Origin of the sequence: Chitinophaga varians, assembly GCF_012641275.1 — a bacterium.
Lineage (GTDB): Bacteria > Bacteroidota > Bacteroidia > Chitinophagales > Chitinophagaceae > Chitinophaga > Chitinophaga varians_A.
This window is the reverse complement of record NZ_JABAIA010000002.1, coordinates 1,959,023-2,074,365: the sequence shown is the minus strand read 5'-3', so window position 1 is coordinate 2,074,365 and position 115,343 is coordinate 1,959,023. Positions and strand designations below refer to the sequence as shown.

At 49.1% G+C, this 115,343-nt stretch carries 75 protein-coding genes and 2 tRNA genes (2 of these 77 running past the window's edge); 40 read left to right on the top strand and 37 right to left on the bottom strand.

The features are described from left to right. The 5 genes from HGH92_RS23095 to HGH92_RS23075 form a co-directional block, all read right to left on the bottom strand. Nucleotides 1-2,814, bottom strand: partial view of an RHS repeat-associated core domain-containing protein gene (locus tag HGH92_RS23095; RefSeq protein ID WP_168873098.1) — the 5' portion only. The gene continues 1,353 nt to the left of window position 1, outside the view; 2,814 of the gene's 4,167 nt are visible here — the first part of the coding sequence; its start codon is at nucleotides 2,812-2,814; its stop codon lies off the left edge, out of view. A 142-nt stretch (nucleotides 2,815-2,956) separates the two neighbouring features. Then, complete coding sequence (locus HGH92_RS23090; protein ID WP_168873097.1) at nucleotides 2,957-4,147, bottom strand: exo-beta-N-acetylmuramidase NamZ domain-containing protein; 1,191 nt, start codon at nucleotides 4,145-4,147, stop codon at nucleotides 2,957-2,959. A 95-nt stretch (nucleotides 4,148-4,242) separates the two neighbouring features. Then, the gene (locus tag HGH92_RS23085) at nucleotides 4,243-4,731 is read right to left on the bottom strand and encodes a hypothetical protein (protein WP_168873096.1); all 489 of its coding nucleotides are present in this window, start codon (nucleotides 4,729-4,731) and stop codon (nucleotides 4,243-4,245) included. A 2-nt stretch (nucleotides 4,732-4,733) separates the two neighbouring features. Next, nucleotides 4,734-10,277 (bottom strand): DUF6443 domain-containing protein, encoded by a 5,544-nt coding sequence (locus HGH92_RS23080; RefSeq protein ID WP_168873095.1) that lies wholly within the window; start codon nucleotides 10,275-10,277, stop codon nucleotides 4,734-4,736. A gap of 28 nt (nucleotides 10,278-10,305) precedes the next feature. Further along, nucleotides 10,306-13,698, bottom strand: a complete 3,393-nt coding sequence (locus tag HGH92_RS23075) for a hypothetical protein (RefSeq protein WP_168873094.1) — start codon at nucleotides 13,696-13,698, stop codon at nucleotides 10,306-10,308. Nucleotides 13,699-14,036: 338 nt separating this feature from the next. Between HGH92_RS23075 and HGH92_RS23070 the strand changes: the two genes are divergently transcribed. Further along, nucleotides 14,037-14,282 (top strand): hypothetical protein, encoded by a 246-nt coding sequence (locus tag HGH92_RS23070; RefSeq protein WP_168873093.1) that lies wholly within the window; start codon nucleotides 14,037-14,039, stop codon nucleotides 14,280-14,282. 88 nt (nucleotides 14,283-14,370) lie between these two features. Here the strand turns inward: HGH92_RS23070 and HGH92_RS23065 are convergent, their stop codons facing one another. The 9 genes from HGH92_RS23065 to HGH92_RS23025 all read right to left on the bottom strand — a co-directional run bounded on the left by HGH92_RS23065 (nucleotide 14,371) and on the right by HGH92_RS23025 (nucleotide 28,429). After that, nucleotides 14,371-15,360 carry a prolyl hydroxylase family protein gene (locus tag HGH92_RS23065; RefSeq protein ID WP_168873092.1) on the bottom strand — a complete coding sequence of 330 codons (990 nt, stop codon included), beginning with the start codon at nucleotides 15,358-15,360 and terminating at the stop codon, nucleotides 14,371-14,373. Between the two features lie 88 nt (nucleotides 15,361-15,448). Beyond that, the gene (locus HGH92_RS23060; RefSeq protein WP_168873091.1) at nucleotides 15,449-15,688 is read right to left on the bottom strand and encodes a class I lanthipeptide; all 240 of its coding nucleotides are present in this window, start codon (nucleotides 15,686-15,688) and stop codon (nucleotides 15,449-15,451) included. A 412-nt stretch (nucleotides 15,689-16,100) separates the two neighbouring features. Next, a complete protein-coding gene (locus tag HGH92_RS23055) occupies nucleotides 16,101-17,147 on the bottom strand; it encodes a lipase family protein (RefSeq protein WP_168873090.1) in 1,047 nt (348 codons plus the stop codon). A gap of 203 nt (nucleotides 17,148-17,350) precedes the next feature. Next, complete coding sequence (locus HGH92_RS23050) at nucleotides 17,351-19,507, bottom strand: TIM-barrel domain-containing protein (protein ID WP_247654999.1); 2,157 nt, start codon at nucleotides 19,505-19,507, stop codon at nucleotides 17,351-17,353. A gap of 10 nt (nucleotides 19,508-19,517) precedes the next feature. Beyond that, a complete protein-coding gene (locus tag HGH92_RS23045) occupies nucleotides 19,518-21,200 on the bottom strand; it encodes a RagB/SusD family nutrient uptake outer membrane protein (protein WP_168873088.1) in 1,683 nt (560 codons plus the stop codon). 19 nt (nucleotides 21,201-21,219) lie between these two features. Then, nucleotides 21,220-24,648, bottom strand: a complete 3,429-nt coding sequence (locus HGH92_RS23040; protein WP_168873087.1) for a TonB-dependent receptor — start codon at nucleotides 24,646-24,648, stop codon at nucleotides 21,220-21,222. Nucleotides 24,649-24,798: 150 nt separating this feature from the next. Beyond that, nucleotides 24,799-25,749, bottom strand: coding sequence for a FecR family protein (locus tag HGH92_RS23035; protein WP_168873086.1), 951 nt, complete (start codon nucleotides 25,747-25,749; stop codon nucleotides 24,799-24,801). Nucleotides 25,750-25,826: 77 nt separating this feature from the next. Then, nucleotides 25,827-26,375, bottom strand: a complete 549-nt coding sequence (locus tag HGH92_RS23030; RefSeq protein WP_168873085.1) for an RNA polymerase sigma-70 factor — start codon at nucleotides 26,373-26,375, stop codon at nucleotides 25,827-25,829. 101 nt (nucleotides 26,376-26,476) lie between these two features. After that, nucleotides 26,477-28,429, bottom strand: coding sequence for a glycoside hydrolase family 97 protein (locus tag HGH92_RS23025; protein WP_168873084.1), 1,953 nt, complete (start codon nucleotides 28,427-28,429; stop codon nucleotides 26,477-26,479). Nucleotides 28,430-28,663: 234 nt separating this feature from the next. On the opposite strand from HGH92_RS23025, the gene HGH92_RS23020 reads away from it, so the two are divergent. The 12 genes from HGH92_RS23020 (at nucleotide 28,664) to HGH92_RS22965 (ending at nucleotide 47,156) form a co-directional block, all read left to right on the top strand. Next, complete coding sequence (locus HGH92_RS23020; protein WP_168873083.1) at nucleotides 28,664-29,176, top strand: hypothetical protein; 513 nt, start codon at nucleotides 28,664-28,666, stop codon at nucleotides 29,174-29,176. A gap of 77 nt (nucleotides 29,177-29,253) precedes the next feature. Then, nucleotides 29,254-29,802: an RNA polymerase sigma-70 factor gene (locus HGH92_RS23015; protein WP_168873082.1), complete on the top strand. Its 549-nt coding sequence runs from the start codon at nucleotides 29,254-29,256 to the stop codon at nucleotides 29,800-29,802. A gap of 73 nt (nucleotides 29,803-29,875) precedes the next feature. Next, nucleotides 29,876-30,919, top strand: coding sequence for a FecR family protein (locus HGH92_RS23010; protein WP_168873081.1), 1,044 nt, complete (start codon nucleotides 29,876-29,878; stop codon nucleotides 30,917-30,919). A gap of 84 nt (nucleotides 30,920-31,003) precedes the next feature. After that, on the top strand, nucleotides 31,004-34,459 hold the full coding sequence (locus HGH92_RS23005; RefSeq protein WP_168873080.1) for a SusC/RagA family TonB-linked outer membrane protein: 3,456 nt from the start codon (nucleotides 31,004-31,006) through the stop codon (nucleotides 34,457-34,459). 21 nt (nucleotides 34,460-34,480) lie between these two features. Beyond that, entirely contained in the window at nucleotides 34,481-36,181 is a 1,701-nt protein-coding gene (locus tag HGH92_RS23000; RefSeq protein ID WP_168873079.1) for a SusD/RagB family nutrient-binding outer membrane lipoprotein, read from the top strand. A gap of 36 nt (nucleotides 36,182-36,217) precedes the next feature. After that, entirely contained in the window at nucleotides 36,218-37,573 is a 1,356-nt protein-coding gene (locus HGH92_RS22995) for a PhoPQ-activated pathogenicity-related family protein (RefSeq protein ID WP_168873078.1), read from the top strand. Then, the gene (locus HGH92_RS22990) at nucleotides 37,573-39,198 is read left to right on the top strand and encodes a glycerophosphodiester phosphodiesterase family protein (RefSeq protein WP_168873077.1); all 1,626 of its coding nucleotides are present in this window, start codon (nucleotides 37,573-37,575) and stop codon (nucleotides 39,196-39,198) included. Before HGH92_RS22995 ends, HGH92_RS22990 begins: the two co-directional genes overlap by 1 nt. A 92-nt stretch (nucleotides 39,199-39,290) precedes the next feature. Next, nucleotides 39,291-40,256, top strand: a complete 966-nt coding sequence (locus tag HGH92_RS22985; protein WP_168873076.1) for a hypothetical protein — start codon at nucleotides 39,291-39,293, stop codon at nucleotides 40,254-40,256. A gap of 629 nt (nucleotides 40,257-40,885) precedes the next feature. Continuing rightward, nucleotides 40,886-41,506, top strand: coding sequence for an inclusion body family protein (locus tag HGH92_RS22980; RefSeq protein ID WP_168873075.1), 621 nt, complete (start codon nucleotides 40,886-40,888; stop codon nucleotides 41,504-41,506). Nucleotides 41,507-42,952: 1,446 nt separating this feature from the next. Continuing rightward, entirely contained in the window at nucleotides 42,953-43,093 is a 141-nt protein-coding gene (locus HGH92_RS22975; RefSeq protein WP_168873074.1) for a hypothetical protein, read from the top strand. Between the two features lie 731 nt (nucleotides 43,094-43,824). Further along, nucleotides 43,825-46,422, top strand: a complete 2,598-nt coding sequence (locus tag HGH92_RS22970) for an NB-ARC domain-containing protein (RefSeq protein ID WP_168873073.1) — start codon at nucleotides 43,825-43,827, stop codon at nucleotides 46,420-46,422. A gap of 416 nt (nucleotides 46,423-46,838) precedes the next feature. Beyond that, complete coding sequence (locus HGH92_RS22965; RefSeq protein WP_168873072.1) at nucleotides 46,839-47,156, top strand: hypothetical protein; 318 nt, start codon at nucleotides 46,839-46,841, stop codon at nucleotides 47,154-47,156. Nucleotides 47,157-47,531: 375 nt separating this feature from the next. On the opposite strand, the gene HGH92_RS22960 is transcribed toward HGH92_RS22965, so the two are convergent. Further along, a tRNA-Lys gene (locus tag HGH92_RS22960) sits at nucleotides 47,532-47,604 on the bottom strand. A 192-nt stretch (nucleotides 47,605-47,796) separates the two neighbouring features. Here HGH92_RS22960 and HGH92_RS22955 point away from each other — a divergent pair. From HGH92_RS22955 to HGH92_RS22940, 4 genes are all read left to right on the top strand, one after another. Next, entirely contained in the window at nucleotides 47,797-48,612 is an 816-nt protein-coding gene (locus HGH92_RS22955) for an SDR family oxidoreductase (RefSeq protein WP_168873071.1), read from the top strand. Between the two features lie 198 nt (nucleotides 48,613-48,810). After that, nucleotides 48,811-49,638: an S-adenosyl-l-methionine hydroxide adenosyltransferase family protein gene (locus tag HGH92_RS22950; protein ID WP_168873070.1), complete on the top strand. Its 828-nt coding sequence runs from the start codon at nucleotides 48,811-48,813 to the stop codon at nucleotides 49,636-49,638. Continuing rightward, nucleotides 49,635-49,928 (top strand): putative quinol monooxygenase, encoded by a 294-nt coding sequence (locus tag HGH92_RS22945; protein ID WP_168873069.1) that lies wholly within the window; start codon nucleotides 49,635-49,637, stop codon nucleotides 49,926-49,928. The genes HGH92_RS22950 and HGH92_RS22945 overlap by 4 nt, the downstream gene beginning before the upstream one ends. Nucleotides 49,929-50,100: 172 nt before the next feature. Further along, the gene (locus HGH92_RS22940; RefSeq protein WP_168873068.1) at nucleotides 50,101-53,334 is read left to right on the top strand and encodes a DUF2723 domain-containing protein; all 3,234 of its coding nucleotides are present in this window, start codon (nucleotides 50,101-50,103) and stop codon (nucleotides 53,332-53,334) included. A 103-nt stretch (nucleotides 53,335-53,437) separates the two neighbouring features. Here the strand turns inward: HGH92_RS22940 and HGH92_RS22935 are convergent, their stop codons facing one another. Continuing rightward, nucleotides 53,438-54,283, bottom strand: a complete 846-nt coding sequence (locus HGH92_RS22935; RefSeq protein ID WP_168873067.1) for a sugar phosphate isomerase/epimerase family protein — start codon at nucleotides 54,281-54,283, stop codon at nucleotides 53,438-53,440. Between the two features lie 201 nt (nucleotides 54,284-54,484). Between HGH92_RS22935 and HGH92_RS22930 the strand changes: the two genes are divergently transcribed. The 3 genes from HGH92_RS22930 to HGH92_RS22920 all read left to right on the top strand — a co-directional run bounded on the left by HGH92_RS22930 (nucleotide 54,485) and on the right by HGH92_RS22920 (nucleotide 58,522). Next, nucleotides 54,485-55,579: a vWA domain-containing protein gene (locus HGH92_RS22930; protein ID WP_168873066.1), complete on the top strand. Its 1,095-nt coding sequence runs from the start codon at nucleotides 54,485-54,487 to the stop codon at nucleotides 55,577-55,579. Nucleotides 55,580-55,610: 31 nt separating this feature from the next. Next, entirely contained in the window at nucleotides 55,611-57,128 is a 1,518-nt protein-coding gene (locus HGH92_RS22925) for a sigma 54-interacting transcriptional regulator (RefSeq protein ID WP_168873065.1), read from the top strand. A gap of 89 nt (nucleotides 57,129-57,217) precedes the next feature. Further along, nucleotides 57,218-58,522: a Gfo/Idh/MocA family protein gene (locus HGH92_RS22920; protein WP_168873064.1), complete on the top strand. Its 1,305-nt coding sequence runs from the start codon at nucleotides 57,218-57,220 to the stop codon at nucleotides 58,520-58,522. A gap of 70 nt (nucleotides 58,523-58,592) precedes the next feature. Here the strand turns inward: HGH92_RS22920 and HGH92_RS22915 are convergent, their stop codons facing one another. After that, a complete protein-coding gene (locus tag HGH92_RS22915) occupies nucleotides 58,593-59,075 on the bottom strand; it encodes a GNAT family N-acetyltransferase (protein ID WP_168873063.1) in 483 nt (160 codons plus the stop codon). A 299-nt stretch (nucleotides 59,076-59,374) separates the two neighbouring features. Continuing rightward, nucleotides 59,375-59,445 (bottom strand) — tRNA-Cys (locus tag HGH92_RS22910). A 197-nt stretch (nucleotides 59,446-59,642) separates the two neighbouring features. Between HGH92_RS22910 and HGH92_RS22905 the strand changes: the two genes are divergently transcribed. The 6 genes from HGH92_RS22905 (at nucleotide 59,643) to HGH92_RS22880 (ending at nucleotide 66,806) form a co-directional block, all read left to right on the top strand. Further along, nucleotides 59,643-60,524 carry a nucleoside phosphorylase gene (locus HGH92_RS22905; RefSeq protein ID WP_168873062.1) on the top strand — a complete coding sequence of 294 codons (882 nt, stop codon included), beginning with the start codon at nucleotides 59,643-59,645 and terminating at the stop codon, nucleotides 60,522-60,524. A 382-nt stretch (nucleotides 60,525-60,906) separates the two neighbouring features. Beyond that, complete coding sequence (gene dapF / locus HGH92_RS22900; protein ID WP_168873061.1) at nucleotides 60,907-61,692, top strand: diaminopimelate epimerase; 786 nt, start codon at nucleotides 60,907-60,909, stop codon at nucleotides 61,690-61,692. Between the two features lie 23 nt (nucleotides 61,693-61,715). Next, on the top strand, nucleotides 61,716-62,654 hold the full coding sequence (locus tag HGH92_RS22895; RefSeq protein ID WP_168873060.1) for a magnesium transporter CorA family protein: 939 nt from the start codon (nucleotides 61,716-61,718) through the stop codon (nucleotides 62,652-62,654). Between the two features lie 44 nt (nucleotides 62,655-62,698). Beyond that, the gene (locus tag HGH92_RS22890) at nucleotides 62,699-65,644 is read left to right on the top strand and encodes a gliding motility-associated C-terminal domain-containing protein (RefSeq protein ID WP_168873059.1); all 2,946 of its coding nucleotides are present in this window, start codon (nucleotides 62,699-62,701) and stop codon (nucleotides 65,642-65,644) included. 63 nt (nucleotides 65,645-65,707) lie between these two features. Continuing rightward, complete coding sequence (locus HGH92_RS22885) at nucleotides 65,708-66,349, top strand: class I SAM-dependent methyltransferase (RefSeq protein ID WP_211092692.1); 642 nt, start codon at nucleotides 65,708-65,710, stop codon at nucleotides 66,347-66,349. Nucleotides 66,350-66,353: 4 nt separating this feature from the next. After that, nucleotides 66,354-66,806: an NUDIX domain-containing protein gene (locus HGH92_RS22880; RefSeq protein WP_168873058.1), complete on the top strand. Its 453-nt coding sequence runs from the start codon at nucleotides 66,354-66,356 to the stop codon at nucleotides 66,804-66,806. Here the strand turns inward: HGH92_RS22880 and HGH92_RS22875 are convergent. Next, on the bottom strand, nucleotides 66,803-67,612 hold the full coding sequence (locus HGH92_RS22875) for a queuosine precursor transporter (protein ID WP_168873057.1): 810 nt from the start codon (nucleotides 67,610-67,612) through the stop codon (nucleotides 66,803-66,805). The two genes, HGH92_RS22880 and HGH92_RS22875, sit on opposite strands and share 4 nt — an antisense overlap. A gap of 345 nt (nucleotides 67,613-67,957) precedes the next feature. Between HGH92_RS22875 and HGH92_RS22870 the strand changes: the two genes are divergently transcribed. Beyond that, on the top strand, nucleotides 67,958-70,465 hold the full coding sequence (locus HGH92_RS22870; protein ID WP_168873056.1) for a YfhO family protein: 2,508 nt from the start codon (nucleotides 67,958-67,960) through the stop codon (nucleotides 70,463-70,465). Between the two features lie 243 nt (nucleotides 70,466-70,708). Here the strand turns inward: HGH92_RS22870 and HGH92_RS22865 are convergent, their stop codons facing one another. The 6 genes from HGH92_RS22865 to HGH92_RS22840 form a co-directional block, all read right to left on the bottom strand. Continuing rightward, the gene (locus tag HGH92_RS22865; RefSeq protein ID WP_168873055.1) at nucleotides 70,709-71,467 is read right to left on the bottom strand and encodes a glycosyltransferase family 2 protein; all 759 of its coding nucleotides are present in this window, start codon (nucleotides 71,465-71,467) and stop codon (nucleotides 70,709-70,711) included. Nucleotides 71,468-71,477: 10 nt separating this feature from the next. Next, entirely contained in the window at nucleotides 71,478-72,563 is a 1,086-nt protein-coding gene (locus tag HGH92_RS22860) for a DegT/DnrJ/EryC1/StrS family aminotransferase (RefSeq protein WP_168873054.1), read from the bottom strand. A 6-nt stretch (nucleotides 72,564-72,569) separates the two neighbouring features. Then, the gene (locus tag HGH92_RS22855) at nucleotides 72,570-72,941 is read right to left on the bottom strand and encodes a sugar 3,4-ketoisomerase (RefSeq protein WP_168873053.1); all 372 of its coding nucleotides are present in this window, start codon (nucleotides 72,939-72,941) and stop codon (nucleotides 72,570-72,572) included. Nucleotides 72,942-72,950: 9 nt separating this feature from the next. Continuing rightward, a complete protein-coding gene (locus tag HGH92_RS22850; RefSeq protein WP_168873052.1) occupies nucleotides 72,951-73,952 on the bottom strand; it encodes a glycosyl transferase in 1,002 nt (333 codons plus the stop codon). A gap of 9 nt (nucleotides 73,953-73,961) precedes the next feature. Further along, complete coding sequence (locus HGH92_RS22845) at nucleotides 73,962-74,606, bottom strand: methionine biosynthesis protein MetW (protein WP_168873051.1); 645 nt, start codon at nucleotides 74,604-74,606, stop codon at nucleotides 73,962-73,964. Nucleotides 74,607-74,679: 73 nt separating this feature from the next. Beyond that, nucleotides 74,680-75,588: a glycosyltransferase family 2 protein gene (locus HGH92_RS22840; RefSeq protein ID WP_168873050.1), complete on the bottom strand. Its 909-nt coding sequence runs from the start codon at nucleotides 75,586-75,588 to the stop codon at nucleotides 74,680-74,682. A gap of 188 nt (nucleotides 75,589-75,776) precedes the next feature. Here HGH92_RS22840 and HGH92_RS22835 point away from each other — a divergent pair, with 188 nt between their 5' ends. Continuing rightward, nucleotides 75,777-77,267 (top strand): lipopolysaccharide biosynthesis protein, encoded by a 1,491-nt coding sequence (locus HGH92_RS22835; RefSeq protein WP_168873049.1) that lies wholly within the window; start codon nucleotides 75,777-75,779, stop codon nucleotides 77,265-77,267. Here HGH92_RS22835 and HGH92_RS22830 read toward each other — a convergent pair. Then, nucleotides 77,264-77,935 (bottom strand): C40 family peptidase, encoded by a 672-nt coding sequence (locus HGH92_RS22830; protein ID WP_168873048.1) that lies wholly within the window; start codon nucleotides 77,933-77,935, stop codon nucleotides 77,264-77,266. The two genes, HGH92_RS22835 and HGH92_RS22830, sit on opposite strands and share 4 nt — an antisense overlap. 124 nt (nucleotides 77,936-78,059) lie before the next feature. Here HGH92_RS22830 and dnaE point away from each other — a divergent pair, with 124 nt between their 5' ends. The 5 genes from dnaE to HGH92_RS22805 all read left to right on the top strand — a co-directional run bounded on the left by dnaE (nucleotide 78,060) and on the right by HGH92_RS22805 (nucleotide 86,160). Then, nucleotides 78,060-81,701 (top strand): DNA polymerase III subunit alpha, encoded by a 3,642-nt coding sequence (gene dnaE / locus HGH92_RS22825; RefSeq protein ID WP_168873047.1) that lies wholly within the window; start codon nucleotides 78,060-78,062, stop codon nucleotides 81,699-81,701. Nucleotides 81,702-81,806: 105 nt separating this feature from the next. Further along, nucleotides 81,807-82,124 (top strand): thioredoxin, encoded by a 318-nt coding sequence (trxA, locus tag HGH92_RS22820; RefSeq protein ID WP_168873046.1) that lies wholly within the window; start codon nucleotides 81,807-81,809, stop codon nucleotides 82,122-82,124. Between the two features lie 163 nt (nucleotides 82,125-82,287). Beyond that, nucleotides 82,288-84,429: a M43 family zinc metalloprotease gene (locus HGH92_RS22815; RefSeq protein ID WP_168873045.1), complete on the top strand. Its 2,142-nt coding sequence runs from the start codon at nucleotides 82,288-82,290 to the stop codon at nucleotides 84,427-84,429. Further along, entirely contained in the window at nucleotides 84,426-85,610 is a 1,185-nt protein-coding gene (gene mqnE / locus HGH92_RS22810) for an aminofutalosine synthase MqnE (protein WP_168873044.1), read from the top strand. The genes HGH92_RS22815 and mqnE overlap by 4 nt, the downstream gene beginning before the upstream one ends. Nucleotides 85,611-85,617: 7 nt before the next feature. Continuing rightward, the gene (locus HGH92_RS22805) at nucleotides 85,618-86,160 is read left to right on the top strand and encodes a DUF192 domain-containing protein (protein WP_168873043.1); all 543 of its coding nucleotides are present in this window, start codon (nucleotides 85,618-85,620) and stop codon (nucleotides 86,158-86,160) included. Nucleotides 86,161-86,244: 84 nt separating this feature from the next. On the opposite strand, the gene HGH92_RS22800 is transcribed toward HGH92_RS22805, so the two are convergent. From HGH92_RS22800 to HGH92_RS22790, 3 genes are all read right to left on the bottom strand, one after another. After that, entirely contained in the window at nucleotides 86,245-86,610 is a 366-nt protein-coding gene (locus tag HGH92_RS22800; RefSeq protein ID WP_168873042.1) for a GreA/GreB family elongation factor, read from the bottom strand. 19 nt (nucleotides 86,611-86,629) lie between these two features. Continuing rightward, the gene (locus HGH92_RS22795) at nucleotides 86,630-88,192 is read right to left on the bottom strand and encodes an FMN-binding glutamate synthase family protein (RefSeq protein WP_168873041.1); all 1,563 of its coding nucleotides are present in this window, start codon (nucleotides 88,190-88,192) and stop codon (nucleotides 86,630-86,632) included. Nucleotides 88,193-88,461: 269 nt separating this feature from the next. Further along, complete coding sequence (locus HGH92_RS22790; protein ID WP_168873040.1) at nucleotides 88,462-90,750, bottom strand: c-type cytochrome; 2,289 nt, start codon at nucleotides 90,748-90,750, stop codon at nucleotides 88,462-88,464. Between the two features lie 312 nt (nucleotides 90,751-91,062). Here HGH92_RS22790 and HGH92_RS22785 point away from each other — a divergent pair, with 312 nt between their 5' ends. Next, a complete protein-coding gene (locus HGH92_RS22785) occupies nucleotides 91,063-92,184 on the top strand; it encodes an acyltransferase family protein (RefSeq protein ID WP_168873039.1) in 1,122 nt (373 codons plus the stop codon). A gap of 95 nt (nucleotides 92,185-92,279) precedes the next feature. Further along, a complete protein-coding gene (locus tag HGH92_RS22780) occupies nucleotides 92,280-93,545 on the top strand; it encodes a NupC/NupG family nucleoside CNT transporter (RefSeq protein ID WP_168873038.1) in 1,266 nt (421 codons plus the stop codon). Between the two features lie 270 nt (nucleotides 93,546-93,815). Here the strand turns inward: HGH92_RS22780 and HGH92_RS22775 are convergent, their stop codons facing one another. Further along, nucleotides 93,816-94,214: a DUF4259 domain-containing protein gene (locus HGH92_RS22775; RefSeq protein ID WP_168873037.1), complete on the bottom strand. Its 399-nt coding sequence runs from the start codon at nucleotides 94,212-94,214 to the stop codon at nucleotides 93,816-93,818. An 85-nt stretch (nucleotides 94,215-94,299) separates the two neighbouring features. Next, on the bottom strand, nucleotides 94,300-97,830 hold the full coding sequence (smc, locus tag HGH92_RS22770) for a chromosome segregation protein SMC (RefSeq protein WP_168873036.1): 3,531 nt from the start codon (nucleotides 97,828-97,830) through the stop codon (nucleotides 94,300-94,302). A 365-nt stretch (nucleotides 97,831-98,195) separates the two neighbouring features. On the opposite strand from smc, the gene HGH92_RS22765 reads away from it, so the two are divergent. Together HGH92_RS22765 and HGH92_RS22760 are read left to right on the top strand one after the other, a co-directional pair. Beyond that, entirely contained in the window at nucleotides 98,196-100,595 is a 2,400-nt protein-coding gene (locus HGH92_RS22765) for an outer membrane beta-barrel family protein (protein WP_168873035.1), read from the top strand. 151 nt (nucleotides 100,596-100,746) lie between these two features. Continuing rightward, nucleotides 100,747-102,969 carry an FUSC family protein gene (locus HGH92_RS22760; RefSeq protein ID WP_168873034.1) on the top strand — a complete coding sequence of 741 codons (2,223 nt, stop codon included), beginning with the start codon at nucleotides 100,747-100,749 and terminating at the stop codon, nucleotides 102,967-102,969. A 70-nt stretch (nucleotides 102,970-103,039) separates the two neighbouring features. On the opposite strand, the gene bshC is transcribed toward HGH92_RS22760, so the two are convergent. After that, a complete protein-coding gene (gene bshC / locus HGH92_RS22755) occupies nucleotides 103,040-104,620 on the bottom strand; it encodes a bacillithiol biosynthesis cysteine-adding enzyme BshC (protein ID WP_168873033.1) in 1,581 nt (526 codons plus the stop codon). Nucleotides 104,621-104,800: 180 nt separating this feature from the next. On the opposite strand from bshC, the gene HGH92_RS22750 reads away from it, so the two are divergent. Further along, on the top strand, nucleotides 104,801-105,805 hold the full coding sequence (locus tag HGH92_RS22750) for a glycosyltransferase family 4 protein (protein ID WP_168873032.1): 1,005 nt from the start codon (nucleotides 104,801-104,803) through the stop codon (nucleotides 105,803-105,805). 2 nt (nucleotides 105,806-105,807) lie between these two features. Here the strand turns inward: HGH92_RS22750 and HGH92_RS22745 are convergent, their stop codons facing one another. From HGH92_RS22745 to HGH92_RS22735, 3 genes are read right to left on the bottom strand one after another with little or no spacing between them, the layout of a single operon-like run. Further along, nucleotides 105,808-107,277, bottom strand: a complete 1,470-nt coding sequence (locus tag HGH92_RS22745) for a glycoside hydrolase family 130 protein (protein WP_168873031.1) — start codon at nucleotides 107,275-107,277, stop codon at nucleotides 105,808-105,810. 13 nt (nucleotides 107,278-107,290) lie between these two features. Then, nucleotides 107,291-108,562, bottom strand: coding sequence for a glucose-1-phosphate adenylyltransferase (locus HGH92_RS22740; RefSeq protein ID WP_168873030.1), 1,272 nt, complete (start codon nucleotides 108,560-108,562; stop codon nucleotides 107,291-107,293). A 51-nt stretch (nucleotides 108,563-108,613) separates the two neighbouring features. Next, on the bottom strand, nucleotides 108,614-110,032 hold the full coding sequence (locus tag HGH92_RS22735) for a glycogen synthase (protein ID WP_168873029.1): 1,419 nt from the start codon (nucleotides 110,030-110,032) through the stop codon (nucleotides 108,614-108,616). A gap of 179 nt (nucleotides 110,033-110,211) precedes the next feature. Between HGH92_RS22735 and HGH92_RS22730 the strand changes: the two genes are divergently transcribed. Beyond that, nucleotides 110,212-111,111 carry a DUF72 domain-containing protein gene (locus tag HGH92_RS22730; RefSeq protein WP_168873028.1) on the top strand — a complete coding sequence of 300 codons (900 nt, stop codon included), beginning with the start codon at nucleotides 110,212-110,214 and terminating at the stop codon, nucleotides 111,109-111,111. 84 nt (nucleotides 111,112-111,195) lie between these two features. Beyond that, on the top strand, nucleotides 111,196-114,120 hold the full coding sequence (locus HGH92_RS22725) for an FAD-binding and (Fe-S)-binding domain-containing protein (RefSeq protein WP_317166439.1): 2,925 nt from the start codon (nucleotides 111,196-111,198) through the stop codon (nucleotides 114,118-114,120). A gap of 78 nt (nucleotides 114,121-114,198) precedes the next feature. On the opposite strand, the gene HGH92_RS22720 is transcribed toward HGH92_RS22725, so the two are convergent. Both HGH92_RS22720 and HGH92_RS22715 read right to left on the bottom strand, forming a co-directional pair. After that, nucleotides 114,199-114,849 (bottom strand): serine O-acetyltransferase, encoded by a 651-nt coding sequence (locus HGH92_RS22720; RefSeq protein WP_168873027.1) that lies wholly within the window; start codon nucleotides 114,847-114,849, stop codon nucleotides 114,199-114,201. A gap of 191 nt (nucleotides 114,850-115,040) precedes the next feature. Further along, nucleotides 115,041-115,343: the 3' portion of a class I SAM-dependent methyltransferase gene (locus HGH92_RS22715; RefSeq protein WP_168873026.1), read on the bottom strand. 462 nt of this gene lie beyond the right edge of the window; 303 of the gene's 765 nt are visible here — the last part of the coding sequence; its start codon lies off the right edge, out of view — the gene reads right to left on this strand; the stop codon is at nucleotides 115,041-115,043.

The following is a 115,343-nucleotide window of genomic DNA, read 5'->3' as shown; positions in this document are numbered from 1 at the left end:
TTGTTTCAGGCGTTGGTTGGCATCCCAATGGTATTGCCTGCTGCGGGTGGTGCGGGAACCGCTTTGCACGATATGCGATGCCGGCATGGCGCCGCTGTCGTACGTCCATGTGCTTTTTATGCCGCCGGGCAGCGTACGTTCTATTTCGAGCCCGAATGCGTTACGTTGTATGTGGGCGGTCCAGGCGTCTTCTCCCTCTGCTGCGGAGGCCTCCATCGTTGTTACCTCCCCGAGGTTATTACGATGCAGCCTGATATCAGCGCCTATGCTGCTTTGTATTGTTTTACACCGTCCGTTCCTGTCATAGCTGCGGGTAACGGCATGTCCGTTCTGCCACTCCTGCGTAATCCTGCCTGCCACATCACGCGCCAGCCTGATGGTATTGTGTTCATTCTCTGCTTCTGTCAGCAGGCCGTTACGGTTATAGTTATACGTTTCCCAGGTGCCGTCGCTGTAGGCCGACCGGATGATGCGGCCGTTATAGTCATATTCATAGGTCGTCCAGCGCTGGCCCGGCCGTTGTATCTTTATGACTTTACCGGCACTGTCGCGTTCATAATGGCGGGTAAGGCCGTCAAATCCTGTTTCAGAGACCACATCCCCGCGCCTGTTCCGCTGGAAGGAATAACTTTCGCCATGTTCGTTTACCAGCCGTGTTAACTGCTCTTCCGTATTGTAGGTGAAATGTATTTTGGTGCCATTCTCTTCTCTCGTTTTCAGGCTGCCGAGGGCAGTATATCCAAAACGTACCTGCTGATGTTTGTCTTTGACGCTTACTACGTCCTCATAGGCGTTGTATTGCAGTTCTACGCGATTGCCGTCCGGCAGCTTCACATCTGTGATGCGTCCCAATACATCATAACGGAAAAGCTGCTCCTGCCCCAACGGATTAACGCTATTGGTACATTGTCCCCAGGCATCGTACTCCCATACCGCTTTACCGCCGTCTGGCAGGGTGAGCGCATGCAGATTGTAATCGGCATCATAGGTGAGCCAGGTTTTATCTTCCTGCTCATTTTCCACCATGGAAAGCAGGTGCCGGTCATTATACCTGAAAATCTGTATGCGGCCATCCGCCTCTGTCAGCGTATGTAAAAGCCCGCTCTCCCTATAGTAGATAAACGTGCGGGTGGCGCCTTCCGGGTCACCGGACAGGATAAGCCTGTGCTCAGGATCATACACAAAAGTATATTCGGAGCCGTCTGGTTGTATGATGCTGGTCTGGTTACCATGTTCATCGTAAGTGTAGCCGGTAACGTTACCTTCCGGATCTGTGATCCGGTATACTTCGAAATGTTCTGTGTAAGAGAAGAAAGTGGAACTGCCAACAGGATCTTTGATCTGCTCTACTACAAAATCCGGGGTATAGTAGTAGGTTGTGGTATGGCCCAGCGAATTGGTCACAAGGTTATATCCGTGCTGGGGATAATACGCGATCCGTCCTTCCAGCAGGCCGCCGTCTCCCCAGGTGTGGGTGCAGCGGTTTTCCTTGTCGTATTCCCAGTAAAAAGTTTGCCCGTTACGGTCTGTTTTGGATACCATCAGGTGATGACGGTATTGGATGCGAACGGACTGTGACAGGGCGTCCGTAATTTCCACCAGGTCGCCGGCATCATTGTAAGCGTAATTTACCAGGACTTTCTGTTCGCCACGATGCCTTACTGTCACCCGGGTGATCCTGCCGGCATTGTCGCTGTCAATATGCAGGTGCCGGCCGGCGCTGTCGATAACACGCAGCAGGCAGTTATTAGCATAATGCAGGCTGATAAAGAAACCTGCTTCGTTGGTAATGGTGATCAGGCGGAACTGCTGTTCTCCCGGCTGTTTACGGAAAGTGTAGGTCAGTCTCTGCGCGTAGTCGAACAGTTCAAATTCATCGGTGGCGGTGCGGGTGAGGGTCATTCTTTCATGCCGGTTGTAATCACTTTCACCACTATACGATAACTGGTCAAATACCGCGCAGCGGCCATCTCCCAATACTACCACCGTAGCCGCCTCTTCCTCCAGCTCCACTACCCGCATATCGTAGCTCATATGGGTGCCATGTCCCAGCAGTCCTTCGAAGTCGCTGTCACTGTTCCAGGAGCGTTCCCATTTAAGGGCGACCGGGCCTGGCAGTTCGAAGTCCGTTCCATCGTATATGACGATGCCCTGCACCAGGTCAACCGGCTCAAACCCTTTCTTACAGAGGAATTTGCTCAGTTTATTGCTGCCCAGCTTTTTCTTTAATGCCTTGTTCAGCCGGGTCATGGCCTTTTTACCGGCTTTGCCCAGTCCTTTCATCATCGCCCCAAAACCATACGACATAATGAGGTTCAGCAGTACGCCAGCCCAATCCGGTACGTAAGGACCGCCGACCATCACTGGTTTCCCGAAGGAAAGCGGGATAGAAAAGGAAGTAGGCAGGTAGAGGCTGGGGATAGGGATGAATTTTTTTCCGGGCTGTAGGGAAAGCGGGATACCGATGTCGTTACAGGTCATCAGCATATGGCCCGAAGGGCTCATCAGGTTTCCCTCCACTTTCACTTTTTTGCTGCCGAAAAAATTCACGGAATCGTGCCCTATCATGGGCGCTAGCAGGAAAGGCCCGCCCATGGGGATATGAAAGAGGATAATAATTTTACCACTAGTGTCGCTTTTACCGCGCGGCACATGGTTCACTTTAGTAGTAGCGCCAATAAACGGCACATAGTCCATGGGGTCTACCACCAGTCCTATGTAAGGATGCGGTAAAGGAATGGGAAAGCCCAGGAGAATAACAATGTGTATATCCAGGCCTATAACCGGGGTGAAGTGCTTGTTACTAAGCAACATAAAGGTAGTTTTTCGCTAAAGATGGTTCGAGGGCAAACAGATCAATCAGACATATGCATGTCCTGCATCTAAATTTAGCGCTTTCTTTGAAGAATACACCATTTTTACTGTAACAAGATAAAATTTCCCGTGGCGGTAAAGGCTAATACAATAAATACGGGGCAACCCGTGCTGGCCAGTCTCCGGCGCCGGTATAGCGGCTGATGTCATCGATGTTATCACCTGTTACCGCTACTAAAGATTCTGCCTCCTGCACCCCGGTCAGCAGATCAAGATGCCGGGCGCCGGTGTGATTGACATAGGTGGGATAGGAAGCCCACGCAAAAAAGCCGGGATGAAGTTTTTTAATGAGACAGAGCAGCAGCCATCCATAGCGGACCGGCCTGAAAACCGACGGGTCCTGCACATGAAGCATAACCCCATCGCACTTTTGCCCGGCATATTTTCCTTCTGTGGGCTTGAATGTTACCGGCCGGGCATAAACGCCGCCAGGATGCGCCGTATTTATCCGCGCTGCAACGCCGGCGCCATCCATCCAGGGCGCTCCCGCGATGCGAAACGGGGTCGCCGTGCCTCTTCCTTCGCTGATGTTGGTCGCCTCCAGCAGGCCAAGGCCCGGATATAGCAATGCGGATTCAAAACAGGGGATGGCCGGGGATGTAGGCACAAAAGAATGCCGCCATTGGGGGTAGAACATTGTCCGTTGCCAGTTGGCGCAACGGACCACCTCCATTCGGAATGCATTTGTCTGTAATATACTGCTGCCGGCTGTTGCCTTGAAATACAGCGCCAGTTCGCCCAGCGTACAGCTGTGCCTGAGCGGCATGTTCCACCTTCCGATGAAGCTGCTGCAATGGCGTTCGTCCAGCAATGGTCCCTCGGCGAGGTCCAGCCGGCCGGACAAAGGATTAGGCCGGTCGGCGATCACCAGGTGCTTCCCATGAAGCGCACAGGCTTCCATGACATGGGTCATCGTCCACAGATAAGTATAAAAACGGCAGCCGATATCCGGGATATCAAACAGTACCAGGTCCACCTCCGCCAGGTCTTGTTCATCAGGCGCCAACTTGCCGCCGTACAGACTTGTCACCGGCAGGCCAGTCAACGGATCGGTCCCGTCTTTCATTGCTGCACCGTCCACCCCGATGGTGTCCAAACCATGTTCCGGAGAAAACAACCGGGTAATATTAAAACCCGCTGCCAGCAAGGCCTGTCGCGCAGGCTGGAAATCCGCCGTGCAGGCAGCATGGTTAGTCACCAGGCCGATACGGCTGGTTTTCCAATGCGGAGCATCAGCCAACAATACATCTACACCAGACAGCATTACATTCATGGGCTAATGAAGTTATCAGCCTAAAAGTAAGGATTACGCCTGCTAATATTTAAATTTATCTTATTACTATCAATATGAGCGCAAAAATAAACCGCCTATGCGCGGGAAGCCTGATTAATCTTATCCACCAGGTTACGAAGCAAGCCAGGACCGGCGAGGCTTTCCCACTTTCCCTGCTGTAAAAAGCCGGATGCAGTCTTCAGAAACGCATCCTTCTTTTCCCATTTGTTCACATTATCAATATTGAGTACCGTATAATTAAAATGGTACAGCGGTTCAGCAGGATCAGATGTCAATAGCCCAAAGAGCAGCGCCTTCCGCAAGTCAGTGATTAAAGCACCGTCAACGTCACATTTGAGTGCCGTTACAGGTAGCCTCTTATCATAGATGTCCAGATGGTACAATACGGTTTCCTTTAAAGGGCTCTTCTCAAAGCACTCAACGTGTATGCCGCTGTCACTGAAAATAAACAAGGGGTCTTTCACATTCCCGATAAGCGGTGGCAGCAGAAAATAAGGTTTCTCTTTATTCAGTACCTGCCCGCATAAGGGGCAGGTACTTTCATTTTCAAATATAATTGCCATAGCTATGGTTTTCTTATTAATAACTTTTCTCCGGTTAATCCCTCAAAAATATACTGTTTACTTTGATTTAGCTGCTGTAGGGCCCTAAAATCTGCAGCACTCGCTCCTGTTACAGTCGGATGTGTATGCCCAAACAGGGTAGTAATTTCTCCCGGTGCAAACTCGATACCATGTGTTCCGCCGCTTACCATCACTTTCAGACCGGGAAAGGGGCTGTTAGGCCCTAATCTCACAACAGCATGTTCCAGTCCTGTACCGTTTGTTCTGTCAACTGCTGACTGTACTATATCTGACAGCGTTTCATGCTCATAAATGTCTCTCACATATTTCATTCGGGTTACATAATTCCCACCATCACCGACAATAATCGAATTATTGACCTTAGGCATCTCCGCCGTGCTGAAAGAAAGCCCCGGTTTGAAATTCCTGGGCCGGATACCTTCCATTCCGAACAGCCACTGTGTGGCCACATCAACGGCCGTAGCTGAAATCAACCCCAGCGCTTCTTCGTTGGAAGTAGCCGCCAGTGCTCGTGTCGATAAAAAGTTGGCCCTGGCAAACGGATTAATCATATAATTTATAGAAGCGGGGTCGGTCCCCGACAACTCCTTGGCCCATGCAGTTTTAAGAGCAGACAACGATTCTCTGTTGGCCTCCTTTCTGAACCTGTCTAATGTTTCATCGCTTAAAACACCGTTGCCTGTCAGTCCTCTTGCAAAAGAAGATTCACGATTAACTTTCTGGTTATAGATTGATCTGGTTAAATCGCTCAGCGCACTGGTACCCAGTTTTGACACAAATTCAACAAACTGGTGACCGGAATTGATCATATTCTCACCATTGATACTGATGAGTTTTTCCCCGAAATAAACATAGGTATAACCTCCTACCTTTACGATAAGATCTTTACCCATATTGGTGAAAATCTGCCCGTTGATCACCATGGATGAGGCTTCGCTATCTTTCCATATTAAAGCCCCGAAGCGTCCGAACCAGTCTGTTACACTGTTCCCCAGCGGATCAGCAAAGTTTACCGGATTATTTACGTTAACATTATAGGGAGATAAATTATAATACTGCTGATTTTCCGGGTCCACCTGCCACCAACGGCCAATTTGCGGGTCCATTGTCCTGTAGAAGGCATTATATAAGCCCAGATCAAATTCATCTGTTTTTTCGATACCGTTAAATAACAAATTGTTCTGGGGCCTGTTAAGCGCCCTGCTGCTAAGCCCCGTCATCTGCAGTCCAAACGGATAATAACTGTCTTCCTGCAATAGATGCCCGGTTGTGTGTTTTACTACCAGGTCATCAAAGAATACGTCTGTGGGACTTTCATTACTGATGTACACATACAGAAAACCATTTTTGGTGACGTTCATCTGTCCTGTCAGCGGTGAAACCTCATTAGGTTGTTGCACCCGGGCCACGCCACCGTTAACCATTTTAAAATTGTCATCGAAGAGTACATAATTGAGATATGCTTTAGGGACAGCAGATGGCAGATTTTCTGACTGCGTATTGTTAACGTAGGTATTAAACTCGTCTCTATTAAGAATAAGTCCGCTGGCATTGCTCTGTAGAAGATTACCCTTACCATTTGGCACAGTACTGGCTGGTCCTAGCAACGCATTTATGAGCTGATTAACTATATCAGCCGGTAACGAAGAGGGGGTATTGTTGGCAGGCGAATTTTGCTGATACCATGAGAGCACACCTACTTCCACCATATCGCCGGCCATTACCCGTAAAACCTTTCCTGTTCCAATCTTACGGCCGGCTTCGTTGCTGTTGAGCCTTACGTATTTTTTGTTGGAAACGCCATTATAATTATAGAATTTATGTCCCGGAGGAATGACATCAATATTTTCCGGAAAGCTGAAGGCTTCTCTTTCAGGCACTGCAGGTACCGGCTGTGGGTTGTCTTCATGAGAAGCCCTGTAATAAAGCTGGCTGGTTTCGTCTGTTATTACTGTTCTGACATTGCCCAGGTAGTCCGTGATAAAGAAATCATATACCGGGCTACCGCTGGCGTTTTTCCTTATCCTGCCTTCCGGCTGTGGGATATATACCAGCTCGTTATTTTTATACAGCAGTCCACTGATATAGGTATATTCAATGGAGTTAGCTCCATCCTTCACTGTCCGGCTAAGGGTATTCCCGGCTACATCATATAGGTATTCAATTGATTGATCAGGATTTTTGTCAATACTAATTTTATCTGGTTTTCCTGTCAGGAAATTGTTGACAATGGTGATACCCCGGTTCTTATCCTTAATAAGGCTGCCGGCAACATCATATGAATAATCATCGTTTCCTGTTCTTCCATTATAATTTTTAAAGTCACCGAGGTGTTTATCTCCCTGTATATCTGTAACGCCTTTCAGGGTATTGCTCCATTCGTTATTGTCATTGGTGTAGGTGAGGTCGTCTATAGTCGTCTTAACGTTTCCGGTAAGCATTCCCAGTTGCCGCATCTTCTTGATATTTCCGTTCTCATCGTATTGCAGGACGCCGGACGTATAATCTGCGGTTCCGTTATTCCAGTTGCCGGACGTGTTCTGGCTATAGTCAGCACGGCTGAACCTGCCGGCATTATCATAGGTATAACCATAGGCATGCCATTCATCAGGGTTACCGGTCCTTCTCCATGACACTCCTGCCAGCGTTCCTTTCAGGCTTTTACGGCTAAATCCGGTTTCATAAAACAGCTCCATACCGAAATAATTTCCGGCCGCCTTATTTTTCGCATAGTCGCTGTTGATTCCTGTTAACTGGCCATTCAGGTTATAATTGAAGGAAAGCGTTTCAAGGTTGGACAGCTGTTTTGTTTTAAGCCGTCCCAGCTCATCATAGGTACAGGTACTGAGCTGTTTGGTCACAGCAGTGTTATTATCAAACAGGGTATGATTTGTTTGTGTAACATTTCCGTTTACATCGTACGCATAGCTGATTTGCATACGCACCAGCGGAGATCCTGTACTGCGGGGATTCCTGATGGACTGGTAATATGATAAAACATTTCCGCTGAAATCATACTGAAGTGTTGTCATATCCACACCTCCTGAAATATTATCCGCCTGAGACTGTATTATCCGTCCCTTTTCATCATAGAATACCGTAGTGGACAGCCATTGATTTTTCCCCGATACTTTTATTTTCGTGCCGGTAGCTTTTCCGAAGACCTGTGAAGATGCCTTAACCGGTACCGGATAGGGGTTTGTTCCTGGTTCCAGTTTAAATGAATTATCAAACGGCCGGGCTTCGGTCCATTGATAGCGGTCATAGTAGTAAATGGCCTGGGGGTCATACCCCGTGATCCCTGGTACCGGATTATTGACAGTAATGGTTTCCATCCTGGCTGTAGCGGCAGGATTTATTTTTGCCTCAAATTCATCTCCCGAAACACTTTCAAATCCGGTGACAAAAGTAATGGTCTGCGTAGCCTCATATATCCTGCTGTTATCGCGCCTGTCAAGATACAAATCTGTGGCAGGCGGATTATTAAAGGTTATGCCCACATTGTTTGCCACCGTCTGGTCTACCATATTCTGCAGGCTTTCCCTCGTGGCTGTCGGGTTCTTATACAAAGCCACCATGACAATCCTGTCCAGTCCGTCATAAAAACGCAGCATCCATTCATCACGTGACTTTAGACGCGCATTCTGTGAAAGCACAGGCCGGCTACGGGAATCGTAAACAATATGGTCCGGCATCTGAGCCCCTGGTATCCATTTTGAAACGACACGTCCTTTGCTGTCATAAATATATTTATAGCAAAGCTCCTTTAACGCCTTTTCTCCATCGCTGTTTCCGAATCCCCACTCATTTTTTGTAGCGCAGTATTTTACAGCCAGCGGGGTAATAATATATCTCAGCACACCTGATGCCGCGTAAACATAATATGTTCTTAGTTCATTAGCCGGGTTGTCTGCATCTGCCTGTTCTGCCATCATAACCAGCCTACCCTGCCTGTCATAATATTGATAGTTTTTCAGATTATGTTCGTCTGTACCAATATTTACGTTCAGGGCGGCCGTTGGATATACTCCGGTACTCACGGGCTTGTCGTCATCATTTTCCCCGATAGACCAAATTCTCACATTGTCAGTTTCAAGGCTTGTCCTTGTGGTAACGACCCGGCTAACGTTATTTCCTGCGAAGGATTTGCCGGGATCGGCTGATTCCACAGCGCGGCTGAGCGGAGATTCCTCAGGGGTGGTTTTCCGGTAAAAATAGCCTTCCTGATTATTAGTGAGCGTATTGTAATATTCCGGTTGCCTGGTAGCAACATCGGTCCTGAAACTGCCTTTATTGGAATTGTCGGTGGCAGCAAGATAAGACAAATGCTCCACCGGCTGATTGCCAAACTGATCGTACATGTTTACGCCCACCAGGTCTTTCTGATTACTGCCGGCATTCACGGCGATGCTTTCAATGGGTCTTCCGAGACCATCCAGATAGCTAACAGTCTTTTGAAAATCGCGCTGATCTGTCAGGCCGTCCAACTGGCTGCCAGTCAAGATACCAGGCCGCAGGAGCGTGAAGCTCGTCACCTTATTAAGGTTTGCCGTATTCACCGCACTATAATCCCTGACAGCTACTACGGGGGCAACCGCAGTCACGTTGTTGCTTACCGGTTTATTGACAGTGGTTGCATCTGTTGCGATTACCTGCAACACATTGGAGTAGCCTGATAACTGATCAGAAACAGTCTTTCTTCTGAAATAAGTTGTTTCGTTCAGGACCGGAGCCTGGTAGCCGGTACCGGTAGCACCGCCTATGCTGGTCCAGTTTATTCCGTTGACGGAACTTTCCCACTGATAAGTATAAACATTTGCGCCCCCGCTGGCAGCTGTTCCCTGAAACTGGGCCGGTGCGCTGCCGGGGGTGATTATCTGGGATGAAGAAACCGTTCCTGCATTCAGTGCTGGTACAACATCAACATAGACCACGTTGGAGTAAGCTGTTTCATAAAAATCCCATATTCTTCTTCTGAAATAGACCCTCCCTTCACAGATACTGCTACCTGTACAATCAATACCGACAGCACCGCCTACGTCAGTCCACGTTATACCATCCGGTGATTCCTGCCACTGATATGCTGTCTTATACCCCCTGTCCTCTCCTATCCCGCCAGAACCTGCTGTGGTATTGGTTATTCTGGAATATTCCAGTACATCTCCCTTCAGCACCGTAGCGTTGTTAGCAGAAATTACACCGCCAGAAAGAGGATTTCTGGCCCAGATATTCCAGCAGCCGCCTTTCTCCGCCCCATTCTTAAGATAATATACAGAAACCGTGTAAAACCCTGCCGTAGGAAATTTCACGTTTACAATTTTCCGGTTCTGACCACCAACAATTTCCCCGCCCGCATTTACGGACCAGCTGATATTGCTAACGGCAGGATCATAACTAATTTCAAAGTCGACGGTGGTCCCGGCCAGGCAGGCCGGTTCTTCTGTACACTGCGCCTGCAGGTTGATTTTCCCGGCAAAAATCAAAAGTATTATAATAGCTCTTCTGAGCAATTGAATAGCTTTCATATCACAGTAGAATAAGGATAATTTACAATCAGGGGGTTACTTTATACTGGTAGTTATAGGATTTAATAATATTCCTGTCTCCATCCATGATATTTTTAATTCTTCCCAGCTCATCATATTCATAATATGAAATCACGTTATTTTCATTGATAGCAGATGAAATATTTTTATTCTCGTCGTAGGTACGCGCAATCATTACAGCGTCTGTTGGTGCCAGCCTGACATTATCTATATACCCACTTCCGCTAATGGTAATATCTGTAGCCTGTGAAATGATCATAGTTCTCAATACCCAGCCACCGCGCGTTACATCTGACATATCATTTTCGATTGTCCCGCCGGTTACAGAAACATTGCCTCCCTGTGACCAGAAGGAAAGCGAATATTTTTTGCTGCTGTTTAACTGTGATTTACGAACAGCCGACACCGCCGCAAGATTCAAACAACTATTTCCTCCGGGGGAAGGAAGGTCTACAATATAGTTGCCGGTGGCTGATGCAATGGTCCAGTTACCGGCAGCATTTCTCTCAAAACTGGTAAATGCGATTTCACCGGGAGCTGCATTCATGGCCTTTGCGATGATGGTATTTCCTTTGTCATCATAGATATTACTTTCTATCCTGTCTTCTGCTATAGTCGATATCAGTTCACCATTATTGTTGTAGACATACCTGACCTGTTCCTTTATGAGGCTACTGTTTCTTATCAGGGCATCAGGTTTAAACTCTCCTATAATACTTTTGGGCACAGGTGATTTAGTGACCAGACGGTAAATCTTTTCCGGCTTGAAAGCGCCATTAGCAAGCTGCGTCATCTCCGCAGTTTCCATACCCGTCAGCATATCTTCTTTTCCTTCACTGATCAACCAGTATTCTGTTGATATCGGCACTGACAGTACATTATTGTCCTTCAGTAATTTAAGTGTCCCGGTAACGTTATAGTCATACGGATAATAGATTCTCTTTTCGATTTTCTCGTTCAGACTTGTCTTTGTTGTAACCTTCTTTAAATTATAGTTGTTATCATAAAGATAGTCGGTCCGGAATTCCATCAACCGGGAGTTATCTGTATAGTTCTTCTCAATGCTGTAAACCAGCTTTGATCTTCCTGTAAGCGGATAGTATTCATCTTTGAAGGCTCCTACATAATTATAATATTGCCCCAGATAGTTATAAGGGGTTACCAGCGTTCTGGTTGGGCTAAAATCAACTGAATAGTTAAGGTTGTCCCTGATTTCTTTTATAAACGCTTCGTATTTATTATAAACTTCTTTTACTATATCTCCTTTTTTATTAAATACCTTCTTTCGCTTGAGCATGCCATACAAACCTGGTACATACCTCTGCTGAGAGGAGTATGCGCCAAGGGGATACTGAATCGGAAAGTCCTTGTCCGTTGTGAACTCATACACTGACCTGCCCCTGTTGTCTGCCTCAGTGCCTTCAAACACTGTCACTCTCGCATAGGTACCCGGTAACGGGTTGAGTTTCTTCGCCTGCAGACTCGAATTATTTTGGGAAGAGATATCCTTTTCAATTTCCGATGGAAAAAAAGCATCAGCGATCAGGTATCTGATCGCTACCATGATCAGGCTCATGACAAGATTGGAAGCCATTACACTCTGACCTTTGAACTGCGGGTTATCAAAATGCGAATAGTTGTAAAATGCAGACTGTAATACCGGCACTGCGAGATCACGGCTCAGCGCTCCGACGGTGAATGATCCTTTTACCGGAACGACTAGCTTGGTCAGTGATGTATTTGTATAATTGGGCTCTACGTAGCCCCATGCGGAAGACTTTCCATCTTCTCTTGTATACTTGTATTCTTTGCTGACATCCGGATTAACGCCAACGCCATCTTTCCATGTGACCTTTTTTACCCTGAGGCCTCCGGTCCTGATTTCTCTGGTATTATCAAAGAAGGTGTTGCTTTCATACTCATATTCCATACTTCCGCCATTAGGATACTGTATGCTTTTCAGCGTTCCGGACTGTATATCAGACAATTGTCCGATCACTCTTCTGAAAGCCTGGCTAATGCCCTGCAGGTTCTGATAGGTATGTATATCAGTATCCCACAGTTCAAAGTTAGTGTTATAATACCCCCAGTGGTCAGAACGCGCACCGCACCTCGGAGGCACTCCCTGATAACCTGAATAGTATGTAAACCGGTATGGATTGTCTTTCACGTTATTAGTACCGGATTTCTGAAAGGAAGACAAACATAAACGGGCATTTCCCACTTCGTCAGCAGGGAAGCTATAGGTGAAATCACGGAGATTGGTGCGGGAAAAGTAATTATAGTTGAACTGATAGCTGAACTTTTCCTTGTCATTGTCTTCTACCGCCATTTTCACCAATGCTTTTGCGCCGGGAAGGTCAGCCCTGTCTGCCGTGGAATAGGTGAACTTTATTTTTGTATTGTCAGGCAGTTCTACCTGTGTTATTCTCTTCAGCGTAGCGGCCACCCTGGAATCGGCTCTCAGAGCGGTCACATCGTCCAACCCGTCATCACGCCTGGTAACAGATACCATTGCATCGATATCAAAAAGATATTCAACACTGTAGCTGTCGTAGGAGAACTTAATTTTCTTTTGGGTGAAAGGATCAAAAATTTCCGTCAGCAGCCAACCATTAACGACAGAGTAATTACTGATCTTATATTGTTGCCGGCTTAAATAAGTAAGCATGTTTGCAGGGGCGGGATCAAGGAAAAACTGCTTCTTACCTTTTGTCTGATAGGAGATAATCTTACCGAGCTCCTTATCGCTGAAAGTATACCTGACTCCTGTTTCATCCGTAATAACAAAACTACTGATCCGGGTCAGAATATTGTTCGCGGTCATATCCTCGTCCACTCTTTCTATTTTCAGCCTGGAGTCATCCAGGATCGTAATTCCACCCAAAGTATTGATAACAAAGCGGCCCGTCCTGCCTCCAAACTGGAATACAAATTCATCCTGTGCCCTGTCTGCAATGACATCCGCACTGTATTTAAAATAATCAAGTGAGTACTGTACCAGTGGCACCCATCCCATTCCATACGGCATAACACCACGCGTTCCGTTATTGGGTGTATAAAGGTTACCGGTGGCATACAGTTCATTACCAAATGTTCCGCCTACCTGGTCATCAGGTTCTCCCTTTGTAATACGGGATATTCTTCCTCCGGCATTCAACTCCCATCCCAGACCAACGGTACTGGCCATTTTATTGACCTTTACGCCATCACCGTCAGTATAAAACAATCCAACAGAAAGGGAAAGTTTGCCACCATCATCATAATTAAAAAGCGGAAAATCGACCTGGGCTTTGCCCGATGGCAAATCCACCTGGGCATGGGCGAAAACTGCGGAAAGCAATAGAAAAAGGCAGAAAAAATTTTTAATTACCTGCCGACACAGGGAACGTACAGTCATAGGTATAATATTTTTGGCACAGGAAAAGGGCTAATAAAATTGCTTAAATAGTTAAATAACAAACAAAACACAATAAATGTACACCTAAATATCAATTATTAATATTATTTTTTTATTAATATGCTATATCCGCTGGTTCTTTTTCTCCATTTCAATCACCCTTGGTGACCTGGATTTTTTCTCAACGCATGTCGGCTAAAATCTGTACAGCATCAGCTAATTTCTATCAAATGTATCCATCCCAAACACAGGATATTTGCATCCGCATGACGCCAGATACAAGCCATGCAAAAATTCTTGTAAACCCTTTATCCGCCCGACAGTTTAACATCATTACCATGAAAAAGACGACTGTAAAAAAATTAAGCCTCAAAATGATCAAGATTGCTCAGCTAAGCGACGACCGAGCGCAATTAATGCTGGGCGGTAACGCCACCCCTACCGCTCCCGGCAGCCCCGCAGGCAGCCCGACGGGCAGTCCAACCGGCCCCATTACCAGCCCTACTTCCAGGACCGCCGTTCCTGCCGGCCCTCCTACATGCGCTACCGGACCTTTTACGGTTGCATGTCCGCACGGATGGTAATGACCAGGCAAATCCTTTTATTATGTACATTAACATCTAACAAAAAAACCTTCAGGATTCTGAAGGTTTTTTTGTTAGATGGCTTTTATCACAAGTGAATCCATATATTACACGCGAACTTGACACCGGCCGTTACCGGCGCTCCTCCGTGCAGCGAATAGATCAGATCGTTGTTTTGTTCATCCAGGTTGACAAAAGCCAGAGCCATACCTTTCTTAGGGCTTATACTAAAACCTATTTCAGGAAATATCGTTTCCCCTCCTTCGTAATCATCGTTCAGGTAAACCAATAGCGTAGCCTTACGTTTCAGGCCTGTTTCAAAAGAGTCAAAATGTGGTTTGTACAACTGCCCTTCTCCATAACGCACACACTGCAGATCTTCTACGCGGGTCGTATCTACTTCCATCAGGTCGGCAGCCCGTTCTATGATGTCCTTAAACAAGGTATCCTGCCGGCAGGTGGTGATAAACGCCGAATAGCTGGTCCTGTTTCCTGTTACTTCGCTGGTGCCGTCCGCCGTCCCGGTCATACTTCTGCTGAACAAGTTATGCTGCTCACAATAATCAATCATATAACTACATTCCTCCTCAGACAAAAAATCTTCCACCGCAAAAATGGTGTCCGTGTATGCTTCCTGTTTAGACGCATCTTCCTGCGCACGTGCTTCACAAAATGTTTTGTCCACAATAATCTCCCGGATGTCCAGGTACTGTAGTACAGTTAATTCACTGATTGCATAAGTGGTGGCATCTGCCGAAAAATATTCCAGGTATACCTGTTGGCCTTCAACCCTTTCTATAATAGCCAACACTTCCTTTTCCTGTATCCGGACAACAGCCATGGTTGGGAAAACAACAGCCGTTGCGATATTACAGGGAGCTGTTTTCAGCTCATGGCGGACGCCCCATTCCTGTAACTGGCTGCTGATGTCCTGTATAGCTATTTCCGGGAATGTTTCTTTCTCATACAACGCAGTCCTTACTGCTAAACGTCCCATATGAATATCGTGCAATCCCAGGAAGTAAATCACCAGATTAGTGGCATAATGATGTGCTATAGTATGGAATCCGGGTTTCATATATTTTCGGTTTAATCATTAAAACAAAGAAGCAAGCAACACTCCAGGGGAGTGTTACTTGCTTGCGGGTTAATTCCACGGTTGTGGATCAAATAGGACAACAAGGACCGACATTGCCATTGGTAATTTGACAGGGATAACCGTTGGTGGCCGCGCAGGGAGATCCGGGCAAAGGGACCGGAGCACCGGGAATTGTATACCCACCGCCGGTAGGAGCGCCGGCAGGACCAGGACCGGTACCACCCCACAGGTTTCTCTGACCTTCAGGACTTAAGCTTGCAATCTCTACTTTGCGCAGGTTCAACTTTTTGAATGTTTGCTTTTTCATTCTTCTGATGTTTAAATAATAAATAAAACAAATCGTTCATCCCGATGACATCTACTGACAATGTGAAATTATTTGACATGGGAAAGACCATACAGGCCTATGCCTGATATGAATGAATGCTACCTTATATATTCCTGAGAAAGGGGTTGTGCTCTTTTACGAAGAGCTGTTTCCGTTGTTCATGGTTATTCGAGAATGATTGTCTTAAATATATCGCTGGCATGGCCCGGACAACGTGTAGTTGTGACCGTTTCCGAATGCGAGGCAATATTACGACAACCCGTATAGGCGGTATAGTTAGAAGTTAACCAGTTTTTCACGGATGTTAACAATACATAAAGAGGCTGCCCAAAGTAATATAATTACTGTTGAGACAACCTCTTTTTTATTTTGATATGTTAGGACAATCTGTTTAGATAACCGCTTCTGCTGTTACCCGCTTACTTTGTATTACCGGAAGCCTGGCACCCAGGAAGGCAGCATAGTAATCCAGCCCATGCTGAGGAGCCACCTGGCCAAGCCAGTCTTTGATGCTGTTCTCGGTAAGTTTAGGGTTCAGGTCCGTCGGGAAGATGATATAGTTATTCTTTATTGGCTGTACGTAGCCATTCTTCGCGAATATGCCTGCAATCGCCATATAAACGTCATGCAGTGTCGTATTCGGGCCGTTAAGAGTGATTGTTTTAGCATTTAGGGTAACGGTAATCTTATTTGCATCCGGTGTTTTAGGCGCGAATGTATTGCTGGTGTACACAAGCCCGGTCACAACAGGGAATTTCGGCACCATGTCATTTTGGTTCTCGTAATGCCATGCTGTAGTCAGTTTGTTGTCCAGGTCCAGTGCAAAATCAGCATTGCCGGCAGCCGGGGCAGCAAACGTGAAAAGCGAAATATTGGAGGTGGAAATATTTCTGTTTATCAGCATCTGCACAAAATAGGAGGCATATACATTGGCTATATTCCCTCCGAGGCTATGCCCGGCAATGATCAGGCTATTACCCGCGCCTGTTGCATGAGTAAGGAGATATTCGCCAACGTTTTTACCAGATCCCAGCGCATCTTCCATGAGGAGCAGGTTGGTGAAGGCAATATAGGCTCCTGCGGCAATCAGGGGCTTTTGGGTAGTGGGCGCATAGGGCCAGTGCAGCATGACAATCGCATTCAGGTCTTCCAGTATCCAGTTTGCGAAAGTGTTCCAGTCACTAAACTTGTCGACAACTGAGCCACGGATGACCAGCGCATACTTTTTTTCGGAAGCGTTAAACGCAACAAATGCATAGTTGTCGTCGATAGTCGGCTTACCGTTCCAGACTATTTTCCAACCAGGCATGAGCGTGCCAATGTCATTGACAATATTCGTATCGAGCGTCAATGAGCACAGCTGTACTGCCACTTTTGCATCTGCGGGTTGTTGGCCACCATAGGACTGGGCCGTTGTTTGGGAGGTCTTGGATTCCATAGTAAATGGTATTTGAGGGTGAAAAAAAATGGTTAAGGGTTACATGGTTATATTGAGTGGTCGAATTTAGTAAAATTATTTGGATTCCTCACATAATAAATAAATTTACAAAATACATACAAAACGCGTCTGCTCCAAAGGTAAAAGGGAGAGCTGCGTGTTGCAACATGCAGTCCTCCCTTTACCGTTTTTTAGCAACCGGTTTATCTGCCGGAGCTTTCAGGCAGCATAAACCGCCACTTGATATTTTTGTAGGCCACTTTTAGCCCCTGCTTGTTTTCTATCACTACCTGCCCCTGCCATTTGGCATGTTTGTCCTTTTTTGCGGACAGCCGGTATTGCATATACTTACCTTGCTGGTAGTCGTACGATTGTCCGTCGTCGTCATACAGCACAGCGGTACTTTCCGCCTCGCCGTAATGGCGGATTTCCAGCGGCAGCTGCTCATCAGGCGCCGGCGTGTGCGTTACCGGCGGTATCATCGGAATAATGCCACCGTCTCTTACATACAGCGGTATTTTATCCAGCCCCGGTGTTGCTTCGATAATATTACCGTTCCCAACGTATTCACCGGTGTAGAAGTCGTACCATTTGCCCTGTGGCAGTATCACCTTCCTGGTGGTCTGCCCTGTGAACATAGGTGCTACCAACAGATCATCTCCCAGCATAAACTGGTCTTTTACATCTTCCCGTAACGCCATACGGTAAGGGTTCTCTGTTCCGTCGAGTGCGGCCTTCTGAGACTGGTGCTGAAAAGAGAAGCCCTCCACCAGGTTCATCGCCCTCACCGGAGGTTTACCTTCCAGGTAGTATTGGGAGAAAACTGTGTAGAGGTAGGGGAACAACTGCATTCTCAGTAATGCCACGTCTTTTACCTGTTTCTCCACTTCAGGGAAACTCCAGGGTTTGGTGCCATCAGCCCATGCATTAAGCATGGCCATGGGAGAAAAGCAGGCAGACTGCATACGTCTCAACCACTCCTCTGCTGTTTTGGAGGCCCTTACCTCCGGCGTCCAGAGTACTCCGATAAAACTGCTGTTACACAATGCGGTGATAAAATCGCGATGGTTGTAATAGTCGTTATAGATCACATAGGGAAAGGAGGATGCTCCGGCGTTGGAGGCGCGTACCAGTCCATATGTCCGTACGCCTTTCTCTCTGAACCACCCGGTGGTAAGCCGCTGCATCATTACCCCGTATACCTGCCGCATTTGTTCGGCTGTTGTTCCGGAGGGGAATGTGGCCACGTCCGGCCACAACCAGCTGTCTACGCCATCCACTTCATCGATTTTGTATCCGGAGACACCGATGTCCACGTGCTGTGTTTTGAAGATATTTTTGTACAGCTGTTGCGCCGCCGGTAAAGTAAGGTCCGGTACGAGGCCGTTCCATACGGTATGAGAACCGGACAACGGCTTCGCGGCACTATACAAAGAGGAAGCCGGCGATAAATAAGGATTCAGCCATAAGTTTAACCGGATGCCTTTGGCCTGCATCTCTTTTACAAAAGCAGCCGGATCGGGGAACCTTGACTTGTCCCATTCAAAAGTGCAGGGATAAGCTTTTGTTTGCCAACCGGGTTCCAGCCCGATGAAATCCAGTGGAAAACCGTGTTCATTAAACGCTGTCGCTTCCGCTTTCACCTGGGCTGCGGTAGAGAGGGTGGGCATACGGTGCGTAAAGCCGAGGCCCCACTTGGGAGGAAGCACGCCGCCGCCATTGAACAGGTTATACCGTTGTACCGCTTCCATCGAATTTTTACCGGCAAAAACATATATCTCTGTACCAGCCGCCGGCACCAGCATTTCCACCGCATCGGAATAAGGCTGCGCGCTCCAGTCAGGCTCCGTGTTCCGGTCATATACCCTCGGCGGATGCTGGCTGTTGACCCGTACGGCAGTGCCGGCATATACAGTGATATAACGGGCGCTGTTTATCAGCACGCCATAACCACTGCTGGAAACGTAAAAGGGCACCGGCGCATGTGAACGGCCATCGTCCCGCCCCTGATAGTGGTCCATATGCAGGTTCAATATCTGCCCTCTGCGGTTCACCGTTTTAAATTGCAGGCCCAGTCCAAACAATTGTTCTTCCTCCTGCAAAGGAAAACGCAGGTACACCTTTCCTTCTTTTATTTCGGCGCTACACTCGGCCTGGGGCAGCGGAAAGGGTGCCTCTCCGAGCTTTTGCAGCGCCTCTTTCCGGGGACTGCCACCTGCCGTCGTCAGTAGGTCCACTTTGTCAGGCTGCCCTACGGTTGCCTTCCAGACACCCGGCGCTACAGGTTCCCATTGCAAGGGCACAGACTGTGCCTGCGCCAAAAGGCCGGAAAACATACAGATCAGAAAAAACCATCTCATCTTCATAAAATTATTGCAGGGGATCAAAAGCACCTCCATCCCATCCGTTTGTTTGTTTAAGATTGCCATTCAACTCCAGGTGCTTGGTGTTGATGGGATAAAAATAGTAGTTAGGTTTAAAGTCTATTTTGAATACTTTGTCCACCGCCACCAGCGAGTCTTTGAAGTACTTGTCGTAGCTGATATCGAGGTTGACGGTGTCCTGTATTTTGTTGAATTCGTTCTGTGGTATCAATAACGTGATGACGAGGCCATGTCTTACTTTTCCATTCAGTTCCTGTTCAAACAGTTTCCATCGTCTCAGGTCCCAGTAGCGCTTTCCTTCATAGGCAAACTCTATTTTTCTTTCCAGCCGGATGGCCTCTCTCATGGATTCCGCAGTCATACCGGCTTTCATGCCGTACAGGTTGTCCCCGCCGGCTTCTATGCCGGCGCGCTTGCGGATAAGCTTCAGTATCTCGTACGCCTCGCTGGTTTTACCTGTTTCGTTGGCACACTCCGCGAGGTTCATCAGCACTTCGGCGAAACGTATTTCCACCCAGTCGGTACTGCTGTTGTAGGTAAAGAACTTCGAATAACTGACGTCTACCGCTTTCTTGCAATAAAACCCTGTTTCCGAAAGGTATTGTGTTTCCGCGCCCACATAGTTCCATTGCCTCCTCCCCGCTTTTCCGCTCAGCTCCCACGGACATCCGTTGTAGGCGATGGTCGCCGCAAAGCGCGGGTCCCTGTTTCGCCAGTAATGTACGGCATCATAGCCTGCAGCGGGATCTGTGACGGGCAGGCCACTTTTCATGGGAAAAGCATTGACCATTTCAAGGGTAGGATGATTGGCGCCGGTACTGTTTTGCGCTTCACTCAGCGGACGGGTAGCGGCATTCCAGTCATTTACCTTATCGGGGTAGGAATACCGGTTTACGAAAACGACCTCTTTGTTCATTTCATCCAGCCATATGTTGGCAAATTTATCGTACAGCCCCGCCCCTGCGGCTTCCAGCACTTCTCTGGCCGACTTGTTCGCGTCATAGGCTTTTTGCCACCTTGCCGGGTCATTGGCCGGATTGAATTGCGGGCTTGCATAGTACAGCAATATCCTTCCTTTCAAGGCCAGCGCGGCCCCCTGGGTGATCCTCCCGATGTCGCTGCCTGTCCACGACGGAGGCAATAGCTTCGCGGCATTGTCCAGGTCTGCCACCATCTGGTCAATACAGGCCGATGTTTTATTCCTCGCCACCGCCAGGTTGTCTGTAACCTGCTGTGGTTCGAGAATCAGCGGCACCCCTCCGTACAATCGCACCATCTGGAAATAACGCCACGCCCTGAAAAAGAACGCCTGTCCCTTCAACAGGTCCCTCGTTGCGGCAGGCAGGGTGCCTCCATCAATATTTTTCAGGAGGATGTTAATGTTCCTGATCTTATCAAAGGGCCACAGGTCGAAAGAAGTGATGGTCAGCTGACCGTACATCACGGCATCACCTCCCGGCGCTTCATCTGAAGTGCCGGCATCTGAAGTGTTCCAGCCGGGAAGGTTATCTTCATACAGGCGGTTCACATAAGCAGTGGCCAGCTTGTTGTCTTTCCATATGTCCGACTCATTGACAGCGCTCAGGTCTTTTTTGTCCAATACCTTGCTGCAGCCGGTGAAACAAGCCAGCAAGAACAAGGCGCATATCGTAGTATATCCGAATTTCATAACTATTTTGCTTTTCACGTTATAAGGTAATGTTCAGGCCGAAGGTGTAGTTCTTCATCAGCGGATAAGATCGCATGCTGGCCGCTTCCGGGTCTCTGACCTTTACATGGTCTTCCAGCAGCAACAGATTGGTGCCGGAGAAGAACAGGCGTACGCCGGCGAGGCCGTATTTTTTCATTAAAGACCGCGGCAGATCATACGACAGGTTTACATTTTTTAACCGTAAAAAGGAGCCGTTCCGTAACCAGAAGGACGAAGCCTCACCGGCTACATTTCTGGCCACCCGGGGCAGTGCGGCATTGGGATTTTCAGGTGTCCAGTGATCGTTCCAGTAAGCAAAATTTGTTTCTTCCGTTCTGGCCTGCGCGTTGCGGGCATCGATCATTATTTTACTACCTGCCAGTCCCTGGAAAACCAGGTCAAGCCCCAGCCCTTTCCAGGTGCATCCCAGGGCTATGCCATAATTCACGGGAGGGATGCTGTAGTTAGCGATGTATTGCGCATCGTTGTCATCGATTTTTCCGTCCGGCTTGTCATCTACCGCGCCGCGGACATCCCGGTAATTAAGCATGCCCAGCTCCGGTTTCTGACCGAAGATGGTGTAACCGGCAGGCAATGCATCGAGGTCTGCCTGCGTACGGATAATACCGGTGGCTTCATATCCCCAGATACGGTTCATGTTGTAACCGACAACGGACTTATAGGCACGTTGATTGGCCGGTTCGTCCTGCACCTTCACTTCGTTGGTGGCATATCCGAAATTGGCGGACACATAGTAGTTGAAATGATTATTCACTGCGGCGTTATACCGTGCTGACAGTTCAAAGCCCCTTGCATTGATCACCCCATAATTTTCTGCAGGGAGCGTGGCGCCAAAAGTGGAGGGCACGCTCTGTTGCCGTGCGCCCAGGATGTCATAGGTATGGGTACGGAACACATCAGCGGAAAAATTCAGTTTGCCTTGTAGCAGATAAGCGTCCAGCCCGCCATTCCACGATATGGATTTTTCCCAGGTAATATCCGGGTTCGACAAAGAGCCGGGCGTGACACCGCTGGTAATACCACTGAAAACAGCGCCGTTGGCCACATTGTACCGTTGCATCCACTGCCAGCCGCCAACGGCATCATTCCCAATCAACGCAATGGTGCTCCTCAATTTAAGATCGTTGACAAACGATACATTGTCTTTAAAGAAAGGCTCTTCTGAAATACGCCATACGGCGGAAAACGAAGGGAAGAAGCCCCAACGTTTCGAAGGCGAGAACTTCACAGAGCCATCATACCGGAAAGCTCCCTCCAGGATATATTTGTCGGCGTAGTTGTAATTGAGCCTGCCGATATACGAAGCGCGGCCATCTTCCCATCCGTTGCCATTGGCAAACTGGCTGGCGGCGCTGCCGGCAAACAGCTGATCGATAGACGGCGAGACAAAATTGTTCCGCTGGCCGTTGAAATTGTTGCCATTGCTTTCTGCCTGTTCGTACACCAGCAACGCGCTTAGTTTATGAGCGCCGAAGGCACGGTTATACGAAATATATCCATCCAGCTGATAAGCCTCCTGGTTGTCATAGGATTCGTACAGGAATTCACCGTCATTGCGCACTTTCACGCTCTCCGGTTCATCGGTGACAATATGGTTGTGGTCTCCTGTGCGTTTAAATACGGACAGTTCATAAGGCAGACTGAACTGCTTGATGAAATTGGTGCGGGAGTATTTATTGAACATCACTTTCAGTTCAAGGCCCGGTACCGCCGGTATTTTATAGCGAAGCGTGGCAATGGTGTTGTAATTGGTAAATTTCTTTTTGTTATAGCCGGTCTGGCCTTCTGTGATCGCCAGTGGCGACCATTCCACGTAGGTGCCGTTCAGTTTACCGTTGATATACGGTGGTACGGTCTGTGTCCGGAAGAGGAAAGCTTTATACAGATCTTCCATATTGTCGCCATCGTTGTCGTAGCGCCAGTAAGGCTTTTGGTCATTCCTTACATCCATGCTTACGTTCAGGGAAGCGGTGAGGTTGCTGGTGATATCAGCTTCCACATTGGCCCGCAGGGTGTTCTTGCGAAAGTCGAGTTTATTAAAAGAGCCGGTGGCATAGAAGTAGGTACCGTTCATAAAATACCGCACCCTGGCAGAACCGCCGCTGACCGACAGCGAATGCCGGGTAGTCACAGGATTTTTCCAGGCCTCATCTATCCAGTTCCAGTTATGTGTTTTAAAGTACTCCAGTTCATCGGGAGAATAGTACCGGGCGTCGTTGGTGGGGATGTTGTCTATACGCAGCGCATCGTTGATGGTCATGGCCTGATGGTAGGCATTCTGCACGTCCGGAATATGAATGGGCTTCTCCACCCCTACCGAACCGCTGTACGAGATAGCTGTTTTCCCTTCCCTGCCCTGCCGGGTGGTGACGAGGATGACGCCGTTGGCCGCGCGGGAGCCGTATACCGCCGCAGAAGCACCATCTTTTAAGATGGAGATGTTCTCCACTTCACTGGGGTCCAGCGCGTCAAAGGCAAATTTGTCGCGTACCACGCCGTCGATGACGTACAGGGGATCAGTATTGTTCCAGGTACTTGCCGCGCGTATGGTGATGGCGGAGGCCATGCCCGGCTTACCGCCGGATTGTGTGATACGCACGCCGGACAATCTGCCCGCAAGGGCGTTAGAGAGATTCGCTACCGGCTGGTCTTTTATTTCCTTTCCTGCGACGGTGGCAATAGAACCTGCGAGCGTGGCTCTTTTCTCTGTTCCATATCCTACCACCACGATTTCATTTAATCCACTGGCGGCGCTGCTCAGCATAACATCGAGGCGGTTGCTGCCGCCTGCGGTGGTTTCGCGGCGATTGAATCCGATGTAGGAAAAGACCAGGATTGCATGAGGCGCGCTGGCGATGGTATAATGTCCGTTTTTGTCCGTCACTGTTCCGCCGGGCATGTCTTTCACCTGTACAGTTACCCCTACCAGCGGAGTGCCGAGCGAGTCTTTTACCGTACCGGAGATGTGAAAGGTGTCTGCAACAGCCTGTGCCCCTTTGTGCTGGCCCGGGGCTGCCGGCGCCCGTTGTGCGCTGCTTTGCACGCCGGCTTTGGGTGGATTGCTTTTCACCGTGATGGTATTGCCCGACTTTTTGAAAGACCAGTTCAGCTTCTCTGCGAGGCTGTCCAGTATATTGTTGGCCGTCAGGCTGCGGGCGTTGATGCGCACCATCGTATCAGGATTGATACTGCTGGCATCGAATACAAAAGTGACCGCTGTTTGCTGGTTGATAACAGAGAATAATTTTCTTACAGAGATGTTTTGGAAGTTTTCTGTGATAACGTGGTTCATTTGGGCATTTACATTTCTCCCGGACGAGATATTGAATGCTAACAGTTCTGCGAGGAAATAGACAATAAGGCATCTAACCCACCACAGTAATACCCTGGTTGATCTTTTTTTCATACTTTTAACGTGTTTTTGTTTAAGCAAACGTCGCCTGTGCGCGGAGGCTCCACTTTCCGCACGATGACGCATTTTTACATGAACAGGCCGGTAGTCCTGTCAGATTACCGGCATTTTTTAAATGCGGTGATTACATCTGTTTATTTGGGTTTAAAATTCTGACAGAATGATTTTTCCTGCTTCCATCCTGTATTTAAAGTCATAATTAAAAGACAGGCTTTCCAGTACTTCCTGTAACGCAGGATTACTGTATTCTCCCGTAAGCCGCCATTGGCGCGACTTCAATTGGCTGATTTCAAATTGTACTCCATAAAACCGCTCCAGTTTGGTGAGGACTTCGTCGATATTGGCATTGTCGAAATAAATAATCATCTGTTTCCAGGCGAACCGTTTCCTGAAGTCGAATTTCTCTTTTTTGAGCTGGTTTTCCTGTGCTGTATATATCACTTCTTCCCCGGGTGCCAGTATAACGCCAGGTGTATCCCCTTTAGCTACCAGTACTTTGCCATTGGCCAGCGATACAATGGTCTGTGGATCTTCAGTAAAAGCGGTGACATTAAAAGCTGTTCCCAGCGCCGTGACAGCCAGTTTGCCGGTATGCACGGTAAAGGCTTTTCCCGGTTGACCGTGAATATCGAAACAGGCTTCGCCCTGTAGCTGCACGTCGCGGTGCTGGCGGCCGAAGCCACGCCTGACCTTTAATACAGAACATGCGTTGAGCGTTACCGTAGAGCCGTCTGCCAGGCGAAAGCTCCTGATTTCGCCAAATGAAGTGGTATATTCTTTTTCATAACCGCGGAAATAATTAAAATACAGCAGGCCTCCTCCTGCTAAAAAAATCAACATGGCAGCAGCCACCCACCACCTTCCGCGGGAGGCATAGGTACTTCCCGGGGCAGGCAACGCACGGAGCCCTTCATCAAGGCCGGACAACTGTTCCCATCCTTTCCGCTGTTTCCTGTCGTACTTCCTTTCACTATGCACATCGGGGTATTCGTCCAGATCGTTCTCATCCAGCCACCGGTACACCATGCTTTCCTCTTCAGGAGTACATTCACCATTAAAATATTTTTCCAGCAGAGCTCTGTCTATGGGCGCCATAGCATTATTCTTGAAAAGGCCGTCGGTATATAAGTGTATAAAACACCGGTCATACCCTAAACCGGGTTAAAAAAAATTTAAAATTTTCCTGTGGCTATCTTTCTAAGCGCGAGCGATACATGATATTCCACGGTTTTGACAGATATCTCCATCCTGTTGGCTATCTCCGGATAGGTAAGACCGTTATAGCGGCTGAGGTAAAAAATTTCCCTTGTTTTATGTGACAGGGACGCGAGCAGGCTATGAAGATATGCCTGCATGTCTTTGTAGCGGATATGCTCTTCCGGGCCATCCAGCGGCCGGGGCACAGCAGCGTTTTCAGTCGCCTGCTTTTTCTTTTGCCTCATTTTGAGATAAAAAAAGGCGGTATATTTCGCGCAGCGGGTGATATAGTTTTCAAGTGACCCTTTTAGTTCGATTTTCTCCCGTCGCAGCCAGAGGGACGTAAACACGTCCTGTACAATGTCTTCCGCGTCTTCTTCAGAACCGGTATAGTAAAAAGCTATGTTGTATATCTTCCGTTCATAGGATTGATATATCAGCCGAAACACCATAGCGTCACCCTGTGCCAGCCCTGTTAACAAGTAGATATCATCGTTGGAAAGGGGCGATAATTCAGGCGCCATTCACTGTTGAATTTAGGCGGAAGGTAGTGATAATATCAGGCAGATTATAGTGGTATTTAAGCGATTTATGTATGGATTTTAGCAGGTGACAGGGAGGCCGGTTATTGGGGCTTTAATACGGCCACAAACCCTCCTCTTGGAAGCATATGCACATCGATAGTGCTGCTGCTGTCCACCAATACCTGCTTTTCCAGGAAGACTTTGTCATGACTGCCGTCTTCAATCAGTAACAGTTTATATTTGCCGGCCGAAGGCAAAAATCCCAGGTCAATTTTAGTGTTCAGGTTATTTGACACCGCATTTATGCCACCAATGTACCAGCGATCGCCATGACGGCGCGCCATAATTGCGCTTTTCCCGGGATATCCGCTTAACAGCCGGGTATCATCCCACGCCGCAGGCACTTCCTTCAGGAAAGACCTTGCCCTGTCAGGCAAGTCCATATATCCTTCCGGGCGGTCCGCCATATGCTGGAAACCGGATTCAAACAGTACACTTAACGCCAGTTCATGACCGTACGATGTGATATGCGGATACTGTGAGTTGGTAAACGTTACCGGCGTATAATCCATTGCGCCCACCACATTCCTTGTAAATGGCAGTATGGCGTTGTGCACCGGTGCTGCCGGGGTAAAGTCCGGGCCGTTGTTATACCATTCAGCGCCACGAACAGCTTCATAGGTCATCAGGTTTGGATAGGTCCTCGCCCAGCCTCTTGGCACCAGGCAGCCATGAAAATATACCATCATTTCACAGCTGGCAGCGTCTTCCAGTATGTCCAGGTAATACCGGACCATGTCCTGCTTTTCACTTTCAAAAAAATCGACCTTAACACCTGCAAACCCCAGCTTCTTCAACTTTGTAAATTCCGCTATCCGGCTTTCATGCGTCAACAGCCGGTCCCTCGGAGTAGCCTGAACGCCGGTATGTTTCCCGCCAGAGTTGTACCAGATGAGCGGCTTTACACCCAGTGATCTGATATAGGCGGCCGCGTCTTCCAGGTTTCCTCCATTGCCCATTGCATCCCACTCCCAGTCCAGCAAGGTATAATCCCAGTTCATGAAGGCAGCCAGGTCTGCAAACTTTGTAACGGTCCGGTAGTCCTTTGTACCATGATTACTGGACCAGTAATTCCAGGACACCACACCCGGTTTTATCCATGAGGTGTTGGTAAGTACAGACGGAGGAGAGACATCGTCGACCAGCGTAGACTGAACGATATCTCCCAGGCTGCCGATTATCACCACTCTCCATGGTGATTTCCAGGGCAGGCTGATAGCAGGCTGTGATGCGCCAATACCGTTTCCGTCACGTGCATCGGGAAAGGTGATTTTATACTTTGCCTTGTCTTTCTTATTGCTCAGCTTCGATCCGCAATAATTGCGGTTTACATCTGCTTCATGCAACAGAAACCAACAGTCTCCGTTGGTGTTATTAAATAGAGCCGGATAACACCATTCCTGCTGCACACTATCATCTCTACCCTCCGTATAAAAACCCTCGTTGGCCGTATTCCATTTTTCCATCCAACGTTTGGAGGACGCCGGGATTGAATAGGCAGTGAGTTCATCCAGCAGGGTGAATGTCCCCTTGTTTTCCGGGAACTCATAGCGGAAAGCAACACCATCGTTGTAGGCCCTGATAATGACATTTATTTTAGCACCGGTGCGGCTTTCCAAAAACACCACTGTTTCGTATGCGCTGTTACTGCAGTCAGATTTTTTTCCATGAAGCGCCGTATAGCGCTCATTGACAATCCTGGGCACGCCTGCTTTAATGAACCTGAGCTCACTGGAGAAGTCCTGGTCATTTCTGATCAGCCCCAGATCAATTTTGGGCAAAACATCTGTTAATCCCTGCGGACCGTTATAAGAGGCTTTCAGGTACCATTCGCCTGTCTTTCCGCCGTTGGCGCCGATCAGTGATATCGTAATTTTTTTATTGGGCGATTGAATGGTGACCTGCCGGGCGTATACTTTCGGCAAGGCGAGAACAAGGAGGAATAAAACGGTAATTTTTGCTTTCGTAACGTGGAATTTCAAATAATACAGCATTCTTTCTGATTTAAGCAAGGTGCAAAGTCAGCACAAACTAAATATTATTTGTCATTTTAACAATTATTACCAGGCAACAACCGGCCCACATGAGACTTTATGGTGAAGGTAATCCGTCGTACCCTATATGAACTAATTGTTACCAGGTGAGGGATTTATCTTTTTCAAACGAATATATTATAAAGGCTATCGTAGCAAGTTATTCACTATACCTGTCATTTAATGTAAAAAGTTATGCGTAATTCTATCCCTGTAAAAGTACTGGCGCTATTGGCAGCAGGGCAGCTGCTAATGGCATCGTGTAAGAAGAGCCGGGACGCCGCTCCTGACAAATCCGCCAAATACGGACTCGTAGCAGGCAACTGGCAACAAAAAGATATTGTCTTTGCCGTTCCGGTAAAGCTCGGCGGACAAAATATTCCCGCCGGTACCAGCATCATTAAACTGGCGCCCCTCCTGGGCCAGGCCGGTGCCTTGTTTACCTGTACCACTGCCAACATGTATCAGTTCGGCGCCGATGGCAAGTTCAACATCAAAGGCTGCACGGAGCTGATACTGCCTGTTGCCGGCAATGCAGGCACCTGGAAACTGGACGTACACGATGCGGTATTTCTGCTCACCAATGAAAAAGGCAATAATGATCCGCACTGGATCGAAAATGTGAGCGATTCCACCCTGGACCTGTCTGTCACCGTCACTATCCCGGGCGTGGCTACCGCCCCGTTAGTATTGAAACTGAAGAAGTAAGGAGCCTCCAAAATAACAATAATATAATCGGCAATTCCTTGTATCTTGTTTAGGGCCATTAGATATTTGCGGTCATTATGGAAAGTATCGTACAGGATATAAAGAATGGAAATATCGGGTGTTTCAAAATGATATATCAGCAATATCATGAAAAGCTCTATTTCTACGTATTGAAATGTACACATTCCGCTTACCTGTCTGAAGAGACAGTACAGCTGTCTTTCATATTACTTTGGGAGAAAAGGGAAAAACTGTCAGCAAACTATGATATCTCCACGCAGCTTTTCCGTATAGCCAAAAGCGTGATGGCCGATCTCCTGCGCAAGCAACAGGTCAGAAACCGGCATACCGAGACCATGGTCCGGGAAACACCCGACTGGCATATGGAAACAGACCTTACCGTGAAAGAAGAACTAGCGCGGGTATACAACAGCATAGAACAATTGTCCCCCGTCAGGAGGAACGTTTTTAAACTAAGCCGCTTTGAAGGTCTTCCACATAAAGAAATAGCCAGGCAGTTGTCCATCTCTCCCAAAACAGTTGAAAACCATATTGTACGTGCCATACGGCAACTAAAAGACTCCCTGTTATTGTTATTACCGGCCATCCTCTCCTGGCTTTGCTGATCCTTTTTCTCACCTGAATATTTACTTATTGTTAAGCAGTGAGGGATTTACTGTTTTCAAACGAATACTATATATGAAGCACCCAGCAGCATTAATTGAAAAGTTTTTACGGGGAGAATGTAATGAAGCAGAAAAGCAGGCTGTCACCGCTTATTTCGCGGAACATCCGGAAGCAGTACAACCCTGTTTAACTGATGAAAGCTGGCATTCTTTTCATCCGGAGCATACTTTACCAACAGACGTTTCCGATAAAATGCTGACCGTCATTGAAAGTGGTACCTGGCAAAAGAAAAAGGTGAAGGCCATTTATTACAGATGGGCTGCGGCGGCAGTACTGGGTGTGGCTCTTACCGGTTTTGCATGGCACCAATACCATCATCAGCCGCCAGCTCCGATAGCGGCTGCAACACCGGTTGCACATGCTGTTACGGTGCCTGACACTTATGTGCAACAGGCCAACCATACGCGGAAAATAATGTCTGTTCGTCTGAAAGACGGCAGCATGGCAGCATTGGCGCCAGGCAGCCAGTTAAAATACCTGTCTTCATTTGCGGTCACCGGCCGGGAAATATTTTTAACAGGCGAAGCCACCTTCAAAGTCGCGCCCGACAAAAACAAACCCTTTACGGTGCATGCAGGCAGCCTGGCCACCACGGCGCTGGGGACCGTATTTAAAATCACCGCCTGGAACTCCGCAGAAGGGCCTGTCCGCGTGCAACTGATCAGCGGCAAAGTAAAGGTGCAGCCAGACAGCCTGGCGGGCATTAAAACGCTGCACCCCACCTATCTGATGCCCGGCGAAGACCTCTCTTTTGACCCGGTGAAAATGACCGTGGCAGTCAGTAAAACCCTACACGCTCCCGTAAAGCAGGTGATCGCGAAACCGGAGAAGGAAATATTCACGTTCAACAATGAACCGCTGGCGAATATTTTCAGGCTGATATCAGAAAAATACCACGTCACTATTCAATGCCAGCAAGGTACGCTCACTGACATGAGCTTTACCGGAACATTCGATAGCAGCAAAGAATCCCTGACCGATTTTCTGTCTACCATCGCCACGTTAAACAACCTGACGATGAAACAAACAAACAATATCATTTACATAACCCCTTAAGCCGGGTATAATCATCTTTAACTGTAACCAACTGCATCCTGAAAAGGCTGCCTGTGACTCCTTTTGCCTAAAAATGAAATATTTATGCGTGTAAACATCCGACAATCCCGAAAAGATCGTCCCACCAAAACGGTTTGGCTACTGCTGTTGTCGCAGTTATGTGCAGGCGGCCTGTTGGCACAAAATACACATCCTGCTGCCATCGGCATTATCAAAAACGCCAACAGCGAAGTGCTGGCACGGGTAATGGTAAGAGTGGAAAATGCAGACAACCAGGTACTCGCCAATACCCTGACCAATGACAAAGGTATTTTCACTTTCCCAAAGCTGCCTGCCGGCGGACCTTACCGCTTTGTCTTTAACTGTGCCGGTTATACGACAGATACCCTCAAAGGCTATACGATTAATGACTCCAGCAAACTGTCGCTGTCTGTTGTCATGAAAAAAAAAGTAGAAGAGCTGGAGCAGGTACTCGTCACCGCCCTTGGCATTAAAAGAGAGAAGAAAGCATTGGGTTTCTCTGTAGAAGAAGTCGGCGGCAAAGAATTTACCCGCGTCACCCAGGAAAACCTGCTGAATTCCATGTCCGGTAAAGTGGCCGGTGTTACTATCAACTCCACCGGCGGCCCCGGCTCTTCTGTCAGCATGATCATCCGCGGCGCCACCTCCCTCAGCAGCGACAACCAGCCGCTCTTCGTAGTAGACGGCGTGCCATTGGCCAATACCATCAACAACGTCAGCCAGATAGGCCAGGACAACAAGGTGGATTACGGCAATGCTATTTCAGACATCAACCCGGACAACATCGAAAGCGTGACCATCCTGAAAGGCCCCAGCGCTGCCGCATTGTATGGTTCCCGTGCAGGCAACGGCGTAGTGCTCATCACCACCAAAACCGGTAAAAAAGTGAACCGCGCCACTGTCAATGCGTCCGTAAATACCGTATTCGACATACCCTACAAATTCCTGAAATGGCAAACCAAGTTCGGCTCCGGACAGTTCTCCGGCATCCCGGTGTCCCGCAGCGGTAATATGCTCACCAATCCTTTTGGCACTATTATCACGGAAAATGTGGATGGCACCTTCGGCGCCGAGCTGGACATGGGTTATGAAGAAGTACAATGGAACAGCCCCAAAGACCAGAACGGCAAAGCCATCCCCATGCCGCTGGTATCACATAAAAACAACGTAAAGAATTTCGTAAACACCGGCATGACCACCACCACGGCTGTCTCCCTGGCTAACAACAACGACAGGATCGCTTACCGGGTAGGTTACGCCAATATGACCAGCAAAGGCATCATTCCCAATACCGATCTGTTTAAAAATGCGCTCAACCTGAACTCCAGCCTGCAGGCCAATTCCAAACTAAGCTTCAGCACCAATGTGGATTTCAGCCGCACCAATTCCAACAACCGCCCCGCGGGCGACAGAGGCGCCAATCCCCTGCAGGCGGCATACACCATCTCTCCGCACATCGACATACGCGACCTGAAAGACTACTGGATGCCCGGTCAGGAAGGCCTGCAACAACGCACACAGGCCAACGGCGTATTCAACAATCCGTATTTCCTGGCTTATGAAGTAAAGAACGCATTTGTGAGGGACCGCGTGTTCGGTAACATCCGGGCCGACTGGAAAATACTACCCTCCCTTAGCTTCATGGCCCGGTATTCACTGGACACCTACAATGAAAAAAGGGAAACAAAAATCGCCAATAGCTACATTAACAATCCCGGCGGCGCTTATGGCATCATCAACCTCAGCAACTTTGAACGTAATATAGATGTGCTGCTGACGTACAAGAAAGATGTCGGCAACTTCGACTTCTCTGTTTCCGCAGGTGGCAACAAACGCTATCAGACCGGCAAAAACATTATTACCTCCACAAAGGACGGAACCGGTTTAAATACACCAGGCGTATACACTATCCAGAACATAGCCCCGCAAAACCTGAACTATAACAGCACCATGTTCGAGAAAGGAGTTAACAGCATCTATGGCATGCTGAACGTAGGCTATAAAGGCATGGCCTACCTGGATGTAACCGGTCGTACCGACTGGTCCAGCACCCTGCCGAATGCAGCGGCCTATTTCTATCCCGCGGCCTCATTGAGCCTGCTGGTGAATGAAATGGCCCATCTCACCTCCGATGATATCAATCTGATTAAAATAAGGGCCGGCGCCGCACAGGTAGGTAACGACGCCTCCCCCTATCAGTTGCTGGCCACCCTGTATAACGCCGGCGCCTGGGGTAATATTCCCCGCCTGTCCACTTCCGGCAACCTGCTCAATCCGTTCCTGAAACCGGAAATCGCCACTTCCTACGAAGGTGGTGTTGATATCAACCTGTTCAAAAACCGCCTGCGTTTTGCCGCCACGTATTACATGGTGGAAAGTAAAAACCAGATCTTCAGTCCCAAAACAGCGCCATCATCCGGCTTTTCCTCCCGCAACATCAACGCCGGCCTGCTGAGAAGCCGCGGCGTGGAACTCACCGTCGGAGGCACCCCTGTACAACAAAAAAACTGGAGATGGGACGTGAACATGAACTTCACCCGCAACAGGACAAAAATCATTTCACTTCCTGACGACCTGCCTTATTACACCCTCTGGGAAGAAGGAAAAGGCGGCGCATGGACATACGTAGGAGAAGACATCGGCGACATTTATGATGCGCAAATGGTGACCGTTACCGATAAATCATCTCCCTATTACGGCTATCCGCTGCTGGACAATACCGGCAAATGGCAAAGTATAGACGCTACCAACTCCCGTAATAAAATAGGCAACTTCAACCCTAACTTTATCATGGGCCTGCAAACAACGCTGAGCTATAAAAACTTCACCCTCAGCATGACCTTCGACTGGAGAAACGGCGGCGACTTCGTTTCCCAGACCTACCGCTACGGAGAAGAGAAAGGCAACTCACAGCTCTTCCTGGACAAACTCATCAATCCCGGGAATATGAAAGGGCAGGAACTCAGAGACTATCTCGTGAGCCACCAGGACGAACTGATTATCCCCGGTGGCAACAAGTTTCCTTTAGTGGGCGGCCCCACACCGGAATACAATGGTTATGGATTTGCCTATGGCCCGTATGTGCTGCCTTATGGCGGCGTGTTCATTCCCGGTGTAAGAGCCAAAGGGTACGATGCCAATGGTAACCCTACCGGCTATATTGAAAACCTGGGAGGCCAGGGCACCACTACCCTTCCTTACGCAGGCAGTACCGCCTGGTCTTTCACCAGGGCATTCCTGTTCCCGGCTTCTTATCTGAAACTACGGGAGGTATCGCTCTCCTATGAACTGCCCAAACGCCTGCTGTCCGGTGTGAAAGTGCAAAATGCCAGCGTTTCCGTCTACAGCAGAAACATCATCCTGTGGACGGCCGCCAAAATTGGTATTGATCCCGAAAACGCCTATCAGCCTTCTACCACTGTACAGGGCTCCGGCATGCAGTTCATGCAGGGCATTGAAAGATACAATGTCACTCCCTGGTCTATTCCCATGGGCGCTAAACTGAACGTTACTTTTTAAGAGCACCTTTAACGCAGCAACATGAAAACAGTTACCAAATCAATAATACTTTGCCTCGGGTTGTTAGGTACTTCCATGACCTCGTGCAAAAAGGACCTGATGAAACTGAATGAGAACCCCAACGGCTCCAATCCGGCAACGATTAATCCGAATCTCGTCATGTCTACCGTATTAACACAGGCCGGCATTGAAATCGTGACCCTCGGCTACCAGGACATGGCCGGCGTGATGCAACATACCCAGAAAGATGGATGGACCACCACGCACAACGAATACGACTGGGGCGGCAGCAACAGCTGGACCGCCTACTACGACATCCTGCGCAACAACCAGCTGGTATACAACCGCGCCGTGGCCGCACAAAACGAACTACAGCAAGGCGTGGCCCTCGTGATGAAGTCCATGATGTTCGGGTTGATCACTGATCTGTGGGGAGATGCGCCCTACTCACAGGCTTTAAAGGGAGAAGATGGCCCACCCGCCACCACGCCGGTTTACGACCCGCAACAGGATATCTACGCCGGTATACTCGCCGACCTGGAAAAAGCCAATACCCTGCTGTCCAAACCAAAGAGCGCTTATCCTTCCCCGATTGACGCCGTTGACGTGTACTATCAGGGCGACCCTGCAAAGTGGCGTAAAATGGCTAATTCCCTCGCCTTGCGCTATTACATGCGCCTGTCGGAGAAGCTGCCGGCCGTCGCCAAAACAGGTATTGAAAAAATAGCGGGCAATCCCATCCAATATCCCATCATCACCGATGCTGCCGATGATGCCACCATGTCCTTCCCCGGTAACAGCAACGCCGACTCCTGGCCTGCCAACGCCGCGTATGACAGTGACAGCAGCAACTACCGCCGCCTGAAAATGTGCCATACACTTGTCGCCTCGCTGGAGTCACTGCGTGATCCGCGGCTGGGCGTATGGGCCAATAAAGTACAGTGCTTCCTGGTTGTAAACGATAAACTGCCGCCTGGCACCGGCAACGTATACAAAGCCGTAGATACCGTGGTGAACGGCGAAAACAGGAAAGTAAGGTATGTATCTCCCGATGTACTTGCCGCAAAAGGACTGACCCTGAAAGATATCAATCAGGACGTGGACTATGTGGGATTGCCACCGGCCATCCCCGGCCCTGCGGTATACAACCTGAGCCCGGACGCAGCACAGGCATCCCGGAACCCGCACGTGTCCTGGCTCAACGATATCTACAAACAAGCCAAAGGGCCTTTGCTGAAAGCCCGGCTGATCTCCGCAGCTGAGGTACATTTTATCCTCGCAGAAGCGACTGCTGTAAAAGGCTGGGCCGCCGGTGATGCGGAAACACATTACAAGGCCGGTATACAGGCTTCCTTCAGCACCTGGGGCGTAAGCGGTAATCTTTCTGCCTATCTCTCTCAACCTGGTGTGAAATTCAACAACACACAGGAACAGATCATTACGCAGAAATGGATCGCCAGCTGGACCGCCGCCACAGAAGCCTGGGCCGACTATAAACGTACCGGCTATCCCAACCTGCATGCCGGACCTTATGCAAAAGCACCGGTGTTGCCGGTACGGCTGTATTACATGCTGGAAGAAAGAAACCTGAATAAAACCAATGTGACCGAGGCCATGAAAAGGCTGGAAGTAACCTCCCAGTCCGCTTCCGGCGCCAACGGTCCACAGAACAGCCCCTGGTCCAAACCATGGATCATCCAGGGCACCGGCAAACCATGGTAAACATTTTTTATCTTACTTAAAATCATTCCTCCGCATATGAAACAACGATTTTTGAAAACAACCACCCTGTTATTTGTCCACCTGTTTTTCGCGGCAGCAACGTTTGCGCAGCAAACCGTCACTCCGGCCACCGCGCTGAAAAGCTACCTGAACAACGCAGACACCTCCTTCCGTTATGAATTGAAGGATTCTTTCGATATCAAAGACGTAAAATGCTATAGTATTTTACTCACCTCTCAAAAATGGCGGGAATATACCTGGACACACCAACTCGCCATCTTTGTGCCTGCCAACGTCAGCTATGATGGCGCCCTGCTGTTCATCACCGGCGGCTCCGTTAAAAACGGGCAGCCTAACTGGAACGGCCCTACGGATGACCTGTACCAGCAAATAGCGTCCATGGCCACCACCAACAAAGCCATTACCGCCGTGCTCAGACAGACACCTAATCAACCACTCTTTAAAAACCTGACGGAAGATGCCCTGATCTCTTATACCCTCCACCAGTTTAAAGAAGATGGTGATTACACCTGGCCGCTGCTTTTCCCGATGGTGAAAAGCGCCGTACGGGCCATGGACGCCATACAATCTTTCTCCAAAGAAAAGCTGTCGCAAAACGTCAACCGCTTCGTGGTATCCGGCGCCTCCAAACGCGGCTGGACCACCTGGCTCACCGGTGCCAACGACAACCGTGTAGCCGCTATTGCGCCCATGGTGATAGACGTACTGAATATGCCGGTAAGCCTCGATTATCAGATCAAAACGTGGAAAGAATACAGTATTCAGATTGAAGACTACGTAAAACTGGGCATCCCGCAGGCCGCTCACACAGAAGGAGGACAATCCATCAACACCATGATAGATCCTTACTCTTATCGTCAGCTGCTCACCATGCCGAAAATGATTTTCATGGGCACCAACGATGAATACTGGGTAGTAGACAATATTAAAAACTACCTCGACAGCATCCCTGGTAAAAATATGCTCAATTATACGCCCAACGCCGGCCATAACCTGGGTGATAAAAAACATGCCTTCGAAGGCCTCAGCGCTTTCTTCGGCCACACCCTCAGCCAGCAGGCTTATCCTGCCTGCAGCTGGACCACCAGCACCCGCCGCGGAAAGGTAAAGCTCACCGCCAAAGCTACCGCCGACCAACTGGTAGACGTCATCCTGTGGACCGCCAACTCCACCGACCTGGATTTCCGCAATGAGAAATGGTCGTCACAAAGCCTGGGGCTGGCACATCAGTCAACCGTAAAAGTAAACGCCCCACTGCCCGACAGCGGCTACCGGGCATTCTATGTAGACCTTCAATACGTTAATCCCACTGGTGGCACTTATTCAGTAAGTACCCGTGTATTCGTGACCGATACTAAAAAGATCCTGTAATGATAAAACACCTGTTCATTTTTGCCGGCGCCTGCCTGTTGATGCATACCACCTTTGCACAACAGGCAGCACCGCTGCCTGCCACCAAAAATAAATTTGTGGTAGTGGCCCACCGCGGCAACCACGTAGACATGCCGGAAAATACCGTTGCCGCCATTAACGCCACCATTCAATGCGGTGCCGACTACGCAGAGCTGGACCTCCGCACCACCAAAGACGGACAACTGGTACTCATGCACGACGGCACCGTAGACCGCATGACCAACGGCAAAGGAAAAGTGTCCGACCTCACCTGGGCGGACATCCGACAGTTAAAAGTCAATAGTAAAGACGGGAAAGATTACCGCGTGCCCACGTTCGCGGAAGCCTTACGCGCCGCCAAAGGGAAAGTGAATATCTACCTGGATTTCAAAGATGCCGACGTCGCCGAAACCTGGAAACAGATACAGGCCGCCGGGATGGAGCAACAGATCGTAGTCTATCTCAACAGTAAAGAACAATATAAACAGTGGAGAAAAACAGCGCCGCAAATGCCACTGATGACCAGCGTACCGGATGACGTAACCACTCCGGCGCAACTGAATTATCTGCTGGACAACATCGCCATTGCGGTATTGGACAACGTAACAGACAGCGCCATGCTGGCGGTTGCCCGGCAACATGGCGTAGCCGTATGGCTGGACGCACAAACGCCATCGGAAGGACCTGCCACCTGGAACGCTGTGTTAAACAAGGGCGTACAGGGCATGCAGAGCGATCATCCGGAAGCACTGGTCAGCTATCTGAAAAAAAACAACCTCCGCGATGGCAATACCGGCACCGCTTTACCGGCAGTAGCCACCAGCTCCGCGTACATCACCCTGCGCAATGTGCCTTATGGCGACGCCGGAGAAGACAACACCCTGGATGCTTATCTCCCGGAAAACCACCACGCCGGCACTAAAATCATTGTATACCTGCATGGCGGCGGCTGGACCGGCGGCGACAAAAAAGAGTTTCCCAAACAACTCATCGACGAACTGGCCGGCAAACTGCACTATGGCGTTGTGTCCATGAACTATCGCCTGGTCCGGGACCATCAAAACACCTACCCCACCCAACTGGACGATATAAAAAAAGCACTGGCGTTCATCTCCTCCAAATCCGGAAAACTGTCGTTCGATGGCAGCCAGTTTGCCCTGATAGGCGGTAGTGCCGGCGCTTATCTCGCCATGCAGTACGCCTACGCCTGCGACAGTTCACACCAGATAAAAACAGTGGTAGACCTGTGGGGACCAACAGATTTCACCGATAAAAAAACAAGGCAGGAAAATAAAGACGCCGATGAAAAAGTAGCCCGACTGTTGGGCGAACCTGATCCTGCCGCCAAAATCGCCTTTGATGCCAGTCCCTATCATCAGCTCACTAAAGCCAGCGGCGTACCTACTATCCTGTTTCACGGCGGACAAGACCCGCTGGTTGATGTCAGCCAGGCAAAAAAGCTGCATGAAAAACTAACGTCGTTGAATATACCAACGCAATTTGAGTTGTATCCCACAGAAAAACATGGGATGGGATTGACAGCTTCCATGGATGTTTTTGCGAAAGTAATCAGCTGGTTAAAACAATATTATCCCGCCGAATAATTATTTGCGCAGACCTTTCAGCATTTCCGGATCTGCGGCAAAATTCATTATTTTACAGCCTTTATCATCTTAACCCGAAAAATGCCGACCGAATGTTCAATACACTGGTAAGCCTCATGGGATCTGCTATTGATTCCGCAGACATCATCACTTTCCTGGAGCAGCACGGATTTAAATATCCGAAGAAGCCCTATATCTCCAACCGTTCAACAGAAACATCTTACTGGATTGAAAACAAGAAACTGGGAATTGACCTGCTGTTTAATGCGCAGCCTTATCTGGCAGCGTACCCGCTGCTGCAGGGCAACAAAAAAGGCATATTTGTACCGCGCCTGGTAAGTGCAAGATGGTATAACAATAAATCATCGACCACTTTCCCGGACCAGGTAGACTTCAACGCCACTTTTGAATACCTGAACTCCTCCCTTGGCGCCCCTACGCTCAAAAGCAGCGAGATATCACCCATATGGCTAAACGACGACGGCAGCGAAAGTTTCTATCGCTGGCGCATTCCGGCAGACAAACAGCGACACATAAGCTGGGGACCGGAATTCACCGACGAACAAAAAGTTAAAGACATTGTGCTGGGACTGGATTACAGAAATCCATTATTCCACCTGTACAACGAAATGGATTATGGTACCATAGAGCAATTTGTTAAAGAGCAAAACTTTTACAAGACCTCCGTCCTGATGTTCCTGCAATGGGCGCTGGACAGGAAACTTATTGCGGACGCTGGTCATACCGCCGCATTGGACTGGGTGCGAAGCCTGGACAGAGGTTACGTTACGGTAGAAGACTTTACTGCCGAACAGGCGTTTATCAAGGCCTATATTAAAAACCTCAGTGGACATGATATGCTTTACGACCGTGACCTGGCACTTACTTTCCTGAAAGAACCGGCACAGCGGAATAACTATCGGGGCGAAGCAGCGACGGCTGTACTAAACACGATACCATTCGACCAGGAACACCGTGATATTGCTGCTGCTTTGCTGGACAGCCGGCTGAAAGAGTACCAGGAACATAAATTTGCGAAGAGCGGGAAACAGGTATAAAACGCCGTCATTTGTTTCCCGGCTTAATGACAGGCAAAGCGTCATTTGAATCTTCAGGCCTGAAATAATCATTTTCTATAAGCCCTGCAAGGCAACGACCGCGCCAGCTATCAATACTACTTTCATCCATTGATCTACAATATTTTATAGAAAGAATCGATATTATAAAGGGCTTTAATAAGCCCGCTATCCTACTATATCTTCCGGCGCCATTATTTCAATCAAAACAAATCCTGACGGTAATGAATGACTTTTTATAAAAATATTCTCATCGTCAAAACAAAATGATATTTACGCTTGTTAGTAAGTCGGCAGCTATTTATTCGTTAACTCAAAATAACCGTAATCGCATAGGTGTTATACCCTACCCCAAAGCTACTGCAGGAAAAATGGGAAAATACTAAAACAAATACATTTACTGAGCGCAAACATTCATCTGTTATGTTAACGGTTAACTCTTTACCGGTAGCATATTACAGTCGTTTTGTTTATTGATGCTTAATATAAGCAGCGGGGTATGCTATAACCTGTCCATGATTGCCTCTTCCTTTCCAATTACAATTCCTTCAATTAAATGGCGGATACCGAAAAGCCATAACAGAGTAGGTATAAACTAAAAATTCTATTTTATGACTACCGTAAGAACAAGCCCGTTAAAAGGTTCTCTCACAGATCAGAATGAACCTGCCGATATCGAAATTACAATAGTGATTGACACAAACTATGTAATAAAATACTGTGAAGATAACAATCTCGACCCTAGCAAGTCCACACAAGAAAACCCTTATCCGATAGACCATGACAGCGAATACATGGTTTGCACCGGATCACGTGGAATCATCAGTGGCCAGGGCACAGCCGATTTAAGCTTCAAAGCGCATGTAGAGGACACTGTTTCCTTCCGTGCAGTATCTGCTTCCGATAACCAGGATAACGCCGTGATTCTGTATAATATCATCAAGAACACGAATCCGAATATAACACCTAATGATGACGTATTTGACGCATTCCAATATACACCGGTAACAAGAATAGGTGCAGCTGTGCCTAATCCAGACATCAATTCAAATGGATTGCCGGCAAAACAGAAATCAGTTACCTTCTATTCCTATAAAGCAACCGTAGGTATGCCTGGTACTGAAGCATTTATGGTAAATTTTGCGCTGTATACGTTGGACGATTCCGGAAATAATCAAATTCCGTATGGCTATTTCCAATGGGACCCAACTATAACGGTACCCAAAAAATAATCCACATCTGAAACTTCAGTCTGACTAAAAAGCATATACCCGTTATATGCTTTTTAGTCAGACCTATGCAATTGAGCTTCGTGCGGAACATGGTAAATCAGATATTTCGGACGTTTTTATATGTTTCAACGACGTCGTTCGGTGTCAGGTTATTGAGCGAACAAAGGGCGAAAATTGCTTTGCACAATTTATTAGATAGTATCAAATATTCCAGCCATCTTTTCTTCATTCAAACACCTAATAGTAACGACACTCAAGCAACTATTTTCATTTACACCTAAGATACAATTACCAGAAACTGGAAAGTAATTTACAATATCTTCATCCCATACTAAACTTAGGGCATCAGAGCTTTGATATATTTTAATTGGCACTGAGATCTCCAGTTCACTATTATCATCAATAAAACACGCAAAATACTCATCCTTTATCCCCTTCATCGAAATATTATCGGCTTCAATAATTGTATTCTCCTGTATAATTGATATTTACCTCAATATTAGTAAGTGATTTCGATGCACCAGCAGCTCCTTCGCCTTCTGCACTGGTAGCGTTTACAGGCCATCTCTTAAAACAGTATGAGCTGGCCTGTAAACGCTACCATCATAATATTCAGGATAGGTCGTACTACCACCTTCTCCTAAGCCTGCTGCAGCTACCCTTGGATTATTTGATCCGGGTCTGGAGAGAACCAACGTCCTAAACGCTGATCGTAATAACGGGCTTCAAAGTCATACCGGAGCCATCACTAAATTCATTATGTTGCAGTTCCTTACCCTGAAACAATTCTTTGTTGGGTTCTATACGGGACAGAGCATGGCAACTGATGCCATCCATTATCAACCCTCGGGATAGTAGTGTGGGTTCTTCCAATACCGGCCCGTTACTTGCCGCCAGAACAAGATTATCGAAGTAAACATTCTGCGGTGTTTCGTTGCCGGTGTAAACGTACTGGAAGCCACTTTTTTTATGACCATCTTATCGGTACCCAGAGTTTGTAACTGATCTGGCTCTTCCTTTACCTGTTTTACCCCACTATTATCATCAATTAAATTAAACTGATCATCAAACAAAGCATAGTTAAGATAAGCACATCATAAAAGCCTTTAAAGCTGCTTAAATCCTACGATTTAAGCAGCTTTAAAGGCTTTAATTACATAAGAGTATTTCTTTTTACTCTTGTTTGTGATCCCGCTGGGATTACAGAAGTCAGGAAAAGCCTTACACAACTTTATTTAGCCTTACGTTTATTCGCTGATTTTCAACATTTTATAACACCATCCGATTTTTCAAAGCCCTACCTTTATAACGGTTAACAGCATTGAACTCAACTAAAAACTCAACTAAAAATTTTTGAGTATGCTGTTACCAATCAAATTGATCTGCCCAAAGGGCAAAATGCGCAAAGATAGTACTTGTATTATCTTTATCCAATCCGCAAACGGAATGTTGAACGCGCCATTCAATCTTCGCGGGTGGGGCCTGCCTGGAGCAGCGCCACTCCATCTCCGGGTGCAGGTGGCAACGCCGCATGTACCAGCTCCGCAAAAACCGCCGGAAGAGGTTTTCTACTTCCACAAACAGTAACAACTGCTGATTCTGTTGCGGGTGGAAAGAAAAAAATACAGCTATCCCCGCGAAACCAAAGTGCCTTACGAATAAATGTTTTTTTACTAAAGTCCGGCTGTAGCCTACCGTTGCAACAAAATGTGTTCATACGGCGCAGGCCCCGCGGCAGCGATGCCAGGTTAAATCCTCCGCTTTTGTGGTGGCACCCCTCTCTCCAAATAGACGATTACGTAAACTAGCTTTTTCTTTGACGAACAAATTCTTCGCGGATTACTAATCTAATAAGTTGTCAAAATTGGTCTAGATCGGAGAATAATGACATTGGGGACATAACGTTTTCCTTTCTCATACTTCCACTCACACATATTGTTTTCAAATTATCGAGGGATACCTATCCATTCGAAATAATTAAAAGTTTTTAAAAAAACGCGCCCCCTTCAAATTGTAAATCAGCGACCAAACTTTGTAGGGAAAACGCCAAAGCTAGGTTGTACTACAACCTGTTATCCTGCAATTTCTACTAGACAGGAAATTGCAATCTGGTTGTGACATCGAACATCTTGCGGGTTCCAGCTGATTAGGGAACCTTAATTGCTATTTTAACAAAAATCCTTAAATTGACAAAAATAATAATCCATAAAGTACCCTATATTTAAAATAAATGAAATACTCAAAACGATTTATTAAAATGTAAGGGGCTAATAGTAGTTAAATACAAACAATTTATCCTATTTAAATCTCAATTACGTATGGAATATATTCGAAAAAAAATTGAACGTAGGATCGCATTCCTCGAAAATAGCGGCTCCAACTCGGAGCTTAAAATTTATTACCAAGTAAGACTTGAATACCTTCTTATCTATTTCTTAGCTTATTTATGGAATAAAAATATATCTATTCTTAATGATGATGACAGAGAATATATACTCAGAAGAATTCAACAGCCAAGCATAGGTAGCATTTTAGAAATCAATAGAAAGCTTGATATTAATGGGGATTTATTTAAAGATGGAAAAATAAACAATTCAATTTCGAAATATCCAAAAATCAGAAATGAAAAAATAGGACATGGATATGTATTTAATGACGGCATAGAAGATTATTTGAAGGCTTTAAAAGAGATTTACGACGTAGTAGTATCCTCCAATATTGAGTTAATTAAACAAGATTTCGATATTATTTATGTAGAAAAGTTGGAGAATAGTTTCTACAGAGGAATATCCTACAAACCTGATGGCACCGAATATTACCCCTGGAGTTGCTCAATAAAAACAGCTAATCTAAAAGTAAATAACCTTTATTTACAAAACTCGGAAAACCAATATTATAGACTTTCACCCTTCATAGAACTTCTCAACGTTGATGATATATATATATTCGCGTCCATTCAAGAACCTTTATTGGGTAAAGTAAAATATAACAAAATTTTCCAAACAGGATTGCATACAAAAGATTGGAGTGATTTTGTGGAAGCTGAGATCGTCAACGATGGTAAAAAAAGAAAAAGTCCAAATGGAACAATCTTAAATGTTTATAAGAATAATTACACCAATTATATTGACATAGGCATTAAAAAGAGAATTCTTGATTTTCTTATAAAAACTAACCATTCCGTAAGCGCGACAATGTGGGGCCATGGTGGCGTAGGCAAAACAGCTACGATACAAAATGTTTGCGAGGAATTATCTAAGGGCTTTGAAAAAAAATTCGACTACATTATTTTCTTAAGCGCTAAAGACAGGTTTTATAACTACCACACAGGAAAAATTCAGGAATTATTTGAATCGGTCTCGACTCTTAGAGAAATAATTAACAAATTAAATAAAATTATATTTGACATAGATAGCTCTGATACTGAAGCAATAGAGAAATATCAGGGAAAGATATTATTGATAATTGATGACTATGAAACTTTTGCTGAAGAGGAAAAGGCAAAAATGACTGAATTTATCAGAAAGCTTAATCCCATCAACCATAAAATTATTGTTACTACAAGAGCCGATTTGAAAATTGGAGATGAGATTGAAACGAACGAATTGAACCAGGAAAAAACCTTGGATTTTTTCCTGAAAATTCTGGAAAATGACTTTTCTGATGTTCCTATGGAAGCTTTCAAACAAAAAATGAAAAATCCGAACAATAGCCAAAGACTCCATTTTATTACAGGAGGAAGACCACTATTTATTTTTCAATTTGCACATATTTTAGTGCAAAATGGGAAAATTGAAGATTCTCTATCCAAGGACATAAAGGATTCTGCCGAAGCAATTGATTTTTTATATGGCCGCATTTACAACTATCTGAGCAAAACGGCACAGGAAATTTTTGTTGCTATAAGCTTATTAGTAACAACTAAAGACCTTAGTAACCTGGTTAATAAGTTGAAGTTTATTGTTGGACTTGAAAATGAAGAGCAAAAATTCGATTCTGGGATTCAGGAGCTTGTGAAACTTAGAATAGTCGAAGTAAAAGAGAATGACTTTTTCAATGTCTATTCTAAAGAAATATTACAAAAAATGAATGATTACTTTAATTTTCAGGAAGAATCATTCAAAAATAAGTACAAACGCAAAACACAGCTAATTTCCAAAGATAAAAAGCTAGATACAGAACTGGCATTACTACAAAGCGCAGACACTAATAGGCTTACAAAAAATGAAGAAGAAGTAATCAGCTCATATAGATTTATTATAAACAGAGCAAATTCTCCACTCGATATAAAGCTACAGGCAGTACTAAATCTATCTTCCTACCTAGTAATTGATAGAGGCAAAAAAGAATCCGCTGTTAATGTGCTTGAGGAAGTATTCCATCTTTTTTCCAAAGATGGGAAATTCATGAAAATGTATGCTGCATATAATTGGGCTCTGGCATCCGATACCAATAAAGAGAAAGCAATTGACGCCCTACTTGACTTTTGTGCATTGAACAGAAACTTGAACAATGATATAAACTTAGAATTACATGGACTTCTCTTAACCTACAGGTCCATATATTACATTAACAAAAAAGATGATTTAAAAGAGGATTTAAAATACAATGAAATCAGCCAGATTGATTTTTCAAAGCGGAACCAAGTAATAAAGGATCAATTCTATAATATTTGGAAACATATGGGACATCTATTTTACGATCATATCAAAAGAATAAACGTCGATAAAATTAGTTCTGGCTCTAGGCAAAACGCAATCACTGGATTATATCAATCCTCTGAAATCTTAATTAGGCTGTCGAATTATAATAAGGCAAAAGAAATTTGTGAATTTGTTATAAAGAAATTTCCTTCGAATTTCCACTCCATATTTCATAGCAAATTGAAAAAAATAAATTCTTTCAAAAAGTACTAATTCTGCTAACCTCAAGACTATGCAACCTATAAAATTGGAGCTCAAAATGAATTTGGATACTATATGTTCGCATAATTGTTTGCAATTAGAGAATGATTTTTAAATGTAACATTAAGAATTTTACCGCCGGTGAAAAGAAAAATACACCTGCCTCTTGGAAGAACAAAAGCACCTTATGAACAAGTGTTTTTACAACGATAGGCTATTGCCATTTTAATTACACCACCAATCAATCTGACAATCCTAAATGGAGAGATTTATAACCGTCCAAATATTTTATCACATCATGAATTAAATAGGCAAATCGGGACTTGCCATCTAATGTTGGAGAAAGCGGAAAAGCAACATAAAATAATAGAGTACGCAACAGGTTTAGCCGAAAACTGTATAGAGTAGGCAAATGTAAAATAAAATATATGGCAGAAAAAAACGGCTGGTGGATTTCTGTAAACACAGGAAAGACTCAAGCTTCCCAAATTACTTTCCAAATTGGTACTGACAGCGATGATAGAAAATTTTGGAAAACTTGGAATTCAGGAGACCCCAATGAATTTGATGTACCAATAGAATACCGAAACGTTTCGGATTTATACATACATGCATCAGTTAGTCCGAATGGCAAAAATGGTTGGTTTTGTATGAAATACAAAACCAAGGGAGTAAAACATTTTGACTTCGATGATGATGAGGATCATAAAAAAAATCAGAATGATGATGATGATGAATGCAACTAGAATTGAAAGGATAGAAAGTATTGATTGCTTTCTATCCTTATTACTAAACGTATTGGAATAACATATCAAACTAGACCTCAATATCCATTGATAAAAAAGTTATTACCCAATAAATAGTTTAGATTATTAGCACCTTAAGGCAAGGCCCATTATTTTTACATTCAAAAACGCCAAGGTACCTTGATGTTATCGTCTAATATAAAAAACGAAGCAGGTTACAATAATATCTTGTTTAATATTTCGTATCTTAGTAAAAGCTGATTAACCTGTATAAAGTACGGGAAAGAAATCGGGGTTATACAAAAGGAACTCAACTAACCACTCCAACTAAAAAAACAAAACCCCGCGACTAGCGCGAGGTTTATAAGTTGTCTGTGATCCCGCTGGGACTCGAACCCAGGGCCCATACATTAAAAGTGTATTGCTCTACCAACTGAGCTACGGAATCATTCCCTTTTCTGAAGGGAGTGCAAAAATAGGAATAATTTATTTTTAAACAAGTTTTTGTCAAAAAAATTCTGAAGATCCCCACCAATAAGGCTTATAAGCCAATAACAGCAGTACAAATATGTATCACACCTATAATAAAATGCTGTTACTATGAACTTCTCGCCTATTTTTGCAGTGCAAAAATATACCCATGAAAACTTTCTTTCAGAACAAGACAGTGGTTATTACCGGCGGATCGTCGGGGATTGGCAGGGCCATGGTGGTGGAGATGCTGCAACACGGCGCTAACGTGGCGGTATGCGGCCGCAAGCTGCCGGCGCTGGAAGCGCTGCGCAATGAGCTGAATAATCCGAAGGGGCTGTTCATCTTTGTTGCGGACGTGAGTAAAGAAGACGATTGTAAGGCATTCATTGAAGCGGTGAATAAACAGTTCGGCGGTATTGACGTGTTGATCAACAACGCAGGTATTTCCATGCGGGCGCTGTTCCGTGATCTGGATTTGAGTGTGCTGAAGTCGCTGATGGATATCAATTTCTGGGGGACTGTTTATTGCACCAAGTATGCGTTGCCGGCTATCCTGGCGTCGAAGGGCACTGTCGTGGGAGTTTCTTCTATCGCGGGATATAGAGGCCTTCCGGGGCGGACCGGCTACTCCGCTTCCAAATTCGCAATGCAGGGTTTCCTCGAGGCATTGAGGACCGAGAATCTGCATACAGGCGTCAACGTGATGTGGGTATGCCCTGGCTTCACGTCGTCGAATATACGGAATACGGCGCTGGACCCGCAGGGACAGGCACAGAGTGAAACGCCGCTCGACGAGGACAAACTCATGAGCGCTGAAGCCGTGGCAACAGCCATCGCCAAAGCTATCGCTAAGCGCAAACGCACGCTGGTACTGACAGGACAGGGCAAACTCACCGTATTCCTCAGCAGGGTGATACCCGGCATGCTGGACAAACTCGTTTATAACCACTTTAAGAAAGAACCCAATTCCCCTTTACAGTAAAAATCAAATTTTCTGCTTAAAATAGGCGCCATCGGTATTTTTACCTTTATTTGCAATGAGATTGCATTTAAAACCCCATGGCATCTTTTTTGGAAGGAAAGCGGACATTTAATTATGCCATTCAGATGTGATACCGGTAACTGTTAGCAAGGAAGGGCGTTGAAATGTGAATTTAGAGCGGGATTTAGAATTTCTGGCATGTCCATTATAACATTAACATCAGACATAGGGATGCAGGATTACCTGGTAGGTGCCATCAAAGGGCAGCTCTGGCATTACTGCCCGGAATGTCATGTTACTGACATCACCCACCATATCAGCCCGTTCAATCTCCCCCAGGCTACTTACATCTGTAAAAGCGCTTTCGCCTGGTTTCCGCTCGGCACGTTCCATTTTGTATTGATCAATCTGTTCGACCGGAAACCGGACCACGTCCTGGTGGCCGAACATAACGGCCAGTATATCGGCTGCGCCGATAACGGCCTGCTGACCATGATCGCCGGAGGTATGCCGGAGAAAGTGGTGAAAATACCGCTGCCCGCCAATGCGCCCAAGACCACGTTCACCATGATCCAGCTGCTGGCCATGGCTGCCCGTGAACTGAGCAGAGGCAAAGCGCTCGGGGAAATAGCCCCTCTCACCCAACAGATCCAGGTGAAACATAACCTGCAACCCCTGGTAGGCGATGACTTCATCGAAGGCCAGATCATCCATATCGACAGCTTCGAAAACGTAGTGGTCAATATCACCCGCGACCAGTTCGATGCGCAACGCAAGAACCGCCGCTTCCAGATATTCTTCCGCCGCAATGAAGTCATCAACCAGATCAGCGAATCCTACGCCGACGTGCCCGAAGGCCAGAAACTGGCCCTCTTTAACGCTGCCGGCTATCTCGAAATAGCCATCAACAAAGGAAATGCCGCCGGCCTCTTCGGCCTGCAGGGATTCCGCAGGGACCAACTGACTCAGCCCACCGGCTTCCAGCAACTTTCATTTTACCAAACTGTCAGAATAATATTTCAATGATCAACAGACTCGTTAAGATGGAGTTTGCGCCCGACAAGGTAAACTCCTTCCGGGAACTGTTTTCCCGTCAACAAAATCTGATCCGGCACTTCCCCGGATGCCTCCACCTCGAACTTTGGGAACATCCGGCCTCCGGAAACACCTTCTTCACCTTCAGCAAATGGGAGTCCGAAACCGCACTGGAAGCCTACCGGCAGTCAGACCTCTTCCGGGAAACATGGGCCGCCACTAAAGTGCTTTTCAGCGCAAAACCGGCAGCATGGACCGTTACAGAGGCTTTCAAAGCCTGAACGCGCGCCGGGCGGACCGGGAATTCTAATGGTATTTTAATTCCCCCCAAATCGGCTACTATTCAAGCGGATAGCTAACAATTAAAAAGATATTTACAAAAAGTTAAAACTGTTCGGCAGATTAGCATAATTTGCTACTTTTTATATTTTTGTCGGACCTTAAAACAACCTTATGAATTTTAAAAGGACCAACAACATAGTTGGCTGGGTGATTTGCATCATAGCCTGCTCTGTTTACATTATGACTATGGAGGCCACGGGCAGCTTGTGGGACTGCGGCGAGTTCATTTCCAGTGCGTACAAAGTACAAGTCCCCCACCCTCCCGGAGCACCCCTGTTCGTGTTGCTCGGAAGACTCTTCAGCATGTTCCTGAAACCCTCACAGGCCGCCCTGGGCGTAAATACCATGACTGCCCTGGCCAGTGGTTTCACCATCCTGTTCCTCTTCTGGACCATCACGCACTTCGCCCGTCGTCTAATGGTTAAAGCCGGTGAAGAAATCTCCCGTGAAAAAATGATCGCTATCATGGGCGCCGGTATCGTAGGGTCTCTCGCGTATACCTTTTCTGATTCATTCTGGTTCTCCGCTGTGGAAGGTGAAGTATATGGTATGTCCTCCTTCTTTACCGCCATCGTGTTCTGGGCCATCCTCAAATGGGAACATGAGGCCGACGAACCTTATGCCGACAGATGGATCGTGTTGATCGCTTACCTCCTGGGCCTCTCCATCGGGGTACACCTGCTCAACCTCCTCACCATCCCGGCCATCGTTATGGTGTACTACTTCAAAAGATTCAAACCCACTGCATGGGGCACTTTCTGGGCTTTCATCATCGGCTGTGCCATCACCGGTATGATCCAGAAATACCTGATCCAGGATACGGTAAAGGCCTCCGGTTATATGGACGTTATCTTCGTCAATAACCTCGGCATGGGCTACTTCTCCGGGTTTATCTTCTACTTTGCAGCGATTACCGCAGTACTGGTGCTGGGTTACAGAAAACCCAAACTCGGCCTGTATGCTCCGCTGATCGTGATCGCCTCCGTGATCCTGGTACCCGCCTACAATGACACCAGCGGCGGCGTGGTATTCTTCAAAGTATTACTGGCAGCATTCTTCCTGCTGATACCAACCCTGCTGAAAGCATTCGGCGTTAAACTCGAGGCAGGCAAAACACTGCACTTCAGCCGGTTGACCATCCTCTTCATTCTCTTCACTCTCCTCGGATATTCTACGTATATCACCACCATGGTGCGTTCTACTTCCAATCCTTCTGTAGATATGTACAACGTGGACAACCCGATCTCCCTCGTAGGTTACCTCGGCCGCGAACAATATGGCGATTTCCCCCTGATCTATGGTCAGGTGTTCACCGCCCGCCCCGAACGGTATGACGAAGGCGGCAACATCTACGCCCGCGGCGCTAAGAAATACGTGGTGGCCGGCAAAAAGATGGAGCCTAAATACGCTTCCGAAGATATGATGCTGTTCCCACGCGTATGGGACGCCAGCAACGATCAGGGGCACGCGGACTTCTACCGCTCCTGGCTCGGACTCGACGCCAACGAAAAACCAGGCTTCGGCGATAACATCAAGTTCTTTGTGCAATACCAGATGAACTTCATGTACTTCCGCTACTTCATGTGGAACTTCGTCGGAAAACAAAACGATACCCAGGGCTACGGCAACGTACGTGACGGTAACTGGATCTCCGGTATCCCCTTCATCGATAACATGATCTATGGCGACCAGAGCATGATGCCGGACAGCCTGAAAGAAAACAAAGGACACAATACCCTGTTCTTCCTGCCGTTCATCCTCGGTATCATCGGTTTCTTCTTCCAGTACAACAACCATCGTAAAGATACCCTCGTGGTATCGCTCCTGTTCTTCTTTACGGGCATCGCGATCGTACTGTACCTCAACCAGGCGGGTAACCAGCCACGTGAACGTGACTACGCTTATGTAGGCTCTTTCTACGCTTTCGCTATCTGGATCGGCCTCGGCGTGCTCGCTGTGTACAACTTCCTGAAAAAGAAAACCAAAAGCGCCCTGTCTCCCACCATCGCTACCGCCCTCTGCCTCCTGGCCGTGCCGGTACTGATGGCCGCTCAGGAATGGGACGACCACGACCGCTCTACCAAATACATCGCCCGCGATATCGCGAAAGATTACCTGGAATCCTGCCAGCCTAACGCTATCCTCTTTACGGTAGGCGATAACGATACCTACCCGCTGTGGTATGCACAGGAAGTGGAAGGCATCCGCCAGGATATCAGGGTGATCAACCTCAGCCTCCTGGGCGTGGACTGGTACATCGATCAGCAACGCAGAATGGTCAACAAAAGCCCGGCCATCCCGATGAGCTGGACACCTGAGAAATACCAGGGCGAAACCCGCAACTACATCCGCTTCTTCGATCCGGGAAATATTCCGGCCGATAAATACTTCAACCTGAAAGACATCATGGACTTCATGGGAAGCGATGATGAACACAACAAGATCAACACCCAGGACGGTGGCGCAGAAAACTTCCTGCCTACCCGCCAGTTGTTTATCCCGGTTAACAAGGAAGAAGTGCTGAAATACGGCGTTGTAGGTGCAAAAGACGCAGATAAAATCCTGCCGCAGGTGCCCATCAAGGTCACCAAAAGCTACCTGCTGAAAAATGACCTGGCTGTTTACGATATCATCGCCACCAACAACTGGAAACGCCCGATCTACTTCACCAGCCCTACTGACCTCGGTCTGAATGATTACCTGCAAACCGATGGTCTGGCTTACCACCTGGTGCCGTTGCCTAAACCAACAGCGACCGACCCGCTGGGCATGGACATCAACGCCAACGTAGGAGTGATGTACGATAACCTGATGCACAAGTTCTCTTTCGGTGGTGCTCAGACACCAGGTACTTACTTCGATGAACCGAACCGTAAGATGCTGACCTACCTGCGCCAGTCCTACACCCGCCTCAGCGTGGCCATGACTCAGGGCGGTGCTTCCAAAGACAGCGCTATCTCCGTGCTCTCCTATATGGACAAAAACCTCAAGGAAGTTAACTTCCCGTATGCGATGACCACTCCGGGTAACATGCACAACTATACGTCCCTGCAAACAGTGTACGCACACTACATTGCCGGTGATGTAAAACGCGCGGAAGAACTGAGCGCCCAGATCATCAAAGACTGCCAGCAGCAAATCCGCTACTACCAGTCCTTGCCCGCCAGCAGACTCACTTCCGACCTGCAGCGTGACGGACAGACCGCTGAACAGTTCGTTCAATGGCTGGAACGTATGAAGGTGGATTTCGGCCCCGGTGGCCAACACGCCCGCGAAGGCATGCAAAACATGAACACAGAGGATTCTAACGCAGCCCCCAAAGCAGCCCCCGACTCCTCCAAATAACAAAATAAGGAAAGACTAAAATTTCCCATAAACCAAGAGCCCCTCTGGCAACCGGATAACACCGGACCAGAGGGGCTCTTGGTTTATGGGAAAAATTAAATGATTACAGGTTGCTTACCATTGTTCTCCAGAAAGCAGCGCTTTCTTTTACTTCCGGTACGTTAGTGTCCCAGTTGTACTCATATTCTGCAGAGAAAAGGCCTTTGAACTTCTGTGCTTTCAGCGTCTCCAGTACTTTTGGTATCTGACAAACACCGTTGCCCCAGATCACGTCATGTCCTTTTTCAGATTTTTCATTCAGGTCCTTGAAATGCAGGCTTACAATGTGGCCGTTCAGTTTCTTCAGGCATTCTACCGGATCGAGGCCGGAACGTACCCAGTGACCGATGTCAGCGCAGGCGCCCATCAATTTGCTTCTGCCTTCGATAGCTTTCAGCACGGCTTCAGGGTTCCAGTAAGGGCTTGGTTTCGGATGGTCATGGATCGCCAGTTTGATGTTGTAGCGGTCACAGAGCGAAGAAATCAGGTCCAGGTACTCCGCCTGCGGCTCACTGGTGATGCTCTGGATGCCCATCCTGTTGGCAAAGTCGAACAACATACGCCATTCTGCTTCGGAATTGGGCACTACCACGCCAAAAGCCATCAGTACCTTGTGTTTCTTCTTAAACAGTTCTTTTACCTTTTCCTGTTTGTCGGGAGACATATGATAGTCCAGTTTGCCTTCAATGCCACCGCCGATGGTCTGGCCCGGAAAGGCTTCCACATACTGGATACCACAGCTGTCCATTTTGTCCAGCGCTTCCGCCAGCGTAAAATGGTTGAATGTCCATGCCTGGGCACCCAGTTTCCAGCCCAATGCATCTGCCCTGGCCTGGCCCTTAGCAGACTGTGCAAACATTGCCACCGCTAAACCTCCCGCCAGCAGCCACGCATTTCTCAGTTTTTTCATATTGTTATTTTTTTGATGATTGAAAGTAATAGCTTTCAACGGAAAATACAAGAGTTCTGGTCATTTCTCCCCGAAAACCACTACCAACGGCCATTTCCCTTAGGCTTAACTGAATCATAAAACCCCGCCCGGAAATGGAACACCCATGGGAAATATTTTTTCGCTAATTTTAGAAACGAACTTTGATTTGATTTTTGTGCTATGAGAGGAATAATTTTTTCCCGGTTCAAACCGGACGAAGATACCCGATCTCCCTTCCAGAAACTGCTGGACCTCTTCACCCAACTACTCACCTACACCAGCGGAGACGTTACAGAAGCCCTGCAGTGGCTCACGGAACTGGACAAGGAATTCGGGCTGACCAACGATGAGTATGGCATAGGTGACTTCATTCAGGAACTCCGCGAAAAAGGATACCTGAAAGAAAACGAGGAAACCGGCAAGATAGAACTGACTGCCAAAACGGAGCAAACTATCCGCAGAAACGCACTGGAAGAGATCTTCGGAAAACTCAAAAAATCCACTGTCGGCAATCACAATATCCGGAAATCGGGCATGGGCGATGAGCTCAACGCGGAAACAAGGCCCTTCGAATTCGGTGACAGCATCGATCAGCTCGATGTGACCGCCTCTATCCGCAATGCCCAGATCAATCACGGCATCGACAGTTTCTCCATTCATCAGGACGACCTGGAAATCAAGGAAACAGACTACAAAACCCAGACGTCCACCGCCCTGATGATCGATATCTCACACTCCATGATATTGTACGGAGAAGACAGGATCACCCCCGCCAAAAAAGTGGCCATGGCCCTCAGTGAACTCATCACTACCCGCTATCCGAAAGATACGCTGGACATTATCGTTTTTGGCAACGATGCCTGGCAGGTGGAGATCAAAGACCTTCCCTATCTGACAGTAGGCCCCTACCACACCAATACGGTGGCTGGCCTGGAACTGGCCATGGACCTGCTGCGACGGCGGCGTAATCCCAACAAACAGATCTTTATGATCACAGACGGGAAACCTACCTGCCTGAAAGTCGGGAAAGAATACTACAAAAACAGCTTCGGCCTGGACCGTAAAATCCTTAACAGGACGCTCAACCTGGCCGCACAGTGCAAAAAACTGAAAATACCCATTACTACCTTCATGGTAGCTACAGATCCATGGCTGCAGAAATTCGTGCAGGAGTTTACCGAAACCAACAACGGTAAAGCCTTTTTCTCCGGTACCGACAATCTGGGCCAGTTCCTGTTCTACGACTTTGAAAACGGGAAACGAAAATTATTCTAAAAACCGGCAAGGAATTGCGTAACTTTTAAACATGGATACGAGCATCAAGACGTTAGGTGAACTGAAAAAGAGTGGCTATCAACCCGTTTCAGTCAAAGAGGAAATCAGACGCAACCTGATCACAAAACTGCAGAAAAAAGAAACATCCTTCCCCGGCATCATTGGCTACGAAGATACTGTCATACCAGACACCGAAAGAGCCCTGCTCTCCCGGCACAATATCCTGTTCCTCGGTCTCCGCGGACAGGCTAAAACCCGCATGGCGCGGCAGATGACAGACCTCCTCGATGAATACATCCCCATCGTGGAAGGCTCTGAAGTCAATGATGACCCTTTCCAGCCACTGTCACGCTACGCGCGTGACCTCATCGCGGAAAAAGGCGATAAAACGCCCATCACCTGGCTCTCACGCGACGAACGCTATGCCGAAAAACTCGCTACGCCAGACGTGTCCGTGGCCGACCTCATCGGGGACATAGACCCGATCAAGGCCGCCAATCAAAAACTCAGCTATGCAGACGAACGTGCCATTCACTTTGGCATCATTCCCCGCTCCAACCGCGGCATCTTCGTCATCAACGAACTGCCCGACCTCCAGGCACGTATACAGGTGGCCCTGTTCAATATCCTCCAGGAAGGCGACATCCAGATCCGTGGCTTCAAAGTAAGGATGCCGCTGGATATCCTGTTTGTCTTCACCGCTAACCCGGAAGACTATACGAACCGCGGCTCTATCGTTACTCCGCTGAAAGACAGGATCGAAAGCCAGATCATCACCCACTACCCGAAAAGCGTCGAAAACTCCCTGCTCATCACAGAACAGGAAGCCAATATACATACCGACCAGGAAGCCCGTGTGGCCATCTCCGATATGGTGAAACGCCTCATAGAACAGGTGGCCTTCGAAGCGCGCAACAGTGAATATGTAGACAAAAAAAGCGGCGTCTCCGCCCGTCTCACTATTGCCGCCTTTGAAAATGCCGTCAGCTCCGGGGAAAGACGCGCCATCATCAACAAGGAAAAAGAAACACACGTCCGTATAGCCGACCTGATGTCCATTATTCCGGCCATCACCGGTAAAATAGAACTGGTGTACGAAGGCGAACAGGAAGGCCCGTTACAGGTTGCGCATAACCTGCTCGACAAGTCCATCCGCACGCTCTTCGCCACCTATTTCCCCAATCCTGATTCGTTCAAGAAAAAGAAACAGGCCGTGCCCGTGGAAAATCCTTACCGCAGTGTTATCCAGTGGTTCGACAAAGGCAATTCACTGCAACTGATGCAGGACATCAGCGACAAACAGTATGAAACCACGCTCAATAAAGTAGAAGGGCTGAAAGACATGGTGAAGGCCCGTTTCCCGCAGGCCAACAACCGCGAGGCCCTGCTGCTCATGGAATTCGTGCTGCACGGACTGGCATCGTACTCCCTGATCAGCAAAAAAGTAGGGGAAAACGATACCCGCTTCAGCGATCTGCTGGGCACCATGATGAACTTCAGCCTGAGCAACGACGACGAGGATGACAACAGCGACGAACCCGAATTTTAATCTTTATCAATAATCTGACAACAAAGGCTGGTCTTTTCTGACCAGCCTTTGTTATTTTTTATTATTTTGTTGACCTAAAATTCCACATTATGAAACACACACGAAGGGACTTCCTCCGTTCCGCGTCCGCCTTGGCAGGCGGCGCCGGCCTGCTGTCCATGCTGCCCGCCGGTTTACAGGCTGTTGCCCCCTCCGACCGCGTCCGTATTGCCGCCATCGGCATCAACGGGATGGGTTGGTCCGACCTTACCGCCATGCTCAAACATCCGGCCGCACAATGTGTAGCCCTCTGCGATGTAGACCGCAACGTATTGGACAAACGTATCGGTGAGCTTTCTCAACAAGGCATCAAAGCCAAAGCGTATAGTGATTACCGTAAGCTGCTCGATGACAAGTCCATCGATGCCGTGATCATCGGCACGCCGGACCACTGGCACTGCCTCCAGATGACGGACGCCTGCTCCGCCGGTAAAGACGTGTACGTAGAAAAGCCATTGGGCAATTCCATCATGGAATGCCGCGCCATGGTGTCCGCACAGCAGCGCCACCGCCGCGCCGTACAGGTAGGCCAGTGGCAACGCAGCCAGCAACATTTTAAAGACGCCGTGGCCTTTGTTCATTCCGGTAAACTGGGACAGGTACGCCTGGTAAAGGCTTGGGCGTATATGGGCTGGATGAAGTCCATCCCCGTTAAACCCGACAGCGCCCCACCTGCCGGCGTAGACTACAAAGCATGGCTGGGCCCCGCTAAAGAGCGCCCTTTTAACGCCAACCGTTTCCATTTCAATTTCCGCTGGTACTGGGACTATGCCGGTGGCCTGATGACCGACTGGGGCGTTCATTTGCTCGACTATGCCCTGCTGGGCATGAAAGCGGAAACACCCAAATCCGTGATGGCCGCCGGGGGCAAGTTTGCCTACCCCGATGACGCCGCAGAAACGCCCGACACCCTCACCACCGTGTATGAATTCGATGGCTTCAACATCCAGTGGGAACAGGCACAGGGCATCAATGGCGGTCCTTACGGGCGCGACCATGGTATCGCCTTTATCGGCAACAACGGCACGCTGGTGCTGGACCGCGGCGGATGGGAAGTAATTCCCGAAAAAGACAAAATGGAAGCCGTTGCCCGCCAGAAAGCGGTAGACAATGGCCTTGACCTGCATACGCAGAACTTCATCGACGTAGTCCGTTCACGCCGGCTGGACGATTTGCGCACGCCGGTACAGGCAGGCGCGCATATCGCTACCATGGCTCAAATGGGGAACGTAGCCTTCAGGACCGGGAAAAAATTGTATTGGGACAAACACGCAGGACAGTTTACCGACAGCGACGCCAATCAAATGCTGGCTGCCGGATATCATAATGGGTACAAACTGCCGTCTGTCGGCTAATTCATTCAAAGGCGCAGCGCAGCAAACATGCATAATAAAAGCATTTGTTGCCTGCGCCCTTCTACACTGATCAGGAAGCTTTCTCCAGGCTCAGTGACAGGTATACCGCACTGCTGATAGGGTTGTCGTAATACGCTGCTATAGGCTGGAATCCCAGCGACGTATATAATTCAATGGCCGGCCGCATATGTGCCAGCGTATCGAGCAGAATACGTTTATAGCCCAGGTTACGGCTCTCTTCAATGGCTTCAGCCGCCAATGCCTTGCCTACGCCATGGCCCTTGAAAACGTCCCTTACAAAAAGACGTTTCATTTCAGCGGTAGTGTTGTCAAAAGGACGGATAGCCACACATCCTGCCACCTGGCCATCTACTTTGGCCAGTAACAGGGCGCCGCCGGGGGCGGAATATACGCCGGGCAGGTGGGCCATCTCATCTTCAAACTGCTGAAAGCTAAGGTCAACATTTAACCAGTTGGCATATTCTCTGAAAAGTAGTTTTACCTGTTCCAGGCTTCCGGTATCTGCTGCGGTTACTTTAATGATCTCTGTCATCGCCACACTTTTAAAAATTATCGGGAAAACGCAAAAGCCTTCCGGAATAGGGCGTTCCTATCTCTCTGACTGGTTTCCGGGAACACCCCCAAACTTTTGCGGGATAAGCAATTTACGACAAATTCACAGGTAAACGATCAAACAAAAAATTAATTTTCAGAGAAAAAAAATGGCTGGATAAGAACCAATATGTGGGGAAAAACAACCTGCTTCCATGCGTTGCACCAACCGGCTGAAAACAGCCATGGGCAAGAAAACAAAAAAGCCGCTACAAGAGCGGCTTCTTACTTTCCCATCTGAGGTTCCGAGCGGATTCGAACCGCTGTACGAGGTTTTGCAGACCTCTGCCTAGCCACTCGGCCACGGAACCATACAATCCGACCAAAACACTTGCTGATGCTTGCCTTCAGCGGGCGTCCCCGTCGTTTTGTGGGATTGCAAAAGTAGTAAATTTCTGATAACCACCAAATATTATTCAAAAAATATCTGAAAAAATATTTTGATAATTATACAGAACGTGGGAATATTGAGGTGCCAACAAGGAATGTTGAATTAAAAATTAATAACATGGAGAATAAACGTATTGCTGAATCTGAGCTTATTATCAACAGCCGTGGAGCGGTATATCACCTGGACGTAAGACCGGAAGAACTGGCTCATACCATCATCACTGTGGGCGATCCGGACCGTGTTCCGGCAGTGACCAAACACTTCGATAAAATAGAACACAAATCGCAACACCGCGAATTTGTTACCCATACCGGTTATATCGGAAACAAAAGACTGTCTGTCGTATCCACCGGCATCGGTACCGATAACATCGATATCGTGCTCAATGAACTCGACGCCCTCGTGAATATCGACTTCCAGACACGCCTCGTGAAAGACCAGCTGACCTCCCTTCAGGTAATCCGCCTGGGCACTTCCGGCGCGCTGCAGGACAGCATTCCGGTAGACAGCTTTGTCGTTTCTTCCCATGGCCTTGGCCTCGATAACCTCATGGCCTACTACGCTTTTGAAAACACCACAGAAGAAAAACAACTGCTGGAAGCCTTCCGCGGCCAGGTAATGCTGCAGCCCGGTGGCGCCAATCCATGCCTCTTCACCGCCGGCGAAGACCTGCGTCAGCGCTTCACCGACGGATTTCATACAGGCATCACCGTTACCTGCCCCGGCTTCTACGCGCCACAAGGCCGTATGCTGAGAGGACAGCTGTCAAATCCGAACCTGATCGACAACCTCACCGGCTTCTCCTATGAAGGGCACCGCATCACCAACTTCGAGATGGAAACATCTGCCATATACGGCATGGGACGCGTACTCGGCCACCAATGCCTGTCTGTCAGCGCCATCGTGGCCAACCGCATCCGGCAGGAATTCTCGAAAGACGGCGGCGCAGCCGTGGAAGCATTGATACAGAAAGGCCTGGGGATTATTGCTACGTTATAAAAACGGCTGCTTCGCAGCTCCGTCCCCAGGGCTAAAGCCCTGGGCTACGTTGTGTGTTCCGGGCGTGTTTTGCAGGGGGGCCATAACTGACAGCTTATGCCTTTCCATGATGCATATTAAGATGAAGCTTTCTCGTGCTGCATATGGAGATGAATGCCACAAATGCACATAAGGAGATGAATACTATAAATGCTACATGTAGAGATGAATACCATAAACGCTACATGTAGAGATGAATGCCGTAATATGGGGTCTTCCCTAAAAAGCCTGAACTAATCGTCACCCAGGGCTTCAGCCCTGGGAAATGGGAACTTCCCGTTAAATTTTCCCCCCGGGCCGCAGCCCCGGGAAAACCATCATCATTCTTTTCTATCTTTGCCTTATGCAACAGATCCATTTCTATAAATACCAGGGTACCGGCAACGATTTCGTTATCATGGACAACCGGCAGGGACAGTATGACTGGCTCACCAACGAACAGGTGAACGAACTGTGCGACCGCCGTTTCGGCATCGGTGCCGACGGCCTGATGCTCCTGAACAAAAGTGAAGACTACGACTTCGCCATGAAATATTATAACTCCGACGGCCGCGAAAGTTCCATGTGCGGCAACGGAGGCCGCTGCCTCGCCGCTTTTGCCCATAAAATGGGCGTAGGTGACGGCAACCTGTACTTTATCGCGGTAGATGGCGAACACGAAGCCACCATGGACGGAGAGAACTGGGTCAACCTGAAAATGCAGGACGTAGACTTCGTGGAACAAGGCCCGCTGCATTATTATCTCAATACCGGCTCCCCACATTTTGTAAAATATGTGGACGATGTACAAGCGGTGGACGTATTTAACGAAGGCCGCCAGATACGCTATAATGAACGTTTTGCGGCAGAAGGCACCAATGTCAATTTCGTACAGCCGTTTGAAAACGGCATCTTCGTACGTACCTACGAAAGAGGCGTGGAAGATGAAACCTATTCCTGCGGCACCGGCGTCACAGCCGCCGCTATCACCTTCGCCGGCAAAGAAGAGAAAGAATATGTAGTCCCCGTTCAGACACTCGGCGGACAACTGGAAGTACGCTTTACCCGTACCGGCGAACGCACCTTCTCCAACATCTGGCTCTGTGGCCCCGCCACCTTGGTGTTTGAAGGACAGATAACCATTGGCTGATAACGCTTTTTTTACCCCTGCAGATGATCCAATACTTCAAAAACATAGATTCCAAGACAGTGGCTATCCAGGCGCCTGAAAACGACGCCTGGGTAAACATCACCCCTCCGCTGAAACAGGCTGAATTTGAACAGCTCTCCGAAGCACTGGACATACCGCTGGACTTCCTGACCGACTCGCTCGATATCGATGAAAAATCACGCTATGAGCTGGAAGACAATGTAAAACTCATCGTTATCAAAACACCGACGGAGAACAACTCCATCAATGAAAGCGATGCCTATTACATCACCATCCCCATCGTGATCATCCTCACACATAATCAGATCCTGACGGTCAACTCCTTCGATAACGCAGCCATCAAACGGTTCCTGGACACCTTCCACAACCGCTCTCCTGAAAAAAGAAACATGATGGTGCTCAAAATCTTTGAGAAAGTCGTGGTCAACTTCCTCGATTACCTCAAAGAAATCAACCAACGCAGAAACATGCTGGAAGCAAAACTCTACGATTCCAACCGGAACGAAGAACTGCTCGCCATCATGCGTATACAAAAAAGCCTCGTTTACTTCGTCACCGCCCTGCGCAGCAATGAACTGCTGCTGATGAAACTGGAAAGGACCAATTTCCTCGGCCTCAATGAAGATGAAAAGGAATTCCTCCATGACCTGATCGTAGATACTTCCCAGGCCCTCGAAATGGCCAATATCTACACCAATATCCTCAGCAGCACCATGGACGCCTTCGCCAGCATCATCTCCAACAACCTGAACGTGGTCATGAAAAGATTGACCTCCATCACGATCATCCTTACTTTTCCCATGCTGGTGGCCAGCATCTACGGTATGAACGTAGAACTTCCCTATCAGCACAGCATACACGCTTTCTATATACCGATCATCCTCTCCGTCGTGATCTCCGTGATCATCAGCATGTATTTCATGAAGAAGAAATGGTTTTAGCATCGTATATTGCTATACAGTAGCTTTTATTCCCTATACAACCTATGTCTGTTCGTTTCATCTGTTGTATCACCCTGCTCATATGGGTGATCTGTCAACCACTCACCAGCACCGCCCAGAAAGAGGGCAACATCTGGTATTTTGGCGATTATGCCGGTCTTGATTTTAATACGCTTCCTCCCAAACTGTTGCTGGATGGTAAGCTGAAGACCCGCGAGGGTGTGGCCACCGTGTCCGACGCCAACGGTAAACTGCTGTTCTATACAGAAGGCACAAAGGTCTGGGATGCCTCCCATAATGTAATGCCTAACGGCTATGGCCTTCAGGGCAATTACACCGCCAGCCAGTCGGCCATTGCAGTTCCTTTCCCCGGCCATCCCGGACAATACTATGTCTTCACGTCTGCTGAAGGTAGCGGCATGCGCAGCTCGCTGGTAAATATGTCGTTGAACAATGGCCTGGGGGATATTGTGGCCGCTTCCAAAAACATCTCCCTGATCCCCAACAACCTGAGCACGGAAAAGGTCATGGCCACCAAACACTGTAACAATACCGACTTTTGGGTCATCTCCCATTCCAAAGGCAATAACAGCTTCTACGTATGGCCACTCACGGCAACAGGCATAGGCACCCCCACGATATACAACGTCGGACTGCCTATCGCCGACGACGGCGGCTGGGAAACCATTGGCTGCCTGAAAGTATCCCCGGACGGGCAATGGCTCACCCACGTAAAAGGTAATACCAGTACCTCCACCACCTCTACCACGGAAATTTTCAGGTTCAACAACCAGACCGGCGCCATCACCGGCCCCGTAGCGGCACTGGACAATCTCAATCAGGGCTACGGCATGGAATACGCCCCCGGTGGCAAACTCATCTACGTCACCGCCACCAATGGCCGGGACCTCTTCCAGTTCGATCTTACCGCTACCAACATCAACGCGTCCCGTGTACTGATCAGCCACTCTCCCACCATCAACTACGGATCGCTGCAACTGGCGCCTGACGGACAGATATATGTGGCCGGAGAAGCAGGTTATGATATAGCCGCCAATGCTATCAGTATCATTCATAATCCCGACGTGCCCGGACTAGCCTGCAATTTCCAGGAAAGCGCCCTGAGCGTGCGCCCCTCCGGCGCCAAACTGGGCCTGCCCACCCTGATGAGCAACTATGTGTATGACGCCAACAGCTTTACCGTGAAAGACACCTGCCTGAACGCCGTCACACAGTTCACGCCCAACAGCACTGCCAATATCACGACCATCAACTGGGATTTCGGCGATGGCCAGACTTCCACCGCCACACAACCCACGCATACCTACGCCCTGGCAGGCAGTTATACCGTTACCCTGAAAACAACAGGCCCGTGTCATAACAATACCGTCAGCCGTGTGGTCCATATTGTAAAGCCCGATCTTCACAGCGAAGCAATCAGCCTGTGTAACAATAACGCCTACACGCTACCCGACGGACGCATCATTAAAACCGCCGGCATATACACCAGCAACCTGAAAAACAAAGCGGGCTGCGATAGTATCATCACCACCACCGTTACCATCAATCAGCCGTACGCTGTTGATGTTGACACCAGCGTCTGTCAAAATACTGTTTTTAAACTGCCCGATGGCCGACTGGTTAGCATTAGTGGTGACTATACCAGTAAATTTAGTACCGTATACGGCTGCGATAGCCTTATCCATACGCATCTCACGGTCTTACCAGCCCTTCAGACTGCTGAAACACAAATATTGTGTAATGGCAAGTCCTATACGCTTCCCGACGGGCGCGTCGTAAATACCGCCGGCATATACACATCCTTGCTTCGCGCTGTTGGCGGTTGCGACAGTATTATCACCACGACCATCCTGACCAATCAGATTTATAATACCAATGTGGATACCGGCATGTGTAAAAACGCGTCGATCATCCTCCCTGACGGAAGAACAGTGACACTTCCCGGAGACTACACCTCCACGCTGTTATCGCAACATGGCTGCGATAGCATCATCCATACCCATGTTGTTTATTATCCCGACTATCAGATCAGTAAAGAAGCCGGTATTTGCAAGGGAGACAGTTATCTGTTGCCGGACGGCCGCAGTACAAAAGTAGCGGGCGTATATACCTCCCACTTGCAGACCACCCGGCGTTGCGACAGTATTATCACGACCACCCTTACTGTATGGGACACCTATGCCGTAACGGAAGATAAAATACACTGCCCTGGTACGCCGTATCGTCTGCCCGATAACAAGACGGTCACCCAGGCCGGAACATATACCTCGCAGCTGCGGTCTGTTCATGGCTGCGACAGCATTATTACCACCGTCCTCACCGATGCGCCCGTTTACCGGTTTTATGATACACAGGAAATTTGCAAGGGCGCTTCCGTTCGTTTGCAGGATGGCACCATGGTCACACAAGCCGGCGACTACACCGTTCGCTATACTACCTGGCTGGGCTGCGACAGCCTCTTTCATACAAAAGTGAAGGTGATGTATCCACCGATGATCAACCTGGGGGCAGACACCTGCCTGTTTGATAATAAGCCTATTGTCTTTTCGCCCGGAGCGGGATTTGACAGCTACCTGTGGCAGGATGGCTCTACACGCCCTACTTTCACGGCACATCAGCCGGGCCGTTATGAAGTGACCGTTAAAAACAAATGCGGTTCCGGAACGTCCCGGGTCACGGTAACAGAATGTTCCCCGGAACTATTCCTGCCGAATGCGTTCTCACCTAATGGAGACGGGAAAAATGATATTTTCAGAATTGTTAATTATCACGGTCAGCAGCTGGTAGAATTCAGCATTTATAACCGCTGGGGAGAATGTATATTTTTAACAACAGATCCTAAAAGAGGCTGGGATGGCACGTTCCACGGGCAATTGCAGCCGGTGGGCGCTTATGTGTACCATGTCCGTTATCGTAACATGCTGGGCCAGGAAAAACTGCTGAAGGGCACGGTGACCCTCTTATTGTAGTGTATTCTTACTTTATTCTGTTATATTTACACCCGGACTAAATTTATAACCTGATCTCCGCCCATGGCAGCTCTGTTAAAAAATATCATACGAAAAGCCAAAGCGCTGAGTGGCTACAACGCCATGAAAGCCGCCGCCGCAGAAAAGAAACTGATAAAAGCACTTAAAGATACCAAAGACTGGAAACTGGTTATCGGCGCCAGTTCCGTGTTTGAACAGGGATGGATTCCTACGGAAGTGGAGCAGTTCAACCTGCTGGACCCGGATTCCTGGAACAAATATATTCCCGATGCATCCGTGTCCGTTTTCCTGGCTGAGCACGTGTGGGAACACCTCACGTACGAACAGGGCCTCACCGGCGCACGTACCTGCTACCGCTACCTTAAACCAGGTGGTTATCTGCGTATAGCCGTTCCTGATGGTTTCCATCCGGACGCTGATTATATCAACAATGTAAAGCCCGGTGGCGCAGGCTGGGGCGCAGACGACCATAAAGTCCTCTACACCTACAAGCTCATGAGCCAACTGCTGACGGAAGCCGGCTTTAAAGTGAAGCTGCTGGAATATTATGACGAAGCTGGACAGTTCCATGCCAATGAATGGAACAAATCCGATGGCATGATACACCGCTCTATCCGTTACGACCAAAGAAATGTGGGCGGCAAGCCGGTCTATACTTCCATCATCATCGACGCTGTTAAATAGGCATATGCAAACAGGATTCAACGTACGTGTTTACGGCATTATGATCAATGACCGTAAACAGGTACTGGTAACAGACGAATATATCCGGGGCGGTTACTATACCAAATTTCCCGGCGGCGGGCTGGAATTCGGGGAAGGCACACTGGAGTGCATGGTACGGGAGTGGCGCGAGGAACTGGCACAGGATGTCCGTGTAGTAGAGCATATTTATACCACTGATTTTTTTCAGATCTCCGCATTCGACAACGAAACACAGATCATCTCCATTTATTACCTGGTAGAACCATTGTCTCCCTTTACCGCACAGGTGCTCAACAAACCATTTGATTTCAAGGTACCGGAAGGGGTATCTGAAGTAGAATACGCACGTTGGATCGACTGGGAGGAGTTTTCAGCCGAAGCCGTTACCCTCCCGATCGATAAAGTGGTGGCAGATATGGTGAAAGCACGCTATTAATCGTGCGGCACCACGTCCATGACCGGCATTTCGTCTTTGCCCATGGCGGCCGCTTTCATACGGGCAGCCGTATCATGGCCGAGGTAACGCACGATGCGGTGTTCCAGCAGATAGATGAGCGGCGTTAACGCTACCGCCACTACGAATTTATAACTGTAGTTCACCATACAAATGGCCAACACCCGCTGCCAGCTCCAGTCCTTGCCCACCTTAAACGCAATAAACAATACAATGAAACTGTCTACCAGCTGAGATACAATGGTAGACCCCGTGGCACGTAACCATACATGTTTTTCGCCGGTACGTTTTTTTATCCGGTGAAACACGGTCACATCCACGATCTGGCTTACCAGGAAGGCCGACAGGCTACCCAGGATGATCCACATCCCCTGCCCGAAAATCCCCACAAACGCTTTCTGCATGTCGGGCACGCCTTCAGTGCTGCTGCTGCCTATCCACCAGCTGTCTGCCGGCACTCTCATCGCCACAAAAAACATCAGGAAAGCATAGGAAATCAGCGCTACCGCTGTATACGAGATACGACGCACCGCTACCGGCCCGTAAAACTCATTCACAATATCTGTCATCACAAACTCCAGCGGCCACAATAACACACCGGCCGTCAAGGTGTAGGACAACCCGCTCTCCCCAAACAGGGAAAAGGTATGCACAGGCAATCCGAACAGGCGTTCCAGCGAAAACAATTTGCCGCCGATGCATTCCGCGATCAGCGCGTTGGCTACAAAAAAGCTGGCAAATATGACAAAAAGCCGTGTAGGCTTATCATTTAGTAGTTGCTTGACCATTTTAATAAGAGACTATAAGTTGAAATATTAAAATACCTACATTACACAGGAATAACCACGGCGGTAACTGTTTCCACTGTATTTTTTTTAACATCAGCAATACCGCGGCGATCAGACATACGGCCAGATTCAAAGGAAACGCCACGCCCACGCCCAATACCAGCACATGTTCCACTATTATGTCCAGCCTGTGGTCATATGCGGTGATCCGGAGCAACTGCCCCAAAATAAAGCACAGGTTGCAGATAAATACAAATTTTAACACAAATCGAATCCAGCGCATATTGAAATTTCGGATAAATTACAGTTATTTTTGTTCCTTTAAAACTAAATACAAGATATCCGATGAAGCAAAACTGGCTAAAAGCCATTCTTCCGCATCTGGCAGCAATTGGCATCTTTATATTGCTGGCAACGGTTTACTGCTCTCCTGTATTGGAAGGCAAGATAGTAAACCAGAGCGACATGATGAGCGTAAACGGAATGGCCAAAGAGGCGAGAGACTTTTACGAAGCGACGGGTGAAGCCCCCTTGTGGACTAACAGCATGTTCTCCGGGATGCCTTCCTATGTGATCTACACAGGCCCCGGCAAAAATGCGCTCACCTTCGTCAACAAATTGGTTACGCTCGGCCTACCCTCCCCTGTTAACATGCTGTTCCTCGCTATGATCAGCATGTACCTCCTCGCCTGTATCCTGGACTTTAAATACTGGATACGGATATTGGGCGCCATCGCTTTTGCCTTCTGCTCCTACAATGTGATCCTCATCGATGTAGGGCACATCACCAAAATGTACGACATCGCCCTGATGCCCGCAGTACTGGCCGGTATCATACTCACCTACCGCGGACGCCTGATCGGCGGCTTTGGCCTCACCGCTATCGCTACCGGCCTACTCATCTACAACAACCACCTGCAAATGATCTATTACACCCTGATCATGATACTCATACTGGTAGCAGGTGCGTTTATCCACGCGTATAAAACGAAGACAATACCGCAGTTCTTCAAAGCGTCTGTGCTGCTGGCCATCGCCGGCATCATAGGCGTACTGCCCGCCGCAGACAACCTGCTTCCCGTAAAGGAATACACCGACTATACCATGCGCGGCAGCAAGTCCGAACTCACCCTGGGCAAAGAAGACGCGAAAGAAAATAAATCCACCGGCCTGGACAAAGACTATGCTTTTGAATGGAGCTATGGCGTCGGTGAATCCCTCACCTTTATGATCCCTGGCTATGTAGGCAACTCCTCCGGCCAGAAACTGGGCACCGGCTCCCATGTGTACGAACAAATGGTCAGCCTCGGCGCTCCCGCCGCCCAGGTGGAACAATATATGGACCAGATGAAATTCCCGCTCTACTACGGCGCACAGGAAAAAGGAACCTCCGGCCCCGTATACGTAGGCGCTATCATCTGTTTCCTGTTCATCCTCTCGCTGCTGGTAGTGGACAGCTGGCATAAATGGTGGTTGCTCGCCGTTACCATCGTGGGCTTTATCCTCGCATGGGGCAAAAACTTCGGCTTTATCAACGACTTCCTCTTTTATCACCTGCCACTGTACAATAAATTCAGAGCACCGGCACAAGCGCTGGTACTGCCTTCGCTCACGTTTGTAATACTGGCCTGCTGGGCACTGCAGGAAGTGGCCAACGGCAAGCACAGCAAAGACGTACTACTGAAAAAACTGAAACAGGCCACTTACATCACCGGTGGTATCGTCATTGTAGTCGGTATCCTCGGCAGCATGTTCATGAATTTCAGCGGCCACAGCGACGAAACCATGCTCGGTTACTTCGCGCAGATGCTGGGTGGCAAAGAAAACGCGCAACTGATGATCCGCGCACTGGAAAAAGACCGTAGCTCCCTGCTGCTGAAAGACAGCATCCGCTCACTGGTGTTTATCCTGATCGCCGCCGCCGCTATCTGGGCCTACCTGAAAGATAAACTGAAATGGCAACCTGCCGCATTGATCATCGTAGCCGCAGTAGCAATAGACCTGATACAGGTAGACCGTAACTACCTCGGTAAAGACAGCTATGTGGATGAATCAGTGATGAATGCGCCCTTCCAGCCTTCTGCAGCTGACCTGCAAATTAAACAGGACCCGGACCCGTACTACCGTGTGTTCAACCTCACCTCCGATCCGTTTAATGACGCTGTCCCCTCTTACTTCCACAAAAACATCGGTGGCTACAGCCCCGCTAAACTGTGGATTTACCAGGACCTGATCACTCATCAGATCTCTAAAAACAATATGGGCGTGCTCAACATGCTCAACACCAAGTACTTCATCGTTCCGGACCAGAAAACCGGTCAACCTGTAGCACAACGCAACCCGGACGCTAACGGTAACGCATGGTTCGTAAAAGGTATCGTATGGGCGCCTGATGCCAATACGGAAATGAAAACGCTGGACTACCTGCACACCAAAGACTCCGCAGTAGTGGACAAACGTTTTGCGAAAGAACTGGGTGCCAACTACCAGCCCGCCGCTACAGACAGCAGCGCTGCCATCAAACTCACCAAATATGGCCTCAACAGCCTGGAATATACATCCACCAACGCACAGGAAGGTCTTGGCGTATTCTCCGAGATCTACTACCCCGCTGGCTGGAACGCATATATCGATGGTAAGAAAACAGACATCGTCAGAGTTGACTATGCACTGCGCGGCCTGAAAATACCTGCCGGCCAGCATAAAATCGATCTGAAATTTGAGCCTGCCACTTTCTACAAAGCCCAGAAAATTTCGTCTGTTACCTCCATCGTACTGGTACTGGTGGTAATTGGATCGTTTATATGGGAAATCATTGGTGCGGGTAAAAAAGAAGAGAAACCAGCAGCGTAAACATTGCATAATACAAATATGAAAGGCAGGCCTAAACGGCCTGCCTTTTTTGTTCCCAGGGCTTCAGCTCTGGGAAACGATATGTTTTAAGATTCTTTCGATGATGAATTCCAGCGTTTACAAATACCCCCACCCCAAGACCTGGCTTAAATTGCTTCCTGCGTAAACTTCAAAAACCATAAGTTAAAAGAAACTGAAACACATCGTAGCCCAGGGCTTCAGCCCTGGGTATGCGAAATACAATTAATATTTTTTCGAGAAGATATACCGCAACCCGATAAACAGGTGATGCGTGAAATTAGGGATGTGCCCGTAATACCGGCTCAGTATTTTGTACCGCTCCTTCCATGCCAGCTGTTGCCGTTGCTTGGAAGTGCCGCCCACCCTGAACTTCGACACAGTGATATGTGTATTGCAAATATGACGGGAAGCCTTTAATGTTCTGATCATCCAGTCGATGTCTGCGCATACTTTATATTGCAGATCGTAGAGCGGGCTCAGTTTCCGGCGTATGATATATGCCTGATGAGACACCACCATGCCATGTTTCAGGCTTTTCCAGTTGAGCTGCGCCGGTACTTTATGCGGCGTTTGCTCAGAGCGCAGCCCCAGTTCATTGCCCTGCTCATCGATGAACATCGCCTCTCCGTAATATACGTCTGCATCCGGGCAGCTGTGCATCATTTTTTCGATCACTGTATCATCCGCAAGGATATCGTCTGCATTGAGGAACAGCAGGTATTCGCCGGTAGCCAGCTGCATCCCTTTGTTCATGGCATCATACAGGCCGTTGTCTTTCTCTGATACCACGCGGGCGATGCGGGAGCGGTATGGCGCTATCACTTCCAGCGTATTGTCTTTCGACGCACCGTCTATAATGATATATTCGATATGCGGGTACGTCTGTGACAGCACGCTTTTGATGGTGCTTTCAATAAACCTGCCTGCATTGTAACATACCGTAATAATGCTGACAACCGCTGATGATCGTTTATCCGACACAGTTATAGCTTTAAAATTTATTGATCACTTCCACTACCTTTTCTATATCTGCGGTGGTATGGCAGTAGGAACATGGCAGACTGAGGGTAGTACGGTGTATCTCTTCGGAGATCGGGTACGAATCACCTTCAATAATGCCTTTCATCGCTTTCTGCCGGTGCGGCGGCAACGGGTAGTGGATATCTGTTTTTACACCATTGTCCAGCAGGAACTGTTTCAGTTCATCGCGGCGCTCGTGACGGATATTGTAGATATGGTACACATCAAAATAGTCAGGGTGTACCACTGGTTTGATAAAATCGTTTTTCAGCCCCTGGTGATAAACATCGGCCAGTTTTCTTTTATGTTCGGTGATCTGTGCGAGATATTTGAACTTCACGCTCAGAAAAGCAGCCTGCACTTCATCCAGGCGGGAGTTGTAGCCTACCACTTCATTGTAGTATTTAACATCGGAGCCATAGTTGCGTAGCCGGCGGATAGCGGTGGCCAGTTCATCGTCATTGCAAAGCACTGCGCCAGCGTCGCCAAGGGCGCCGAGATTTTTGGTCGGATAAAAACTGAATGCGCCGAATTCCCCGAAAGTACCGGTCAGCTGCCCTTTGAAAGAGGCGGCATGTGACTGGGCGCAATCTTCTATCAGCACCAGGTTATGTTTTTCCTTGATGGCCATGATCTTGTCCATCTCACAGCTTTTACCATACAGATGTACCACCATGATGGCACGGGTACGGGGCGTGATCGCTGCCGGAATTTTTTCCGGGTCAATATTGTAGGTATTGATGTCCGGTTCCACCAGCACGGGTTTCAGGCCGCACTGCGCGATAGACAGGATAGTAGCGATATACGTATTGGAAGGCACGATCACTTCATCGCCTGGGGTGAAGTTGAAGGCGCGCAGACTCAGGATCAGCGCATCGAGGCCGTTGGCCAGCCCGAGGCAGTGTTTTACACCGTGATAAGCGGCGTAATCGGTTTCAAATTCCTTTACTTTATTGCCCAGTATATACCAGCCGCTTTCCAAAGTATCATTGAAAGCCGCCCTGAATTCATCAAAGAAAGGCTTGTTCAGTAAGCCGAGGTTCTCATAATCGATCATAACCTGTCAATTGTCGTAAGGTTCGTAAATATAATCCGCCGGGTCAAAAGGAGTAGACGCCATCACCAGCAATACCGCGTCGGGCGTAAAGTGGTGCATGGTATGCCAGTCTTCCGGTTCCAGTATCAGGCATTTGTTGGGATGGTCCAGCACGAAGTCGGTCTGCTCTCCTTTGCCATTGTTGTTGGACACAATACAGCTGCCATGCACGCAGATGGCGGCCTGTATGGTACGGTGATGCCGGTGGCCGCCTCTTACGGAATCATCCACGCCATAGATATAAAAGATCCTTTTGATATCGAAAGGGATCTGTTTTTCTATGACGGTAAGGTTCCCCCGTTTATCACTGTGTGTCGTCAGATTGATGATATGTGCCATACGTTGTATTTAAATCCCGGATTCCTTCAGGGGATATATATGATAAACATTTCTCAGTTTACGCCAGATGGTGACCAACGTAGCTTTCAGGCCTGATGGCCGGGGCCTCGCGCCATGCGGATCAAATGACGGGTCTACCGCCTGTATTCTCCGCTTGCATGCCTCCAGTTCCAGGATATATGGTTCATAGAACAACTTTTTTACGGCCGGCGTGATAATACGCCTGCCCAGTTCTATGGTATTATCGGTAAAATACTTCAGGTAATGGAAATGGTAAAATATCGGGTCAAATTCCTTACCGGTGCTGATTTCACGGCAACGTAGCCTGTCACCGTTTTTAAAGACGTCGTACTGCTGGATATTCCAGAGGGCAAGACCGCCGCCCAGGTTTTCCATCACCCATACGTTCAGGAAACGGGAAGGCCAGTCGTCCAGGTACTTCTGATCGCCAAACTTACCGTCTTCATGACGGTCGTAGCACCAGTCGAGGCAGGCGTTGCGCCACCACTGTAATGCTTCCATGCCCCAGCGGTTGTTGCGGAAAGTGATGTACTGCACGCAATACTTGCCGCTCAGTTTACTTTTATCGTACTGCGGCGTATAACGATGCTCGGTGATCATCACGGAATGGTTGCCCATCTCCTCCATCAGCACATGAGGATCGTTATAAAAAAGCAGGTCCGCATCGATATAGGTACAATGCGGCAACTGAAACTGTTGAATACAATATAAAATCGTGGAAGAGCTACAGGTCCAGCAGTATTCCGCGCGATTGCGGCCTGGCTTCACCTTCAGCAGCTCCGGGTCTTCAAATTCCGCCAGGGAGATCACTGTCAGGTGCGGCAGCGCCATCTTCCGCAATACAGACAGACATTTGTCGTCAAAAGCAAAAACGTACAGGTGGAAATCGGAACATACCGCCGCCAGCGAAGTGTACATGGCCAGCCCACGGGACAAATAATTACTGTCAAACAGCGTACAATAGTATAATGTAGTATCTCTTTCGTTCATAATCAGGTTTTATTCCTTCTCCGTTTCCAGGATAATGGTTTTGCGAAACCACCCGGGAAACAGCCCTCCAAGCGCATCGATCAGCTTAAAGCCGGCCGACACGTACAACTTCCTTTTCACATGCAGTCCGCCTACTGCCTGCAGCAGCTCATAAAAATCGCGAACAGACAGCTGATGGATATGCCCGGTATTATACCAGCGGTAGCCAAACAGCATCCGGGTAGGCATTCTGCCGTTGACCAGCATGTCCAGGCGGTTCATAAAGTAGGCAAAGTTAGGAAATGAGACGATCTGACGGCGGGAAACCCTTTTCATCTCTGCCAATAACTTCTCCGGGTACATCACCATCTGGATGGTCACGTTGCATACTGCCACATCAAATTCGTTGTCTTCATAGGGCAATGTTTCATCAATGCGCCCCACTATCACGTCCAGTCCTTTCTGCCGGCATATCTCCACACCTGACCCGGAAAGTTCCATGCCCTTACAGCTGCATTGTGCCTCCTGTTGCATGGCTTCGATCAGCAACCCATTGCCGCAGCCCAGGTCCAATACTTTGTTTCCCTTGTCCAGTAAACTGATAATTTTACTGTATTCTGGTCTTCTGTTGACTGGAATCCCCGAATAGTCATAATTCCGGTTGTCATTGCGCATGAATATGGTGTTTTGATCGTTGATGCCGGCAGCCGGCCACATATCCGCTCACCTCCTTAAATGCCCGGCATTCTTATCTTTTTTTGATAAATCGTTTGATCTTCTGGACCAGGCCCAGTTTGGTGGACCTGAAATAGTCCTCAAAGGCTGCCGTTCCCTGCACACTGGCCTCCAGCGGCAATTTCTGCAATTGTATCGGTGTAGGTGACATCACCACTTCGTACTTCTCAGTATCCGCCTCATCCATATGTGTGGCAGATTCATCACCTCCGATGTTCTGCACCAGGGAACGGGACGGATATAAAGTCAGCATATTCTTCAGAAATGCGGAAGCATTCCAGCGGATAGCCCAGGAGTCGTTCTGGCCGCTGATCTGCTTGCGCAGCATTTTCATATAATCGTAGGTGTTATTAAAGTTAAATGTCCTGCCCTCTCCTTTCAGGCGGATGGCATCATACAGTTTCTGTCCGTCGGGCTCAAACTGTTTCCAGGCGCGGGCCCAGGTGGCCCATCCCCAGCAATCGGCCCCGCGGATAAAAAATGTTTCCGGCATTTTCTCCAGCAACGGATAAAGGTATCCGTGGATAGAAGCTACCTGCGGGTCGTCTTCATACAGGTCCAGCCCCTCGTTCATATACCGGAGGAAATAAGGCGACAGTACCAGGTCATCTTCCACGATGATAGCTTTACCGTGTTTTTCAATGACTTCCGTTACGCCGGTGATCACCGATTTGGCGAGGCCGTAGTTCTGTACCCGCTCGGCAATATGTACCGTGCCACACCACTTACGGCTGCGGATCACCTCCCGGGTGGCGGCAATCTGCTGCAACGTTTCTGCAGTAGCTCCTTCTTTCGGCCCATCCGCAAAAACATACAACTCACTCTCCGCCGCTTCCGGATTGAGCGCCAGGCTCTCCAGGGCTTTCCTGGTGATCTCCGGCCGCTTAAATGCGAAAAAAATAATCGGTGCTAATGTAGACATACGCTATTGATTATAATACTGCCGACAAGGCCGGCACTATTAGTACCTTACAAAATAAATTCATTATTGGGAGAACTGCAAAAACCATGAAAAAAATTACTTACTTGTTGTTCTTTCATACACAATTCCTAATACAAACCACCCCCGCTGGAAGATTCTTTCTATATTTGCGCTTCATAAAACAGGTAATGGGGATCATCCGAAAACAGAGCTTTTATTCATCCATATTCATCTACATAGGGTTTGCCTTCGGCGCCGTTAATCTGATCATGCTGATGCCGAAGATCTTCTCCAAAGAAGAAATCGGCCTTACCCGCGTACTGATCGACGTCAGCACCTTACTGGCCACGGTGGCCTCCCTTGGCGCCGTTCCGGTGATAAATAAGTTCTTCCCCTTTTATCACGACTATCTCAAACCGGAGAAAAACGACCTGCCCAAACTCACCCTCATCGTGTCCCTGATAGGGTTTATGTTGTTTGTGGCGTTCTCTGTTATATTCAAAGGACTGATTATCCGCAAGTTCAGCGGCAATTCCCCGCTCTTCATCACTTATTTTTCCGCGATCTATCCCCTCACCTTCTTTATACTGGCCTTTAACATGCTTGAAGGCTTTGCCTGGGGCCTGCACAAAACGGTGGCGTCCAACTTTCTGAAGGAAGGCGGTATCCGTATTATCTCCACCGTGATGCTGCTGGTCTTTGCTTTTGCCCATATCAGCTTTGCGCAATATATCAATGTATTCAGCCTGCCTTATGCTGTTGCCGCTATCGCGCTGTTAGTCATATTATGGCGTACCGGTCAACTGAAATTCAGTGGTGGCGGTATCAGCAATGTTACCCGCCGGTTGGGCAAACGTATGTTTATCTTCAGCAGCTATGTGTTTTCTTCCAATGTGTTCACCCTGCTGCGGAAAACCAACGATATCCTCATTATCTCCAGCATCAGCGGACTGGAAAATGCGGGCCTTTTCTCCTATGCCACATTCGTGATCAGCTTTATGGAGGTGCCGCAACGCAGCATGTACGCTATCACTACGCCCATTCTGGCCACCGCCTGGAAAAACAGGGACATGGCCAAAATACAGGAGCTGTACACCAAAAGCTCTATCACCCTGTCTATAGCCGGCGTCGGCATTTTCGGGGCCATATGGCTCTCTGTCAATAACCTGGTATTGTACCTGGGTCCCGGATGGCACCTGATCGTTCAGATCATCTTTATTCTCGGGCTCGCCAAAATGATCGATTTAGTGACAGGCATCAACAACCAGATCATTCAAACTTCCAACTACTGGCGCTTTGATTTTGTCAGCTCCATTGTCGTGGTGTTTATTTCCTTTTTCTGCAACCTGTACCTCCAAAGACGCATTGGCACGGTGGGCGCGGCTTACGCGGACCTTGTCACCGTAGCGATCTTCAACCTCGCGCGTTACCTTTTTATCTGGATACGGTTTGGTATGCAGCCCTTAAGCCTCAAAACCCTGTATGCGCTGCTGTTAGGCATTGGAGGCGTATTGCTGGTGCAGCAGCTCCCCTTCATGTTCAACATGTATGTAGACACCATCGTCCGCTCAGTCCTTTTCATGGGCCTGTTCGGTGTTGCGGTGATCAACACCCGCTTGTCGGAAGATGTCAACAATGCCTGGGAAATAGTAAAAGGAAAGATAGGACTTCGCTACTAAAGCCTGCCGCCACCGGCGAAATACCGCTTCCAGTAAGGCTCGTTCAGATCACTGATCATCACGCCGTTGCTGGTGGACGCATGCACAAATTTATCATTGTCGAGGTAGATGCCTACATGAGAGATACGTTTGTGGTGGATCTTGAAGAAGACCAGATCACCTTCCCGGAGGTCACGCTCTTTTAAGTGTTGTCTTACCTTACTGTACAGCTCCACGGAATTACCCGTCAGCGCATACTGGAACACGGCGCTCATCAGCGTATTCACAAAGCCGGAGCAATCAATACCGTCGCGGGTTTTACCACCCAGCCGGTAAGGCGTGCCCCACCATTCTTCAATAAAGTTATATAGATTGTAGTTTAATACGTTCTCCACCGGCACGTCCAGCAACTGCGCATATTTAAACTGCCAGCTCTGGGCATTTTCCAGGTTGGCGCTGGCATAGGTAACATTTTTACCGATGCTCACATTTTTGTTGTTGTTATAGGAAGAAGAGCCGTGCGTGCGCCCCGGCGTATTGATATGGTCCAGGAAGGTAATGCGGCGGGATTCAGACACGGTCGGCGTGTTGCCATGTTTCACGGTACTTTTTTTGATGGTAGAACAGGAACCTAATGCCATTGCACAAACCGATAATTTCATCCATAAATGTCCCTTAATACTCATCATAGTGTCTGGTTAAAAAAATTTTGCGCTAAAATATTGATTTATGACTAATTATGAACGCAAATAATGGATTTTTATTGAACCAAATTCTATCGTACTTTTGACGCCTGACGAAACAGCTTAGCAGATGATCTTTTCCCACTTACACGTACACACGCAATTTTCCTTACTGGATGGTGCAGCCGATATCAAATCACTGTACAAAAAAGCCATGGCCTCCAATCAGCCGGCACTGGCCATCACGGACCATGGAAATATGTTTGGTGCCTTCCAGTTTGTGGCAGAAGCGTATAACAACAAACTCAATCCCGGTGATCCAAAGGATAAAAGACTCAAAGTAAAACCCATCGTGGGGTGTGAGTTCTATCTCGTGGAAAACCGCCACAAACGCGCCTTCACACGCGAAGAGAAAGATATCCGTTACCATCAGGTGTTACTGGCCAAAGACGACGAAGGATACCGTAACCTGATCAAACTCTGTTCTCTTGGTTATATGGAAGGCCTTTATGGCAAATATCCGCGTATCGACAAAGAGCTGATATTACAATACCACAAAGGCCTGATCGCCACTACCTGCTGCCTCGGCGCCTCCGTGCCTAAAACCATCCTGCGCAAAGGAGAAGAAGAAGGCGAAAAGGAATTTAAATGGTGGCTCGATATCTTCGGTGACGATTTTTATGTGGAAATGCAGCGCCATGGCATCCCTGAGCAAGACCAGGTCAACCATGTGCTGCTGAAATACGCCGCCAAATACAATGTGAAAATCATCGCCTCCAACGATTCCCACTACGTGGACCAGGCAGATGCCAACGCACACGACATCCTGCTCTGTATCAACACCGGCGAGAAAAAAAGCACGCCTACCAACAAAGAATTTTCTGACGACGAAGCGGCACCTAAAAACACCCGCTTCGCATTCTATAACGATCAGTTCTATTTTAAGACCACGGAGGAAATGACCGCGCTGTTCCATGACCTCCCACAGGCAATAGACAACACCAACGAGATCGTGGACAAAGTACAGCTGCTGGACCTGAAGCGCGACATCCTGCTGCCCAACTTTCCCATCCCGAAAGAGTTCCTCACGCAGGACCAGTACCTGCGGCACCTCACCTACGAAGGCGCCCGCACCCGGTACCGGGAAATGACCGCGGACATTGAAGAACGTATCAACTTTGAATTGCAGGTAATCGAAAACATGGGTTTTGCCGGTTACTTCCTCATCGTATCGGACTTCATTAAAGCAGGACGTGACCTTGGCGTATTCATCGGCCCGGGCCGTGGTTCCGCCGCCGGTTCAGCCGTGGCCTACTGTATCGGCATCACCAATATCGACCCGATCAAATACAACCTCCTGTTCGAACGTTTCCTCAACCCGGACCGTAAGAGCATGCCCGATATTGATACGGACTTCGATGATGAAGGCCGTCAGAAAGTAATTGACTACGTAGTACAGAAATACGGCCGCAACCAGGTAGCGCAGATCATCACCTACGGTACCATGGCCGCCAAAATGAGTATCAAGGACGTTGCCCGTGTAATGGACCTGCCACTGGTGGAATCCAACTCACTGGCCAAACTGGTGCCGGAAAAACCCGGCATACAGCTGGACCGTATCTTCAACGCCCCGTTGGAAGGCGACAAGAGCCTGGCAGATAAAGAAGGCCTCGCCGGCGAAGACATTGAAAACGTAAAACGCCTTCGTGAACTGATCAAAGGAGAAGACCTGCAGGGCGAAGTGCTCCGCGAAGCCTGCGTACTGGAAGGGTCTGTCCGTAACACCGGTATCCACGCGGCTGGTATCATCATTGCCCCGCAAGACCTGTACGACCTCATCCCCGTATCCACCGCCAAAGACTCAGACCTCCTCGTTACCCAGTTCGAGGGCAGCATCATCGAATCTGCCGGCGTAATCAAGATGGACTTTTTGGGCCTGAAAACCCTTACCATCATCAAAGGCGCTCTGGAACTGATCCGCATGAACCATGGCGTGGAAATTGAAATCGACAATATTCCGCTGGACGACGCGCTGACATATGAACTGTACCAGAAAGGCGAAACCAACGCCACGTTCCAGTTCGAGTCGCCCGGCATGCAGAAATACCTCCGCGAACTGAAACCGGACCGTTTCGATGACCTCATCGCGATGAACGCCTTGTACCGTCCGGGACCGCTCGAGTACATCCCGTCCTTCATCCGCCGTAAACACGGACTGGAGCCGGTTACTTTCGACCTGCCGGACATGGAGGAACACCTCGCGGAAACCTACGGTATCTGCGTATACCAGGAACAGGTAATGTTGCTCAGCCAGAAGCTGGCCAACTTCTCCCGTGGTGACGCGGACATTCTCCGTAAAGCGATGGGTAAAAAACAAATCGCGGTACTGAACAAGATGAAGGCCCAGTTCATGGAAGGTTGCGCCTCCCATGGCTACGACCTGAAAGTCTGCGAAAAAGTATGGACCGACTGGGAAGCCTTCGCCTCCTATGCGTTCAATAAATCGCACGCCACCTGCTACGCTTTCGTCGCCTACCAGACCGCTTACCTCAAAGCCCACTACCCTTCCGAATACATGGCGTCTGTACTGAACTGCGCCAGCAACATTGAGAAGATCACCTTCTTCATGGAAGAATGTAAACGCATGGGCATCGACGTATTGCCGCCGGATGTGAACGAATCCCTGAAAGGTTTCGCGGTGAACAAAAAAGGACAGATCCGTTTCGGCCTCGGTGGCCTGAAAGGCGTGGGTGAAGCCGCCGTGGAAAACCTCCTCGAGGAAAGGAAAAAAGACGGCCCTTTCAAAACAGTGTTCGACTTCATCAAACGTGTGAACCAACGTGCTGTCAATAAAAAATCACTCGAGGCCCTGATTATGTCCGGCGCTTTCGACTGCTTCCCCGAATTCCACCGGGCACAGTATTTCCACAAACCGGAAAACGAGCCCATGAACGGTCTTGATAAAATCGTGAAATTCGGCCAACAGGTGTCCGCAGGCTCTTCCAACCTTGGCAGCCTCTTCGGTGCTGAAGACATGCCGGACGTGGAACCACCCAAAATTCCCAACTGCGACCCCTGGCCGCTGATCATGAAGCTCAATAACGAACGGGACATTACCGGTATCTATATCTCCGGCCATCCGCTGGATGATTACCGTTTTGAACTGAAGCATTACCATATGAACAACGTGCAGGAGCTTGTGGAGTACCAGGCAGAGATCAGCACGCCCGGCAGTTCCGGCGGCCGCTCCCGCGAACGGAATTTCCGCCTCGCAGTGTATGTCACCAATGCCCAGGAAAGGATTTCCCGCAACAACCGGCAGTTTGGCATTATGACGATAGAAGACTACAGCGGCAAATTTGAATTTGCCCTGTGGAGCGAGGACTTCATCCGGTTTGCACCTTACCTGAAACCCGGCCTCTGCCTGTTTATCAACGGCGGCTTTAAATCCAAGCGCTTTAATGACAACGAATACGAGTTTAAGGTAAGCAGCATCCAGCTGCTGCAGGAAGTGAAGAAAACACATACCAAACAGGTGTTCCTGGCCACTTCCCCTAAACTGCTGAACCGCGAAACGGTAGACTTCCTCGTGGAAAACATCAACCGCTATCCCGGTAACAGTCAACTGCATCTGCAGCTGGTAGATATAGACGATAATCTGCAGGTAAAAATGCATACTTTCAACAGAAACATCGAGATGAATGACGAGTTGGCGCATTTCCTGCGAAAACAACCGGACCTCGATGTCTATATCGAGATAATCAATAAGTAAGATGTCAAAAAAGCAGTAATTTGCACTCGGTTCAAGTTTTGATCATATACACCAGTAGACAATCAAAAACAATCATTAATAAACACCTTTAAATTATAATATCTTATGGCTTTAGAATTCACAGACGCGAACTTCCAGACGGAAGTGCTGGATTCCGATAAATTAACAGTAGTTGATTTTTGGGCAGAATGGTGCGGTCCCTGCCGGGCTATCGGACCAGTTATTGAAGAACTGTCTAAAGATTACGCTGGTAAAGTAAACATCGGTAAAGTAAATGTTGACGTGAACCCGCAAATCTCTATCGACTACGGTATCACCAGCATTCCCGCTATCCTGTTCATCAAAGATGGCAAGGTGGTAGACAAACAGGTAGGAGCAGTACCTAAAGCTGTTCTGGACAAAAAAATACAGGCCAACCTGTAATGATATAAACGAAACTGAGTGATGAAAAAGCCCTTCCGTTCGACGGAAGGGCTTTTTTGTGCCCTTCTCTGTACACTGTGACAAAATTCCGGTTCCACTGCGTATATTACACTATCATCAAAACCAGAAAAACCATCTGATTCATCTCTAATAACAACGATCTTTGCGCCACACATTTATTATCCTGTTTACCTTACTTTACAGCCTGGCCGCCATTGGCCAGCGCCAATGCGGCACCGCCGTTGCCCTGCAGCAACGGGTGCTTGAACACCCTTCCCTGCAACAAGTGATCGACAACAATGAAAAGAAAATGCAACTGCTGCAACAGCGCCGCATGATGCGCGTGCAAACCGAAGCAGTGCCACAAAACGTCACTATCCCCGTAGTGGTGCATATTGTACTGGACAATCCCGACCTGGTCACCGATGCGCAGGTCATGTCCCAGATAGCCGTGCTAAACCAGGATTACAACGCCACCAATCCGGACGTTAGCCAGGTGCCCCCGGTATGGCAACCCATCATTGGCAATTCGCGCATCAGCTTCTGCCTGGCCCAGCGCACGCCCGGCGATGAGCCCACCACGGGCATCGTCCGCGTGAAAACAGCCGCCGGCCAAAGCTTTAGTATCAGCGGCGGCGCCCCCGACGCGAAATATGATCAGACCGGCGGTTCCGATGCCTGGGACACTCAAAAATACCTCAACATCTGGGTAACCCGCCTGTCGGGCAACTACCTGGGCGTGGCCGCCCCTCCGGGCAATGGTTACCCTGCCGAACAACTGGGCGTAGTGGTGCTTTATACCGCTTTTGGCACCACCGGCAGCGTAGGCCGTATCTATAACCTCGGTCGTACCACCACCCATGAAATAGGGCATTTCTTTGGCCTGAAACATATCTGGGGCGACGACGGTGGCACCTGCTCCGTAGATGACGGCATCGCCGATACCCCTTTGCAGGGCGACAATACCTACGGATGCCCCTCTTTTCCAAAAACCGACAATTGCAGCCCCAACTTCCCGGGGATCATGTTCATGAACTACATGGACTATAGCGACGACGCCTGTATGCACCTCTTCACCGCCGGCCAGACCGGCAGGATGCGCGATGTGCTGGAAAACATCGTCAGCAGCCTGATGGCGTCCAATGGCTGTACGCCCGTTGTGCTGCCGGCAAACGACGCCGCACTGACGGCCGTCAGCGGCGTCACCGGCAAACTTTGCGATAACCGTATCCTGCCCCGGGTGACCCTGCGCAACAAAGGCACCAATGCCCTCACCGCTGTGCGTATTTTGTACCGGCTCAACAATGGCGCGCTGGTCAACTACAACTGGCAGGGCAATCTGCCCAGCCTGCAGAGCGTAGACGTCCCCCTTCCTGCCTCGCAGGTGGCCGTAGGCGCCTATAACCTGCAAGCCTATACGCAATCGCCCAACGGTCAGCCAGACGCCAACGTGGCCAACGATACCGCTGCCAGCCGCTTCCACTTCGATGCGGAAGCACAACTGCCTTTTGAAGAAGGCTTTGAACAGGACAGTTTCCCGCCGCCGGGATGGGACATCTATAACCCCGACCGCAGCTTCACCTGGGAGCGTGACCGCAACGTGGGGCACAACAGTAAAGCATCGGCGCTGGTACGCAACAAAGGGTACAACGTCAACGACCAGACAGATGACCTCATCACCCCCGTGATCGATCCGCAGGCGCATGATTCCATTTTCCTGTTCTTTGACGTGGCCGCCGCCGTTTATTCCGATCCCAATATGACCGGCAACGTGTGGGACACCCTGCAGGTGCTGGTCACCAAAGATTGTCACCAGACAGGCGCCATCGCCTACAGCAAATGGGGCAAATACCTCATTACCCGTCCTACCGCCGTACAGGATGAATTCATCCCCAACAACAACGAATGGCGCCGCGATTCGGTGGACCTGACAGCGTTGGTAGGCAAAGACAAATTCCAGGTGGCTTTCCGGAATATCTCAAATGCGGAGAATAACATATATATCGACAATATCAGGATCGTTACCAAAGATATCAATCCGGACCTGCGCCAGGCCGGCGTATTGATTCATCCTAACCCTACTGACGGGCTGGTATGGATCAGCTTCTATGAACGGCCTTCCGACCTTCAGCAGGTGAACCTCTACAATGCCGCCGGACAACTCATCGCTTCCAAACCGGGTAATGCTGTTGGCCCCAACAACCGGATGACCTTTAATTTGGTAAATGAGCCAAATGGTGTTTATTTTGTAAAATTAATTTACAGGAACAGGGCCAACACCATTAAATTAATGAAAGTAAGATGACGATGAGACAAGATTACCCGGCAGTTCAGACACTTCTTCAGCAACCTTCTCTGGATACTGACCTGAAGAACATTGCAGAAAAAATCCTGCGTCAGGAAAGAATTACGCCCGCAGAAGGGCTGACCTTATTTGAGAAAGGCGACGTCTGCTTTTTAGGCGCACTGGCCAACCATGTGCGGGAACGCATGCACGGCGACAAGACTTACTTCAACCGTAATTTTCATATCGAGCCTACCAACGTATGTGTTTTCACCTGTCATTTCTGCTCCTATTCCCGGCTGTATAAAAACCGTGAAGACGGATGGGAACTGAGCATCGACCAGATGCTGGACATCGTGAAAAGCTACGACGGGCAGCCTGTTACGGAAGTCCACATTGTAGGCGGCGTACATCCCAAGATGCAGCTGGACTTCTTCGTGGAACTGATCAAAAAAATCAAGGCGCACCGCCCCGATCTTCATATCAAAGGGTTTACCGCTGTGGAACTGGACTATATGTTCCGTAAAGCCAAAGTAAGCGTAGAAGAAGGGATGCGCATCCTCAACGAAGCAGGCCTGCAATCCATGCCTGGCGGCGGCGCTGAAATCTTCCATCCGGACGTACGGGCTAAAATCTGCCATGACAAGGTAGATGCTGATGGATGGCTGGCTATCCACCGCGCTGCGCACAACCGCGGCATGGTCACCAACGCCACGATGCTCTACGGCCACATTGAATCCTACGAGCACCGTATCGACCATATGGAACGTTTACGACAGCTGCAGGATGAAACACATGGCTTCAATACCTTTATCCCGCTGAAATTCAGGAACAAGGGCAACGATATGTCCGATATCCCGGAATCCTCTATCGTGGAAGACCTGAAGCTGTACGCAGTGGCCCGGTTGTATATGGACAACTTCTCCCATATCAAGGCTTACTGGCCTATGCTGGGAAGAAATACCGCACAGCTGACCCTCTCCTTCGGCGTAAATGACCTGGACGGTACCATCGATGATACCACCAAGATCTACAGCATGGCCGGCGCGGAAGAACAAAACCCTTCCATGAACACCGCCCAGCTGGCACAACTGATCAAACAAGCCGGCAGAAGGCCCGTTGAACGCGATACCGTGTACAATGAAATCAAAGATTATACAGACGTCGTTTTCTCCGATGAGGAGCTACTACTGACTAAATAATATCCTTATGCAGCTACCGTTCAAATACCTGTTGATAGCCGCCCTGTATGTGTCCGGCTGTAACAACAATTCCGGCAACAACAACAGCGCCGCCACCACGGACACCGGTACCGGCACTACCGCCGGCACGGAATCCCCAACACAGGTCACTTCCAACGGCAGCGAATTCAAAAAGGAAGCGTCCCTGGTGTTTTTGTCCAAAAACAAGGCAGACACCATCCGCAAAATAGATATCCAGCTGGCACAAACCGATCAGCAGCGGGAAGACGGGCTGATGTACCGTAAATCCATGACTGATGACCAGGGCATGCTGTTTATCTTCCCGGATATGGAAGAGCGTTCCTTCTGGATGAAAAACACCTACATCTCCCTCGATATCATCTACCTGGACGATAAACTGGAGATCGTGTCTATCCAGAAATATGCCACCCCGCTGTCAGAACAAAGCCTGCCCTCCTTCAAGAAAGCACAATACGTGCTGGAAGTCAATGGCGGTTTCTGCGATAAATACCACGTCAATTACGGCGACCACGTTGTTTATCACAAATGACAATATAAAAGAGAAGCCCCGGCAGACGCCGGGGCTTTTTTTGCTTGATACATATTTGATCGCTAACATTATAGCCTTTTAAAACTATCCTTCGTTCGCCACCCGCAGAATGTGCAGCTGGGTTTTGCCCGCAGGCACTTCCCAGTCGATGGTGTCGCCGGCGCTATAGCCCAGCAGGGCCGTGCCTATAGGTGAAAGAATAGAAAGTTTACCCAGTTGAATATTGCTGGCGGCAGGTAATACCAGCTGCACTTCCCGCACAGCGCCGCTGCGCTCATCCCTGAACTGCAGCGTGGAATTTACCTGTACCACATCGTCGGGTACTTTTGTTTTCCGGATAACCGCCCTGTCCAGCTCCTCTTTCAGTTTAGCCGTACCCGGGGCGTGGTAACAAAGTGTTTTCAGAATGTCATAATCATGTTGGGACACTACAATCTGTTTCTTTTTCATAAAAACAGGTTTTAATCAATTAATTAACTGACTGCCCCGGAATAAGTGCCGCTCCGGCGGAACGGCCGTTGTCCGGTGCGTAAATTTCTTCATATGATCGTATATCCGTTCTCGTTACTCTTCTGTAAAGTGCGGCAGGATTGACCTGTTCAGGCGTTGCGAAGCCGCAGGCGCCCATCAGTTCAGCCAGTGCATATATGGTGTTGCGGTGGAAATTGGCCACACGCTCTTTTTTATCGGTCACATTTACGCCCTGGTACAAGGTCGGGTCTTGCGTGGCCACGCCTACCGGACAGCTGCCGCTATCGCATTGAAGCGCCTGTATACAGCCCAGTGCCAGCATCATGCCCCTGGCGCTGTAGCACGCGTCTGCACCTAATGCCAACACTTTCATGATGTCGAAACCGGTGATGATCTTGCCACTGGCCATAATTCTGATATGCTGTTTCAGGTCGTACTTCTTCAGCATATTCACCACAAAAGCCAGTGCATCATACAAAGGCATACCGATACTGTCCGTGAACTCCAGCGGAGCCGCACCAGTACCACCTTCTGCACCATCTACTGTAATAAAGTCGGGGTAGATACCAGTGTTGGTCATGGCTTTACAGATACGCTCAAATTCATCCTTGCGGCCTACGCACAATTTGAAACCCACCGGCTTGCCACCGGAGAGGGTACGCAGCTGCTGCACAAACGCCAGCATTTCATATTCGTTGCCAAAGGCAGTATGTGCTGCCGGCGACAACACGCTGACGCCTGGTTTCACCTTGCGGATAGCGGCAATTTCCGGCGTATTTTTCGCTGCCGGCAGTACTCCGCCCTTACCGGGCTTGGCACCCTGGCTCAATTTCAGTTCCACCATCTTTACAGCTGGTTCTGCAACCGTTCCGGCATATACCTCCGGTGAGAAATTACCTTTCTCATCGCGGCAGCCGAAGTAACCGGTACCGATCTGCCAGATCAGGTCACCGCCATGTTGCAGGTGATACGGACTAACGCCACCTTCCCCGGTGTTGTGGGCAAACCCGCCCACCTGTGCGCCACCATTGAGGGAAAGGATAGCGGTTTTACTCAGCGCACCGTAACTCATTGCGCTGATGTTGAGCAAACTTGCATTGTAAGGCTGACTGCATTGTTTGTTGCCAATGGTTACCCGCAACGCGTCCGGTTTTACTTTCGTAGGAAACGCTGTATGGGCGGCCCATTCGTAACCCGGCTCGTACATATCGGCGAGCGCGCCGAAAGCAACGGTCTGTTTTACGTCTTTCGCACGCTGGTACACTACCGCACGCTGACGACGGCTGAACGGCCGCCCGTCTGTGTCCGACTCGAAGAAATACTGCCGCATTTCCGGCCTGATGTGCTCCAGCAGGTAACGCAGCCTGCCCAGCAGCGGGTAGTTGCGCAGCAGGGCATGTTTGCCCTGGAAACGGTCAATCAATGTCAGTAATGTGACACCCACGGCCACCGGTAATAAAATCCATCCTGTTAAATAACCGCGATAAAGGCTTGCAGCCACGCTCACATCCAGCAACAGGCATAAAAGATAAACTGCCCATCGTGCTATCCGATGATTCATAAAACTTATTTTATAAGATTGTTTTGGAAATTGCTATATGGATCATACTACCAATACAAGCGTACAGGTATCATCCCCCCGGGTACAACTGTTACGATGCTAGAAGTTGCCCGGGCTTAATTGTTGAAGTCTTTTGGACAGGATAAAAACGGCAATAAAAACCCGCCCGTACAAATACGGAGTTGGCTACAGCAGGTCAATATGTAAGTTGCCTTGTTCACTTGTTGTAAATGAGCAGCAAAGATAGGCCTTTTATTGATATCCGCGCACTATTTGGTTAATTCCGCCGCGGTAAACGGTTTTTGACGGCCGTTTAACTGTTTGCGGACAGCTTTGATATCATCAACGGACACCTTTCCGGCTTTGTTGTTCCACGCGCTGCGTAAGAATGTAAGCAGTTCTGCAATGTCACTGTCATTGAATTCGTCGCTGCCACCGATACCTGGCATATCTCCGTTGATCTCAGGCGCTTTATACAGCTTGCCATGTACTTCCACCGGACCGGTAAGGCCATACAGCACAATGGCGGCGAACTTGTTTTTATCGCCGTTCACCCAGTTGCTTTCATTCAGCGGCGGTGCCATAGAAGCAATACCATTACCGTTTTTACCGTGACAGGTCTGGCAAACGGTGTTAAATATTTTATATCCCCTGGGATATTTCTCCGCCAATGCGTCCATCTTTTTGGCGCTGGCAGCATTGTCCATATTTTTCAGCACGTTGTTCAACTGTTTGTTCAATGCCAGTGCAGTATCCGGATTAAATGCCACCAGTTGTTTCAGGAGTGCGGCTTCCCGATTGACTGCATTGTTGACCAGCGCCGCGGCTATATAACGGTCACGCGCATACGCTTTCATCAGTTTTTCTTCGAGACGGCCGGCCGCAGCTTTATCCGCCTTGCCCAGCGCGGGCAACAAATACGCGACATACGGCGCAAAGAAAGGTTTGTCGGCCAGCGAGTCCAGCTTGCCTGCCGCGGCTTTGGCGGTCTTGCTGTCCAACACGGAAGGCAATGCGGCCAGTGCCTGCACTTTGTAGTCGTCGCTGCCTTGTTCCAGTATCACGGCCAGGTCGGCGTATGTCAACTGGTGCAGTCCTTCCAGCGTCCAGAGGGCGTGTACCTGCATCAGTGGCGTAGCGGTATTGGACAGCGCGGTGCGCAGTTCCGGTACCAGCGCGGTTAAACGATGGTCTATAATATGTTGTTGGGCTTTATCGCGCAGCGCGCCATTGAGATCATTCAACAACTGCAACAGCTGCTCCTGTTGCACCACAGTTTTCTTTGGACGCTGCCCTGCCGGAACGATGCGGTAAATACGGCCACAGCTGAGCGGCTGCGTCAGTTCCCGCATCTTGATTTCGTTCTTGAGGTAAGTGGTGATATACGTTTTGTGTTGCAGGATGCCGCGGTACATATCGGTGATGTACAGCGCCCCGTCCGGGCCGTTATATAATCCTGTGGGCCTGAAACGCTCGTCGGTGCTGGCCAGGAACTCTTTGCCCTGGTAGGCTTGTTTTCCGGTAACGATATAACCACTGTCTTTTAAAATATTCCGTTTGATGAGATTCGCCGAAGGTTCTGCTACGAAGGCGTTACCTGCATAGTCAGCCGGCAGAAGATGGCCCCGGTAGATCACCGGGCCGCAGGCGGCGGTGAACTCTACCAGCCGCAGGCTGTCGTCCAGTATGCCTTTCATGTAACCTCTGTTGACACCAGGTGTAGGATGCGCCGGGTATACGTGGTTGTCTTTCACTATTTTCTGGTCATAGCCGGCAGCGTTCTGCTGGTGCGGATTTTTACCGCCCAGGCCCGCCGGGAAATAATCTCCCAGCAGATTTTCAGAGTTGTTATTATAGAACAGCCTTCCTTTGTCGTCCTGTGTAATGCCCCACTGCCCACGGAAAGTAGTGGCTTCTTTCAGCCATTTATCGCCAACTTTGCGGTAGCGGCGGTCAGATTTGGCGTTGTATATCCAGTTGTCCAGCCCCCGCAAAAGCCCGTTAGGCTGGTGTTCCACATTACCGCCTGCAGCGTACATACTGTCCACCAGTACCTTTTTGCCGGGTTTGTCATTGTTGTTTTCGATAAACCATAATTGCGGCGGCGTAGCCACCAGCACGCCGTTTTCCACGAGGCATACCGCTCTGGGCAGCACCAGTGAATCGAGGAACACGGTCCTTTTGTCCATTACGCCGTCACCGGTGGTATCTTCCAGTATCACGATTTTGCCGTCGGGTTTATCTTCACCGGTACCGCTGGTATCCGGCATGAAACCCATCATTTCCACCACCCACATCCTGCCACGGTCATCGAAGACGGCGCTTACCGGTGCTACGACCATTGGTTCTGCTGCCACCAGCTGCACCTCCAGGCCTTTATCGACCGTCATGGCGCCAATGGCGGCCTTACCATCCAGCACGGGGGATTTGTTGAACTGCTTGCGCATGGCCAGCGAATCCCGTTCGTGTTTACTCATCCGGTCTTGTTGTGTTGTTTGTCCGCAGGCAAACCATGCCAGGGAAATCGTGGAAATGATCAGGTAATGAAAACGGCTCATGTATTTAATTCGATTGCAGAAACTAAAAATACATCTCTCGCGGTTTTTTGCAACTATTTTTTGATCAGGGGTAAAATCATTGGCGGATTTGGTGATGTAGAAATTTAAGAGAGTTTTTTCCGGTCATGTGCTCCCTTGGAGCAACTATCTTTTTTTACTATTATGGTGAAAATACTGGCTGTTATTGGGAAATCACTATAAGAAACCGCCTCGCCTGATAGCTAAATTTGCAGACGGCCCGGTTTTCAGAAGGGTATGTAGCATATAAACGGCCCGGTTAAATAACAAATTTCCAAATAACCCAATATCCAAATGCTTTCCACGTCATCAGCCAAACCGCATTATGAAGTACTCGACGGATTGCGGGGCACCGCTGCCATCACCATCGTTGTATTCCACTTTCTTGAGCTTGTATGGAGCGACTATAGCCAGAACCCGCTGGGGCATGGCTTTCTGGCGGTTGACTTTTTCTTCTGCCTGTCGGGCTTTGTGATTGGTTACGCCTATGACGGCCGGCTGGCGCAGATCGGGTACCGCGGATTTTTCCGCGGACGTTTACTGCGATTACACCCGCTGGTACCGCTGGGTTCCGTACTCGGTCTGCTCTCTTTCCTGTTTGACCCGTTTGGCGGCGATCCTTATGCACAGGGCGTTTGGCCTATCGTAGCGGGTTTTCTTTGTTCCCTGCTGCTGATACCTTTCCCGTGGCTGCCGGGAAGGGGTGGCGCACTTTTCCCGTTTAACTCTCCCACATGGTCCCTGTTTATGGAGTATTGCATCAACATCGTGTATGCATTGGTGCTAAACCGGCTGCATAAGGGCGTCACTTTGTTACTGACCGTACTGGCAGCCGGCTGGCTGGCCGTTACCGCCTGGCATGCCGGCACCCTGATCGGAGGTTGGGCCGACGCCAATATTATGGACGGTTTTGCGCGGGTGAGTTTCTCGTTCCTGGCGGGTTTGAGCGTGTACCGTTTTCAGTGGACACTACGTACGCGGCTGGGGTTTGTAGCATTATCACTGTTATTGCTGGCCACTTTTATGTGCCCTTATTTCGGGCAGAACTGGCTGACAGAGTGGTTGATCGTAGCCGCCGTTTACCCGCTGGTGATCGCGTTGGGCGCAGGCGCCACGGCCACGGGCTGGTGGTTGCATTGCTGCCGTTTTATAGGCCGGCTGTCTTATCCTTTATATATGACCCATATCTTTTTGATATGGCCATTCGGTAACTACTATGCGCAATACAAACCGGGACCGTTGCTGCTGACAGTGATCGTGGCAGTGGGCACCCTGGTATTGATGGCCATCGGTTACCTGGTTATGCGTTGGTACGATGAACCAGTGCGCCGATGGCTGAACGGCCGGTTGAAGTCAAAGACAGCCCAATCACTTGCTGGTGGCCGGCTGACAGAGGCCCCTACAAGACAGCTTTAAAACCACTGCGGAATTATGTCGTAAAATGACCAGGAATCGCAAAATAACTTATCTTCGTCGCCTTATTGCATACATTTTACGATTTATTTGCATTTATGGAACGCTTTCAGGGCTTAATCGGCATCGTCCTTATTTTGGGTATTGCCTTTTTGTTTTCCAACAACAGGAGTAAGATCAACTATCGGCTGGTGATAAGTGGTATTACGTTACAGGTAGTGATTGCGCTGCTGGTATTTAAAGTTCCTCCTATTACCTGGTTTTTCCAGCAAGTAGGCCACGCTATGGGTAAACTGGAAGCGTTTGCACGTCAGGGCGCAGCTTTCGTGTATGGTGGCATCGGGGTGTCTCAGCCTCCTACCGGTACAATAGCCGACTATGCCAGCGGCGGATTTGTTTTTGCTTTTAACGTGACGGCCACCATTATCCTGGTATGCGTACTGGTAGCGGTGTTATATCACTTCGGTATTATGCAGCGGATAGTGGCCGTGATTGCCCGTGCCATGAACATAGTGATGCGGGTGAGCGGTGCAGAAGCGCTCAGCAACGTGGCCAGCGCCTTCGTAGGCCAGGTGGAAGCACAGGTAATGATCCGCCCCTATCTTAATTCCATGACCAAAAGTGAGATACTCGCCTCTATGAGCGGCAGCCTTGCCTGTATTGCCGGCGGTATCCTCGTGGTATATGCCAATATGGGCTTCCAGGCCGGCATGGACATCGCGCCCTTCCTGATCACCGCCAGCCTGATGGCCGCCCCCGGCGCCCTGGTGATCTCCAAGATCGTATTTCCGGAAACAGAAGAAAGCGTGACCATGGGCCGTGTGAAGATGGAAGTAAAAAGTAACTACACCAACGTGATCGACGCTATTTCCCATGGCGCCGGCGACGGTTTTAAAATAGCCATGAACGTGATCGCCATGCTGATCGGCTTTATCGCACTGATAGCGCTGCTCGACTGGTGCCTGATCCACCTCGGCCATCTGGTAGGCCTGAGCTTCGACCTCAGCCTGGACTGGATCTTCGGTAAACTGTTCACCCCAATGGCATGGGCCATGGGCGTACCCAACCAGGATGTGAACAATGTGGCCACACTGCTTGGACAGAAACTTACGATCAATGAATTTGTGGCATTCAAAAGCATGACCAGCCACAGCGTTAAAATAGAATCCGCCAAAGCGATCACCATCGTCACCATCGCCATTGCCGGCTTCGCCAACTTCAGCAGCGTGGGCATGCAGATCGGTGGTATCGGTGAACTGGCGCCGGGCCGTCGTACAGACCTGGCCAAACTGGGGCTGAAAGCCCTGCTGTGTGGAACACTGGCCAGCTACCTGTCTGCGACGATTGCCGGTATTTTGCTGTAAGTGTTTATAGCTATTAGTCATTCAGTTACTACGCGCGTGTAATATCTCAATGTTTAAATAACTACATACCAATATAAAAGGCAAGGCCCGTATGAATCATCATACGGGCCTTGCCTTTTATATATCTTTACATGTTTTGATCAAACAGACTGCATGAATGGGCTGAATAAGACGCAGCACAATCCCTGCTTAAAAAGTCAATTGTCCTTAAGCATTGTTTTCCTGCGATCAGATCAGTGTTCGTCTCCGGGCAGTCCCGGTCATTACAGGTTAGAGTTCCAGTCTTTTCACCAGGGAAGCCTGAACAGCTGTCCATGCGTCGAGGCTACCGGCTTCTTCCCAGTAATTTTTCATTTCTGATGCGCTCAATATTTTGTTTACAGCAGCAACGGCCTGGCTTCTTAAACCTTTTGTTGCGATCAGGTTCAGGATGTCCAGTTTGTCCAGCGGATCTTCGGGAAAGTCTTCGCTTGGCTTGCCCATCAGCGCTGCCACCAGTTCAGCGGCGGCTAATCCTTCTTCGCAATCAGATACTTCCAGAGTTTCGGTGTTGTTGATGATACGTGCCAGCGTATCAGTTACCAAACCACCATCTTTGCTGTCGATCACGTCAAAAACCCAGTCTTGTGATCCATCATTTTCAAAATTCCTGGTGCCCCATGCGCCCATAGTGTGTAACGTTTTTTATTTTTTTAAAATAACGAAATAGAGAATAAAATTAATAGTCTCTCTTTACAACAACAAAAACCTTTCATCAGTTTAAACTCCTGAAGTCCACCGGTACCAGTTTGCTCACCCCGGGTTCCTGCATAGTAACCCCATAAATCACGTCCACGGCGGCCATCGTTTGTTTATTGTGTGTTACAATAATAAACTGTGAATTATCAGAGAATTTTCTGATCATGTTGGTGAATTTGCCCACATTGGCATCATCGAGCGGCGCGTCTACCTCATCCAGAATACAGAATGGCGCGGGTTTGATCAGGTAGATGGCAAACAGCAGGGCGGTGGCCGTGAGGGTTTTCTCTCCACCGGAAAGCTGGGTAATGGCTGCCGGACGTTTGCCTTTGGGTTTTGCAATGATTTCGATTCCCGTATCGGCCAGGTTCTCAGGATCGCTCAGGATCATGTCGCACTGGTCTTCCTCGGTAAAGAGGGCTTTAAATACGCGGATAAAATTCTCTTTAACGGTGTTGAATGTATCGAGGAATTTCTGGTTGGCAGTGGTTTCCACTTCCTGGATGGTTGCCAGCAGGGAATCTTTTGCGTTTACCAGGTCTGTTTTCTGTTCCAGGATGAACTCGTACCGTTTTTTCATTTCCTGGTAGGCTTCAATAGCAGTAGGGTTGATTTCCCCCATGTTCTCGAGGCGTTTTTTCAGGCGTTCTGCGCTGCCCTGCAGTTCATCTACCGGCAGTTCAGAGGTACGTTGTTCATCGATGATTTCGTCCAGGTTAACCTTAAACTCCACGCTCAGGCGTTCTTTCATGGAAGCCAGTTGTAACTTCAGCTCATTCACCTTGTCTTTGATGACATTGAGCTGCTGTTCCAGCTGTTCGCGGGCCCTTTGTTTGGTGCGCAGCGTTGTTTCCAGTTCCTGGAGGTGGTTACGGAAATTATAGTATTCCTGGTCTTTTTCGTTGAGTGCTTTTTCTTCTTCCTCACGCTGACGGAACAGCTCTACCAGTCCGTCTTCTGCCGCGCTGCGTTTCTCGTCTGCCGTCGCAATATTGGCCACCGCGTCTTCCAGCTGGGCTTTATTGCTGGTGATCTGCGCATGCAGGTCTGTCAGTTGCTTGCGTTTAAATTCCAGTTCCTGTTTGAGCGCCTGCACTTTACTATGCTGACGGGTATGTTGCAGGTTCTGGTTGTTAAACTGTACATTGGCCATATTGAACTGCTGCTCCACTTCCTGGGCCGTTCTGTCGGCCTCCGTGATGGCATCCTGCAGCTCTCCCACCCTGTCGTTGAGGTTTTCCAGTTCCTCGCGTACACCGGAGATGCTCTCCTGGTTATTAGTCAGTGATTGCTGCATCTCTTCCAGCCGCTTGTCGCCGCTTTCTATCAGGTGATGGAAGTTTTCGATCCTGTTCTGCAGGCCAAACAGCTGGTTGTTCAGCTGATTGATCTTTTCGCGGGCCGCATTGATATTATTTTCATTGAGCTGGCTGTTATAGCCGAGCACCTGGTTGTGTTTGTCCTGTATCTGTACGCGCAGGCTGCCTACGGTAGCCTCCAGATCTTTGATCTCCGCTTCCAGTTTCTCCAGGTTCTTGGCGCGCCCCAGCTTTTTGCCTTCAAACAGGCCTACAGAGCCACCGGTGATATTGAATTTGCCCCGGTGCATGCGGCCTGATTTCTCCACCAGGCAGATCTCATCGTCGGATACCTGGCTGAATTCGAGACGGGTAATGTCTTCCCCGATGAATACTTTGCCCAGCAGGTGATAGCCGAGGCCTTTGTATTTCTCTTCAATTTCCACTACGTCCAGGGCCGGTATGGTGCCGGCGGGCGCCAGCAGGCCGTTGGCGGGAATCCGGAACTGATCGAGGATAAAGAAATTGGCTTTGCCTTTTTTATGGATGTCCAGCAACTGGATAGCCTGTACGGCTTCCGCCACATTATTAACAACGTAGTAGTTCAGGTAAGGCTCCAGGAGATTTTCCACACAGGTGCGATACTCCTCTTTACAGAAAAAGACGTCGCTCAGAATAGGCGCTTCATTGTTCCATTCCGGGTTCTTTTTCAGGAATTTGATGCTTTCGGGGTATCCTTCCAGGCTGTCTACCAGGGACTTCAGCAGGTCAAATTCATTCTTTTTGGAATCCAGCTTACGGTTTTCATCCACCAGCTGGTCCCTCAGTCCTTCGATATCTGACTGGGTGGCCAGTATCTTGCCTTTTGTTTCTTCCTGGAAGCGTACCATCTCGTCCAGTTCTGTTTTGCTGGTGGTGATGGTTTGCTGCAGTGTTTCTTTTTCGGCTTCCAGTTGGGTGATTTGTTGCAGGCGGCTGTTCTTTTCTTCCTGCAGCTGCTGGATACCCCGTTGCAGGTTCTGCACAGAGGTGTCTGCCACCGCTACTTTCTTTTCCGCCTCAAACTGTTGGCGTTGCCAGCGTTGCTGGTCGTTTCGCAGGGTTTCGAGGGCCAGTTTCTTTTGCTGGAAGCGTTCTTTTTTCTCCTCCACCATTTCGCGGAGGGTTTCCAGTTCATCTTCCATAGATTCAAAGACTTCCGCTTCTTCCACTACCTGTTTCTCGGTAAACTCGATGGAGGTGGTGAGTCCCTGCAGTTGTCCTTCTGCGTTGCTGAGGAAGTCGGTAATATTTTTTTCGCGTTCCCGCAGGTAAGTCAGCTGTTGGGCGGCGAGGTTTTTGTCATTTTCTTTGGTACGGATGGTGGCCACCAGTTCGTTGAACGATTTCTGGAGCACCTGCAGTTCCCGTTCTTTGGCCACGAAGTGCAGTTTATCCTGCTCCACGGCGGCTTCCGCAGTGGTGATCTCTGTTTCCAGCTGCAGTTTGCGGTCGCTTTCTTCCTGTTGTTTGTCAGACAGTTCCCGGAAGGTGACATTAAATCCTTCCAGTGCGGCTTTGGCCAGTTCGATACTGATTTCGCGGTATTCCTTTTTCACCTCGTAGAAGCGTTCTGCTTTACGGGCCTGGCTTTCCAGCGTTTTCAGGTTGTTATTGATTTCAAACAGGAGGTCTTCGATGCGGTTAAGGTCGCCCTCTGTAGCTTCCAGTTTGGATTTGGCTTCTTTTTTACGGGTTTTGTATATGGAGATGCCTGCCGCTTGCTCCAGCATACGGCGACGGCTGTTTTCCTTGTCTCTGATGATATCGTCCACCATCCCGAGCTCGATGATGGCGTAGGAGTCCGTGCTGACGCCGGTGTCCATGAAGAGGTTATGGATGTCTTTGAGGCGGCAGGCCACATCGTTGAGGCGATACTCGCTGTCCCCGTTTTTATAGAATTTACGGGTAATGGTCACCGTTGTGAATTCGGTGGGAAGTACGTTTTTGGTATTTTCAAAGGTAAGGCTTACTTCTGCCATACCGCTGGCAGAGCGTGTTTTGGAACCGTTGAACACCAGCCCTGACTGGTTTTCAGACCGCAGGTTGCTGATTTTATGTTCCCCGATCACCCAGCGGATGGAGTCGATGATATTACTTTTGCCGCAGCCGTTGGGCCCGATGACACCTGTTATCCCTTCGTCAAAGTTCAGAACGGTTTTATCGGCAAAACTTTTAAAGCCTTTAATTTCTAGTGTTTTTAAGCGCACGACTTACTCCGAGGTTTTTTTAAGGCGTCAAAGATATAATTTTACCCGAATGAAAAAGTAATTTAAGTGAGAAGCAGGTATCTCCCGTAATTATTTATACACACTCCGGGCGAAAATAACTGTCACACGACCATTCCATCTCCTTTAAAGGACTGATTATAAATATAGTAAAAAGCGCAATTATAATTTAATTCCCTGTGAGAAATTATTGGCCGTTTATCCCAACCGCTCTGCATTAGCAGTAACATTTTATAGCTTGTGTAAGTAACCCGGAGGCCACCTATGTAGCTATGCCACTGTAACTTATGCCATTTACCACATAGGCGGGGCCCGGGACGATACCTCAAAATAATCCATCCTGTTCCATGACGCAAAAAGGCATATGGCTGTTGCTCCTGTTATGCATTAGTGTGACCCTGCAGGCCCGCCAGCAGGGAGGCTCCATCACCGGCCAGGTGGCCGACAGTGTTTCCCGTAAACCCGTGGAATTTGCTACGGTAGTCCTCATGCAGGCGGCCGACCGCAAAACGGTGGCCCACACGCTGACGGACAACAAGGGCGATTTCCGCTTTACCGGTGTGGCCTATGGCGTTTATCGGATCGGGATCACTATGCTGGGTTATGCCCCCCTCCTCCTGGACACCATCCGGGTAGACGCCGCCAATGCGGCCCACCGCCTCAGTCCCCGTTATCTCTCCACCACCACGCAACAGCTGAGCGGCGTCACCGTCGCCGGCAAAAAGCCCCTGATAGAACTGCAAGATGAGAAACTCATCTACAACGTGGAAAACGATATCGACAAAGACAACAGCTCCGCCTCCGATATCATGCGCAAAATCCCGATGCTGACGGTAGACGCTGACGGCACCATCAAACTGAAAGGCCAGACCAACTACAAAGTGCTGCTCAACGGCCGCGCCACCTCCCTCATCACCAAAGACCCCAAGGAAGCCCTGAAAGCCTATCCGGCCAGCATCATCAAAAAAATAGAGATCATCACCGAACCGTCCGCCAAATACGATGCAGAAGGCATCGGCGGCATCATCAATATCATCACCCAACGCGGCGTAATTGGCTACAATGGCAGCCTCTTTACCAACTATAACACCATCGGCAGGTACAGCGGCGGTGGCTCCATCAGCGCCCGCAGAAAAAAAGTCGGTATCACCGCCTACGCCGGCGGCAATATCGACCAAAGCCACAACAGCAACACCATCAGCCGGCAAAGCCTCCTCCCCGGCGACAAAGGCCTGCTGGAACAAAGCACGGAGTTCAAACGCGACAACAAAATGCTCTACGGCAGCCTGGAAATGACCTACGACATCGACACGGCCAACAGCCTCACCATCTTCGGCAACGGCAACATCAGCAAAATGACACAGCTGATGCCGCAGATCAGTCACTGGTCAGACAGCACCGGCAAACCCATACAATCCGGCACCAACAACAGCGACTCCTACAGCCAGGGCCATGGCACCGGCGCAGGACTGGACTATCAGCATAAATTCCGGAAACCGGGACATGAACTGTCACTGGTGTTTAACATGGTCAACAGCTACGGGGACGGCCATACAGACAACAGCCAGGTGTATGTGCCCGGCACCGACAGCTTTTACCGCAACAACACGGTTTTCACCAACCGCGCCATCGTCACGCAGGCCGACTATTCCCTGCCACTGCCACATGAACAGTTCCTGGAAACAGGCTTCAAAGGCACTTTTCAATATAACACCAATACCGCCACCCAGGAAGTACGCAATAAAGAAGGGGCCATGGTGCCCAATCCCAGCCGCGAAAATATTTTCAATACAACCTTGAACGTCCTCGCTTTTTATGTCACCTACCGCTTTAAAATAGGTACCAAACTAAGCGTGAAGCCAGGCTTCAGGTTGGAACAGACACACCAGACCGGGGATTTTGTGTCTACCAAAACCCGGATCAACAGCGACTACCTCAGCCCCATTCCTACCGTAAACATCACCTGGCAGCTGCAACCCATGACCAGCCTGTCGTTCTCCTACAGCCGCCGTTTGGAACGGCCCAATATATTTGCGATGAACCCCTATGTCAATGACAACGACCCCTATAACATTTTCTATGGCAACCCTAACCTGAAACCGTCTTACGCCAACAGCTTCGGGGCCTATTTCAATAAGATCATGGAGAAGATCACCTTTAACGCAGGGCTGGATTACACTTTCATCAACAATTCCATCCAGAACATCATCACTGTAGACCCGGCAAAAGGAATCTCCGCTACGACCTATGACAACATCGGTAAATCCAACAGCGTAGGCATCAGCACCAGCATGCGTTTTGCCCTGACGAAAAAATGGAACGTCAGCATCAACGGACGTGGCAGCCACAGTAATTTCAGCGATGGCAACACTATCCGCAGCAGCGGTTTTTCAGGCAGCGCCTACTTTAATACCGACTATAATTTTGGCCACAGCTTCCGGGCAGATGGGTACTGCTACTTTTATAGCGGCTCTCCCAGCGTACAAGGCACCAGCGGCTCCAACACAGGCTATGGCTTTACCCTGCGCAAGGATTTCCTGGACAGGAAACTGTCTGTCAGCATCGCCGCAGACCAGCCTTTCCGCAAACAAAGACCGGCCATTTCAGAAACCAATGACCCCGCCTTCCACCGGGTATATACCTCCTATTTCCCTGCCAACACTTACACCTTCTCTGTCAGCTGGCGCTTCGGCAAACTAACGACCAGCGCTACACGAAATAAGAGCGTCATAGATACAGGGATGTAATTACGAATTACAAATTACGAATTACGAATTAAGGTATGCCTCATAAAGCGGTCAATAAGTAGCCGTTCCATAAGACAGCCCTCCATTCGTAATTCGTAATTTGTAATTCGTAATTGCCTTGTATCTTTGTGCTCCAAAAACCGATTAACGTTTGCGAATAGAACAGCGGATCAACGATATCAAGAGTTTCCTTTACAGTTATCATTTTAGCAACGGCATGCGCACCACCATCAGTGTGGTGGTCCCCTCCCTGATTTTTGCCGCCATCGGGCAATTAGGGCTGGGCATTGCCATGTCGATGGGCGCTTTGTGTACGGCCCTCAGTGATGTGCCCGGCACCATTGTACATAAACGCAATGGCCTTATCATCAGCACCGGCCTCATTTTCCTGACAGCCATAGGCACCGGATTGCTGCTTCCCTATCCTTTCCTGATGGCCTTGTGGATCGTAGCGTGTTGTTTTGTTTTTGCCATGATGCTCGTATATGGCAACCGGGGCGGCAATATCGGTACGGGCTGTCTGCTCATCCTCGTGTCTATCCTCGGTGAATCCAACCTGACACCGGGCATGGCAGTGGTCTATGCTTCCATGGTGCTGCTGGGCAGTATCTGGTACGCCCTGCTGGCGCTGATACTATGGCAGATACGCCCCTATCTCAACGTACAACAGGCACTGGGCGATTGTATACAACAGACCGCCCGTTATCTTGAGCTCCGCTCCAACTTCTATACCCCCGGCGTAGATGTGGCCGCCAACTATAAAGCCGTGCTGGCCCAACAGGTCATCGTCAACGAAAAACAGGAAAACGTACGGGAACTGTTATTAAAAAGACGTTCCGCCCAACAAGGCACCACCAGCATCAACAAAAGCATGGTGCTTATCTTCCTGGACATGGTGGACCTGCAGGAGCAGATCATGGCCTCCCAGACGGACTACAACGCCCTGCAACGGGATTTCAAACAGGACGATATCCTCCGGAAATTCCATGCGCTGATCACCGAATTTGTAGAAGAACTGGAAAATATCGGGCTGGCTGTTGCGGCGGGACAGCGCTCCCTGCCTAAGACCAATCTTAAATATGAGATGGAAAAGGTGAAAAAAGCGATTGCCGACATCACCCTGAAGCTCCCCACCCTGGCGGAAAGGACACGGACCATCCCACTGACCAACATTCTGCAGAACCTCCAGGACATGGCGCAACGTATCTACAACCTGCACCGCCTTACCCGGCTGGAACGCCTGAAAGATGAGACCATCGATCCCAAACTGGAACTGTCGAAATTTACCACCCGCCAGAAATATGACCTGGAAACATTCCGCGACAACCTCACTTTCAAATCCCATATTTTCCGGCATGCCATCCGCGTAAGCCTCGCCACCGTGACGGGTTACCTGCTGGGACTGGCCCTGCACCTCGACAGGGTGTACTGGATATTGCTGACCATCGTAGTGATCCTCAAACCCGGCTTCGGGCTCACCCGCTCACGCAGCATACAACGCCTTATCGGCACAGTACTGGGCGCGCTTTTCGCTGCCGGGCTGCTGTATATCACCCATAACGACACGGTGATCTTCATCAGTATGCTGCTTTGTATCCTGGGCGCCTACAGCTTTATGAGCTTCCAGTATACGCTCAGCGTTTTCTTTGTGACACCGTTCATCATCTTCCTGCTGCATTTCCTGCACCCGTCAGATCTGTACAACGCCACCCAGAGGGTACTCGACACTTTCATCGGCGGGGGCATCGCCTTCTTCGCCAACATGCTGCTGTGGCCCTCCTGGGAACATAACACCCTGCCGGGATATATGCAGAAAATGTTGCTCTCCAACCGCAAATACTTTGAACTGGTATTAAGGGTATATGCCGGTGAAACCAATACCATAATGGATTTTAAACTGGCCCGCAAAGACACTTATGTCAGCACCGCCAATATGATGGCCGCGTTCCAGCGCATGCTCTCTGAACCCAAAAGCAAACAGAAAAATGCATCAGAGGTGTATCACTTTGTAGTGCTGAACCATACCCTCACCTCACATATCGCCGCGCTGGCGGCATACAGCATGCATCACGGCGTGCAGTTCCCCAGGCCGGAATACAAGGAAATCACTACCTACCTGCTGCGGTACATTGACCAGCTCTATCTCATGATAGACCCTGCCACCCGCAGCCAGGCGCAACTGGAACCACCTATTCATGCTTTCGACACACTGGACGAGCATCTGCATAACCTCGTACATCTGCGCCAGCTCGAAATCAACGAAGGCAAAGGCGCTACGCCTGTCCGTGACGAAATGCTGGAAACCAAACAAGTACATGACCAGCTGCAGGCAATTCTGTCGTTGGTAAAGGATATGGGTAAAGCGTTAAGCTGATTGATATTTCCAATTATAAAAAAGCCCCGGGCCGTGAATGACCCGGGGCTTTTTATATATCGACAAATAACTAGCGTACTATCGTAAACTGGTCTGTCACCGGCGTCAATGCAGCCAGCACCCTGTCCAGGAAAGCCGGGCCTTCTGTTGCGTACCAGGGCATAAAATTCTCTTTGCGCTCCTGCAATGATCCTCCGGGGAACAGTTTATTTTTCACCTGTTTGATCTGGTCTGTCTGCCATGCGAATTTTTTCTTTTCCGCCCGGAGGAATTTGTGTTCCAGTTTTCCGACGGACTTCAGCGCACGGCTTCTTTCCGCGCCCACACTGGCCACCAGTGTGACATCTATGCTACGGGCCTTTTCTTCAAGGCTGTCATACAGTTTTTCAATGGCCGCATATTCATCTTTCAGCACCAGTGCCGCATTGGTATGTTTTTTCACATAGGCGTTCACGATATCGTCGGTGGTGGCAAACAATTCAGCCGTAGTGATGCCCAGTTTATCGAGCCGCCGGGCCGACAGTTCATCGGTCAGCAGCAGGGAATTGCGTAACAGCAATACCGGATAAGGCACGCCGTAGTGGGCAAACAGTGCTTTCAGCTCCATCCAGTAGGCGATTTCGCCGCCGCCACCGATGAAAGCGATGTTAGGCAGGATCGTTTCCTGGAACATGCCCCGCAAAATAACGTTAGGGCTGAAGCGTTCCGGATGTGCGTCCAGCTCTTTTTCGAGGCCGGCAGCGTCAAATTTCAACGAGGTGTGTAATACTTTCCACTGGTCGCCCTCCTGAACAATACGTTCACGCATACCATCCTGCAGGTAAAACAGGTTGATCTCGCGGGGATTGGCCTGCACTTTATAATGCGCCCCCAGTTGTTCCAGGGTATTGTTAACGATATGGTGTGATGCCTGATGAAACAGTTCATCTTTCATCACCGGAATATAGAGGCGTTTCAAGGCAGGGCTGTCAGGTACCAGCACCACCAGCCCGTAACGTCCAAACAAGGCGTGCACAAGGTAAAGCGTGGCCTCCTGGATATTACGGTGTTCCAGGTAAGCTTTCTGCAGCAACGTTATCAGCTCTCCCGCGTGGGGCGAGTACCCCAGTGTATCTTTTATCTGTCCGATCAGCTGCTCCAGCCCATCGGGGTGCATACGTCCTACAGCGCCCTGCTGGCCTGCAGCCCAGGTAAGGGTTTTGCCTTCCAGGTAAATGCTGCCCAGTTCATCAAGATCAGCGTCTTCGCTGCCCATATAGTATACCGGCACAAAATGATGCTGCGGATACTGCTGTTGCAGCTCCTGGCATAGTTTGACGGCTTGCAGTATCTTATATACAAAATACAGGTAACCGGTAAATATATTGGGTTGGTGAGCGGTGGTCACCGTAAAGGTCTGTGGATCGGCGAGCCGGGCGATATTATCCTGGACGGCCTGCATCGGTTGCAGCGTTTCGTATTGTTGCTGCAATGCAGCTACCAGCGCAGCTCTCGGGGTGTTAAACTGTTGCCTCGCGGCTATAGCGGCTGTAAAATCCGGACGAACGGAGGAATAGGTATAGAAAGGTCTGATCTGTGGCGCGTCTGCTAAAAAATCTGTTACCAGCTGATTAAAATAGCCTGTCTTCCCGTAAGGAATATACTCGAGCATATTACGTGTCGAATTACAAATGATCAATAAAAGTAGCGATATATCTGAATACATCGAAACTTTTGAATGTACGAAGTTAGAGAAGAAAAAGTGATTTAAGGATTTTTACCGATGAAATTTGATGGGCGGATGATTATGGATTAGAATTTGCCATGATACCGGATCGGAAACCGGAACACTATGAAGATCGCAATTCTTTCGCCTGTAGCCTGGCGGACACCGCCCCGGCACTATGGCCCCTGGGAACAAATGGCCTCCAACCTTGCTGAAGGCCTGATAGCCCGTGGCGCAGACGTTACCCTCTTTGCCACCGGCGACTCACTCACACAGGGCAAACTGGCATGGACCTGCCCGCAGGGCTACGAGGAAGACCGTCATGCAGACGCTAAAGTCAATGAGTGCATGCATATCAGCTACCTGATGGAACAGGCGCATCATTTTGATATCATCCACAATCATTTCGACTTTCTGCCACTCACCTATTCCCGCCTCATTGGCACACCGATGGTCACCACCATCCACGGTTTTTCGTCAGAAAAGATTGTTCCGGTATACCAGCGTTACAATCATGTGGGCCATTATGTGGCCATCAGCAACGCCAACAGGCACCCTTCCCTGCACTACAAAGCCACTATATACAACGGCGTCAGGCCGGAAGATTTTGCCTTCACGCCTGCGCCGGACGATTACCTGCTGTACTATGGCCGCATCCATCCCGACAAAGGCACGTACGACGCTATACAGATAGCCCTGCAAACAAACCGCCAGCTGCTGATAGCCGGCATCATCCAGCAAAAAGAATATTTTGATGAAATGGTGAGACCTTATATAGATGATGACCAAATCCGGTACCTGGGCCCCGTGGGCGGTGCAGCCCGCAGCGAACTGCTTGGCAGGGCCAGCGCACTGCTGCACCCGATACATTTCGATGAACCTTTCGGGCTGAGCGTAGCGGAAGCCATGTTATGCGGCACGCCGGTGATAGCATTCAACAGAGGCTCTATGCCGGAGCTGATACAGGACGGGCGCACCGGTTTCCTGGTCCATACAGTAAACGATGCCGTTGCAGCTGTGGAATCTTTGAAGCAAATAGACCGCTATGCCTGCCATCTGCATGCACAGGAAAATTTCACCACCGGCAGGATGACGGAAGATTATCTGAAAGTATACCGTTCTATCGGGTGAGGTTATGCGCCATCCGCCTTGATCTGCGCCAGCAGCTTTTCGAGATTGACAGTGGCAAAGCCGGACGCATAGTCAGACAGACCGTAAGGGATGATCAGCTCTTCGTTGTGTACAATGGAGCCGCAGGAATAAAGCACGTTAGGCACATATCCTTCCCTTTCGTCTTTGTTGGGCATAAGCAGTGGCTCCTTCAGACGGCCGATCTCTGTGCCGGGATCTTCGAGGTCCAGCAGGCTGGCCCCAACACAATAGGTACGCATAGGGCCTACCCCGTGGGTGATCACCAGCCAGCCTTCCGGCGTTTCTATGGGCGATCCGCAGTTGCCCACCTGTACAAACTCCCAGGGGTATTTGGGGGTTTGCAGTATTTGCGGGTTTTCCCAGATATTGATTTTATCGGAATACATGATATACCCGTTGATACCGTCAATACGGGATATCATCACATATTTCCCTTTGATCTTGCGGGGGAAGAGGGCCAGGTTTTTATTCTGGGCCCCTTCTCCATACAAGGGCATAATTTTAAAGTTATAGAAATCTTCGGTAGACAATAATTTGGGTTGAATAGCCACCCCGTCAAACGCCGTATAGGTAGCGTAATAGGTAATGCTGCCGTCTTCATCCCTGTATTTCACGAAGCGGGCATCTTCAATCCCCCTGCTTTCCGCGTCGGAGTAAGGGAAGATCACGCGGTCGGAAATATCCGTATCAAGGGAAAAATTCAGTTCATAATACGAATCCGCCAGCCAAAGCAGCCTTTCCAGCGCTTTTTTCACGAGATGATCGACCTGATAGCGCTGCTGCATTTCACGGATGACCTTTTTAAGCGACATGTACTCAAACTCGTCCGAGAGACTGTTCATCACCTCCAGCATTACCGGGTCCGGCAGTTTGATGGAGACAGCGTTCTGAAAGAAGGTATCTTTCTTATACATGGCGTTGCGGATCACCTCCGCTTCATCCACATAGTTGCCGGCTGTTTGCAGGGAAATCTGGTTGTTTCGGTCGATGATACCGCTGCGGAAAGCGATAGATGAGATATGCCCTTCACCTACGGCACGGAAGCTGAGGATCACTCTTTTCTCTCCTTCTTCCAGTCCGCTCTGGTCCACATCTTCAATCATCGACGGATTAAAAAAGGCAGCAGATTCAATTGAATATTCATTGGTAAAATACGAGCCTGTCAACAGTTTTCTTTTCAGGGACAGTTCATCATAGTTGACCTGCACCGCAGCAAAAAGGTGCCTGATCCTGTCTGCATGTTTTTCAAAAATACGGGTGATGTTACGATGACGCCGGGAGAATTCTCTCAGTATAGGCGTTATCGTTACCTCCACCTGATCATCGGTCATGGCAGCAACATGTTGGATAATAGACTTGGCCCTGGCTTCGCCATTGAAAAAAAACCTGGCAACCACTCTTTTCAGATCAGGATATATCTTGGTAGGTTTCCGCTCAATTGACAGTCGCATGTGTATTGTTTTGTTAGATATTGAATCCGTCCGGCAGGACTACTCCTTTTTTAACAACAACAATGCCGTCTTTCACCGTATATTTTTCAAAGTCTCCATCCGGCAGATGGTCTCCGCCTTTGATATGTACGTTGTTTCCGATACTGCAGTTCTTATCAATGATAGCCTTGTCGATCACGCAGTTTTCACCTATCCCCATTGGTGGGCGGCCTTCAGCACTGGCCCTGTCCAGTTCGTCGAGGGTCTGGTAATAGTCGCTTCCCATGATATAGGTGTTGGAGATGACCGAGCCTTTGCCGATGCGGGTACGGATACCTACCACGCAGCGCTCCAACCGGCTTGCCATAATAATACAACCATCGGCGATGATTGTTTTCTCCATGGTACCGGATATTTTGGCGGGGGGAAGCATCCTGGCCCTGGAGTAGATGGTCTGTGATTCGTTGAAGAGGTTAAACTGCGGGATATCATCTGTGAGCCCTATATTGGCTTCCCAGAAAGAGGAGATATTACCGATGTCGGTCCAGTAGCCTTCATACTGATAGCTGAATACACGCGCTTTGGCCTCTATCGCTTCCGGGATGACCTGTTTGCCGAAGTCGGCCGCTTCGGGTTGTTTGCCCAGCATATTGAAGAGCACGTCGCGGCTGAAGATATAGATGCCCATACTGGCAAGGTATACCCGTCCTGCATTTTTCATCTCTTCACTAACTTCGGAGGCCCATGGTGGCAGCACGTCTTGTGACGGCTTCTCTGTAAAGGAAACGATGGCGCCGGAATCATCGGTTTTCAGGATACCAAAATCCGAAGCATCTTTGGCCGATACCGGGATAGTGGCAATCGAAATTTCGGCACCGGTTTCTATGTGATGCTGGATCATGTCCCTGAAATCCATCTGGTACAACTGGTCACCGGAGAGGATCAGCACATATTTAAAATCGAAATTCTCCACATGGTGCAAACACTGCCTTACGGCGTCTGCGGTGCCCTGGTACCACGTAGGGTTATCAGGGGTTTGTTCCGCAGCCAGGATGTCTACAAACCCTTTGTCGAAATGACTGAAATGGTAGGAGTTTTTGATGTGTTTGTTAAGCGAGGCGGAGTTGAACTGGGTTAAAACGAAAATACGGTTCAGTTCCGCGTTCAGGCAGTTGGAGATGGGAATATCCACCAGTCTGTATTTACCGGCAAGGGGCACGGCCGGTTTAGACCTGCGGCGGGTAAGGGGATATAAGCGGGTACCTGCACCGCCTCCGAGAATAATGGATATAACATCTTTAGTCATAGTGTGGACGTTGGTTTAGATTATGAATTCGCAGTGCGTTATAATAATGATTTAGCCTTTCATGCTCTGGTAGACATCGAGGTACTGTTGGGCCGAGCGTCCCCACGAGTGATTGAGCCGCATGCCACGCAGGCGGATTTCCGACAGGTGGGCGGTATCGTTGAACAGTTCCACTGCACGTTTTACGGAGTAACAGGCGTCCCATACCCCTGCCTGATTAAAACGTATGCCAAAACCGCCGGGATCTCCAAAATCGGTCACGGTATCTTTTAATCCGCCGGTACTGCGGACCATGGGCACCGTTCCGTAACGCAGGGCATAGAGCTGGTTTAACCCGCATGGCTCTACTCTGGACGGCATCAGCAGAAAATCGCTGCCGGCATATATCAGGTGTGACAGTGCTTCGTTGTAGCCAATATGGAGATTAAACCCATAGCTTACGTCATGCCGGGTTTGTTGTAGTGACCATTCCACATGTGGATCTCCGCTACCCAGTACGAGGAAGTTTACCTCACCTGGCAGTTCATGCAAAGAGCGGCCAATGATCTCAGGCAACAGATCGGCGCCCTTATCTCCTACCAGCCGGCCAATAAAGGATACCAACGGCAGCGAGACATCGAAACCGAACCGTTCACAGAGGGCCTGTTTGTTTTCTTTCTTTCCCTGTGCTACCGTCTCCAGGTCATAGTTGGCCTGTACCATATGGTCCGTTTCCGGGTCCCATACGGCCGTATCGATACCATTGATGATGCCCGCCGTTTTGGCTTTTTCGTGGGTGATCAGCCATTCGAGGCCGTTAGCGTTCTGATACAGTTCTTCCAGGTAACCCGGCGATACGGTGGTTACGCGCCAGGCACATTTGATAGCAGCGGCCAGCGGATTGATGGCCCCGCCCCAGTCCAACAGGCCGGCCTTCCACAAGTCGAAAGACGGGATGAGGTACAGCCTGTCCCATCCAAACTGGCCCTGATACTGGGCATTATGAATAGTCAGCACGGAGGGGACTTCCTTCATGCGCTCATACTTGTAGCCGTAGCTCATCAGAAAAGGAATCAGGCCGGTATGATGATCATGACAGTGAATTACGTCCGGCTGATGGTTCCACTCGTTGACCCAGTCCAGCACAGCGATCTGGAAAGCGAGGAAACGCTCGGTGTCATTAGGGTAACCGTATACCCCGGGGGTGTCCAGCAGGCCGGGGATGTCTACCAGGTATAAATCGAAGCCCAGTTCATTGTTGCGCTCCTTTAAAACATTGAAATGGTACCAGTCGTGTCCCAGCCACATGCCAGCCTGGTGCACCACGTCAAATTCATGCGTATCATAATATTTGTTCCTGTAGGCCGGCACCACCACTTTGGCGATGGCTCCCAGCTCGTATTGGTATTTGGGCAATGCCCCTACCACGTCACCGAGCCCACCTACTTTGGCTACCGGGTAACATTCCGCGCTAACGTGTAAAATCTCCATGCTAAATAATTGATAATCTAATTTAAGTTAATTGGTAAAAACAAGAAAACAAAGGGTTTCGGCCATTTTATTTTAGCAGTGTGTTTTACCGCCGCAGCCCCCGGCTTTTAGTATATTTGCAGTACCTACACTTATCCTTTACCGGTGATTGTCATGTGCATCCGTTAAAACCTCCTGTTATGGATTTTGGCCGTGTTACACCTGCGGAGCTGGAAGAACTGGACTTCAAACTGCCCGCTGAACCGCTTTTCAACAAGAAAGTGCTGAAAGGCAAGCCCGTTAAGAAACCGCAGGCCTGGCTGGGCTGCGCCAAATGGGGACGCAAGGAATGGATCGGGAAAATATATCCCAAAGGCACCAAAGAAGCCCTTTTCCTTCCGGAATATGTGCGCCATTTCAACAGCATTGAGCTCAATGCCACCCACTACCAGATCTACGGGCCGGACACCATCTCCAAATGGGACGCATCGGCCAAAGGCCTGGAGTTTAAATTCTGTCCCAAAGTACCACAGGCCATCAGCCATTTCAGCAATCTCAGTCCTGCTACGGCCGGCCCCAGGACCACTTCTTTCCTGGAAGGCGTGCTGGCCTTCGGCAAACACCTGGGACCTATCTTCCTGCAGCTGAGCGACAAGTACGGCCCCGCCAAACGGCAAGCCCTATACGATTACCTGGCCTCACTGCCTACTGACCTGCAGTTTTTCCTGGAAGTAAGGCATAAGGAATGGTATGAAGATGAAGCCGTCCGGCTGGAACTGTTTGACAAACTGCGGGAGCTGAAAGTAGGCGCCATTATCACTGATACTGCCGGCAGAAGGGACTGCGCCCATATGCACCTGACCATCCCCAAAATATTCATCCGTTTTGTGGGCAACAGCCTGCATCCCACCGACTATACCCGTATCGACGACTGGGCCAACCGTATCAAATACTGGCTGGACAATGGTTTACAGGAAGTCTATTTCTTCATGCACATGCACGACGAAGCCCTGTCGCCCGACCTGGCCGCCTACCTGGCCGACAGAATAGAAGCCGTCTGCGGGCTACAGGTAAAAAAGCCGCAATTTGTAAAGGAATAGTGTTTTTTTTGACGAATACATTACAAGAGATAAAAAAGCCGGACTGAAATATTAATTTCGCCCTCTCTAAACCCGGTACATACCATGATGCGCGAAAAGCTGGAACAATTGGCCCAGGAACTGGAAGGAACGCTTTATACAGACGATACCATGCGGACACTCTATGCCACCGATGCGTCGGCATACCGTGAGATGCCGCTGGCCGTGGCCATCCCTGAATCAACAGACGACCTGAAGAAACTCATCTCTTTTGCGCGTACCAACAAAACATCGCTGATACCCCGCACGGCAGGCACCTCGCTGGCAGGCCAGGTGGTAGGCAACGGTATCATTACCGACGTGTCCCGCAACTTCACGAAAATACTGGAACTCAATACTTCCGAAAACTGGGTACGGGTGCAGCCCGGCGTCATCCGCGACGAGCTGAACATGTACCTGAAGCCGTACGGCTTTTATTTTGGCCCCGAAACGTCCACCGCCAACCGCGCCATGATTGGCGGGATGGTGGGCAACAACTCCTGTGGCTCCAACAGCGTTGTGTACGGCAGTACCCGCGAACACCTGCTGGAAGTAAAAGCAATACTGAGCAACGGTGAAGAGGTCACCTTCAGCACCCTCAGTCCTGATGCCTTTCATGCCAAATGCGAAGGCCCCGACACGCTCGAGACCCGTATCTACCGGCAGATACGCAGCACCCTCAGCGACTATCGCAACCAGGAGGAGATACGCCGCGAATTTCCCAAGAAGAGCATCCCCCGCCGCAATACCGGCTACGCCGTGGACATGCTGCTGGAAACAGCTCCCTTTACCGCCGGCACCGAAGATTTTAACTTCTGCAAACTCATCGCAGGCTCCGAAGGCACCCTCGCATTTATCACAGAAATAAAACTGCACATCGATCCGCTTCCCCCAAAAGAAACCGGCTTATTGTGCATCCATTTCAACAGCGTCGATGAATCCCTGCGGGCCAATATCCAGGTGATGGAATACAAACCCAGCGCCAGCGAACTGATAGACCATTTCATCCTGGAATGCACCAAAGACAATATCGAACAACGTAAAAACCGCTTTTTCGTACAGGGAGATCCCGGCGCCATCCTCGTGGTGGAATTCTGCCGCAACACCCGCGAAGAAGTGAAGGAAATAGCCGGCAGACTGGAAGCCCAGCTGCGCGCCGCCGGACTGGGTTACCACTTCCCGCTCCTCTTCGGGGACGATACCAAAAAAATATGGACCCTCCGCAAAGCGGGACTGGGACTGCTCAGTAACCTCCCCGGCGACGAAAAGGCCGTTCCGGTAATTGAAGATACCGCCGTAGCCGTGGAAGACCTCCCCGATTTTATCCGTGACTTCAACGTGGTCCTGCAGCAGTACAACCTGCATGCGGTTCACTACGCCCACGCCGGCAGCGGCGAAATCCACCTCCGCCCTATCATCAACCTGAAAACGGAAGAAGGCAATCAGCTTTTCAGAAAAATCGCGGAAGAAATCGCGACCCTCGTCAAAAAATACAACGGCTCTCTCAGCGGTGAACATGGCGACGGCCGCCTGCGCGGAGAATTCATCCGCCAGATGGTAGGCGAAAAAAACTATGAACTGCTGCGGCAGATCAAATACACCTGGGATCCTGAAAATATCTTCAATCCTCATAAAATCGTGGACACACCGTCCATGAACAGCATGTTGCGCTACGAGCCCGGACAAAAAACACCGGACTTCCATACCATCTTCCATTTCCCGGAACAGACCATTCTGCAGCACGCAGAGCAATGCAATGGTTCCGGCGACTGCCGCAAGACACCACTCAGCGGCGGCACCATGTGCCCCAGCTACATGGCCACCCGCAACGAAAAAGATACCACCCGCGCCAGGGCCAACATCCTGCGTGAGTTCCTGACGCACTCCACCAAAGAAAACCGCTTCGACCATAAAGAGATCTACGACGTATTGGACCTCTGCCTCGCCTGCAAGGGCTGTAAGTCAGAATGCCCGTCCAACGTGGACATGGCCAAACTGAAGATGGAATTCCTGCAACATTACCACGACGCCAACGGCGTCCCCCTGCGGGCCAAAATGATCGGCAATTTCTCTAAACTGTCCGGTCTCGCTGCTATTGCGCCAGGCATCTACAATGGGCTGATCAACAACAGCTTTACCGGCGGCATTATCCGCAAGTTCAGCGGTTTTGCGTCCAAACGCTCACTGCCGGAACTGCACCATACCACGCTGCGGAAATGGTTCCGGCAAACCTGGCCAAAAGAAAAGCAAGGCGCCGGCAACCGCACCGTTTATCTTTTCTGTGATGAGTTCACCAACTATAACGACACGCCTGTTGGCATTAAAGCCGTGCAATTGCTGCACCGCCTCGGCTATGAAGTGAAAATGATCGACCATCCGGAGAGCGCCCGTGCGTATATGTCCAAAGGACTGCTGCGTAAGGCACGTGAACTGGCAGAAGAGAATGTTCGTATATTCAGTGCCGTTATCAACGACAACGTTCCGCTGCTGGGCGTAGAACCTTCTGCCATCCTCAGCTTCCGCGACGAATACCCTGACCTTGTCCGCGAAACCCTTCGTCAGCAGGCGCAAACACTGGCAAAGAACTGTTTCCTGATCGATGAATTCATTGCCGGCGAAGCAGAGAAAGGAAATATTACCGCAGCACAGTTCACCACGCAACCGCAGCAGATCAAGCTGCACGGGCACTGTCAGCAGAAAGCCCTGTCCTCTGCGCTGCACAGCAAAAAGATGCTCTCTATCCCGCAGCATTACACCGTGGAGGTAATCCCTTCCGGCTGTTGCGGTATGGCCGGCTCCTTCGGTTACGAAAAAGAGCATTACGACCTTAGTATGCAGATCGGGGAAATGGTGCTGTTCCCGGCAGTACGCAACGCCGCCACCGGTACGCTGATAGCCGCTCCCGGCACCAGCTGCCGCCACCAGGTGAAAGACGGCACCGGCGTAAAAGCACAGCATCCGGTGGAAATATTATTTGACAGCCTGATTTAAAAAGACGACGATATTATTAAACATAAAAAAGCGAAGGGACCAGGTCCCTTCGCTTTTTTATGTTGGTTATACTAAGTTTTACCGAAGACCGATATTGTTCACCACCTCATCGGGGTAACCATAAAATTTTGCATACAGAATTTTGTTCAGTTCCACCGCCGTTCCCGGTTCCTTCACTTTACCTATTACAAACGGATTACCGCCGCCAATAACATGGTCCGGCACATCTTTGCTCACCGTGGAGTTGGCCCCGATGATCACATCATCTCCTACAGTGACAGGGCCTGCTATCACTGTGCCTGCACAAATAAAACACCAGCTGCCTATTACAGGGGTGGTCCTGTTGCCTTTCGTTTTTCCGAAATTTCCGCCGAGGGTCACATGCTGCCCGATGGTGGTCATAGCCCCTATTTTAACATTCCCCCCAATGATCACACCGTAGGGATGTGGCAAACGGAGCCCGCCGGCAATGTCTGCAGTATGCGCCAGCGTAGAACCGTAACGGCGCCGGAGGCGGTTCGAATAATAAAAAGTCAGTATTTTTATCCGCTTACTATGAAAGTAACTACATAATCTGAATAACAACACTGCATGGAAGGCCTCGCTTTTTAAAGCCCTTTGGACAACGAGTAACAACAGCTTTCCTTTTCCGCCCCGGGGTACGGTAGGTACGCCGTTTCTAACGTTATACCATGACAGGTCCATCTTTATTTTATCCCAAAAACCCATAGTGTTTTGATTAATAATAGTGTGTGCCACTCAGGTATTTTCATTGCCGGAGGAAGGAAGCCAGCCATGAGATGCTGCTCCTGATAAGATATGGCATATAAAAAAGACCTGTGTTCAGCAGGTTATTAAAGGTTTTTCAATTTTCTGTTCTACTATTCTGACGGCAGCAAAGATAGAAAACAATTTCACATTCAGCGTGTGTGCGCTATTAAGCCTGTGTATAATTTTGTTTCATACCGGAACAGGACCATCCCGTTTTCCTGGTACTTTTCAAAGATATCCTCCAGATCCTTTACCATGGCCGTATAACCGGAATGTGTCTTATCCGGCATATACGATGAAGAGGATAATAGCCCTTTCAGCGCAGGAAAATCAAAACGTTGCACATTTTGAAAAGTTTTCTCCCGGAAGGTCCCTGCTGCAAAAAAGATGCCCAGCTGTGCCGGCCCCACATTCCGGTGTTTCATGTCTTTATAGTCAATCCCATGCTGATG

Coding starts and splice junctions, on each gene's coding strand:
- HGH92_RS23090 (WP_168873097.1), bottom strand. CDS start 4,147: ATGAATGTAATGCTGTCTGGTGTAGATGTATTGTTGGCTGATGCTCCG.
- HGH92_RS23085 (WP_168873096.1), bottom strand. CDS start 4,731: ATGGCAATTATATTTGAAAATGAAAGTACCTGCCCCTTATGCGGGCAG.
- HGH92_RS23080 (WP_168873095.1), bottom strand. CDS start 10,277: ATGAAAGCTATTCAATTGCTCAGAAGAGCTATTATAATACTTTTGATT.
- HGH92_RS23075 (WP_168873094.1), bottom strand. CDS start 13,698: ATGACTGTACGTTCCCTGTGTCGGCAGGTAATTAAAAATTTTTTCTGC.
- HGH92_RS23070 (WP_168873093.1), top strand. CDS start 14,037: ATGAAAAAGACGACTGTAAAAAAATTAAGCCTCAAAATGATCAAGATT.
- HGH92_RS23065 (WP_168873092.1), bottom strand. CDS start 15,360: ATGAAACCCGGATTCCATACTATAGCACATCATTATGCCACTAATCTG.
- HGH92_RS23060 (WP_168873091.1), bottom strand. CDS start 15,688: ATGAAAAAGCAAACATTCAAAAAGTTGAACCTGCGCAAAGTAGAGATT.
- HGH92_RS23055 (WP_168873090.1), bottom strand. CDS start 17,147: ATGGAATCCAAGACCTCCCAAACAACGGCCCAGTCCTATGGTGGCCAA.
- HGH92_RS23050 (WP_247654999.1), bottom strand. CDS start 19,507: ATGAGATGGTTTTTTCTGATCTGTATGTTTTCCGGCCTTTTGGCGCAG.
- HGH92_RS23045 (WP_168873088.1), bottom strand. CDS start 21,200: ATGAAATTCGGATATACTACGATATGCGCCTTGTTCTTGCTGGCTTGT.
- HGH92_RS23040 (WP_168873087.1), bottom strand. CDS start 24,648: ATGAAAAAAAGATCAACCAGGGTATTACTGTGGTGGGTTAGATGCCTT.
- HGH92_RS23035 (WP_168873086.1), bottom strand. CDS start 25,749: ATGGCGCCCATAGACAGAGCTCTGCTGGAAAAATATTTTAATGGTGAA.
- HGH92_RS23030 (WP_168873085.1), bottom strand. CDS start 26,375: ATGGCGCCTGAATTATCGCCCCTTTCCAACGATGATATCTACTTGTTA.
- HGH92_RS23025 (WP_168873084.1), bottom strand. CDS start 28,429: ATGCTGTATTATTTGAAATTCCACGTTACGAAAGCAAAAATTACCGTT.
- HGH92_RS23020 (WP_168873083.1), top strand. CDS start 28,664: ATGCGTAATTCTATCCCTGTAAAAGTACTGGCGCTATTGGCAGCAGGG.
- HGH92_RS23015 (WP_168873082.1), top strand. CDS start 29,254: ATGGAAAGTATCGTACAGGATATAAAGAATGGAAATATCGGGTGTTTC.
- HGH92_RS23010 (WP_168873081.1), top strand. CDS start 29,876: ATGAAGCACCCAGCAGCATTAATTGAAAAGTTTTTACGGGGAGAATGT.
- HGH92_RS23005 (WP_168873080.1), top strand. CDS start 31,004: ATGCGTGTAAACATCCGACAATCCCGAAAAGATCGTCCCACCAAAACG.
- HGH92_RS23000 (WP_168873079.1), top strand. CDS start 34,481: ATGAAAACAGTTACCAAATCAATAATACTTTGCCTCGGGTTGTTAGGT.
- HGH92_RS22995 (WP_168873078.1), top strand. CDS start 36,218: ATGAAACAACGATTTTTGAAAACAACCACCCTGTTATTTGTCCACCTG.
- HGH92_RS22990 (WP_168873077.1), top strand. CDS start 37,573: ATGATAAAACACCTGTTCATTTTTGCCGGCGCCTGCCTGTTGATGCAT.
- HGH92_RS22985 (WP_168873076.1), top strand. CDS start 39,291: ATGTTCAATACACTGGTAAGCCTCATGGGATCTGCTATTGATTCCGCA.
- HGH92_RS22980 (WP_168873075.1), top strand. CDS start 40,886: ATGACTACCGTAAGAACAAGCCCGTTAAAAGGTTCTCTCACAGATCAG.
- HGH92_RS22975 (WP_168873074.1), top strand. CDS start 42,953: ATGTTGAACGCGCCATTCAATCTTCGCGGGTGGGGCCTGCCTGGAGCA.
- HGH92_RS22970 (WP_168873073.1), top strand. CDS start 43,825: ATGGAATATATTCGAAAAAAAATTGAACGTAGGATCGCATTCCTCGAA.
- HGH92_RS22965 (WP_168873072.1), top strand. CDS start 46,839: ATGGCAGAAAAAAACGGCTGGTGGATTTCTGTAAACACAGGAAAGACT.
- HGH92_RS22955 (WP_168873071.1), top strand. CDS start 47,797: ATGAAAACTTTCTTTCAGAACAAGACAGTGGTTATTACCGGCGGATCG.
- HGH92_RS22950 (WP_168873070.1), top strand. CDS start 48,811: ATGTCCATTATAACATTAACATCAGACATAGGGATGCAGGATTACCTG.
- HGH92_RS22945 (WP_168873069.1), top strand. CDS start 49,635: ATGATCAACAGACTCGTTAAGATGGAGTTTGCGCCCGACAAGGTAAAC.
- HGH92_RS22940 (WP_168873068.1), top strand. CDS start 50,101: ATGAATTTTAAAAGGACCAACAACATAGTTGGCTGGGTGATTTGCATC.
- HGH92_RS22935 (WP_168873067.1), bottom strand. CDS start 54,283: ATGAAAAAACTGAGAAATGCGTGGCTGCTGGCGGGAGGTTTAGCGGTG.
- HGH92_RS22930 (WP_168873066.1), top strand. CDS start 54,485: ATGAGAGGAATAATTTTTTCCCGGTTCAAACCGGACGAAGATACCCGA.
- HGH92_RS22925 (WP_168873065.1), top strand. CDS start 55,611: ATGGATACGAGCATCAAGACGTTAGGTGAACTGAAAAAGAGTGGCTAT.
- HGH92_RS22920 (WP_168873064.1), top strand. CDS start 57,218: ATGAAACACACACGAAGGGACTTCCTCCGTTCCGCGTCCGCCTTGGCA.
- HGH92_RS22915 (WP_168873063.1), bottom strand. CDS start 59,075: ATGACAGAGATCATTAAAGTAACCGCAGCAGATACCGGAAGCCTGGAA.
- HGH92_RS22905 (WP_168873062.1), top strand. CDS start 59,643: ATGGAGAATAAACGTATTGCTGAATCTGAGCTTATTATCAACAGCCGT.
- dapF (WP_168873061.1), top strand. CDS start 60,907: ATGCAACAGATCCATTTCTATAAATACCAGGGTACCGGCAACGATTTC.
- HGH92_RS22895 (WP_168873060.1), top strand. CDS start 61,716: ATGATCCAATACTTCAAAAACATAGATTCCAAGACAGTGGCTATCCAG.
- HGH92_RS22890 (WP_168873059.1), top strand. CDS start 62,699: ATGTCTGTTCGTTTCATCTGTTGTATCACCCTGCTCATATGGGTGATC.
- HGH92_RS22885 (WP_211092692.1), top strand. CDS start 65,708: ATGGCAGCTCTGTTAAAAAATATCATACGAAAAGCCAAAGCGCTGAGT.
- HGH92_RS22880 (WP_168873058.1), top strand. CDS start 66,354: ATGCAAACAGGATTCAACGTACGTGTTTACGGCATTATGATCAATGAC.
- HGH92_RS22875 (WP_168873057.1), bottom strand. CDS start 67,612: ATGGTCAAGCAACTACTAAATGATAAGCCTACACGGCTTTTTGTCATA.
- HGH92_RS22870 (WP_168873056.1), top strand. CDS start 67,958: ATGAAGCAAAACTGGCTAAAAGCCATTCTTCCGCATCTGGCAGCAATT.
- HGH92_RS22860 (WP_168873054.1), bottom strand. CDS start 72,563: ATGATCGATTATGAGAACCTCGGCTTACTGAACAAGCCTTTCTTTGAT.
- HGH92_RS22855 (WP_168873053.1), bottom strand. CDS start 72,941: ATGGCACATATCATCAATCTGACGACACACAGTGATAAACGGGGGAAC.
- HGH92_RS22850 (WP_168873052.1), bottom strand. CDS start 73,952: ATGAACGAAAGAGATACTACATTATACTATTGTACGCTGTTTGACAGT.
- HGH92_RS22845 (WP_168873051.1), bottom strand. CDS start 74,606: ATGCGCAATGACAACCGGAATTATGACTATTCGGGGATTCCAGTCAAC.
- HGH92_RS22840 (WP_168873050.1), bottom strand. CDS start 75,588: ATGTCTACATTAGCACCGATTATTTTTTTCGCATTTAAGCGGCCGGAG.
- HGH92_RS22835 (WP_168873049.1), top strand. CDS start 75,777: ATGGGGATCATCCGAAAACAGAGCTTTTATTCATCCATATTCATCTAC.
- HGH92_RS22830 (WP_168873048.1), bottom strand. CDS start 77,935: ATGATGAGTATTAAGGGACATTTATGGATGAAATTATCGGTTTGTGCA.
- dnaE (WP_168873047.1), top strand. CDS start 78,060: ATGATCTTTTCCCACTTACACGTACACACGCAATTTTCCTTACTGGAT.
- trxA (WP_168873046.1), top strand. CDS start 81,807: ATGGCTTTAGAATTCACAGACGCGAACTTCCAGACGGAAGTGCTGGAT.
- mqnE (WP_168873044.1), top strand. CDS start 84,426: ATGACGATGAGACAAGATTACCCGGCAGTTCAGACACTTCTTCAGCAA.
- HGH92_RS22805 (WP_168873043.1), top strand. CDS start 85,618: ATGCAGCTACCGTTCAAATACCTGTTGATAGCCGCCCTGTATGTGTCC.
- HGH92_RS22800 (WP_168873042.1), bottom strand. CDS start 86,610: ATGAAAAAGAAACAGATTGTAGTGTCCCAACATGATTATGACATTCTG.
- HGH92_RS22795 (WP_168873041.1), bottom strand. CDS start 88,192: ATGAATCATCGGATAGCACGATGGGCAGTTTATCTTTTATGCCTGTTG.
- HGH92_RS22790 (WP_168873040.1), bottom strand. CDS start 90,750: ATGAGCCGTTTTCATTACCTGATCATTTCCACGATTTCCCTGGCATGG.
- HGH92_RS22785 (WP_168873039.1), top strand. CDS start 91,063: ATGCTTTCCACGTCATCAGCCAAACCGCATTATGAAGTACTCGACGGA.
- HGH92_RS22780 (WP_168873038.1), top strand. CDS start 92,280: ATGGAACGCTTTCAGGGCTTAATCGGCATCGTCCTTATTTTGGGTATT.
- HGH92_RS22775 (WP_168873037.1), bottom strand. CDS start 94,214: ATGGGCGCATGGGGCACCAGGAATTTTGAAAATGATGGATCACAAGAC.
- HGH92_RS22765 (WP_168873035.1), top strand. CDS start 98,196: ATGACGCAAAAAGGCATATGGCTGTTGCTCCTGTTATGCATTAGTGTG.
- bshC (WP_168873033.1), bottom strand. CDS start 104,620: ATGCTCGAGTATATTCCTTACGGGAAGACAGGCTATTTTAATCAGCTG.
- HGH92_RS22750 (WP_168873032.1), top strand. CDS start 104,801: ATGAAGATCGCAATTCTTTCGCCTGTAGCCTGGCGGACACCGCCCCGG.
- HGH92_RS22745 (WP_168873031.1), bottom strand. CDS start 107,277: ATGCGACTGTCAATTGAGCGGAAACCTACCAAGATATATCCTGATCTG.
- HGH92_RS22740 (WP_168873030.1), bottom strand. CDS start 108,562: ATGACTAAAGATGTTATATCCATTATTCTCGGAGGCGGTGCAGGTACC.
- HGH92_RS22735 (WP_168873029.1), bottom strand. CDS start 110,032: ATGGAGATTTTACACGTTAGCGCGGAATGTTACCCGGTAGCCAAAGTA.
- HGH92_RS22730 (WP_168873028.1), top strand. CDS start 110,212: ATGGATTTTGGCCGTGTTACACCTGCGGAGCTGGAAGAACTGGACTTC.
- HGH92_RS22725 (WP_317166439.1), top strand. CDS start 111,196: ATGATGCGCGAAAAGCTGGAACAATTGGCCCAGGAACTGGAAGGAACG.
- HGH92_RS22720 (WP_168873027.1), bottom strand. CDS start 114,849: ATGGGTTTTTGGGATAAAATAAAGATGGACCTGTCATGGTATAACGTT.